Annotated in this window: 87 protein-coding genes, 7 tRNA genes, 3 rRNA genes and 3 pseudogenes (2 of these 100 only partly in view); 84 read left to right on the forward strand and 16 right to left on the reverse strand. The window is 40.1% G+C overall.

Going from position 1 to position 115343, the window contains the following annotated elements:
- From QNH29_RS02855 to QNH29_RS02990, 28 genes are all read left to right on the forward strand, one after another.
- Positions 1-25: the 3' end of an ABC transporter substrate-binding protein gene (locus tag QNH29_RS02855; protein ID WP_283863357.1), read on the forward strand. It extends 1328 nt beyond the left edge of the window; the window shows 25 of its 1353 coding nt (coding positions 1329-1353); its start codon lies off the left edge, out of view; its stop codon occupies positions 23-25.
- A 95-nt stretch (positions 26-120) separates the two neighbouring features.
- Positions 121-1953 carry a sensor histidine kinase gene (locus tag QNH29_RS02860; protein ID WP_283863358.1) on the forward strand — a complete coding sequence of 611 codons (1833 nt, stop codon included), beginning with the start codon at positions 121-123 and terminating at the stop codon, positions 1951-1953.
- Entirely contained in the window at positions 1931-3544 is a 1614-nt protein-coding gene (locus QNH29_RS02865; RefSeq protein WP_283863359.1) for a response regulator transcription factor, read from the forward strand. The genes QNH29_RS02860 and QNH29_RS02865 overlap by 23 nt, the downstream gene beginning before the upstream one ends.
- A gap of 359 nt (positions 3545-3903) precedes the next feature.
- A complete protein-coding gene (locus QNH29_RS02870) occupies positions 3904-4842 on the forward strand; it encodes a carbohydrate ABC transporter permease (RefSeq protein WP_283863360.1) in 939 nt (312 codons plus the stop codon).
- Between the two features lie 12 nt (positions 4843-4854).
- A complete protein-coding gene (locus QNH29_RS02875; protein ID WP_034673489.1) occupies positions 4855-5688 on the forward strand; it encodes a carbohydrate ABC transporter permease in 834 nt (277 codons plus the stop codon).
- A gap of 14 nt (positions 5689-5702) precedes the next feature.
- On the forward strand, positions 5703-7514 hold the full coding sequence (locus tag QNH29_RS02880; protein ID WP_283863361.1) for a heparinase II/III family protein: 1812 nt from the start codon (positions 5703-5705) through the stop codon (positions 7512-7514).
- Positions 7515-7525: 11 nt separating this feature from the next.
- Positions 7526-8653 carry a glycoside hydrolase family 88 protein gene (locus QNH29_RS02885; protein ID WP_283863362.1) on the forward strand — a complete coding sequence of 376 codons (1128 nt, stop codon included), beginning with the start codon at positions 7526-7528 and terminating at the stop codon, positions 8651-8653.
- A 15-nt stretch (positions 8654-8668) separates the two neighbouring features.
- A complete protein-coding gene (locus tag QNH29_RS02890) occupies positions 8669-10534 on the forward strand; it encodes a DUF2264 domain-containing protein (RefSeq protein WP_283863363.1) in 1866 nt (621 codons plus the stop codon).
- 176 nt (positions 10535-10710) lie between these two features.
- Positions 10711-12228: a response regulator transcription factor gene (locus tag QNH29_RS02895; RefSeq protein WP_283863364.1), complete on the forward strand. Its 1518-nt coding sequence runs from the start codon at positions 10711-10713 to the stop codon at positions 12226-12228.
- Positions 12229-12242: 14 nt separating this feature from the next.
- Entirely contained in the window at positions 12243-14000 is a 1758-nt protein-coding gene (locus tag QNH29_RS02900) for a sensor histidine kinase (RefSeq protein ID WP_283863365.1), read from the forward strand.
- A 175-nt stretch (positions 14001-14175) separates the two neighbouring features.
- Positions 14176-15465 (forward strand): ABC transporter substrate-binding protein, encoded by a 1290-nt coding sequence (locus QNH29_RS02905; RefSeq protein ID WP_283863366.1) that lies wholly within the window; start codon positions 14176-14178, stop codon positions 15463-15465.
- Positions 15466-15670: 205 nt separating this feature from the next.
- Complete coding sequence (locus QNH29_RS02910) at positions 15671-16567, forward strand: carbohydrate ABC transporter permease (protein ID WP_283863367.1); 897 nt, start codon at positions 15671-15673, stop codon at positions 16565-16567.
- Complete coding sequence (locus QNH29_RS02915; protein WP_481858771.1) at positions 16560-17378, forward strand: carbohydrate ABC transporter permease; 819 nt, start codon at positions 16560-16562, stop codon at positions 17376-17378. Before QNH29_RS02910 ends, QNH29_RS02915 begins: the two co-directional genes overlap by 8 nt.
- Positions 17379-17415: 37 nt before the next feature.
- Positions 17416-20442, forward strand: a complete 3027-nt coding sequence (gene lacZ, locus QNH29_RS02920) for a beta-galactosidase, LacZ type (protein WP_283863368.1) — start codon at positions 17416-17418, stop codon at positions 20440-20442.
- Between the two features lie 239 nt (positions 20443-20681).
- Positions 20682-23861 (forward strand): glycoside hydrolase, encoded by a 3180-nt coding sequence (locus tag QNH29_RS02925; protein WP_283863369.1) that lies wholly within the window; start codon positions 20682-20684, stop codon positions 23859-23861.
- A 112-nt stretch (positions 23862-23973) separates the two neighbouring features.
- Positions 23974-26202 carry an alpha-galactosidase gene (locus tag QNH29_RS02930; RefSeq protein WP_283863370.1) on the forward strand — a complete coding sequence of 743 codons (2229 nt, stop codon included), beginning with the start codon at positions 23974-23976 and terminating at the stop codon, positions 26200-26202.
- 136 nt (positions 26203-26338) lie between these two features.
- A complete protein-coding gene (locus QNH29_RS02935; RefSeq protein WP_283863371.1) occupies positions 26339-27523 on the forward strand; it encodes a galactokinase in 1185 nt (394 codons plus the stop codon).
- Complete coding sequence (gene galE, locus QNH29_RS02940) at positions 27520-28509, forward strand: UDP-glucose 4-epimerase GalE (protein WP_283863372.1); 990 nt, start codon at positions 27520-27522, stop codon at positions 28507-28509. Before QNH29_RS02935 ends, galE begins: the two co-directional genes overlap by 4 nt.
- Before the next feature lie 5 nt (positions 28510-28514).
- Positions 28515-29993, forward strand: a complete 1479-nt coding sequence (gene galT, locus QNH29_RS02945; RefSeq protein ID WP_283863373.1) for a UDP-glucose--hexose-1-phosphate uridylyltransferase — start codon at positions 28515-28517, stop codon at positions 29991-29993.
- A 66-nt stretch (positions 29994-30059) separates the two neighbouring features.
- A complete protein-coding gene (locus QNH29_RS02950; RefSeq protein WP_283863374.1) occupies positions 30060-31118 on the forward strand; it encodes an aldose epimerase family protein in 1059 nt (352 codons plus the stop codon).
- 3 nt (positions 31119-31121) lie between these two features.
- The gene (locus QNH29_RS02955) at positions 31122-32111 is read left to right on the forward strand and encodes a LacI family DNA-binding transcriptional regulator (RefSeq protein ID WP_283863375.1); all 990 of its coding nucleotides are present in this window, start codon (positions 31122-31124) and stop codon (positions 32109-32111) included.
- A gap of 129 nt (positions 32112-32240) precedes the next feature.
- Entirely contained in the window at positions 32241-33239 is a 999-nt protein-coding gene (locus QNH29_RS02960; RefSeq protein ID WP_283863376.1) for a sugar-binding protein, read from the forward strand.
- Positions 33239-34723: a sensor histidine kinase gene (locus QNH29_RS02965; protein WP_283863377.1), complete on the forward strand. Its 1485-nt coding sequence runs from the start codon at positions 33239-33241 to the stop codon at positions 34721-34723. Before QNH29_RS02960 ends, QNH29_RS02965 begins: the two co-directional genes overlap by 1 nt.
- Complete coding sequence (locus tag QNH29_RS02970; protein ID WP_283863378.1) at positions 34698-36284, forward strand: response regulator; 1587 nt, start codon at positions 34698-34700, stop codon at positions 36282-36284. Before QNH29_RS02965 ends, QNH29_RS02970 begins: the two co-directional genes overlap by 26 nt.
- Before the next feature lie 207 nt (positions 36285-36491).
- Entirely contained in the window at positions 36492-37556 is a 1065-nt protein-coding gene (gene mglB, locus QNH29_RS02975) for a galactose/glucose ABC transporter substrate-binding protein MglB (protein ID WP_283863379.1), read from the forward strand.
- Between the two features lie 275 nt (positions 37557-37831).
- Entirely contained in the window at positions 37832-39358 is a 1527-nt protein-coding gene (mglA, locus tag QNH29_RS02980) for a galactose/methyl galactoside ABC transporter ATP-binding protein MglA (RefSeq protein ID WP_283863380.1), read from the forward strand.
- Between the two features lie 14 nt (positions 39359-39372).
- On the forward strand, positions 39373-40395 hold the full coding sequence (gene mglC, locus QNH29_RS02985; protein ID WP_283863381.1) for a galactose/methyl galactoside ABC transporter permease MglC: 1023 nt from the start codon (positions 39373-39375) through the stop codon (positions 40393-40395).
- A gap of 231 nt (positions 40396-40626) precedes the next feature.
- Entirely contained in the window at positions 40627-41385 is a 759-nt protein-coding gene (locus QNH29_RS02990; RefSeq protein WP_283863382.1) for an NRDE family protein, read from the forward strand.
- A gap of 72 nt (positions 41386-41457) precedes the next feature.
- Here QNH29_RS02990 and QNH29_RS02995 read toward each other — a convergent pair whose 3' ends face one another.
- Together QNH29_RS02995 and QNH29_RS03000 are read right to left on the reverse strand one after the other, a co-directional pair.
- Positions 41458-41619: a DUF3934 domain-containing protein gene (locus QNH29_RS02995; protein ID WP_283863383.1), complete on the reverse strand. Its 162-nt coding sequence runs from the start codon at positions 41617-41619 to the stop codon at positions 41458-41460.
- 44 nt (positions 41620-41663) lie between these two features.
- A complete protein-coding gene (locus QNH29_RS03000) occupies positions 41664-41906 on the reverse strand; it encodes a hypothetical protein (RefSeq protein ID WP_283863384.1) in 243 nt (80 codons plus the stop codon).
- A 207-nt stretch (positions 41907-42113) separates the two neighbouring features.
- Here QNH29_RS03000 and QNH29_RS03005 point away from each other — a divergent pair, with 207 nt between their 5' ends.
- From QNH29_RS03005 to QNH29_RS03015, 3 genes are all read left to right on the forward strand, one after another.
- Positions 42114-43346 carry a Zn-dependent hydrolase gene (locus tag QNH29_RS03005; protein ID WP_283863385.1) on the forward strand — a complete coding sequence of 411 codons (1233 nt, stop codon included), beginning with the start codon at positions 42114-42116 and terminating at the stop codon, positions 43344-43346.
- Between the two features lie 202 nt (positions 43347-43548).
- Positions 43549-44877, forward strand: a complete 1329-nt coding sequence (gene brnQ / locus QNH29_RS03010) for a branched-chain amino acid transport system II carrier protein (protein ID WP_283863386.1) — start codon at positions 43549-43551, stop codon at positions 44875-44877.
- Between the two features lie 225 nt (positions 44878-45102).
- Positions 45103-45240 carry a hypothetical protein gene (locus QNH29_RS03015; protein WP_283863387.1) on the forward strand — a complete coding sequence of 46 codons (138 nt, stop codon included), beginning with the start codon at positions 45103-45105 and terminating at the stop codon, positions 45238-45240.
- A gap of 45 nt (positions 45241-45285) precedes the next feature.
- Here QNH29_RS03015 and QNH29_RS03020 read toward each other — a convergent pair whose 3' ends face one another.
- Positions 45286-45594, reverse strand: coding sequence for a YciI family protein (locus QNH29_RS03020; RefSeq protein WP_283863388.1), 309 nt, complete (start codon positions 45592-45594; stop codon positions 45286-45288).
- Positions 45595-45860: 266 nt separating this feature from the next.
- On the opposite strand from QNH29_RS03020, the gene QNH29_RS03025 reads away from it, so the two are divergent.
- The 8 genes from QNH29_RS03025 (at position 45861) to QNH29_RS03060 (ending at position 55717) form a co-directional block, all read left to right on the forward strand.
- The gene (locus tag QNH29_RS03025; RefSeq protein ID WP_283863389.1) at positions 45861-47321 is read left to right on the forward strand and encodes a PstS family phosphate ABC transporter substrate-binding protein; all 1461 of its coding nucleotides are present in this window, start codon (positions 45861-45863) and stop codon (positions 47319-47321) included.
- A gap of 90 nt (positions 47322-47411) precedes the next feature.
- On the forward strand, positions 47412-48317 hold the full coding sequence (locus QNH29_RS03030) for a Gfo/Idh/MocA family protein (protein ID WP_349654906.1): 906 nt from the start codon (positions 47412-47414) through the stop codon (positions 48315-48317).
- A gap of 166 nt (positions 48318-48483) precedes the next feature.
- Positions 48484-49986 (forward strand): sugar ABC transporter ATP-binding protein, encoded by a 1503-nt coding sequence (locus QNH29_RS03035; protein ID WP_283863390.1) that lies wholly within the window; start codon positions 48484-48486, stop codon positions 49984-49986.
- A 1-nt stretch (position 49987) separates the two neighbouring features.
- Positions 49988-50992 (forward strand): ABC transporter permease, encoded by a 1005-nt coding sequence (locus QNH29_RS03040; RefSeq protein WP_481858772.1) that lies wholly within the window; start codon positions 49988-49990, stop codon positions 50990-50992.
- A 14-nt stretch (positions 50993-51006) separates the two neighbouring features.
- Positions 51007-52239: an S-methyl-5-thioribose kinase gene (mtnK, locus tag QNH29_RS03045; protein WP_283863392.1), complete on the forward strand. Its 1233-nt coding sequence runs from the start codon at positions 51007-51009 to the stop codon at positions 52237-52239.
- Positions 52240-52244: 5 nt separating this feature from the next.
- Entirely contained in the window at positions 52245-53309 is a 1065-nt protein-coding gene (mtnA, locus tag QNH29_RS03050; protein ID WP_283863393.1) for an S-methyl-5-thioribose-1-phosphate isomerase, read from the forward strand.
- 376 nt (positions 53310-53685) lie between these two features.
- Complete coding sequence (locus tag QNH29_RS03055) at positions 53686-54405, forward strand: class II aldolase/adducin family protein (RefSeq protein WP_283863394.1); 720 nt, start codon at positions 53686-53688, stop codon at positions 54403-54405.
- Between the two features lie 70 nt (positions 54406-54475).
- A complete protein-coding gene (locus QNH29_RS03060) occupies positions 54476-55717 on the forward strand; it encodes an MFS transporter (RefSeq protein WP_283863395.1) in 1242 nt (413 codons plus the stop codon).
- Between the two features lie 4 nt (positions 55718-55721).
- Here the strand turns inward: QNH29_RS03060 and QNH29_RS03065 are convergent, their stop codons facing one another.
- Positions 55722-56297, reverse strand: a complete 576-nt coding sequence (locus QNH29_RS03065; protein ID WP_283863396.1) for a GyrI-like domain-containing protein — start codon at positions 56295-56297, stop codon at positions 55722-55724.
- Positions 56282-56653, reverse strand: a complete 372-nt coding sequence (locus QNH29_RS03070; RefSeq protein WP_283863397.1) for a helix-turn-helix transcriptional regulator — start codon at positions 56651-56653, stop codon at positions 56282-56284. The genes QNH29_RS03065 and QNH29_RS03070 overlap by 16 nt, the downstream gene beginning before the upstream one ends.
- Positions 56654-56745: 92 nt before the next feature.
- Here QNH29_RS03070 and QNH29_RS03075 point away from each other — a divergent pair, with 92 nt between their 5' ends.
- From QNH29_RS03075 to QNH29_RS03095, 5 genes are all read left to right on the forward strand, one after another.
- Entirely contained in the window at positions 56746-57912 is a 1167-nt protein-coding gene (locus QNH29_RS03075) for a TraB/GumN family protein (RefSeq protein ID WP_283863398.1), read from the forward strand.
- Between the two features lie 129 nt (positions 57913-58041).
- Positions 58042-58668 carry a histidine phosphatase family protein gene (locus QNH29_RS03080; protein ID WP_283863399.1) on the forward strand — a complete coding sequence of 209 codons (627 nt, stop codon included), beginning with the start codon at positions 58042-58044 and terminating at the stop codon, positions 58666-58668.
- 256 nt (positions 58669-58924) lie between these two features.
- The gene (locus QNH29_RS03085; RefSeq protein ID WP_283863400.1) at positions 58925-60127 is read left to right on the forward strand and encodes a hypothetical protein; all 1203 of its coding nucleotides are present in this window, start codon (positions 58925-58927) and stop codon (positions 60125-60127) included.
- Between the two features lie 17 nt (positions 60128-60144).
- Entirely contained in the window at positions 60145-61398 is a 1254-nt protein-coding gene (locus QNH29_RS03090) for a Zn-dependent hydrolase (RefSeq protein ID WP_283863401.1), read from the forward strand.
- A gap of 2 nt (positions 61399-61400) precedes the next feature.
- Positions 61401-62576: an amidohydrolase gene (locus QNH29_RS03095; RefSeq protein ID WP_283863402.1), complete on the forward strand. Its 1176-nt coding sequence runs from the start codon at positions 61401-61403 to the stop codon at positions 62574-62576.
- 147 nt (positions 62577-62723) lie between these two features.
- On the opposite strand, the gene QNH29_RS03100 is transcribed toward QNH29_RS03095, so the two are convergent.
- Positions 62724-63311 carry a YesL family protein gene (locus QNH29_RS03100; RefSeq protein ID WP_283863403.1) on the reverse strand — a complete coding sequence of 196 codons (588 nt, stop codon included), beginning with the start codon at positions 63309-63311 and terminating at the stop codon, positions 62724-62726.
- 107 nt (positions 63312-63418) lie between these two features.
- Between QNH29_RS03100 and QNH29_RS03105 the strand changes: the two genes are divergently transcribed.
- Both QNH29_RS03105 and QNH29_RS03110 read left to right on the forward strand, forming a co-directional pair.
- A complete protein-coding gene (locus QNH29_RS03105; RefSeq protein WP_283863404.1) occupies positions 63419-64126 on the forward strand; it encodes an HAD family hydrolase in 708 nt (235 codons plus the stop codon).
- 123 nt (positions 64127-64249) lie between these two features.
- On the forward strand, positions 64250-65533 hold the full coding sequence (locus tag QNH29_RS03110) for a glycoside hydrolase family 27 protein (RefSeq protein ID WP_283863405.1): 1284 nt from the start codon (positions 64250-64252) through the stop codon (positions 65531-65533).
- A gap of 136 nt (positions 65534-65669) precedes the next feature.
- Here the strand turns inward: QNH29_RS03110 and QNH29_RS03115 are convergent.
- A pseudogene (locus QNH29_RS03115) lies at positions 65670-67029 on the reverse strand (IS3 family transposase).
- Positions 67030-67141: 112 nt separating this feature from the next.
- Positions 67142-68272 (reverse strand): GntR family transcriptional regulator, encoded by a 1131-nt coding sequence (locus tag QNH29_RS03120; protein WP_283863406.1) that lies wholly within the window; start codon positions 68270-68272, stop codon positions 67142-67144.
- 479 nt (positions 68273-68751) lie between these two features.
- Here QNH29_RS03120 and QNH29_RS03125 point away from each other — a divergent pair, with 479 nt between their 5' ends.
- The 20 genes from QNH29_RS03125 to QNH29_RS03220 all read left to right on the forward strand — a co-directional run bounded on the left by QNH29_RS03125 (position 68752) and on the right by QNH29_RS03220 (position 94655).
- A complete protein-coding gene (locus QNH29_RS03125) occupies positions 68752-70068 on the forward strand; it encodes an ABC transporter substrate-binding protein (protein WP_283865521.1) in 1317 nt (438 codons plus the stop codon).
- A gap of 154 nt (positions 70069-70222) precedes the next feature.
- Positions 70223-71113 (forward strand): carbohydrate ABC transporter permease, encoded by an 891-nt coding sequence (locus tag QNH29_RS03130; RefSeq protein WP_283863407.1) that lies wholly within the window; start codon positions 70223-70225, stop codon positions 71111-71113.
- Positions 71114-71198: 85 nt separating this feature from the next.
- Positions 71199-72041, forward strand: coding sequence for a carbohydrate ABC transporter permease (locus QNH29_RS03135; protein WP_283865522.1), 843 nt, complete (start codon positions 71199-71201; stop codon positions 72039-72041).
- Positions 72042-72330: 289 nt separating this feature from the next.
- A complete protein-coding gene (locus tag QNH29_RS03140) occupies positions 72331-73791 on the forward strand; it encodes an arabinan endo-1,5-alpha-L-arabinosidase (protein WP_283863408.1) in 1461 nt (486 codons plus the stop codon).
- 17 nt (positions 73792-73808) lie between these two features.
- Positions 73809-76088, forward strand: a complete 2280-nt coding sequence (locus QNH29_RS03145; protein WP_283863409.1) for a glycoside hydrolase family 127 protein — start codon at positions 73809-73811, stop codon at positions 76086-76088.
- Between the two features lie 360 nt (positions 76089-76448).
- Positions 76449-78143, forward strand: coding sequence for a ribulokinase (gene araB / locus QNH29_RS03150; protein WP_283863410.1), 1695 nt, complete (start codon positions 76449-76451; stop codon positions 78141-78143).
- Positions 78137-78856: an L-ribulose-5-phosphate 4-epimerase gene (gene araD / locus QNH29_RS03155; RefSeq protein WP_283863411.1), complete on the forward strand. Its 720-nt coding sequence runs from the start codon at positions 78137-78139 to the stop codon at positions 78854-78856. Before araB ends, araD begins: the two co-directional genes overlap by 7 nt.
- A 75-nt stretch (positions 78857-78931) precedes the next feature.
- Positions 78932-80416, forward strand: coding sequence for an L-arabinose isomerase (gene araA / locus QNH29_RS03160; protein WP_283863412.1), 1485 nt, complete (start codon positions 78932-78934; stop codon positions 80414-80416).
- Positions 80417-80489: 73 nt separating this feature from the next.
- A complete protein-coding gene (gene tkt, locus QNH29_RS03165; RefSeq protein ID WP_283863413.1) occupies positions 80490-82505 on the forward strand; it encodes a transketolase in 2016 nt (671 codons plus the stop codon).
- 27 nt (positions 82506-82532) lie between these two features.
- Complete coding sequence (locus QNH29_RS03170; protein ID WP_283863414.1) at positions 82533-84020, forward strand: alpha-N-arabinofuranosidase; 1488 nt, start codon at positions 82533-82535, stop codon at positions 84018-84020.
- 20 nt (positions 84021-84040) lie between these two features.
- Complete coding sequence (locus QNH29_RS03175) at positions 84041-84313, forward strand: DUF6171 family protein (RefSeq protein WP_283863415.1); 273 nt, start codon at positions 84041-84043, stop codon at positions 84311-84313.
- Between the two features lie 73 nt (positions 84314-84386).
- Positions 84387-85901: an arabinosylfuranosidase ArfA gene (arfA, locus tag QNH29_RS03180; RefSeq protein WP_283863416.1), complete on the forward strand. Its 1515-nt coding sequence runs from the start codon at positions 84387-84389 to the stop codon at positions 85899-85901.
- Positions 85902-85998: 97 nt separating this feature from the next.
- Positions 85999-87051 (forward strand): aldose epimerase family protein, encoded by a 1053-nt coding sequence (locus tag QNH29_RS03185; RefSeq protein WP_283863417.1) that lies wholly within the window; start codon positions 85999-86001, stop codon positions 87049-87051.
- Between the two features lie 30 nt (positions 87052-87081).
- Positions 87082-88287: a sn-glycerol-1-phosphate dehydrogenase gene (locus QNH29_RS03190; RefSeq protein WP_283863418.1), complete on the forward strand. Its 1206-nt coding sequence runs from the start codon at positions 87082-87084 to the stop codon at positions 88285-88287.
- Positions 88288-88311: 24 nt separating this feature from the next.
- On the forward strand, positions 88312-89262 hold the full coding sequence (locus tag QNH29_RS03195) for a glycoside hydrolase family 43 protein (protein ID WP_283863419.1): 951 nt from the start codon (positions 88312-88314) through the stop codon (positions 89260-89262).
- A 27-nt stretch (positions 89263-89289) separates the two neighbouring features.
- Positions 89290-90255, forward strand: coding sequence for a glycoside hydrolase family 43 protein (locus QNH29_RS03200; RefSeq protein ID WP_283863420.1), 966 nt, complete (start codon positions 89290-89292; stop codon positions 90253-90255).
- 74 nt (positions 90256-90329) lie between these two features.
- Entirely contained in the window at positions 90330-91700 is a 1371-nt protein-coding gene (locus QNH29_RS03205; protein ID WP_283863421.1) for an MATE family efflux transporter, read from the forward strand.
- A 22-nt stretch (positions 91701-91722) separates the two neighbouring features.
- Positions 91723-92697, forward strand: coding sequence for an aldo/keto reductase family protein (locus QNH29_RS03210; RefSeq protein WP_283863422.1), 975 nt, complete (start codon positions 91723-91725; stop codon positions 92695-92697).
- Positions 92698-92852: 155 nt separating this feature from the next.
- Complete coding sequence (locus tag QNH29_RS03215; protein ID WP_283863423.1) at positions 92853-93689, forward strand: MBL fold metallo-hydrolase; 837 nt, start codon at positions 92853-92855, stop codon at positions 93687-93689.
- Between the two features lie 24 nt (positions 93690-93713).
- Positions 93714-94655 carry a family 43 glycosylhydrolase gene (locus QNH29_RS03220; protein ID WP_283863424.1) on the forward strand — a complete coding sequence of 314 codons (942 nt, stop codon included), beginning with the start codon at positions 93714-93716 and terminating at the stop codon, positions 94653-94655.
- A gap of 243 nt (positions 94656-94898) precedes the next feature.
- Here the strand turns inward: QNH29_RS03220 and tatC are convergent, their stop codons facing one another.
- The 4 genes from tatC to QNH29_RS03240 all read right to left on the reverse strand — a co-directional run bounded on the left by tatC (position 94899) and on the right by QNH29_RS03240 (position 97716).
- Entirely contained in the window at positions 94899-95621 is a 723-nt protein-coding gene (gene tatC, locus QNH29_RS03225; RefSeq protein WP_283863425.1) for a twin-arginine translocase subunit TatC, read from the reverse strand.
- A gap of 67 nt (positions 95622-95688) precedes the next feature.
- On the reverse strand, positions 95689-95886 hold the full coding sequence (locus QNH29_RS03230) for a twin-arginine translocase TatA/TatE family subunit (RefSeq protein WP_283863426.1): 198 nt from the start codon (positions 95884-95886) through the stop codon (positions 95689-95691).
- Positions 95887-95903: 17 nt separating this feature from the next.
- Positions 95904-96074: a hypothetical protein gene (locus QNH29_RS03235; protein ID WP_283863427.1), complete on the reverse strand. Its 171-nt coding sequence runs from the start codon at positions 96072-96074 to the stop codon at positions 95904-95906.
- 25 nt (positions 96075-96099) lie between these two features.
- Positions 96100-97716 carry a PhoX family protein gene (locus tag QNH29_RS03240; RefSeq protein WP_283863428.1) on the reverse strand — a complete coding sequence of 539 codons (1617 nt, stop codon included), beginning with the start codon at positions 97714-97716 and terminating at the stop codon, positions 96100-96102.
- Positions 97717-98260: 544 nt separating this feature from the next.
- Between QNH29_RS03240 and QNH29_RS03245 the strand changes: the two genes are divergently transcribed.
- From QNH29_RS03245 to QNH29_RS03265, 5 genes are all read left to right on the forward strand, one after another.
- The gene (locus QNH29_RS03245; RefSeq protein ID WP_283863429.1) at positions 98261-99106 is read left to right on the forward strand and encodes a VOC family protein; all 846 of its coding nucleotides are present in this window, start codon (positions 98261-98263) and stop codon (positions 99104-99106) included.
- A gap of 145 nt (positions 99107-99251) precedes the next feature.
- Positions 99252-99632, forward strand: coding sequence for a GntR family transcriptional regulator (locus tag QNH29_RS03250; protein ID WP_283863430.1), 381 nt, complete (start codon positions 99252-99254; stop codon positions 99630-99632).
- Positions 99629-100531 (forward strand): ATP-binding cassette domain-containing protein, encoded by a 903-nt coding sequence (locus tag QNH29_RS03255; RefSeq protein ID WP_283863431.1) that lies wholly within the window; start codon positions 99629-99631, stop codon positions 100529-100531. Before QNH29_RS03250 ends, QNH29_RS03255 begins: the two co-directional genes overlap by 4 nt.
- On the forward strand, positions 100512-101249 hold the full coding sequence (locus tag QNH29_RS03260) for a hypothetical protein (protein ID WP_283863432.1): 738 nt from the start codon (positions 100512-100514) through the stop codon (positions 101247-101249). The genes QNH29_RS03255 and QNH29_RS03260 overlap by 20 nt, the downstream gene beginning before the upstream one ends.
- The gene (locus QNH29_RS03265; protein WP_283863433.1) at positions 101250-101954 is read left to right on the forward strand and encodes a hypothetical protein; all 705 of its coding nucleotides are present in this window, start codon (positions 101250-101252) and stop codon (positions 101952-101954) included.
- 58 nt (positions 101955-102012) lie between these two features.
- Here the strand turns inward: QNH29_RS03265 and QNH29_RS03270 are convergent, their stop codons facing one another.
- The gene (locus QNH29_RS03270; RefSeq protein WP_283863434.1) at positions 102013-102912 is read right to left on the reverse strand and encodes a DMT family transporter; all 900 of its coding nucleotides are present in this window, start codon (positions 102910-102912) and stop codon (positions 102013-102015) included.
- Positions 102913-103205: 293 nt separating this feature from the next.
- On the opposite strand from QNH29_RS03270, the gene QNH29_RS03275 reads away from it, so the two are divergent.
- The 13 genes from QNH29_RS03275 to QNH29_RS03335 all read left to right on the forward strand — a co-directional run bounded on the left by QNH29_RS03275 (position 103206) and on the right by QNH29_RS03335 (position 113864).
- On the forward strand, positions 103206-106424 hold the full coding sequence (locus tag QNH29_RS03275; RefSeq protein WP_283863435.1) for a DEAD/DEAH box helicase: 3219 nt from the start codon (positions 103206-103208) through the stop codon (positions 106422-106424).
- 461 nt (positions 106425-106885) lie between these two features.
- Positions 106886-108432 (forward strand): 16S ribosomal RNA (locus QNH29_RS03280).
- Between the two features lie 293 nt (positions 108433-108725).
- Positions 108726-111653: ribosomal RNA gene (locus QNH29_RS03285) — 23S ribosomal RNA — on the forward strand.
- A 72-nt stretch (positions 111654-111725) separates the two neighbouring features.
- Positions 111726-111841, forward strand: a 5S ribosomal RNA gene (gene rrf / locus QNH29_RS03290).
- Together the 16S, 23S and 5S rRNA genes with 7 tRNA genes alongside form the textbook arrangement of a ribosomal RNA operon.
- Before the next feature lie 39 nt (positions 111842-111880).
- Positions 111881-111955, forward strand: a tRNA-Glu gene (locus tag QNH29_RS03295).
- Positions 111956-112019: 64 nt separating this feature from the next.
- Positions 112020-112095: transfer RNA gene (locus QNH29_RS03300), tRNA-Val, on the forward strand.
- Positions 112096-112174: 79 nt separating this feature from the next.
- Positions 112175-112251 (forward strand) — tRNA-Met (locus QNH29_RS03305).
- Positions 112252-112289: 38 nt separating this feature from the next.
- Positions 112290-112364: transfer RNA gene (locus QNH29_RS03310), tRNA-His, on the forward strand.
- Positions 112365-112374: 10 nt separating this feature from the next.
- Positions 112375-112449: transfer RNA gene (locus tag QNH29_RS03315), tRNA-Gln, on the forward strand.
- Positions 112450-112460: 11 nt separating this feature from the next.
- A tRNA-Gly gene (locus QNH29_RS03320) sits at positions 112461-112534 on the forward strand.
- 5 nt (positions 112535-112539) lie between these two features.
- Positions 112540-112613, forward strand: a tRNA-Ile gene (locus QNH29_RS03325).
- A gap of 615 nt (positions 112614-113228) precedes the next feature.
- Positions 113229-113501, forward strand: coding sequence for a nitroreductase family protein (locus QNH29_RS03330; RefSeq protein ID WP_283863436.1), 273 nt, complete (start codon positions 113229-113231; stop codon positions 113499-113501).
- Between the two features lie 60 nt (positions 113502-113561).
- The gene (locus QNH29_RS03335) at positions 113562-113864 is read left to right on the forward strand and encodes a hypothetical protein (RefSeq protein WP_283863437.1); all 303 of its coding nucleotides are present in this window, start codon (positions 113562-113564) and stop codon (positions 113862-113864) included.
- Positions 113865-113901: 37 nt separating this feature from the next.
- Here the strand turns inward: QNH29_RS03335 and QNH29_RS03340 are convergent, their stop codons facing one another.
- The 3 genes and pseudogenes from QNH29_RS03340 to QNH29_RS03350 all read right to left on the reverse strand — a co-directional run.
- A complete protein-coding gene (locus tag QNH29_RS03340; protein ID WP_283863438.1) occupies positions 113902-114153 on the reverse strand; it encodes a hypothetical protein in 252 nt (83 codons plus the stop codon).
- 180 nt (positions 114154-114333) lie between these two features.
- Positions 114334-115130 (reverse strand): annotated as a pseudogene (locus QNH29_RS03345) (cytochrome c oxidase assembly protein).
- Positions 115131-115343, reverse strand: a pseudogene (locus QNH29_RS03350) (DUF2243 domain-containing protein); it runs 266 nt beyond the window's last position.

The following is a 115343-nucleotide window of genomic DNA, read 5'->3' on the forward strand; positions in this document are numbered from 1 at the left end:
GGAAATTATTGACAGCAACAAATAGTATGGACATTATTACAGAATAATAGAATAATTGATAAAAAAAGGGGTTGTAATTGCTTACAACCCCATCTTTCTATTAAAAAGGTTGGTCTGCATATGAGAGAGGGTAAAAAGCGTATGTTCGAACCCCGTTCGTTTCGATTTAAGGTAATTTTTATTTCTATCATTTGTTTAATTATACCTGCAGTCATTTCCTTATCTATCTATAACTACTTAACAAAAGATACGCTGAAGGACCAGGCACTGACAAATGCTAATAGAGAGCTTACGATTGCAAATGAGTATGTCGAAAAGCTGTTAGAAGATATGCTCTACATTACCAACTTTGTTCAGCTTGACGCGGAAATGAATACCATTTTAAAGGAAAAAGCACAAGATAAGGCAGGAACGAACACTGATTATGAAAAATATATGGACGATAGTAAAATCAATAAAACCATTGAAAATATCACACTTGTAGGAGAGAAATCTTATGTGACCATACTTCTAAAGAATGGTAAATCCTATAAAAATTACTCTACCTATGATTTCAATCCCAGCCAATTAGTAAGTGAAGATTGGTTTAAGAAGTTAAATACATTACAAGGATATGAATCGATTTGGATTGAGAGCAAGCCAACTATGTTTACGTCAGAGAAAAGGGACAATCCTTATCAAATCTCCGTAGCAAGAACATTAAGAGATCAGAATCAGGGGATTTATGGATATGTAATCGTTACGATAATGGAAAATAAGATTAACCAGATTTTTGAGAATATGAAGGGACATGAAGAAATGATGATTTTGAATTCATCAAATAAAATCCTTTCACATCGTGACCATGTAAAAATCGGTGAACAATTTAAATATAGCGAACAACTCAGAGAGAAAAATTCCTCGAATATTTTTGAGATATCAAATAAAGATTACTTAATTGCAGAACACGATATATCCTTTACGGGGTGGAAGCTTGTATCCCTCGTTCCTTATAAACAGGCTGTAAATCAAATTAATTCAATATTTAGTAAAGTGTTTACCGTTCAGATTGTTTCATTTACCATTTTTCTTATTCTAATGGCCTCCCTATTAAGAACGATTACAAAACCACTTGTTCATTTAGGGAAAATAGCAGAGGCGGTTAAACGCGGAAATCTAGCAATTCGTTCACGCCTCCGGAGCAGAGATGAGGTAGGCAGGCTTTCTGAATCTTTCGATCTTATGCTTGACCGCGTAAATGAAATGATTAAAGAAATTACACAGACCCAGGAAAGAAAAAGGAAAGCTGAACTAGATATGCTGCAGGCACAAATCAATCCACATTTCCTCTTTAATGTTCTTAATTCTATTCGCATGAAGGTATTAGTTAAAGGTGACCAGGAAAGTGCAAACATGATTAGTTCCTTGTCTAAGTTACTGAGAATGACCATTGATAAGAATAAAGAGATTATTAGCTTTCGTGAAGAAGTCCAGATTGTGCTGGATTATATTAACATTATGAATATGAGGCAAAAAGAACAAGTAAAGGTAGAAATCTCTGTACATGAAGAGGCAGATTCATTGAAGATTCCCCGCTTTATTCTGCAGCCGATTATTGAGAATTCCATTATCCACGGTCTGAATCAAAGTGCGGGAACGATTATACTTAGATCAGAATTAAGGGATGATCAACTATTCATTATTATTGAAGATAATGGCCAGGGAATGGACGAAGCTGCTTTAAGGCAATTAAATAGAAAGCTAGGCCAATCAATTGGTATGGAAGATAATGATAATAGAAACACCAAAGGATTTTCCTCTTTAGGGCTATCCAATGTATATGAACGAATGTTTATAACCTTTGGAGGAGCATTTCGAATGGATATAAAAAGTTTACCAGGGGAAGGCACAAAAGTGATATTGACGATTCATAAAGGGGGCAATAATTCTGATGTACAAAGTAATGCTAGTTGACGATGATTATCCAGTAATACAGCTGTTATCTGAGACGATCGAGTGGGAGCAGCTGGGTGTATCACTTCAAAGTACACACGAGAATGGTGCCAGTGCCTTTGAAAAAGCTATGAGTGAGATGCCTGATATTTTAATTACAGATATCGGTATGCCTAAAATGAATGGGATTGAACTAACCAAAAAGTTAAAAGACCAAAATCCAAATCTAAAGGTGGCTATATTATCCTGCCATGCTGATTTTGGATTTGCTCAGCAGGCATTAAAACTGCAAGTACAGGACTACTTAATCAAGGATACCTTTGACCCAAATGATTTCCGCAAGCTAATTAAAAAATTTAAGGATACACTCGATGAACAAAATAATAAAATGAACAAGCACCTCCAAATCCAGAATATGCTTAATCAAAACAAAGAAAGTGTAAAAGAAAGGTTCATTAAGAAGACGATTGAACAACCAGACATGAAGGAGATTAATTGGCTGCCAGAGGCCAAATCGTTAGGACTTCACGTAGACCAAAGCGCCTATATTGGCTCATTGGGTATGATACATAATTACAGTATAGTAAAAGCGTTGTATGTATCAGAGGATACCTTACATTTTGCGATTAATAATGTCGTGGCGGAGGAAATTGAGCGCTGCCATCCAGGTGCAGTTCATTTCCAATATGGTGTCAAGGAGCTATTTGTCTTTTTCCCTATTTCCTTAATATTAAAAAGGAGTGCTCTTTCTGAAGCGATTGAAAGCATGAAAAGGATTCAACATGCATTAAAACGCTCATTGAACATCTCACTTTCTTTTATAACAGGTGATGGCTGTACGAATTTACCAGAGTTTAAGCAGGAATTGGTCCAATTAATAAATTGCAGCCATCAGCGGTTCTATCTGAAACCCGGCTCAATTGTGGAACGGAAGGAACCTCAGGAAGCACCGACGGAAGACTTGTTTTCGAAGTATGATGAAGCCGCTGCGGAAATGAGAGAACTCATCATGCTTAGAGACGATGCAAGAATTGTTGAATATGTTACTAAATGGATTACCTTTCTTGAAGATAAACAATTCACACCAGAGTTAGTAAAGGATTGGGTGTTAAAATTATTATTAGATTTAAGGGTAAAGCTTCATGCCTTACAATTATTTCGCTCACAGCAAACCATTGACTATATGCATAATGAGATTTTTGAAATTCAATTTTTAGAGGATCTCAAGACGTGGCTGATTACTTATTTCAAGTCAATTTTATCCTTTGTAAAAGAGGTATATGAGCAAACAAAACGAAAAGAAATTCTCGACGCATTTAAATATGTGACGATGAATATTGAAAAGAAAATCACCCTTGATGAGGTTTCAAACCATCTATATTTAAATCCAAGCTATTTCAGCCGCTTATTTAAAAAAGAAGTGGGCGAGACATTTGTAGAATACGTAACAAAAATGAAAATTAACCGAGCAAAAGAATTACTCGAACAAACAACAGACTCAGTAGGAAAAATCTGCGAACGGCTCGGTTACGATAACCAAAGCTACTTTATCAAAATCTTCAAAAACTACGTCGGAGTGACACCGATTGAATACCGAGGCGGCAAGGCGTAGGTATTCCTAATAAATGTATAGATTTATCAAGTCCAGGCCATTGCGGTACTGGGCTTATTTATATTGGCTGTGTTAGATTGGGCCTGTTGATTTCCGCTCCAGGCACTTCGCTTTCCGCGGGCGTGCCGGGGAGCCTCCTCGGCGCTGAAGCGCCTGTGGGGTCTCCCCAGCCCCGTACTCCCGCAGGAGTCTTCGTGCCTTCCGCTCCAATCAACAGGGTGCAAAAATAATCTATTATCTATAACCCAGTCCATTTTTATAATAAGTCAAATTTGTAGTTATAAAGAGCAAAATACCGTTAAAAGAGAAATCTATCATTATTTTATAATAAAAATATACTAAAAATTGAGGTGAATCAAATGAGTGTGAAAACAGAACTCACCACACCCGTAAAGGTTGTAGAAAAAGAAGAAAAAATCACCAAAGAAAAAAGTGAAAATCTAACTGGTATTTTATTTGTATCCCCCATGCTCATAGGTGTTTCAGTCCTTGTTTTACTCCCCATCTTTGCAACATTTGCTTTAAGTTTCGCAGATTGGAGTTTCATTACCCCCCTCTCGCAGCTAAAGTGGGTTGGCTTTGATAACTTCACTAGATTATTTGAAGATACTGTTTTTCTAAAGTCACTGCGAAATAATGCCATTTTCGTCCTAACCGTACCAATATGTATGGCAATCTCATTATTGATAGCGGTAACAATTGACAGAAATGTATATTTAAAAGGTTTCTTCAAAGTAGCATTTTTCATGCCGTATATCTCAAGTGTTGTTGCGATTGCCGTTGTCTGGCAGGTCCTGTTTCATCCATCACAAGGTCCTATCAACCAAGTGTTAATGTCCTTAGGAATCGAAAATCCTCCATTGTGGATTGCAGATCCTAACTACGCACTTATTTCTATCATGATTATCCAAATTTGGATTTCAATTGGCTTTAATATGATTATTTATTTAGCAGGTCTACAATCCATTCCTAGAGATTTATATGAAGCGGCTGACATCGATGGCGCAAATGCTTGGGTAAAGTTTAGACATATTACGCTGCCAATGATTTCACCAACGTCGTTCTTCTTATTTATCACTGGTATTATATCTACCTTTAAGGTTTTTGACTTGATTGCTGTATTAACAAAGGGGGGACCGATGAACTCTACCTCCATGATTGTTTGGAATTTATATGATACCGCTTTCGTGAATCTGAAGATTGGCTACGCTTCTGCCATGGCTGTTGTCCTATTTATCGTTGTATTCGGAATTACGGTTTTCCAATGGATTGGACAGAAAAAATGGGTGAATTATTAAGGAGGGAAAACAATGGCAAATTCATTAATCATTAGAAAAAGTATTATAACGGTTATTATGCTCGTCTGCAGTGTGTTGTTCCTTCTGCCGTTTGTATGGATGCTCTCAACATCTTTTAAAATTGAAGCAGATGTTTTTAAATTTCCGATCCAATGGATTCCAGAAAGATGGAATGGATTTAAAAACTATCAAGAAGTATGGTTTGGGGACTATCCGTTTTACGTTTATTACTGGAATACAATTAAGGTAACGGTTATTACCACATGTGTTTCCGTTGTGGTTTCTGCTCTTGCTGCCTATGGTTTTTCTAAAGTAAAGTTTCCGTTCGGCAAATTCCTTTTTATGATCGTATTAGCAACATATATGGTTCCGCCGCAAGCAATTCTCGTTCCGCAATTTATTTTATTCCGTAAAATTGGCTTATTTGACAGCCACTTTGGACTAATCCTACTTGGAAGCTTTAGTGTATTAGGTACGTTTATGTTAAGACAATTTTTTATGAGTATTCATAATGATTATATTGAAGCAGCAAAAATTGATGGTGCCGGTCACTGGAGAATCTTTTGGTCTATCGCACTGCCAATTGTAAAGCCTGCTATAGCGACCTATGGAATTCTGCGTTTTATTTGGACATGGAATGATTATCAAAATCCACTGATTTTCTTACGTACGGATAGCTTATTAACCATTCAAATCGCCATGCAGAAATTCACGACGATTAATGGTGAGTTCTACTCCTTAATTATGGCTGCGGCTGTATCTGCCATTCTTCCTTTAGTTATCGTCTTTATTATCGGGCAAAAACAGGTTATTGAGGGGATTGCATTAGGAGGAGTAAAAGGGTAAGGAGGTAGGAATGATTGAAGAATTTGCTAGTTTCTGAGTCTCCGCTATTATTTTCAACCTCAGAAGAAAAAAACAAATGGTGGAGAAACGCTAGGATTAACCCTGATTTTAAACCCCTCATAGCTGAGGTAATAGAAGAGGGAGAGCGACTATTGCTGGAAACAGAACAAGAATTGTCCTATTCCTTGTTTAGGTTATTTACAGAAAGTGGCTCAAGGATTGAATTCGAAAAGGTATATTTCAAAAAAAGACACCGCCTAACTACCTTTGCTATCATGGTTTTGCTTGAACCGGAGAATAAGGAGTATGTACAGGCACTGGAAAATACGATTTGGTCCATTTGCAATGAGTATTCTTGGTGCCTGCCTGCCCATTTAAAATTCAGCTCAGAAACATCCACGACCATTAGCTGCTCACTTGATGGACCGGGTGTGGAAAACTATACGATTGATTTATTTGCAGCTGAAACAGCATTCGCTTTAGCTGAGATTCTCATGCTTACAGAAGACGTTTTAGATCCATTAATACGTAAGCGAATTTATGTGGAAGTCTATAAACGGGTCTTTTACCCATTTAAAACAACAAATTATGAATGGGAAACACAGGAACATAATTGGGCGGCTGTATGCGCAGGTTCCATTGGAGCGGCGGCGCTCCATTTAATCCGAGACCCAGGAGAGCTCGCCGCCATTTTAGGAAAAGTACTGCCAGCTTTGAAGTGTTATTTAAAAGGCTTTAGTGATGATGGCGTTTGCCGTGAAGGCTATGGTTATTGGCAATATGGTTTTGGTTACTACGTCTATTTTGCGGATTTAGTAAAAAAGAAAAGTGATGGGAAAATAGATTTATTTAAAGGTGAAAAGGTTCACCAAATCGCTTTGTTCCAACAAAGATGTTTTATGAATGAAGATAAAGTGGTTAACTTTTCGGACACAAATCCAACTGCTTCTGTTTATCTAGGTTTAAGTCATTATTTAAGCAAGGTTTACGCAGATTTTGAAATTCCGGAAAGAAAACTGCGTGCAAAATTTACCGCAGATCATTGTGGAAGATGGGCGCCGGCAATCCGAAACCTTCTCTGGTTTGATGAGACACTTCCTGATCAGCCATGGGGGAACGGAAGTAATTTTTTCAATGATTCACAATGGTTTATTTCAAGACACCAAACAACATCAGGACATTTCTCCTTTGCTGCAAAGGGCGGAAATAATAACGAACCACATAATCATAACGATATTGGCCATTTTATTCTGCAGGGAAACAGCGAAGTGTTTTTTAAAGATTTAGGCAGTGGTTTATATACGAAAGATTATTTTAGTGAAAAACGTTATACGTATTTATGTAATGGGTCGCAAGGGCATTCTGTTCCGATTATCAATCATCAATATCAGGGGGAAGGCTTGCCAAGGTATGCAAGAATCCTTCGTGCTGAAATAGGCAAAGAAATTGATATCTTTGAATTAGACATTGCAAAAGCCTATGAATTAGATACCCTCGAAGGATTAACTCGAAAGTTTACATGGATGAAAGGGAAATTACCAAAGCTGGTTCTGGAAGATCGCTATTCTTTTACGGAACAGCCTGTATCTATTATCGAAAGGTTGATTATTCCTTCTTTAACGATAACAGAAGAAGAAGATGAAGCGATTTTAGAAGGGGAACAGCGATTAAGAATCTTATATGACAGCAGATTGCTTTACTTGGAAGTAAAGCAATTAAATTTTATCAATCATTTTGGAAATATAGAAGAGCACTATGCGCTCGACTTTACCGTAGTAAACCCCGTTAAGAAGTGTAATGTTGAATTAATTTTCCAATTTGATTAGGGAGGGTAAGGATGATGACAGAACAATACCAATGGGTAAGTGAGGCATGGGAGAAAGTTAATGAAAAAATTGACAGAACAAGCAAAAGGATAGGAGCCAATTTCCCTCACGCAAGTGAAAACGGCCAATATGTTCTGGCTGAACCATATTGGTGGACGGCAGGATTTTGGCCGGGATTGCTTTGGCTTTTATATAGAGATCGGAAAAATGAAGAATTAAAGCAAATTGCAGAAGAGTGTGAAGCAAAGCTCGATGCTGTTCAACATGACTATTACCGGCTTGACCATGATATGGGCTTTATGTGGACGCTGACAAGCGTTGCTCATTATAAGCTTCTAGGTGACGAGAATTCAAAACGACGTGCTTTATTGGCTGCTAATCTCTTAATGGGCCGGTTCAATGTGAATGGCAGCTACATACGTGCTTGGAATCCATGGACTGAAGGGGAAGACAACAGTGGTGTAGCGATTATCGACTGCATGATGAATCTGCCTATTCTTTATTGGGCATCTGAAGAAACAGGTGACCCAAGATTTAAGGGAGTTGCAGTAAAACATGCGGATATGGTCTTAAACCAATTTGTTCGGAGTGATGGAGCCGTCCATCATATTGTCCGGTTTGATCCTGAAAGCGGTGAAAGGATTGAAGCACTGGGCGGTCAGGGATATGCTCCTGATTCGGCATGGTCAAGAGGTAATGCATGGGCCATTTATGGATTAGCCTTGAGCTATCACTATACTGGGTATGTTAAATACTTGGAGAGTGCGAAGAGAGTGGCACATTTCTTTATCGCCCACTTGCCAGAGGATTTCGTACCAGTATGGGATTTTCTTCTTCCAGCTGATGTCGCTTCTCCGAGGGATTCTTCTGCAGGCGCCATTGCTGCATGCGGGCTGCTGTTATTAGCTGATCAAGTGAGTGCGGCAGAAGCTCCCGTTTATCAGAGAACAGGAGAGAAGATTCTACAATCGTTATACAAGAATTATGGTGATTGGGAAGGATCTGAAGAGGGATTGGTTCTCCAAGGAACGAGCCATTTCCCAGAACAAAAATTTATGAATAACCCGTTGATATATGGTGATTATTACTTTGTTGAAGGACTTGCTAGATTAAAAGGTTACAAGGAATTATTTTGGTAAAGGCAGGTGTCGTTTATGCTGAAACACGATTTACCGATACAGAATAATCTTCTCCAGTCCCGAGCGGATTTAGTAGAAGCAGTTAAGCAAATCGTGAGTCCTTTGAAGCCGTATTATAGCAAGGGGAAGGCTAAGCTCGAATTAGGAAGCACTGGAACTAGTTACAGTGAAGACATCGCAGGTCTGGAAGGGTTCTCACGGATACTTTGGGGACTGGTTCCAATGCTGGCAGGCGGCGAACGCTCGGAAGTTTGGGAATTGTGCATGCAGGGAATAAAAAACGGTACCAATCCTAGTCACAAAGAATATTGGGGCGAAATTTCAAGCTTTGATCAGCGTGCCGTTGAGATGGCGGCATTTGGTTATGCCCTGGCGTTAACTCCGGAGAGAATTTGGAACCCACTTAATGAGCAGGAAAAAGAAAACCTCTTTTTATGGCTGAATCAAATCAATCAAATACATGTATATGATTGTAATTGGCTGTTTTTCCCGGTAATCGTAAACCTCGGTTTTAAAGCAGTGGGATTACCTTATGATCAGGGTAAGATAAGACAGAATCTTGATCGAATTGATGAGTTTTATTTAGAGGAAGGCTGGTATGCGGACGGACTCAATGCACACTGTGACTATTATGGACCCTTTGCCATCCATTTTTACAGCTTGCTCTATGCAAAACTAATGGATAAAGAAGACCCTGAAAGAGCGAAAAAGTATAAACATAGAGCAGCCGAGTTTGCAAAGGAGTTTATCTATTGGTTTGCTAGTGATGGCTCTGCCCTCCCTTATGGCAGAAGTTTAGCTTATCGCTTTTCTCAATCTGCCTTTTGGAGCGCGCTCGTATTTGCCGGAGTTGAGTCGTTTTCTTTGGGAGAGATGAAGGGACTCATTCTAAGGAACCTCCGCTGGTGGTTCCAGCAGCCTATCTTTGACGCCAATGGACTGCTGACAATCGGTTATGGTTATCCGAATTTGATTATGGCGGAAAACTATAATGCACCGGGTTCGCCTTATTGGTCACTTAAAACTTTTTTAATTTTAGCGCTCCCTGAGGAACATCCATTTTGGCAGGCAGAAGAAAAGCCGCTTCCCGTTTTAATCGAAAAAGTAGTTCAAAAATCACCGCGGTTTATTTTATGCAGACAAGAAGTTCTGGGGCATACGCTTGCTTTTAACGCTGGTTATAAGCACACAAATGAACATCCACACGCGGCCGCAAAATATGAAAAATTTGTTTACTCTAACCATTTTGGTTTTAGTGTCCAAAAAGCAGAATGGGGTCTTTCGCAAGGTGCGTTTGATTCCATGCTAGCTGTTAGTGAAGGTGACAATCTTTATAGAGGCAAGAGAACCTGTTTGGACTATACTGTTTCTGAAAACGTCATTTATACGAAATGGAAGCCATTTGGTGGTGTTGAAATTAAAACTTGGCTTGTAGCCGGGGCACCATGGCATATTCGTATACATTGTATTGAGACTAATAGAAACTTAGATTATGCAGATGGCGGTTTTGCGCTGGGTCTTGAAAACAAGGAATATAAAGGCCAAACGGCCGAAGTTGTTCTGAACAAACAAGAAAGTTTCATTAGATACCCTTGGGGTGCAAGCGGCATCCAAAGTATATATGGCAATGGCCAGCCAGATTTGGTCTATCCGAATGCAAATACCAATCTCATAAACCCAAGAACGGTGATCCCTACAGTCAAAGGAAGCTTAAAACCCGGCACGCATTGGCTGGTAAATGCTGTGTTTGGGGAACCAGGAAATGAAGAAGTATTAAAACATTGGAATATGGTACCACATGTTGAATTAGTGGATGATGAGATGATTATCACGCTGGGTACAGAAAAAGTGACCATACAAAAAGAAGGAATATCAACTTAATAGCCCAAATTTTTTAGATAGATACCGAAATAGACACCATAAATTTCGAAATGAATTGTGGTGTCTATTTGCTGTTTATGGCGGATTAATAGGTAATATTATGAAACCTCCCCAAATCAGAAAAAGTATAATAGAATGGAAATATCAAAATTTTTCACCATCTGGAGGGATAGGTTTTGACAGTTGGGGAACTTGGAAGAGTACTTATTGTTGATGATGAACCATTAATTAGACAGGGTATTAAGCATTATCTAAATTGGGAACAGCAAGGGTTTGAAATTGTTGGGGAGGCGTCGAACGGTTTGGAAGCGCTTGAACTAATTGAGTCAAAGCATCCACATATCATACTAACGGATATCGTAATGCCGATTATGGATGGCGAAGAATTAACGAGAATCGTAAAGGAACGTTATCCACAAATTGAAGTGATAATCCTTAGTAGTTTTGGAGAGTTTGATTATGTCCGCTCTACTTTTCAAAGTGGAGTGGTTGATTATATTCTAAAGCCTAAGTTGGACGCAAAAGGACTGCTGCATGCATTGAAGGCAGCGGCTGAGCGTATACCGTCTCTTCAAATGATGGACAAACAAGCTTCGGTTGATCTTTCCGTTGGACAAATGATACAAAAGTTGATTTCAGGCTATGAAGTTAATTTTGATGTCGAGAAGCTTTCTGAAGTGTTTCCTTTTGGTGAATTTCGTTTATTAGGTATTCAGTTAAAAAGTGGGGAAAATGACCTGCCTAAACATATTAAGGGAAGATTTGAAGCTGAATTTAGTCAGGAGGAGTATACCTTTCATTCCGAACAAAATTTCGTCCTTATAAACGGAGTTCATTTTACTAATTTTATAACATTTGCGAAGCAGCTCGCAGAATCAGAGAGTGGCTATGGTTTTGTTCTAAGTGAGTCCTTTACTGATCTTTCTCAGTTAGCGGTAATTTACAAAGAAAGTCTGCTAAAACTATTAAATTATCGTTTTTACTTTTCTGAACAGCCGCTTTTAATGAAACAAAACTTGCCTAACCCGGCACCGGAATGTGAAGGATTCAATTTGGATTGGTTTACAAGTGAATTTAAACGGAAAAATTTTAAAGCTGCTTTTAACTATCTTCAGGAACATGTAACAGCATTATCTAACTGTTATACCATGGATGTATATGAATATAAGGCTTTTTTCGGGAACATAGTCTTTAATATTACGATTCTGCTTGGAAACATGGATTACGACGTTAAAGAATTGGATCATGCCAAGTATTCGTATTTCAAATTAATAGAGGAAGCACCGAATGCGAAAGAGGTAATAGAGCAATTTGGCAAGTTTATTACTGAAGCGAATCAATGTATTAATTCCTCTCAAAATTATCTGGACAATCAGAATATGAAAAAACTGCTAGAATTTATTAAGAACCATTATGCGGAGCCGCTTACCCTAACAGATGTTGCGAAGCATTTTCATTTTAATCCTTCCTATTTATCTAGCTATTTTTCAACTCATAATAGTGAAGGCTTTGTTGAATACATTAATCGAATTCGGATTGAAGAAGCTTCAAAGCTTCTTGTTGAGGGAAGAGCCACTATTTCTGAAATCAGTGGTATGGTGGGTTATTCCGACCACAGTTATTTTTGCAAAGTGTTTAAAAAAATGACCGGTCTATCACCAAGTCAATATAGAAGAAAACAAAACACGAGATAAGAGATGGTGTACAAATGAGATTTATTCCAGAACGGTTTAGACATAACAATTTATTTATCACCATGTTTCTGATTAGTGTGATCATCATTATCACCGTTTCTGTTACGATAACGTGGACGACGATTCGAATGTCAGAACAATTCTTTTTCGAGAAATTCAGTATTACAAATGCAAAAGTAATGGATCAGGTGAAAGATAGCTTTGAGACTTATAATTATTCGGTCGTCGTCGCATCAAACAAGTTATTGCAAAGCGGTACGATTAAGAGAATTCTTACAGAAGAGACGACCAATGTACAGCGATTGAATGCTTATTTTACACTGGGTCAACAGATGAATCGAATAGAGTCTAGTGTGGACACTTACGAAACAAGTATCATCGTCACGGGTACAAATGGAATTATTTACTCGACTGACCGGACCTATTGGCCCATTACTGATGATGAGTTGAAGTCGGGTAACATATTCAAGAATACGCTTAAAGAACCTAAGCGATTGATGTACCAATACGATGTGCGTCCTGATAAAGAGGATGGTAATTACATAGTCACTTCGAAAGCGTTAATGGAACGAACATCTGGAATTGGCTATGGAACGATGTATTTCGCGATTAAAGAAAATGAATTTAGAGAGTTTTACTCCAACTACACTAGTCCTGGTAATCATGTTTTCTTAGTAAACAAATCTGGGGTTATTATGTCGAGCGATCAGTCAAAGCTAATTGGCGAAACGTCGGAGGAGCTGCTTCAATACGCCAATGAAATAATGTCTGAACCAAAAGATTACATTGTAAAAAAATTTTTGGGAAAAGAACAAATAATCTTGATGGAATATCTTCCATCATATGAAATGTACATGTTTAATATCATCGATAAAGAAACAGCATTCGGCAATTTAATCGATAAGAAGCAGATCGTGCTTATTTCGATGGGGATAGTCTTTGTGGCACTGATTATTGTGTTCTTCGCCTCAAGAAGAATGACAAATTCATTATCAAAGCTGGTAAAACAAATTGAGAGTGCTTCTAAGCATAAGTTTGACAAATATGTAACGGTTTCTGGGACGTATGAAACCAGGGAGATTGGACATGCCTTTAACTCGATGCTCGATGAGCTTCATGAATATGTGGACCAGCTTGTCATCTCGCAAAAAAATCAGCGGAATGCGGAACTAGCTGCCCTGCAGCAGCAAATTAACCCGCATTTTTTATACAATACACTGACTTCGATAAAATTTATGGTCCAACAGGGCGGTAAAGAAGAGACAGAAGCGACTATTAATGCATTGATTTCTTTGCTTCAGAACACGATAGGCAATGTCAGTGAAACCATTACGGTTAAGCAGGAACTGGATAATTTAAAGAATTACGTATTAATTAATCAGAAACGCTATGGTGACCGGATTAAAGTAAATTATTTTGTCACGCCTGATTGTATGGACTGGGAGATACCAAAACTGATTCTTCAGCCTTTTATGGAGAACTCCTTTTTCCATGGATTTATCCGTAAGCTGTTAGGTCATATTAATGTCCTAGTCTGGCAGGACGGGAATACCCTTACTTGTGAGGTTATTGATAATGGGGACGGAATGGAAGTTTCAGAGGATAACACACTTCCACACACGAAGCGCAAACAACAGCATTTCTCAGGTATTGGTGTACGAAATGTACATGAGCGTATTCAACTAATTTATGGAGAAGAATATGGAGTAACCATCTCAAGCAGCCTAGGGGAAGGGACAAAAGTCCGAATAACACTGCCGATTCAAAAATAGTTCTAGTATCTAAAAAAAGTACAAATTTCAAAATGTAAACGGAACCAATTATCTGAAAATAGTACAAAAGATTAAAAATATCGTCCTAACAGTTAACCCCGGGCTGGTGCTAACATAGGAAATGTAAGACAGATAGCGCTTACAACTACAAACAAAATCACTTGGGGGAATATCAATGAAAAAAGTACTTGCTCTATTATTAGTAAGCTTACTGTTATTGACTGCCTGTTCTTCGGGGTCAAAAACAAAAGATACTTCCGGAGAGGCAAAGGATACCAATAAGATCACCGTATGGGCTTGGGATCCAAACTTTAATATTAAAGCTATGAATATCGCAAAAGAAACGTATGCAGCTGAAAATAAAGACCTTGAGATTGAAGTGATTGAAAATGCTCAGGATGACATTATTCAAAAGCTAAATACAAGCTTAAGCTCTGGTACTACAAAAGGGCTTCCGAATATCGTTTTAATTGAGGATTATCGTGCACAAAGCTTCCTTCAAGCATATCCTGATATGTTCCACGAGCTGACTGGTACGTTTAAAGCGGAAGACTTTGCCGATTATAAAATTGCTCCAACAAGCTTGGATGGTAAAAACTATGGCCTTCCATTCGATACGGGAGTAACAGGATTATATGTAAGAACAGATTACTTAGAGCAGGCTGGTTACACAGTTGAAGACCTGCAAAACATCGACTGGGACAAGTACATTGAAATTGGTAAAAAAGTAAAAGAAACAACTGGTAAACAAATGTTAACACAAGACCCTAACGACCTTGGCTTAATTCGTATGATGATCCAAACTGCTGGTTCATGGTACTTAGAGGAAGATGGTGTAACACCTGACTTAGCTGACAATGAAGCACTAAAAGCAGCATTTGAAACATATAAAAAACTTTTAGACGCAGATTTAGTGAAACCTGTATCTGACTGGAGTCAATTCTTAGCTGGATTTAACAGCGGTAATGTGGCAACTGTGCCGACAGGAAACTGGATTACTCCTTCAATTAAAGCGGAAGCTTCCCAATCTGGTAAGTGGGCAGTCGTGCCTTTCCCTAAACTTCCTGGCGTAGCTGATTCTGTTAACGCTTCAAACTTAGGCGGAAGCTCTTGGTATGTTCTGAATGTACCAGGGAAGGAAAAAGCAGCTGACTTCCTAGGGAAAACTTTTGGTTCAAACGTTGAGTTTTACCAAACAATCAATAAGGAAATCGGTGCAATTGGTACTTACAAGCCAGCCTCTGAAGGTGAAGCGTACCAAGCGGCAGACGAGTACTTTGGCGGGCAAAAGGTCATTGCTGATTTCGCAAAATGGACTGCTGAAATTCCACAAGTAAACTTCGGTTTACACACCTATGCAATCGAAGACATTCTTGCAGTTGAAGCACAAAACTTTATTAAAGGGAAAGATCTTGATAAGGCGTTAGAAGACGCCCAAGGTCAAGCTGAAACACAGGTGAAATAATCAAATAAAAGAAAGCCTCGGGTACTCGCCGGCTTCTCCTCTTCGGTTAAGTGGAGCGATATAGGTCAGGCGGGTGTTTCGGGGCTTTTATTTTTTAAGCTGCATTCCATGTTAAACGAACGTGAATTGAACAGACCTATTTATAAAAAGTCAAAACTAAGTTAGGAGCTGACTAGATGTGATACCTGCAAAAGCCAACCCACCTATGCAGACAGTTAAGTCTACACGGGGTCTTCGAATGAAAAACACCGCCATTGGCTGGTCATTTGTTACGATCGCTGCTGTAATGATCTGCTTGTTTTATTTTTACCCGATGGTTCAAGCTTTCATTATGTCATTACAATCGGGGAGAGGAACAAACTTAACATTTGTCGGCCTCGAAAATTATGTACGTCTATTAAAAGATCCAGTCTTTCTCACAACCTTAAAAAATACCGTTATTTATTTAATCATCCAAGTACCAATTATGATTATTCTAGCTTTATTTATTTCTGTTTTATTGAATGATAAAGCTTTGAAGTTTAAAGGATTTTTCCGTACGGCCATCTTTTTACCTTGTGTAACATCACTTGTTGCTTATTCGGTTACATTCAAATACTTATTTGGCCAAGATGGCATAGTTAACATTATGTTAATGAAATTGTCACTTATTTCAGAACCAGTTCAATGGTTAACAGACCCATTCTGGGCAAAAATCACGATTATTGCTGCCATTACATGGCGCTGGACCGGCTATAATATGATTTTCTATTTATCTGCCCTCCAGAACGTCGATCAATCCATTTATGAAGCGGCGAAAATAGATGGGGCATCACCGATCCAAACCTTTTTCAAGATTACGATTCCAATGTTAAAACCGATTATTTTGTTTACTTCGATTACTTCCACCATTGGAACGCTTCAGTTGTTCGATGAAGTAATGAATATTACGGGTGGCGGACCAGGTAATGCTACGATGACGATCTCCCAGTATATTTACAATTTATCGTTTAAATATACTCCGGATTTTGGCTATGCTGCTACTGTTTCATACGCAATTGTCATTCTAATTGTTATCTTCTCCATCATTCAGTTTAAAGTGGCAGGTGATAAAAATGCTTAAAAAAGTATTCGGTTATGGATTTCTTACAGTCGCTGCTATCATTTCCATCTTTCCATTTTTATGGATGATTGTCAGTTCAACAAATAAGTCAGTCGACGTTACAAAAGGCAGGTTATTGCCTGGAAGCCATTTTATGGAGAATCTAACGAATCTCCTGAATACAGTAGACCTCGTTCCTGCCTTAGTAAATTCAGCCAAAATTTCAATCATCACTACCGTGGTTGGAATGCTAATTGCCTCTTTGGCGGGCTACGGATTTGAAATCTATCAGAGTAAGGCAAAGGACTATTTATTTAACTTCCTATTGCTTTCGATGATGATTCCTTTTGCGGCATTAATGGTTCCGTTATTCCGAATGTTTGGAACGATTTCACAGACGGCGCCAATGATTGGAATTGATACCATTTCAGCGGTTATTTTACCGACGGTTACCACCGCTTTTCTTATCTTTTTCTTCCGACAAAGCACGAAGATGTTTCCAAAGGATATTCTCGAAGCGGGAAGAATTGATGGTTTAACAGAGCTCGGAGTGTTTTTCAGGATTTATATTCCAACAATGAAAACAACCTACGCTGCAGCTGCGATTATTACGTTCATGGCTAGCTGGAACAGCTACCTATGGCCGCTTGTCGTGCTCCAGTCTCCAGAAAATCAGACCATTCCATTGCTGATTTCTGTCCTAGGTTCAAGTTATTCACCTGACTATGGTGTCATTATGACAGCCATCGTCATTGCGACCCTGCCGGCTGCTTTAATTTTCTTCATCATGCAAAAGCATTTCGTTGCGGGAATGATGGGTTCTGTAAAATAACAGATTCAGATTAATGTAGATAGGAAGTGTAATTGAGATGACAACCACTCCAAGTATAGATTGGCTTAAAGATGTGAATGTTTTTGCGGTGAACCGTGTTCCTGCCCATTCAGATCATGTTTATTATGAAACATTAGCGGAGGCAAAAAGCGCCTCTCCAATGAAAATGCGTCATGAATTAAACGGAGACTGGAAGTTTTACTATAGTATTAATCCAGACCATAGACCAGTGGACTTTTTTAAGAAAGATTACCCTTGCGCAGGCTGGGGGGATATTACGGTTCCGGGACATATACAACTCCAAGGCTACGGGCAGCCGCAATATGTCAACACGATGTACCCATGGGATGGGCATCATGAACTTCGCCCGCCAGAGATCCCGACTGATCATAATCCGGTTGGGAGTTATGTGAAATATTTCGACGTTCCAGCCAATATGCAGGGGCGTCCGATTTATATTTCTTTTCAAGGTGTGGAATCTGCGTTTTATGTTTGGCTCAACGGAGAGTTTATCGGTTACAGTGAGGATTCTTTTACTCCAGCAGAGTTTGAACTTACACCTTATTTAGTTGAGGGTGAGAACAAACTAGCGGTGGAGGTTTATCAGCGCAGTACGGGCAGCTGGCTTGAAGACCAGGATTTTTGGCGTTTTTCAGGAATCTTCCGAGATGTCTACCTATACACTGTTCCTGAAATTCATGCGGCCGACCTCCATGTTCGTCCTGAACTGGATTCCACTTTTACAAAAGGGACTCTTTCTGTCGATGTAAAGCTTGAAGGTGCAGCTGCTTCGAGAATTACAGCGGAATTAGTTGATAAAAATGGTACTCTTGTTCAAACTGCTGAAGCTGAAAAAATTGATGGCAAGTGGTCATTTACGATGAATGTTGAGAAGCCTGCATTATGGAGTGCAGAAAATCCTTATTTGTATAAATTATTTATCCAAATCTACAACGGAAATGGGATTTTAGTAGAGGTTGTTCCGCAGAAGGTTGGATTTAGAAGATTTGAACTCGTGAATAAAATTATGCACCTCAATGGTGAGCGGATTGTATTCAAGGGTGTGAACCGCCATGAATTCAATCCACGCCGGGGCCGGGCAATTACAAAAGAAGATATGATTTGGGATATTAAAACATTGAAACGTCATAACATAAATGCAGTCCGTACCTCACATTATCCAAATCAAACCTATTGGTATGAATTATGTGATGAATATGGCGTTTATGTTATTGATGAAATGAATCTTGAAACACATGGATCATGGCAAAAGATGGGGGCTGTAGAGCCTTCTTGGAATATTCCAGGTAATAAGCCGGAGTGGGAAGCTATTGTCATGGACCGAGCCATTTCAATGGTAGAACGTGATAAGAATCACCCATCGATTTTAATTTGGTCCTGTGGTAATGAATCATACGCTGGTGAAGTCATTTTGAATGTCTCTAAATATTTCAAAAAGGTTGATCCAAGCAGACTTGTACACTACGAAGGAGTTTTCCACAACCGTGATTATAATGATACAAGTGATATGGAAAGCCGCATGTATGCGAAGCCAGCCGATATTGAAAAGTATTTAAATGATAATCCGGAGAAGCCGTACATTAGCTGCGAGTATATGCATGCAATGGGGAATTCACTTGGCGGCATGTACAAATACACGGATCTTGAGCAGAAGTATCCGATGTATCAAGGCGGGTTCATTTGGGATTATATCGATCAATCACTTTATAAAAAGGACCGTTACGGCAATGAATTCCTTGCATATGGCGGAGATTTTGGTGATCGTCCGACGGATTATGGTTTCTGTACAAATGGAATTGTCTATGCGAATCGCGAGCTTTCTCCAAAAATGCAGGAAGTGAAGTTTTTATATCAAGATTTTAAACTAGTGCCAGACGGAAATGGTGTAACGATTAAAAATGAAAGCCTGTTCTCTAATACGGCGGACTACGAGCTTGACTATGTTCTTTTCTGTGAAGGAAAGGAAGTGTACCGAAACTCACTTATTGCAGATGTTGAGCCGCAAAGTGAGGGACGTTTTGAGTTTGATATTCCTGAAGAGTTCGAAGCTGAAAGTGGTGAATATTGCGTTCAAACATCACTAGTGTTAAAGGAAAGCACACTTTGGGCAGATGCAGGCTATGAGATTGCCTTCGGTCAGTTTGTCTATCAAGTGGGTACAAAGGTAATAACACCAGCAAGCGGCAATTTAAGGGTAGCCTATGGGGATGTCAATATTGGCATTCATGGCCGTGATTTTACGGTAATGTTCTCAAAAGGTGTAGGCAGTTTAGTTTCCCTTAACTATGCAGGTAAAGAAATTATTGCACTTCCTCCGGCACCATTGTTCTGGAGAGCTACGACTGACAATGACCGCGGGTTTTCTCAAGGTTTCCATTCAGGGCTTTGGTACGCCGCGAGCTTGGCGAGAAAGTGTGTAAATATTGAGGTAGAAGAACAAGAAAGTTATGTGAGTGTAGGCTTTACTTATAAATTCTCCATTAATCATGATCTCGAAGTACAGACAGTTTACAGTGTTTATTCTGATGGAAGTGTAAAGGTTAAGTCTGTTTATAAAGGGGCAGAAAATCTGCCGCAGCTGCCGATTTTCGCGGTGTCCTTCAAAGTTCCGGCAGATTATGATCAATTGGAATGGTATGCGATGGGACCAGAAGAGAACTACTCTGACCGGGCTATGGGTGCTAAACTTGGTATCTTTAAAAACCAGGTAACTGGTAATCTATCAGGATATGTTATGCCGCAGGAATCTGGTAATAGAACCGGTGTCCGCCGTGTTAGTGTGACGAACCGTAATGGTCAAGGAGTAAGAATTTCATCCGTTTCGGAACCGTTAGAATGTAACTTTAGTCCATATACATCTTTTGAGCTTGAAAATGCACAGCATGTTTATGAACTTCCACCTGTTCATTATACCGTCGTTACAGTTGCCGGTAAGCAGATGGGTGTTGGCGGGGACGACAGCTGGGGAGCTCCTGTTCATGATGAACACCTTATTAAGGCTGATCAAGACATGGAATTTGAATTTATGATTCATAGAGTGTAATAGGTTTTGTGAAGAGTCCTAGTCAAAGGGCTCTTCACAAATTAAATATTTGCAGGTAAAAAGATAGCCCGTGCTCTCGGATATCTGAATATTCCGATTAGATGTACCTATAAGCTTAAACTCTTCATTTAAGGGGGTGATCACATTAATCTGAATTACTGCATGACCTGCAGTAAAAGATTTTGTCATCCATCTTAGAATATAAACATCATGTGAACCTATATAAGGAGGATATATTGATGTTGCAAGGGGAGTATGGAAGAAAGTTTTTTATCTACGGTTTAATTGTATTACTGCTAGTGGGGATAATTTCACCTGCAGTACCACAGACTGCTTCAGCAGATGAAACAACTGTAGAAGTACAATCCAATGAAGAAACTATTAAATTAGATCCAAGTTATCAGCATGAACCATTTGATGGCTGGGGAACTGCGCTCGTTTGGTTTGCCAACATAACGGGCGGCTGGCCAGATGAACTTCGAAATCAATTAGCTGATGATCTATTTGGAGAAAATGGATTAAATTTTAATATTGCTCGATATAACATTGGCGGTGGGGATGCACCTGAGACTGAGCCTTATATGCGTAAAGGTGGAGCGGTCCCTGGGTATTGGAACCGACCAGCGGATGTGCTGCCGGAGGAAAAGAATTGGTGGAATCCAGAAAATCCAGACCACTGGAATTGGAGTGCAGACGCCAATCAGCGCTGGTGGCTGCAGGCAGCAAAAGCAAGAGGGGCGGATACCTTTGAGGCATTTTCCAATTCTGCTCCATACTTTATGACTCAAAGCGGTTATGTATCTGGAAACACTGATCCTTGGAAAGACAATTTAAAACCAGATCAATTTGAGGAATTTGCCACTTACTTAACTACAGTAGTTGATCGTTTACAAAAAGATATGGACATTGATTTTAAAACATTGTCACCTGTAAATGAACCAAACACAGGATATTGGCGTGCATTAGGAAGACAGGAAGGCTCGAACTGGTCACCTGCTTCACAACAGAAAATTATTAATGAAGTAAAAAAGCAATTAGATGAAAAGCAGCTTCAAACAGTAGTTTCAGGTATGGATGAGACAAACCCACAAAAGTTTAGACAGAATTGGGAGCAATATAGTTCTGAAACACGGGCAAACCTTGGTCAATTAAATGTACATACGTACTGGCCGGAAGAACAAACTGGTGTAAGAGACATTGCCAAAATATCAGGGAAAAGACTTTGGATGTCAGAAGTGGATTTAAGTCCAGGCGGTTTTGGCCAAAATCATGAGGATATCCGTACGGGTCTAGGTTTATCTGAACGGATTACCACGGATATTCAGAAACTCGAACCAGAGGCTTGGGTGCTTTGGCAGTCGATCGAAGACGAGGTCAATATGAGCCCGGAACATGAAAATGGGAACTGGGGATTAATTCAGGTAGATTTTGATCCAGAGGACTTTAGTAAAGTAACAATTTATAAAAATAAAAAGTATTACGCGATGGGCAATTACAGTAAGTTTATCCGCCCTGGTTCTCAAGTGATTAATTCAAGTAATACAAGTACATTGGCGGCAATCGATAAGCAGAATGAATCAGTAGTCATTGTCTATACAAACAATAGTACGGAGGAAAAAGCACTCAACTTCGACTTATCCGGATTTGGCACGGTAAAAGAAAATGCGGAGGCGATTCCTTATGTAACCTCAGCATCAAAAAATATTGCTCAAGGTTCAACTATAGAAATTGCTGCCAAGAAATTATCGGCAACGGTAGAACCTCAATCGATTACAACTTTTGTTGTTTCAAACGTCTCTGGTGTCAACCCGGAACAGAGTTTTGTTGATCCCGAAGAAGAATATTTAATGGTTAACAAGCACAGTGGGAAAGTGCTCGACATTACTTCTGACAACCAAAGTGTTGTTCAGAAAACAACGATTCATGAAAAAGAAAGTCAGAGCTGGAAGATTCAAAAGGTAACGGACGGGTACAGCAACAAGGAACGTTATCAAATTGTCCATCCAGCAACCGGAAAGGTCCTTGGTTCATCAAATGGCGCCGCTATTTTACAAGATGATACGGATAAACTTAATCAGCAGTGGATTCTTTCAACCTATGGGAATGGAGAATTTACCTTTGTAAACGTTGAAAATGGTCAATTGCTGGAAATCGGCGGGCAGTCGACCGCTGAGAACGCAAAAGCCACTCTATGGCAGCCAAATGCAGGCAACAATCAAGTATGGAAACTAGTAAAAGCAGAAATCGTCAAAGTGGAACGCTCTAAAGTTACGGTACCAAAGAAAAAAACAACACCAGTTCTTCCACAAGAAGTAACAGCTGTCTATGGAAATGGTGACCGAGTTCTAAAAGAAGTAGTTTGGGATGATATTGATCCAAGACTTTATGATAAGGAAAATGTTTTTACAGTAAAGGGTACGGTAGCAGATACGGAAATTAAAGCGATTGCTAATGTAACTGTATCAAAAATTGTAAGTTTCGAGCCTGTAAAAATTAAAACGATACCAGGCGCTGCTCCGGTATTACCGAAAGAAGTGGCAGTAACATTAGAGAATGGGGCAGAAGGGAAAGTAGAAGTCCAATGGGATGAAATCGACCCGTCATTATACGCTGATTATGGGAAATTTACCGTTAGAGGAAAAAATCCATATAGCCCTGTGAAAGCTATTGCGCAAATACAAGTCACCGAAGATGCCTTGGAAAATCTGTCCTTAAGGTCCGGAACAAAGGCAAGTGCTTCCTTTACAGGTATGTATGATAAGCCGGCAAACATGATTGACGGGATTATTTCCAGTGTCCGCTGGACCAATTGGGATCCAAATGCTTGGAGGCCAGAAGATTCAGTAACGATTGATCTAGGTTCGGAAGAAACTATCTCTAAAGTAGATTTCCATTTCTATGACGATTTCGGAGGTACAAGACCAGCAGCAACATTGTACCTGCAGTACTGGGATGGCAGTGACTGGGTTGACATTGATGGCACGCAGACCAACGTAGAAGCTAGAAAAGAGGTTAATTTCTCGTTTGAGCCGATTATAACTTCTAAGGTTCGTGCAATAATGAGTGCCATGCCAAATACTTGTATTGCTATTTCTGAAATCATGGTATGGGGAGAAGGAGAAACGTCTGTCCCAAGAGTTGGAGAGGACGCCTCATTAGAAAGTATCCTAATAAATGGACAGCACCTGCAGGGCTTTAAAGCAAATACCTTCTTTTATCAAGTAGAAATGAATGGCCGTATCCATAAGGATTTAATCATTGAAGGAATAACAACCGATATTCTAGCAAAGACAGAAATTAAGCTGCCAAAATCCCTCCCAGGAGAAGCGGTCATTACTGTTACATCTGAGGACGGTAAACAGCAAGAAACATATACAATAAAATTCGTTAATGAAGAAGGTGCTTTACTAGGTCAATAGATGTACTGCAAATACTTCAAAAATGTAAAAAAGGGAAGGCTTTCATCAGCTTCCCTTTTTTAAAGAATAACGTTACTAACAATACTACTAATCTAAGATAGGTGATTACATAATGCTAATACATGCAAATCCAGAGAAAAAACAGTTTCATCTAACAAATGGCCAGGTAAGTTATATTTTTCACGTGATGAAAAATGGACAATTAGGTCATCTGTATTATGGAAAGGCTTTGCGTCATAGAGCCGATTTTTCTCATCTGCAAAACTATGACGTCCCAACAGGTGCCAGCTGCCATGTGTATGAAGACGATCCAGCCTTTGTTTTAGAAACACTGCGCCAGGAATATCCAGCTTATGGCAATTCGGATTTCCGTGAGCCTGCGATGGCTGTCCGTAAAGATAATGATTCTCATGTACCAACTTTTACATATGACTCCTATCGGGTGCTGCTGGAAAAACCCCGCCTAGAGGGACTTCCAGCAACGTATGGCAGCGAAGCCAGCACATTGCAAATTACATTAAAGGATGAATTTCTTCATGCAGAATTAACATTAAACTATACCATTTTTCAGGATAAGCCTGTGATTACTAGAAGTGCTGCATTGTCAAACTATGGTACTGAAAATCTTGTAATTGAAAGGTTAATGGGGGCGTCACTTGACCTCCCAGATAAGAACTTTATTTTTACTCATTTAGCTGGGGCGTGGGCTCGAGAAAGGCATGTGAAGGAACGGGAACTAGAAACCGGTATCCAATCGATTTCAAGTATACGTGGTGCCAGCTCTCATCACCATAATCCTTTCTTAGCTTTAAGAAGGCCTGATGCTACAGAGCATAACGGTGAAGTGTACGGATTTAACTTCGTTTATAGCAGTAATTTCATCATGCAGGTTGAAGTCGATCACTACGACATGGCGAGGTTAACCGTGGGGATTCATCCCTTTGGTTTTCAGTGGGGTCTCGATCCTGCACAAACGTTTCAAACGCCGGAAGTTGTCATGGTTTATTCTGATCAAGGCTTAAACGGGATGAGTCAGGCGTTCCACCAGCTTTACCGTGAGAATCTGATACCAGAGCAATGGAAAAAGGCAGAGCGTCCAATACTTATTAATAACTGGGAGGCCACGTATTTTGATTTTGACGAGGCGAAGCTCGTAAATATTGCGAAGTCTGCTAGTGAATTAGGAATTGAGATGTTAGTCCTTGATGATGGCTGGTTTGGAAAAAGAAATGATGATACCACCTCCCTAGGAGATTGGCATGTAGATTTAAGTAAACTTCCAAATGGCATAGAAAGTTTAGCGAAAAAGATTAATGATGTCGGGATGAAATTTGGACTCTGGTTCGAACCGGAAATGATCAGTCCAAACAGTGAGTTGTTTAAAAAACATCCTGATTGGGCCGTTGGGATGCCAGACCAGCACCGTACTTTAGGGCGGAATCAGCTGGTACTTGATTTCTCCAGACCTGAAATTGTTGATTATCTTTATGAAAGAATGTCCGCAATTATTAAACAAACAAATCTTTCTTATATAAAGTGGGATATGAACCGTAACATTACAGAACCTTTCTCGCAAAAATTAGCACCCAATCAGCAGGGAGAATTTTTCCACCGCTATATTTTAGGAGTGTATTCTCTGTATGAAAGGTTAACGAGTGAGTTTCCTCATGTCTTGTTTGAATCCTGTGCAGGCGGGGGAGGGCGCTTTGACCCTGGAATGTTATACTATGCGCCGCAAACGTGGACGAGTGATAATACCGATGCGGTCGAAAGGCTAAAAATTCAGTATGGCACATCGTTCGCCTATCCGTTGTATAGTATGGGCTCCCATGTATCAGCGGTTCCTAATCATCAAACATTTAGAGAGACCCCGCTGTCAACACGGGCAAACACTGCTTACTTTGGAACGTTTGGGTATGAACTAGATCCCCTCACATTAACGGAAGAAGAAAGGGAGGAGATTAAATGTCAGGTTGCTTTTTATAAAGAGCAGCGCCGCTTAATCCGGGACGGCCAATTCTACCGGTTATTAAGCCCATTCTCAGGTAATGAGACTGCTTGGATGGTGGTCAGTCAAGACCAATCAGAAGCATTAGTTGGCTATTATAAGGTATTGGCAGCACCGAACTCCCGAAAACAGCAAACATTACGGCTAAGTGGACTATCAGCTAATAAAGCATATGAAGTGGGTGGCAGGACTTATTACGGTGATGAGCTAATGCAAGTGGGAATTCAGCTTCCAACGGAGTTTAACGGAGTAAACTTAAAATCATCAAAACGAAGAGGCGACTTCCAATCAAACATTTTTTATTTAAAAAGTACAAATGAAAATTTGAATTAATCCATAAAAAAAGCAGTGTATAAAGATATGCACTGCTTTTTTATTTTTTTGGTAAAAGTTTTAGTAAAAAACAGTAGATTTATTTTACCTTGTGGATTACACTAAACATATAGCTTATATTGTTGGAGGGACGACAATGAACATCACAAAGTTAACGACTACATTTAGACATATATTTGAAGCCCAGCCTGAGCAGGCATTCTTTGCTCCGGGGAGAATTAATCTTATTGGCGAACACACAGATTATAACGGCGGTCATGTTTTTCCATGTGCTATTACCTATGGTACCTACGCCGTTGCAAAGAAAAGAGAGGACAATCTTGTCCGCCTTTATTCAGTAAACTTTCCAGACAAAGAAATCATTGAGTTTGATTTATCGCAATTAGAGTATGATAAGCAGCATGATTGGGCGAATTATCCGAAGGGGATGATTCGTTATATAAAAGAAGCAGGTTTCTCAATTTCATCCGGATTTGAGTGTGTTATTGAAGGGAACATTCCTAATGGTGCAGGCCTTTCCTCTTCCGCGTCTATTGAGTTATTGACAGGTGTGCTTTTAGACGGATTGTTTAAATTAGGAATAGACCGCTTGGACATGATTAAGCTTGGTAAAAAAGTTGAAAATGAATTTATTGGTGTCAACAGCGGCATTATGGACCAATTTGCGATCGGAATGGGTAAAAAGGATGCAGGAATTTTACTTGATTGCCAAACACTAAAATATGAGTACGCACCCATTCAGCTTGACGGGTACAAAATCTTAATTATGAATACAAACAAGCGCAGGGAATTAGCGGATTCGAAATACAATGAGCGACGTGGAGAATGTGAAGATGCATTGCAACAGCTCCAGCAAAAACTTCCGATTGAAGCGCTTGGGCAGCTGACGGAAGAACAGTTTGAAGAAAATCAAACATTAATTGCTAATGAAACAGTTCGTAAGCGGGCGAAACATGCAGTATATGAGAATGTTAGAACTCTAAAAGCTCTTGAAGCGTTAAAGGCTGGTAACCTTGAGGCATTTGGACAGTTAATGAATCAATCACACATATCATTACGTGATGATTATGAAGTGACAGGAGTGGAACTTGACAGTTTGGTAGAGGCTTCTTGGGAGCAGCCGGGTGTTCTAGGTGCCCGCATGACGGGAGCTGGATTTGGGGGCTGCGCTATTGCGATTGTTGAAGATGCAGAGGTTGAACATTTTATCGCTAACGTCGGTGCGGCTTATCAAGAGAAAATTGGCTATCAGGCAGATTTCTATGTAGCAAGTATCGGTGATGGAGCAAAAGAAATTCAATTGGAGGGTGCTATTTCATGAGTATTCTTGTATTAGGCGGTGCAGGTTATGTTGGTTCACATGCAGTTTACCAGTTAATTGATCAGGGTTCTGAAGTAGTAGTCATTGATAATTTGCAAAGTGGCCATCGTGATGCAATACATCAGAAGGCTCGCTTTTATGAAGGTGATATTAGAAGCCGTGAGTTTATGCGCTCTGTTTTTGAAAAAGAAAACATTGAAGCTATTCTCCATTTTGCTGCAAACTCTCTTGTTGGAGAATCAATGACAGAACCCCTAAAATATTACGACAACAATGTATTCGGGACACAAATTGTCCTCGAAATGATGAAGGAATTTAACGTGAAGTACATCATCTTCTCATCAACAGCTGCAGTATACGGTGAACAAAAGGTGGTGCCAATTAAGGAAGAGGCGGCAACATTACCAACGAACACTTATGGCGAAACCAAGCTTACGATGGAAAAAATGATTGCTTGGTGTGAGAAGGCATTTGATCTTAAATATGTATCTCTTCGCTATTTTAACGTTGCAGCAGCAAGAAGTGACGGACAAATTGGCGAAGATCATAATCCAGAAACGCACTTGATTCCTGTTGTTTTAGAAGCCGCTTTAGGAAAAAGACCTGCAATTACGGTCTTTGGGCAAGATTATGATACACCAGATGGTACTTGTATCCGCGATTATATTCATGTGGAGGACTTGATTAACGCACACCTCCTTGCGCTTAGTTATTTGCAGAATGGCGGAGAAAGTAATGTTTTTAATCTTGGAAGCAGCCAAGGGTTTTCAGTAAAAGAAATCATCGAAACTGCAAAAGAGGTTACGGGTATTGATATTCCAGTCCAATTCGGCGAACGCCGGTCCGGCGATCCTAGTACATTAATTGCTTCTTCGGAAAAAGCAAGAAAGGTGCTGGGCTGGAATCCTACCAGGACCTCGATTAAACAGATTATTCGCGATGCATGGAATTGGCATCAACATCATCCAAATGGGTATGAGAGGTGAAGGGTATGATAAATGAACGTATCCAACAATTAATAAATAGAGCCATTGCGGTTCAATTAATTGAGCCAGAAGATGAAATTTATGCGCGAAATCAAATTCTCTCCCTTTTAAAGTTAGTCGATTTTAAGGAATGTGACACGGAGAGTGATCTAGAGATACCCAATTTGCTTGAACAAATAGTAGATTATGCTTGTGAGAAAGGGATTATTGGTGATATCTTTGATGAAAAGGAGATATTTTCTAGTAAGATTATGAACTGCTTCATGGCACGTCCATCCACGGTTAATCAAATATTTTTCGAAAAGTATAAACAGGATCCAAAGGAAGCCACAGAGTACTTTTATGAGTTAAGCAAAAATAGCAATTATATTCAGATGAAGCGAATCCGTAATAATGTTGAGTATAAGGTTAGTACGGAATATGGTGACCTTGATATTACTATTAATCTATCGAAGCCAGAAAAAGACCCTAGAAGTATAGAACTTGAACGTACAGCGGAGAAAACAAATTATCCTAAATGCTTGCTTTGTGTGGAGAATGAAGGCTTTGCGGGGAGAATTGGCCACCCAGCACGTTCTAATCACCGTATGATTAGGTTAAACCTTTTAGACAAGAGGTGGCTATTACAATATTCACCTTACGTATATTACAATGAACATTGTATTGTATTGTCTGAGCAGCATACGGATATGAAAATTAGTCCTGCCACGTTTGAGCGGTTACTGCGTTTTGTTGAACAGTTCCCGCATTATTTTGTCGGTTCTAATGCGGACCTGCCGATTGTCGGTGGTTCTATCCTTTCACATGATCATTACCAAGGCGGCCATTATGACTTTGCGATGGCGAAAGCGGAGGATGATTGGACTTTTTCATTAGAGCAATTTCCGAATGTACGTGGTTCGGTTGTCAAATGGCCGATGTCTGTCATTCGATTGCGTTCGGAAGAAATTGGCCCACTTGTAGAAGCGGGCGAGCATATATTATCAAGCTGGAGAAATTACAGTGACGAAACCGTAGGAATATATGCAAAATCCGGCGATGTTCCGCATAATACGATTACACCAATTGCCCGTAAAAATCAGGGATCTTATGAGCTGGATTTAGTTCTTCGGAACAATCGGACGAATGAGGAACATCCACTAGGTATTTTTCATCCTCATCAAGATGTTCATCATATTAAAAAGGAAAACATCGGGCTAATCGAAGTGATGGGGCTGGCCGTTTTACCTGCACGCTTAAAAGATGAGCTTGCGGAAGTTGAAAATTTCCTTCTTGGAAAAACGGATTCTGTTGCTGATTACCATTTAGAATGGGCACAAAGCCTAAAAGAAAGCTATCATTCTGTTGTAACACCGTCAAATGTTGAAGCGCTGGTCAGAGAAGCGACTGGGAAAAAGTTTTTAAAGGCATTGGAAGATGCCGGTGTATTTAAAACAAATGAAGAAGGAAAAGCCGGGTTCAACCGCTTTATCTTGTCACTATAAAAAGCTTACAGCATGAACAAGGCGGAAGTACTCATCTTTTTGATAAGAAGTAATGGAGTGGTATAAATGAAAATAGTAGAAAAAGTATTCGGTCAATATCATGAGGAGTCCGTGATAGAGTATACCCTTGTGAATGACTCGGGGATGTCCGTTTCATGCCTGAATTACGGTTGTATCATAACAAAGATACTGGTCCCAGACCGCAATGGAAAAATTGAAAATGTTGTACTTGGTTTTGAACAATTTGAAGATTACCTTGATTTGTCCCCCTATTTCGGGGCGGTTTGTGGGCGAGTGGCTGGAAGAATCAATCACGCTAAGTTTGAATTAGATGGAGAGGTATACCAACTGACACCTAATGAGGATCCTAACCACCTGCACGGAGGTAAAAAGGGTTTTAATTCGGTCATATGGAAAACAGAACACGTTGAGACTGAAAATGCAGTCGGATTGAAATTTTTCTATCGTAGTGTAAATGGTGAAGAAGGCTACCCAGGTAATTTGGATACGACTGCTACCTATCTTTTAAATAACCAAAATGAATTGAGTATTAGCTATGAGGCACGTACCGATCAAAAGACGATCGTTAATTTGACCAATCATTCTTATTTTAATTTAAGCGGTAATTTAAAAAGAGATGTTTCTGAGCATATCCTTCAAATGGAAAGTAATCGCTTCTTAGAGCTAGGATCAGATTTAATCCCAACCGGAAAAATGATTGACGCTACTAATACGCCGTTTGATTTTAGGCATGGCCGCTTGCTGCAGTCAGGGATGAAATCCGCTTATCCACAAAATGTCCTTGCTGGCGGCGGTTACGACCACCCGCTTCTTTTTACAAAAAAGGGAGAGAATACAGTTATATTAAGTGATAAAGAAAGCGGAAGAACGCTGTTCGTTACGACGGATCAACCGTGCGTTGTTCTTTATACAAGTAATCAATTAGAAGGTCCATTTTCCATATCTGGTGTCCGGGCAAGAAATCATTTGGGAGTGTGCCTTGAAACGCAAGGACTGCCTGACGCGATTAACCAGCCTGATTTTCCAACGATTGTTTTAAACCCTGAGGAAGTATACCATGCTGTAACAAAATATCGTTTTTTTTCTAACACAATAGGAGTTTGATTTATGGCAACGATAAAGGATATTGCAGAATTAGCAGGAGTTTCAATCGCAACGGTATCCCGAGTATTGAATTATGATAGTACCCTTTCTGTTGGTGATGAAACAAAAAAGAGGATATTTGAGGTTGCGGAGCAGCTTTCTTATAAGAAGAAACAAGCAAAAAAACTAGAGGCTGGAAAGATAGCTCTTGTCCAGTGGTATACAGAAAAAGAGGAACTAGAAGATTTGTATTACATGTCTATTCGTTTGGGTGTCGAAAATCAGTCCAGGCAAATGGGCTTTGCTATATCAAAATATTTTCAAGATAATTATGAGGATATAAAAAAGGATGACATCCAAGGTCTTATCGCAATCGGAAAATTTAGTGACCAACAAATAAAAGATATGGCCGCGATCACGAATCATATTGTTTTTGTCGATACTTCTCCTGATGAAGAACAGTTTGATTCCATTGTGATAGACTTTGAAAAAGCGACGAAAAAGGTCCTTGATCATTATTTAGCGCTAGGTCATGAGAGTATTGGTTATATTGGCGGCAGGGAAGTATTCAAAGATAAACAAGAGGCTATTGAAGATCCAAGAGAGCTGACTTTTAAATCGTATTTATCAGAAAAAGGGCGGTTGAATGAAGCGTACATGTACGTTGGAGAATTCACCGTTTCCGATGGTCATGCATTGATGAAAAAGGCCATCCATGAACATGGTGAAAACTTGCCGACCGCTTTTTTTGCAGCGAATGATTCTCTTGCCGTAGGAGCCCTTAGAGCTTTATTGGAAGAAGGGATACCCGTCCCAGGTCGAGTGAACATTATTGGGGTCAACGACATCAGCATTTCTAAATATGTCTTTCCATCCTTAAGCACTGTTAAAGTCTATACCGAACTTATGGGTGAAACAGCCGTCAATACCCTTGCAGAAAGAATCGAAGGCAGAAAAATTGCCAAAAAAATCACGATCACAACACAACTCGTCATAAGAGACAGCAGCGCATAAAAAAAACAAATGTCCACCCTAGGTGGACATTTGTTTTTTTATGGTGCCTGTCACCATTTGGCATTGTCGAATATTGGTATGTTTCGTATAATTTTAGTTATCTAGACTGTGAAGATAATGGGGTTGTTTATGAGCAGGTTAACGGCGGTGGCGTATACGTTTGGTGTTTTGTTTTTTCTTGTAAGCTTCGCATTTTCTGTGTTTTATGGTTATAAGGTTATGTCTCATGATTTACCTGAAGAAGTTGGGAACATGGAGGAGTATAAGTATCATTTTGTGCTGGTGCCTGAGGAGCTGGATAATGATTATTGGCGGATGGTTGAAAAAGGGGCTCAGGAGGCGGCAAAGGATTATGGTGTTTTATTGGAGTATGCAGGGCCAAAGCAAGCCAATATTGACGAACATTTACAAACGATTGAAATGTCAATGGCCGCTAAGGTAGATGGAATTATGACTCAAGGGCTTAGTGACGAGCAATTTACTCCGCTCATCAATAAGGTTGTAGAGAGAATTCCTGTAATAACCATTGATACCGACGCTGCCAATAGCAGACGAATGGCTTATATTGGAACAGATAATTACTATTCTGGGTATTTAGCAGGTAAAGCATTGATTGAAGATACAAAGGGTCAAGCGAACGTTGCCATTATTACAGGCAGATTCTATGCGAATCATCAGCAGCTGCGCGTACAAGGTTTTCAGGACGCTGTAAAGTCTGAACAGGGAATTAAGATTATAACAGTAGAAGAATCAGAAATTAGTAGAGTTCGAGCTGCTGAAAAGGCTTACCAAATCTTAAAGGATTATCCCGAGGTCAATGCTTTCTATGGGACAAGTGCGCTGGATGGGATTGGCATAGCCCAAGTCGTAGATAAGTATAAAAAAAACGATACCATTTATATCATTGGATTTGACACTCTGCCTGAAACACTAGATTACATATCTAAAGGAATCATTAAAGCCACAGTTGCTCAGGAACCATATGAAATGGGCTATCAAAGTGTACAAATGATGATTGGTCTCATTGAAGGTAAGACAGTTCCTCCAATTGTGCATACAAATACCCGTATTTTAAGAGCAGCGGATATGCCTGTAAGTCATCTCGGCGGACGGGAGGCTGGATATTAATGTTGTTTCGAATTCGATCAAAACTGCTCCTTTATTTTATCGTACTGGTTGTTTTGTTAACTTCAGTGGGATTCTTTTTTTATAAAAGCAGTGAAAACCTTGTGAATGAATATGATGATAGTTTTGAGCGATTTCTTTTGCTAAATGAAATTTCGCAAAGGACCAATTTGATTACGGAAAATCTCCAAGGTTATTTACTAGACAAGGAAAACTCCTATTTAAAAGCCTATAACAAGGAAAAGTCCAGGTTACTTAGAGACCAAGACCTCTTTAAAAAAGAGATCAATTCTAATGATGTAACGGTTATTAATTATCATCATATGATTGACAGTTTTCTTGAAGAGTGTGATACCACAGTGGCTGCCTTCCATAAGGATGATATTAATGAGTATTCAAACCATCTTAATGAAGTATTAAAAATAGCAGGTTTTCTTCAAGAAAGTACTCTTGCTCTCTTAAATAATAAACTTACCGATTATCAAAACTTTTATGATCAAATGGAAAGCCAAAATCATTATTATAAACTATTATCCTTTTCCCTTTTTGCTGCGGCCTTTTTTCTAAGTACTTTACTTGCACTTTGGATATCTGGCGGGATTACAAAACCAATTACACTTTTATCGCAAGCAGCCAAGCAAATATCAAAGGGAAATTTATCTGGTCAGGATATTAAAATTTCGACCAAGGACGAATTAAAGCTATTGACCGAAACGTTTAATCAAATGCGCTCAAACCTTAGGCTGTATGTAAAAGAAATTAAGCAGAAATCGGAACTGGATAAACTTTTAAAAGAATTGGAGTTAAGAAGCCTTCAAAATCAGATTAATCCACATTTTTTATTCAATACTTTGAATACGGTTTCAAAGATGGCTTACCTCGAGGAAGCCGAGCATACTTCAAGATTAATCGAATCTATAGCTGCCTTACTGCGATACAACTTAGGCGGTGATTTAAATAAAGCTGCCACACTAAGAGATGAAGTAGCCATTGTAAAAGAATATTTTTTTATACAGCAAACAAGGTTTGGTGACCGTATTCAATTCATCACAGACATAGCAGAGGATTGTTTAGATCGAGAAATACCAAGTTTAACGCTGCAACCCATAATTGAAAACGCTTTTATTCATGGTGTTGAATCGTATGAGGAAAACGGCGAAATACGGCTGCATATCTACAAAAGGAATCACAGAATTTATGTGGAAATTGTAGATAACGGAGACGGTATGGATGAAAACACTCAAAATAGACTACTAAATTATGTGAGTGGAAACGAAATAGAAGAGGAGTACGACTCAGATAAAAAACAAGGTCATTCAACTGGTATAGGGGTAAAGAATGTGATTCGAAGACTCCAGCTTTTTTACGGTCAAAAAGATATTATTGAAATACAATCAGAGTTTAAAAAAGGCACAACGTTTAGACTGACTATACCAGACGCGGTAATAGGGGGAAAAGAGCTTGTTGAAAATTCTAATTGTGGATGATGAGATACTAGAGCGGAAGGCATTGACAAAAATAATAAACAACTCTTCAGAGAACGTAACGGTAATCGGTGAAGCTCCTAATGGCAGAAAAGCAATTGAAATGGCTGAAGAACATAAACCGGATATTATCTTTATGGATATTAAAATGCCGGGAATTGACGGCGTACAAGCTGTCAAAGAAATCAAACGTAACGATCAAAACATACGCTTTATCATGGTTTCCGCCTTTAATACGTTTGAATATGCAAAGGAAGTAATGCAGCAGGGTGTGAAAGAATATATCCTGAAACCTAGCAGGAAACAGGATATTCTTGAAAGCTTACAGCGGGTTTCTTCCGAAATCATAGGTGAACGCAAGCAGTTGGAAGAACAGCTGTACCTAAAGCAAAACCTCGAACGTGCAGTGTCAATCGCCCAAAAAGAATGGATGTCATCACTCATTTTGAACCCCGTTCATGATATTACGTTTGATGAATGGAGTCAGCTGTTAGGAGTAGAGATCACCTCTGGGTATATTATGCTGCTTTCCCTGTTGCCGCCGGAAAAAGGAGAACTCCTGCCGCTAGAAAAGCAAAATTGGTATCTATGGCTTAAGGATGTTCTGAAATCTTATCATAAAAATCAAGAAGTATTATTGGGACCTATGACGGAAAGCCAAGTACCGGTATTATTTTTATGCAAACAAACAACTGAAAAAACACATTTTAGAATAAATGCCCAAGCTGTGACTGACCATTTACTTGCCCAATTCCAAAAGAGTCACTTTCAGGCGGAGTTAAGAATAGGAATCGGTCTTCCGTACTGTAATGTCCATGAGCTGAATAAATCCTACCATGAAGCCGTAGCTGCACTAAATCAGCTTTTAAAAACACCTAATCGAAAGTATTTATTTGGCGGTAAACAAGGAGCCATTGGGTTACCCACAACTTCGGATCTGCTGGAAGTTGAGAAAAAGCTTCTTGATGCCCTGCGCCAGGGAGACTTAAATAAGGCCATGTTTATTTTTGACTCGTTTTCAGCAAACCTTATGAATCATGAAGGTATAATAGCTTCCGTGGTAAAAAAGTCCTTTGATGAATTGTTTATTCTTATTTCGAGGATGCTTCATGATTTAGGGATAAGGTATGAAGGATCTTTAGAAATCAAAGAATCAAAGGAAATTAAGGAGATGTTTGATAAAGGCAAATCTTATTTATTGTCTATCGTACAACATATTCAAGTATGGAGAACCAGTCATGCTAAGGGAATGCTCCATAAGGCAAAGGAATATATTGAAAATCATTATGCGAATTCCATTACGCTGGAACAAGTTGCAGACTATGTGGAACTAAGTCCCTATTATTTAAGCAAGTTATTTAAAGACCGGTTTGGGATGACTTTTATTGATTATGTAACAGAAATAAGAATTAAGCAGGCAAAAATAGAAATGGCTGACGCTTCAAAGAGCTTCAAGGAAATATGCTATTCAGTCGGCTATAAAGACCCAAATTATTTTAGCCGTGTTTTCAAAAAACAAACTGGCCTATCCCCATCGGAATTTCGGCGGGAAACAGTAAGTTAATAGTTTTATAGTTAAAGACAGATTCGTAACTGGATCTGTCTTTTTTTGATGGCAGCAAAAAAATCTAGATAATCGCAAATTAGTGCTATAGGTTCCAACTATTGAACGAAAACTCCAGGTGCTAACATATGTGTAAGGGCTTTCAAGAAAGGTAAGTAAGCGAAGTTTACCAGAGTCTTTACTAACTAGCAAAAGGAGAAGGATGACATGTTTAAAAACAAAAAAGGGTTAATTCTATCTTTAACAGTTGCTTCTAGCATTCTATTAGCAACAGGCTGCAGCAGTGAAACAAGCAGTTCCGGAGATTCTGGAAAAGGCAAGGACAGTGACCTTCCGGCAGTTGGTGCTACGATTTACAAGTTTGATGACAACTTCATGTCTTATGTTCGTCGTGCAATGGAAACAGCAGCAGACGGAAAAGTTAACTTAATGTTGAATGACTCTCAAAATGACCAAGCGAAGCAGGTCGAACAAGTCGATACACTCATTGCAAAAGGAGCAAAATCACTCGCTATCAACCTAGTAGACCCTAAAGCAGCACAAACAATTATTGATAAAGCTAAAGTAAAGGACATTCCAGTTATCTTCTTTAATAAAGAGCCGGATGCTTCAGTATTAAAAGGTTATGAAAAAGGGTACTATGTCGGAACGACTTCATCTGAATCTGGTATTCTCCAAGGTGAATTAATCGCGAAGGCTTGGGAAGCAAATAAAGATAAGTATGATAAAAACGGTGATGGCAAGCTTCAATACGTACTATTAAAAGGTGAACCAGGTCATCCGGACGCAGAAGCGCGTACGAAGTTTGCAGTTGATACTGTAAAGGAAAAAGGAATTGAAGTAGAAGAATTAGCAATGGATACAGGTATGTGGGATGCAACAAAAGCAACGGAAAAAATGGACGCTTGGATTGCAAAATACAACGATAAGATCGAATTTGTTATTGCAAATAACGATGGTATGGCGTTAGGTGCCATAGCTTCTCTTGAAAAAGCAGGCTACTTCTCAGGTGATAAGTTTATGCCAGTTGTTGGTGTAGACGCGATACCAGAAGCACTTGAAATGATTGAAAAAGGAAAAATGGTGGGTTCAATCTTAAATGATGCGAAAAACCAAGGTGCCGCAACCGTTCAATTAGCTGCCAATGCTGCCAACGGTAAGGATGTATTAGAAGGCACGGAATGGAAACTAGATGATTCTAAGGCGGTTCGAGTACCTTATATCGAAATCACAAAAGACAATATCCAGGTTGGTAAAGACGCGTATAAATAGAAAAGCGGAAGCGCCTCGTCCAGGGGCGACAGGCATAAGACGAGCCGGCGAGAAGGTTGCTCTTTAACCTTCTTGACGGGTTGGCTTATGACCCGAGCCCCTAGGCGCTGGAGCTAGACAAGTAGAAAAGTGGAAGCGCCTCGTCCGGGAATCAAACCCCTTTGGCGCTCCTCGAACGAAGGAAAGGATAATCTTCTTTTCCTTCGTTCGGGGCAATGTTTCAAGTTATTTTTTGAAACAGGACTGATGTCTTACGATATAAAAATGCAGTTTAAATGGTTAGGCAAGGAGGTTTTAGCGTGTCAGAGGCGAGTTCAACCCATTTACTTGAAATGATTAATTTAACAAAAAGGTTTCCTGGCGTAATCGCCCTTAATAACGTTTCCCTAAAAGTGAAGGCAGGAACCGTACATGCTTTAATGGGGGAGAATGGTGCAGGAAAATCAACCTTAATGAAGTGCTTATTCGGAATTTATTCCATGGATGAAGGAAAAATCCTGTTGGACGGGAAAGAGGTTTCATTTGCGAATTCAAAGCAAGCACTTGAAAACGGAGTTTCAATGGTCCATCAGGAACTTAACCAAGTCCGACAGCAAAATGTTATGGATAATATTTGGCTGGGAAGGTATCCGAAAAAAGGCATATTTATTGATGAAAAGAAAATGTATGAAGATACTGCCGCTATTTTCAAGAGTCTTGATATTAATGTTGACCCCCGCAGCAAGGTGGGGACCTTATCCGTTTCTGAAATGCAGATGGTAGAAATTGCAAAAGCAGTATCGTATCATTCCAAATTGATCGTAATGGACGAGCCAACTTCCTCCCTTACAGAAAAAGAGGTCAATCATCTATTTACGATTATCAAAAAATTGCAAAGTGAAAACGTAGCGATTATTTATATTTCACACAAGATGGAAGAAATTTTAAAAATCTCTGACGAAGTGACCATCATGCGCGACGGTCAGTATATTGCAACGAAAAGTGCCAGTGAATTAACGACGGATGAAATTATTAAATTAATGGTTGGACGCGATCTATCACAGCGTTTCCCCGCTAAGATGAATCAACCAGGAGAAGTCATCCTAAAAGTGAAGGATTTAACGGCCGAAACAGCAGGGTCATTTTCGAATGTCAACTTTGAGTTAAGAAAAGGAGAGATATTAGGAATTGCCGGTTTAGTCGGTTCCAAACGAACGGAGGTTATGGAAGCACTATTCGGAATCAGAGGAGTCAAATCCGGAAGTATTGAATTAAATGGAAAAGTTGTTCAAAATCATTCCCCGCAGCATGCAATAAAAAATGGCTTTGCATTGGTTACAGAAGAAAGACGAACAACGGGGATATATCCACAACTTAGCATTAGTTTCAACTCTATTATTGCTAACCTGCCTCAGTATCGAAAAGGACTATTTTTATCAGAAAGCAAAGTTCATGATGATACAAAATGGGTAATTGATTCAATGAAGGTCAAAACCCCTTCACAAAAAACGCCAATCGGAAGTCTTTCTGGCGGTAACCAGCAAAAAGTAATAATTGGACGCTGGCTGCTCACAAAACCGGAAGTATTATTGTTGGATGAGCCAACAAGGGGAATAGATGTTGGTGCAAAGTTTGAAATCTATCAACTGATTAATGAATTAGCAGCCGAAGGAAAAGGGATTATCATGATTTCTTCTGAAATGCCAGAACTTCTTGGCGTCACTGACAGAATTTTAGTAATGAGTAATGGAAGAGCAGCCGGAATCGTAGATACGAAGACAACATCTCAAGAAGAGATCATGCGATTGGCAGCGTTGTATTAGGAGGAGATGTTAAAATGAATACTCAAGCCACTAAAAAATCTACTATTACAAAATGGCTGTTTGATAATGTTATCTATGTATTTTTACTCTTGCTTGTTATTGGAATTGTGATTGCGTCTCCTGACTTTTTGTCGATGACAAACTTAATTAATATCCTGAGTCAGTCATCTTCAAGGATCATTATTGCTCTTGGGATAGCGGGGATCTTGATTTTAGGCGGGACAGACTTATCAGCCGGAAGAATGGTCGGACTTGCAGCAGTAGTATCAGCTTCTTTATTGCAAGCTGGGGATTATGCGTATAAGATGTATCCGAATTTACCGGAATTACCCCTATTTGTTCCGATTATTATTGCAATGTTGGTAACCGGACTTTTTGGAACATTAAATGGATTTATTGTATCTAAATTTCATGTACCGCCTTTTATTGCAACCTTGGGTATGATGATTGGAGTTTATGGAATTACTTCTATCTACTTTGACCGACCTCCATATGGAGCACAGCCAATTGGCGGATTGAGCGAAAGCTTTACAACCTTCGCACAAAAAGGAATTAAATTGGGTCAATATGAATTCCCATACCTGATTTTATATGCGATCGCATTTTCAATTATCATTTGGGTACTTTGGAATAAAACACAACTCGGTAAAAACATGTATGCAATTGGCGGTAATGCAGAAGCTGCCAAGGTTTCCGGGGTTAACGTTGCAAAAAATATTATCATCATTTACATGATTGCCGGTTTATTATATGGATTCTCAGGTACATTAGAAGCCGGCCGTGTCGGCAGTGCAACCAATAATACCGGAAATATGTACGAGTTAGACGCAATTGCAGCCTGTGTAGTAGGCGGCGTATCTTTATCAGGCGGAATTGGAACTGTACCTGGAGTCATCACAGGGGTTCTAATTTTTCAAGTTATTAACTACGGATTGGCATTCTTAGGTGTAAGTCCATACATTCAATTTATCGTTAAAGGTGCGATCATCATCGTAGCCGTCGCTTTTGATATGCGAAAACATGCTAAGAAAAAATAATCATTTCAAGACATCCTTTAAGGGATGTCTTTTCTCATAGCCTCTAGCAAATGCAGCGCAGCCGTTACGCCCTTGTGGTTACGCCGGCTAGGCGCAGCATTGCCTTGCAAAATCATCATAGAATATGAAACGCGTTTCAGGTCAAGGTTTATTTAGTTTTATTCCTCTCATGGAATACTATAAAATGGAAGAAACAGTTGAAGATTTATTTTCATAAAGGTTGTGAAAAAAATGTGTTTAATATTGTTTGCTCATAAAGTACATCCAGAGTATAGGCTAATCGTTGCTGCTAATCGAGATGAGTTTTATCAGAGACCGACTGCACCTGCACATTTTTGGGAGGATAACCCTGAAATCCTGGCTGGCCGGGACCTAGAAAAAATGGGAACTTGGATGGGTGTCACGAAAAAAGGTAGGTTTGCGGCTTTAACGAATTTTCGGAATCCAAATGAAGTAACGGAGGGAAAACGTTCACGAGGAGAGCTTGTATCAGGCGCCCTGAAGTATGATGGAGATATTATTCAGTATATGAAGAGCCTAACTAGAAATAATGAAGTGTATCCTGGATACAATTTATTGGCTGGTGATGGAGATCATCTATACTATTATTCTAATGTTGGCCAGGAGTTAGGGAGGTTAACGCCGGGGATCTATGGTGTCAGCAATCATTTATTAAATACTGAATGGCCTAAAGTGCAATTAGGCAAAGCCGGTTTAACTGAAATCATAAACAATAAACAAAGTGATATAGTAGAAAGTCTTTTAACTTTACTTCAAAAGGCAGATCAAGCTACGGACGAAAAACTTCCTCAAACTGGCGTTTCATTAGAATTGGAAAGAATGCTTTCGCCCATGTTTATCAAGAGTGAAAATTATGGGACAAGGAGTTCAACTGTTTTATTAATGTCTGAGAAGGAAATACATTATGTAGAACGTGTTTTTTCTAATAATGAAATAAACAATCAGCAATATACAATAGAACTAGGATAAAAAAACTAATCAAACGTTTGATTAAATCAGTTGATAAACTAATCAAACGTTTGATTGAATGCCTGGACGACATCAGTCGGTTTTATCAGGTGCCGGATCAGACGGCGCTCGCTTAGTCCCTTTGCTGACATAAGGCTTAGCGCTTTTTGCTTTTTTAGCGCCGGCCTGCCAACGATTCCAGCCCTTCTTACCTGTTCCTCTGCCTACTCCACTTTTCGCTTTTGCCTTGGGCATATAACCACTCCATCATGTTGAAGAAGGACAGCTTTTGAGAAGGGTTATTCTACCTCTTTCTCAAAAAAACCTAAAGCATATTTAATACCTTCTTCAATCTCATTTGTATCATAACCTTGTAAATCCTCATGAGTAATTTCTAGGGTTGTCCCTGATAGGGAATAGCCGCTGTCTAAATTAATATCAAGCAGGACCTCAAACCCATTAGCTGTGTTCTTGATCTTAATAATATCGTAATCCAGTATAGGTGCTCCCGTTTGGTACTCTAAAGGTTCTAACTCTGACATTACCACACCTCCATATATACTTCTAGTCCATATTCGAACATAGGTTATACCAAAAACGAAAAAGATAAACATTTATCTGCAGGAAATTCCTTGAAAGAAACAATGTAAATATTTTGTCTTATAAAAGATTAGGCCTGATTAATATTAACTGAACAATTACATAAATATGTTACAAGGCTCCCTACAATTTTTAAAAGGAGAGATGATATGCAGCGGCAAAAGCTTTTAATTAATGGGGAAAGATTAGAGAAGGAACTTGAAAAGTTTGCAAGCTTTGGCAGGACAGAGAATAACGGAGTAACTAGACTGGCATTATCAGAAGAGGACCGTTTAGCCAGGGATTTTTTCAGGTTAGGCTGTGAAGAGTTGGGCTTAACTGTAACGGTTGATGATATGGGCTGTATGTACGCGACACTAGAAGGCGTTGAGAATAAGCCGCCAATACTGATTGGCTCCCACTTGGATTCAGTTAAAAAAGGCGGCAGGTTTGACGGTGTGCTAGGAGTTTTAGCTGGTTTAGAAGTGGTACGAACATTGGTAGAAAATAATATCAAACCTCAAATCCCGATTACACTTGTTAATTTTACGAATGAAGAGGGTGCGAGATTTGAGCCTTCCATGATGGCATCAGGAGTGCTTTCCGGTAAATTTGATAAGAATGTGATGTTGAAAAAGAAAGATTCTGCGGGGATAACCTTTGAAGAAGCACTTAAATCGATCGGATATGAAGGAGAAGAAGGGGATCGTCTAAAAGAGGGGACTGCCTTCTTAGAATTGCATATTGAACAAGGGCCTATTCTTGAAAAAGAAGCTTTGTCCATTGGTGTGGTGGAATGCGTGGTGGGTATGGCTTGTTACGATATTGAAATCACAGGTGAATCTGATCACGCAGGGACGACACCGATGAGTATGAGAAAGGATGCTCTATTTGCAGCCAATAATCTAATTAATGAAATTCGCAGGGTGTTGGGTTCATTAGATGAAGAGTTAGTATTTACCATCGGCAGGGTAAACGTGTACCCGAGTATTCATACCGTCATCCCAAATAAGGTGGTATTTTCTTTAGAAGCAAGGCACAAAAATCCTGAGATTGTCAGGACTTTTAAAGAATTTGTTGAAGAACTTCCAACTCGCGGTTTAAACGAAGGGTGCGAGGTTAAAACAACGAAATTATGGGAGCGGGATACGGTTTGGTTTGATACAGAAGTCGTTAGCCAACTAGAAAAATCGGCTCAGTCGCTTGGATATAACCATAAGAGAATGGTTAGCGGTGCAGGACACGACGCTCAATTTATTGCCAGCCTTGTACCTTCCGCGATGTTATTTGTTCCGAGTTTTAATGGAAAAAGCCATTGTGAAGAAGAACTGACCTCGTGGGAAGAGTGTGAAAAGGGCGTAAACGTCTTATTAGATACAGTTTTAGCCTTGTTATCGAAATAAAAGCAGAGACACCAGGTTCAATCACCTGATGTCTCTTTGGTTTTTTTAGAGAAATTTCCAGTAGAAATTGAACAACTATTTAAAAAATTCTTTGCAGTTTTTGTCGAAATTTTGTATATTAGTATAGGGAATTCACTTTATACATTCTTTATTCTTCTGAAATATTGAAATGAAAATATTATTTGAGAGATAGGAGCTTCACATGGAACGAAAATTACCATTAAAAGAAACTATAGCCTTAGGCTTTTTTATGTTCGCTTTATTTTTAGGTGCTGGAAATATTATTTTCCCGCCGTTACTAGGTCAGCAAGCTGGTGAATCCCTTCTGTCAGCGATCATTGGTTTTTTAGTTACAGGTGTCGGCCTGCCTCTCTTAGCTGTCTTCACTATCGCTAGATCAGGCGGAGACTTAAATGACTTATCCAATCGAGTACACCCCGGATTCGCTAAAGTCTTTCCGGTAATTATTTATTTAACGATTGGACCATTTTTCGGTATACCACGTACCGGAACTGTAACGTATGAAATCGGTATTGCTCCATTCCTGTCAAATGAAAGCAGCATGGGGTTATTTATCTCTACATTCGTATTTTTCCTTATCACATTTTGGCTTGCACTCAATCCGGCAAAGTTAGTAGATCGTGTAGGAAAAGTTCTTACTCCGTTACTATTATTATTAATTGTAGTAATCTCGATCAGAGGATTTGCATCTCCGATTGGTTCCTTCGGTGAAGTGGCGGGGAAATACAGAGACGGGGCGTTTTTTGGCGGGTTTGTCGAAGGGTATTTAACCATGGACGCAATCGCTGCACTAGTATTTGGAGTGGTTGTGATTCATCGTGTCAAAGAAATGGGAATAAAGACTGCAGCTGCTATTCGGTCTTATACGATTAAGGCCGGGATTATTGCAGGGATTGGGTTATCGTTTGTTTATGTATCGTTATCTTTCATTGGTGCCACAAGTGTTGAGGGTGTTGGAATCCAGGAAAATGGCGGGGAAATTCTTTCATCTGTCACTTCACTTTTATTTGGATCAATCGGGTCCATCATTCTTGCATTGGTTATTACCGGAGCATGTCTAACTACTTCAGTAGGTTTAGTTTCTGCTTGTGCGGAGTATCTTAGCCAGCGGTTTGCGAAACTTTCCTATCCTGTTGTCGTAACCTTTCTTTGTTTATTTAGTTTTACGATGGCGAATCTAGGTTTAAGTCAATTAATTTCTGTATCTATCCCGCTGTTAATTAGTATTTATCCAATTGCGATTGTTCTAATTTTGTTATCTTTAGTACACTCCTATATACCAGTATTTAGAGCTGTTTATATAGGGGCAATTATTGGGGCAGGAATTGTTAGTATCTATGATGGCTTAACAACTGCCGGTATTGAAGCAGCCTCCATTTCGACAGCACTCACCTTCGTTCCGCTTTACACGAATGGATTAGGATGGCTGTTCCCAAGTATAGTGGGCGGGCTGATAGGATTACTTTTTCAATATGTAAGGCTTTTAAATGGGGCTGCATCATCAAAGTAAAAGACTAGGGATTTATCCTAGTCTTTTTTCATTTAAATCACGTAAAAAACCTCTTCATTGTAAAATACCGAAAAATCGCTCAATGATAAGAAAAATATGTATGAAACACGCTTACAATGCAAATGTTATCGCTTTTATAGCAAATGTTTCCGTTTTCTAGAGCTTTGTATTAGAGCCCCTTATGTACGATAATAAAGATATAAATTTTACAAAGGTGGTAATAATATGAAAAAGGCAATCGGAAATTTTATTGATACTTACGGAAAATACATGGCAGCAGCAGCATTTGCTCAAAAACAACAATGGACTAAAAATGAATTAGAGTACATGGTAAGCTTGTTTAGAGACGATTCTCAAAGATAATGTTGAGATTCGTTTTTTTTTTGCGATATATTGCTGGATAGGACATTACTTTCTTATCAACGCCACTCGGTATGGAAAAAGTGCTGCCTCCATGATTCCTTCTTTTACAGCAGGGTCATTTTCCATCAGTTCCCGTGCTTCCTCCTCAGAATCAACTTCGAGAATAACAATTCCCATCCCTGTAGGATCCATATTTAATGTCCTGCCTGCTAAGATAAGTTTTCCTTCTTGCAGCAACCCTTGAAGCACCTCAAAATGACGCTGAACAATGGCTTCTTCTTTTTCAGTCCAATTAGCTTCATTCAATAATGAAGGGATTAAGTTAAGCTTGTATAAAAATTGCAACTTCTCCATGTTCGATCCTCCTATAGTGATTCATATTTAATCTTAAATCAAAAACATGCGCATACAGCAGAAAGCCATGCTTTTGTGCAAAGGGAAGGTATGCCACTAAGCTCTTCTTCAATTATAAGATTAAAAATATAGTATTCTAATCTCTCTTATATAAATCCTTCTTTTTACAAGAGCTGGATATGACAGTTATTGTATTCCATTTAACGGGATAGTTGTAAAATAATTCAAAGGAGTGTAAAATTACACTAAAAGGAGGGGGCATTTCTATGAAGAAAAATATGTTTCAAATGTTTTTGTTTTTTGGTGTAGCACCACTAGTGATTTCGTTCATCACCATCTTAATTCAAGCAAATAACTTTTTGTTATCTACTATTCTGCCGCTTATCATTGGAGGATGTGCTGCCGGAGGGATTGCAAGCAGGACACTGCTCAAAAGTGATGATAAAAGAAGACTACAACTACTGTTCCTTATTCCGCTAGCCTATACAGCGGTACTTTGGGCCATTTTTATGGTCATTAACGGCGGGTTTTATGGAGCTGATTCCTGGTTAATTTATGGTATTTTACATATAGCTATGGCCCCAATCTTTTTTATCACGATGTTAATGGGCGAGGGAAGATTGTTTCTTTGGGCACCATTGGCATATGAACTAGCCTTTATGTTTACTTTTTTCGGTTCACTCCTGGCAAAAAGGATTCGCCCCGCTATTAACAAAAGAAAAGCATTAACACTTTTGACAGTTTTCGTCTTAGCCATGGGTACGGGTGCTGCAGTTCAGTGGCAGCGGAGTAAGACAGTTCTGCCGTCCTATGGATTTGAGTATGGCGGAGGCTATTCTTCCACAGATTTGTCCCCATATGAAGTTACAAATCCAAATAATAAGCTGCCAAAGCTTGCAGCGCCTTCTACTTTTACGATAAAGGATCCTAGCGATATGCCAATTTTAGATGGTGCAGAAGCAGCATATCCTGTCTATTCTGCTTTTGCGAACACAGTCTATAAAAACATTGGTGAATTCAGGAACGTGTGGGATATCGTCAGTTTCACCAATACAATCTACTCCTATGAAAGGCTGTTGTCAGGTGAAGTAGACATTTACTTTGGTGCGGAACCTTCGAAAGAGCAGGAGGAAACGGCGAAAAGGCAGGGAAAAGAATTGGTCATGACGCCGATTGGCAAGGAGGCATTTGTCTTTTTTGTAAATCCGGAAAATAAAGTAGAAAGTTTAGATGTTTCTCAGATTCAAAGTATTTACTCTGGAAAAATAAATAATTGGTCGGAGCTTGGAGGAAAGAACGAAAGAATAATAGCGTTTCAACGTCCGAAAAATTCTGGCAGTCAAACGCTTCTCGAGAAGATTATGGGTGACACGCCGATTATGGAACCTTTGAAGGAAGATGTTCCAGAAGGAATGGGCGGGATTATCGAACAAGTGGCAGATTACCGGAATTACGATAATTCAATTGGTTTCTCATTCCGCTTTTTTGCAACCGGAATGAGGGGGAATCCCGATATTAAGCTTCTTGCTATAGATGGGATTGAACCATCTCCTGAAAATATTGCTAGCGGAAAATATCCTTTTACTGCAAACCTTTATGCGATAACATTAAAGGATAATACCAAAACCACCATTGAACCCTTTTTGGAATGGATGAAAGGACCTCAGGGCCAAGAAATAGTCGAAAAAATTGGTTATATTAAAACCGGAACGTTGAGGGAGGAATAGTAGATGAAACAGGTAAGATGGGGAGTATTAAGCACCGCAAAAATAGCACAATAATCGTTAATCCCAGCATTTGAACGTGCAGATAATGCTATTGTTGCGGGAATTGCTTCGGGCAGTGGTAAAGCGGAAGAAATAGCAGCGCAGTTTAATATAGCAAAGACATACAATAGTTATGAAGCAATGCTGCAAGACCCAGAGATAGACGCAGTCTATATCCCGCTGCCAAACCATTTACATAAAAAGTGGACACTTGAAGCCGCCAAACATGGAAAGCATATTCTTTGTGAAAAGCCAGCTTCCTTAACGGCTGACGAAACAAAAGAAATGGTTGAATTTTGCCGTGAGCATAATGTTAAATTTATGGAAGCCTTTATGTATCAATTTCATCCGCAGCATGAAAGAGTAAGAGAAATCATTAAGAGTGGCGAGATAGGTAAAGTCAAATTCATGCGGGCCAGCTTTTCGTTTTCACTTGCCCAACGAGAAGGCAGTATTAAAACGGACCCTGAAAAGGGCGGAGGTAGTCTCTATGATGTTGGCTGTTATACGATTCATGCCGTTCGAAATATAGTAGAGTCGGAGCCAGTGGAAGTCCACGTTCATGCCAATATTGATTCAGATTATCAAGTAGACACATCCGCCTTCGGATATATGCAAATGGAAAATGGTGTACATGCTCATTTTGATTGCAGCTTTGATATGGTTTTTAGAGCTGAATATGAAGTGATTGGAACAGAGGGGCAAATAATAGTACCAAGAGCATTCCGTCCAGATAATCATGGTGGAGAAGGACTTGTGATTGTTCAAAAAGAGGGAGTCACAAGAGAAGAGAAAATCGTTGCCGATATTTATCGGGAAGAAGTGGAGCATATCTCAAAGGTGATTTTGGAGGATGGAGAGCCTTCTTATTCAGGTGAGAATGCTATCCAAAATATGCGTGTCATCGAGGCTTGCTATCAATCTATTAAAACGGGAAATATTTTTAAATTAGTATAATAAAAAAACAGCATAATCCCTTAGAAATATAAGGGATTATGCTGTTTTTGTTTTGGTGCTAGCATTAATTTCCAATATAGACATAGTGTTTTACCACTTTAGCGAGAAATAGTATGATAGGGAGAGGCTGAATTTTCAGGCAAATTAAAGAAAGGGGGGACTGAGCATGACAACATTATTAGAAATGAGAAATATTTCAATCGAATTTCCGGGTGTAAAAGCGTTAAACGAAGTATCTTTCTCTACAGAGACAGGAAGTACTCATGCTCTTATCGGTGCCAATGGAGCCGGTAAATCAACGTTAATGAAGGTTCTCTCAGGGGCTTATGATCATTATACTGGTGAGATATATTTGGATGGAAAAAAGGTCAATATTCGTTCGCCCAAGGAGGCCCAAGATCTTGGGATTCAAATTGTTTATCAAGAAGTCGACACAGCATTAATTCCGTATCTGTCGGTTGGGGAAAACATCATGCTAAATGAAACCGTCAATGATATGGGAAAAAAACAATTCGTCAGCTGGAAGCATATACATGAAAAAGCAACCGACATATTAAATAGCATTCATGTAAAGATTTCATCAAAAACATTGGTAAGTGAATTAACGTTAGCTGAAAAACAAATGGTTATTATTGCACGATCATTGGTTAAGCAATGTAAATTTCTCATTTTGGATGAGCCGACAGCACCGTTAAGTCACTCAGAAACCAAGGAATTGTTTAGGATTGTTCGTGATTTAAAAAGCAAAGATGTCGGAATAATTTTTATTTCACATCGCCTTCCTGAGTTATTTGAGATTTGTGACGATATTACGGTTATGAAAAATGGTGAATTTGTATGTAAAGAAAAGATCGCTGAAACGTCTCAAAACAAAGTAGTCGAATATATGCTCGGGGAAAAACTAGACGAACAATTCCCAAAAAATAAGGTAGAAATTGGGGAGCATGTCTTAGAAGTAAATGGACTTTATGATACTGGGATGATAAAAGATTTTACTATGCACGCCAATGCAGGCGAAATTGTCGGAATTGCCGGATTAGTAGGGGCAGGAAAATCGGAGCTTTGTAAAGTATTATTCGGTGCTTCAAAAATTACTGCAGGTGAAATCAAGATCAAAGGAAACAGGGTGAAAATAAAGGACCCAAATCAAGCGGTAAAGCATGGGTTAGCCCTTGTACCAGAGGAGAGAAGAAAAGAAGGTATTTTGGTACAGGAGACCGTAGCTGCGAATCTGACTGCTGCAAGCTTAGGGAAGTTTTCAAAGGTTTCGAGCTTCTTAGACTTCAAGAGAGAAAAGGAAGTTTCAAGTCAGATGATTAAAAGTCTAGGAATAAAAACACCCTCTCAAGAAACTAGGGTACAAAATCTATCTGGCGGTAATCAACAAAAAGTAGCGATTGGTAAATGGCTGATTGCGGATGCAGAGATTTATATTTTTGATGAACCAACGAAGGGTGTTGATGTTGGTGCGAAAAAAGATATATTTGAACTCATTTCACAGTTAGCGAAACGCGGCAAATCGATTATCTATGCGTCATGTGAATTCTCAGAGATTTTAGGAATTACTGACCGTGTTTATGTAGTTTATGATGGACAAGTTGCCAAAGAGCTGGACACAAAATCAACGAATGAAGAAGAATTATTATTTTATTCAACAGGGGGTAAATAAAGTGAGCAGTGCCAACCCAGAAGTGCAGCAAAAAGTGCCCTCAAAAAAGGGATTTGAACTATTTGATTTTTTATACAAATACGGTACGATAATAACAATCTTAGCGTTAATTGTCATATTCTCCATCACGAATCCTGCTTTTATGGACGGCGGAAATATCGTAAATATTCTTAGGTCGATATCCATTGTCACCATTATTGCGATTGGGATTACCATTTCCTTATCGGTGGATGGCTTTGATTTATCGGTCGGTTCAACCGTTTCATTAACCAATGCAGTCGTCATTTCAATGTTTGTATGGTTTTCGCAAAACATCTTCGTGGCACTCTTAGCGGCGATTGGCGCAGCACTTGTAGTGGGTGCATTTAACTCTATTATGATCGTAAAGGTAAAAATTCCTGATATGCTAATGACATTAGCTACCATGTTTATCATTCAAGGAATTGCCTTGACCTATACAAAAGGTGCGACTGTATCTCAAAACATGGTTATGCCGGACGGTTCATTCTCAACAGGTACGATTCCGGAAGTCTTTTCAAAAATTGGGCAAGTCCCATGGATTATCGTCATTATGATTGCAGCGGTTCTACTCGTTCATATATTTCTGAATTATACGAAACATGGACGTTACATGTATGTGATCGGCGGAAACAAGGAAGCGGCTCGATTATCCGGTATACCAGTTAACAAATATAAAATTACAGCCTACCTAATGTCTGCAACTTTTGCGGCGATAGGTGGTATTGTACTGGCTTCACGTGTCATGACAGCTGAAATTAACTCAGGTGCGCCGTATTTAATGGACGCGGTAGCAGCTGCGTTTATTGGGTCATCCGTATTAGGCGCTGGCAAACCGAATGCTTTTGGTACTTTCGTTGGTGCAGTGCTAATTGGAATCCTTCAAAATGGTCTCGTCATGATGTCTGTTCCATATTACGCAATGGATATTGTGAAAGGAACGGTTCTGGCTCTTGCACTTGCGTTAACTTATTATAAAAAGAAATAATGGAGGGGTTCGTAATGAAGGATTTCACAGTTGATTATTTCACCATGACGGAACAAGACGCAATTGAATATGCAAAATCAATTAAACTTTTTCCAGAAGAAGCGGCATTAACTTGTAATGAAATTGGTGATGGCAACTTAAACTATGTTTTTAAAATCGTAGATGGTAAAAACAATCAATCTATCATTATTAAACAAGCGGGACCAGTGGCACGTATTTCGGATGAATTCAAATTGTCTCCAGACCGAAATCGGATTGAATATGAAATACTTGAACTCCAACACAAACTAGCACCTGGTTTTGTGCCAAAAGTATACAAATATGATCCGATTATGAACTGCACGGTAATGGACGATTTATCCGATCATGAGATTATGAGAACAGCTCTCTTAAAACACAAGAAATTCCCGCTTTTTGCTGACCATATTTCTACATTTCTAGTAAATACCTTGTTATTAACATCTGATGTTGTAGTGGAACATAAGGAAAAGAAAGCTCTTGTTAAGCAATTCATTAACCCGGAGCTTTGTGAAATAACAGAAGATTTGGTTTACACAGAACCTTTTTATGATTGCCCTCGTAATGAAATATTTGAAGGTTCGAAGGAATTCGTAAAAGAAACGATTTGGAATGATAAAAAATTAGTACTTGAAAGTGCAAAATTAAAATTTGAGTTTATGACCAATGCTCAGTCGCTGCTGCATGGGGACCTTCATACTGGCTCTATTTTTATAAAAGAAGATTCTACCAAGGTAATAGATCCTGAGTTCGCTTTTTATGGACCTGCCGGCTACGATATCGGGAATGTAATAGCCAATCTTATTTTTGCTTATGCGAACGGCAAGTTTACCATCGAAGACGAAGAAACACGAGATGAGTACCTAAATTACCTTGTCACTACGATTAAAGATGTAATAAATTTATTTATAGATAAATTCAACAAAGCTTGGGATGAAAAAGCGACTGAACGAGTGGCTGGCTATGAAGGGTTTAAGGGATATTATTTAGATACGATTTTACGAGATACGGCGGCTGCAGCGGGCCTTGAACTTTTACGAAGAATTATCGGGCTTGCAAAGGTAAAGGATATTACTTCGATTGCAGATCGTGAAGCAAGAATCCGGGCAGAGAAAATCTGTTTAATCGCTGGAAAAACATTTATCTTAAATCGCGAGAATATTAAAACTGGAGCAGATTTTATCAATGTGATTCAATCTGCTGAACTTACATCTGTGAAAGGGGCTTAAGCCTAATGCAAAATCCAGTTACTGTCATACAATCCGTAAGACTAGATGATGAGAATGATACATTAGTATTATTAGATCAAACGGTATTACCAAACGAAACGAATTTCCTAGAATTAAAGGAAATGGAAGATATATGGGATGCCATTTATCAATTAAAGGTCCGTGGAGCACCCGCAATCGGGATTGCTGCAGCCTATGGTGCTTATTTAGGTGCGAAGAAGTCGACTGCAGAAACCTATGAAGCTCTTTTTGCAGACTTTAAGAAAGTGAAGGATTATTTAGCTACTTCACGGCCAACAGCTGTAAACCTGTTTTGGGCATTAAATCGGATGGAAGACCGTTTTAAACAGGAAGCAGGGAAAAGTGTGGCAGAAGTGAAGGCAGCACTTAAAGAGGAATCTGAAGCAATTCGTGCGGAGGATGAGAAAATCTGCGAAGCAATTGGAGAGCATGCATTGTCCTTGCTGGAGCCAGGCTGGGGATTACTAACCCATTGTAATGCTGGTACCATCGCTACGGCCAAATATGGTACGGCATTAGCCCCGATATATTTAGGGCAGGAAAAAGGCTATGACTTTAAAGTATACGCAGACGAGACTAGACCATTACTTCAAGGAGCCCGTTTAACGGCGTGGGAGCTCCAGCAGGCTGGAGTAGACGTTACGTTAATTTGTGATAATATGGCTTCCATCGTCATGAAGGAAGGGAAAATTCAGGCTGTCTTAGTTGGCTGTGACCGTGTCGCGGCAAATGGTGATGCGGCAAATAAAATTGGAACATCTGGTGTGGCGATTCTTGCAAAACACTATAATATTCCATTCTACGTTTGTGCACCGCTATCTACAATTGATTTAGAATGCCAAACAGGGGATGATATTCATATCGAATTACGTCCTTCTGAGGAAATTACAACGAAATGGTATGAGCAATCGATGGCACCGGAGGGTGTTCAAACCTATAATCCTGCCTTTGATGTAACCGATCATTCGCTAATCACGGGGATTGTTACGGAAAAGGGAATTGCTTACGCGCCATATACCGAAAGCCTTTCGGAAATGTTTAAAAAGTAATATTGTAAAAGCTGAGTCTAATATGGGCTCAGCTTTTTCCTTTGTTTAATGTAGGTTTGAGTAAAGCCAGCTGGTGAATTTGGCACGAAATTCCTTATGAAGGACGAATCTCAATGGGGAAAGTTCTGATTTGTCTTTCATCACGCCTATGAAGGACGAATCTCCATGAAGAAACTACTGATTTGTCTTTTCATCCAGCTTATGAAGAACGAATCTCACTTAGAATTCTCTGATTAGTCCTCATTGACATTTATACATCTGTACGATTAAACACAGCCTTAAGTGTATAACAAATTGACATACCAACCATAAAATTAGATTATGGTAATGGATAAAGAATATATTAGAACTTCTGCAAAAAAAGGAGCCTTAACTTATGCAGGATAACAAAAAATACAATTCCGATAATCAAGCAAAAGAAATGATCTGTGAGATCGGAAGACGGATATACAACCGAAACTATGTAGCAGCTAATGACGGAAATATCTCCGTAAAAGTGGGGCCTAACGAAATTTGGACAACACCTACTGGAGTAAGCAAAGGCTATATGACACCTGACATGATGGTGAAAATGGACTTTTCTGGTAATGTCCTTGCCGGAAATTTGAAACCTTCATCCGAAGTTAAAATGCACCTTAGAGTTTACAATGAAAACCCAGAAGTGAACGCAGTGGTTCATGCACATCCTCCGATTGCCACATCCTTTGCAATTGCCGGGATTCCCCTTGATAAACCAGTGTTACCAGAGGCGATTGTGTTGTTAGGTAATGTACCAGTAGCGCCTTATGCTTTACCTGGAACACAAGAAGTACCGGATTCCATTGCTCCATATTGCAATACGCATAATGCTGTCCTTTTGGCCAACCATGGAGCCCTGACATGGGGAAGGGATTTGATGGAGGCATACTTCCGAATGGAATCACTTGAACATTACGCCAACATCCTTATGCACTCCACCTTTATTTTAAAAAAGGCGAATGAATTAAATACCTCACAAATTGCTGACTTGATAAAGATTAGAGAAACGATGGGGATAAAAGCAGGCGGCGTACCGATAAGTGAAGAGGATAGGAAAGATAACGAAGAGAATAGTTAAATTGCAAGAATCGCAAATTAGGAAAAGAAATGCGTCCCTCCTCCCATTATGATTTAGGTGAGGAGGAAAGATGATGAGTTTATTAAAGAAAAAAGATCCGTATCAGGTTTATATTTACACCTGTTTCTTATCACAATTGTTTTTTACTTTTGTATTTACCGTCAACTTGTTATATCAAGTAGAAACCGTTCAACTTACTCCATTGCAGTTGGTTTTAGTGGGAACGGTGTTGGAGGCGACTGTTTTCCTTTTTGAAATTCCTACTGGAATTCTTTCTGATTTAAAAAGCAGAAAGTTATCTGTCATTATTGGCTTTTTCTTGATTGGGGCAGGTTTTATTATTGAGGGGATGTTTCCGGTGTTTACGGCGGTTATTCTATCTCAAATCATCTGGGGGATTGGATATACGTTTACGAGTGGTTCTCATCAAGCTTGGATTGCCGATGAGATTGGCGAAGAACGTGCTTCTTCTGCATTTGTTAAAGGTGCCAAGGCAGGTAATCTCGGAAAAGTCCTTGCCATTCCATTAAGTATGCTGGCAGGGTATTATCTGCTTAATTTGCCAATCGTATTAGGCGGTATTGGGTTAGTCGTGCTATCCGTCCTTTTAATTTTCTTTATGAAAGAAGAGAATTTTAAACCGGCTGAAAAAGTGGAAAGAGTAACGGTTTGGATGAACATTAAGGAAAATATGAGCCAAATTCTTTATTTTTCTAGAGTCAATTTTCTTATGCGAGTCCTATTTCTTATAGCGTTATTTTTTGGCTTATATAGCGAGGGATTTGACCGCTTGTGGATTCCCCATTTTATTGAGCAATCAGGTCTATCGAATCTTTCTGACAGTCAGTTAGTTTTACTGATGGGCGGGGTTCAATTTATTGTTGTTCTTTTAACATTTGCTGCTCTCCATTTCATTGAGAATAGTTCCATCCACCAGCAGCTTAAGCATATTTATGTGGCTCTTTTTATAGGCAGCATTTTAATAATCGGTGCATTAATTGGTTTTGCTTTTACCACATTCGCTGTTGGTTTGTTGATTTTCTATATCATTATTCAAATTTCAAGAAGCGTTATGTATCCATTAGAAAGTGTTTGGCTAAATAAAATCATCCCGGATTCTTCTACACGTGCTACCTTTTTTTCCGTCAAAGGCCAGGTAGACGCAATTGGCCAAATTGGCGGCGGCCCTGTGATAGGCGCGGTTGCCTCAAACTTTACGATTAAAATTGCTATTTTGGCTAGTGCGATTATTTTAATGCCTGTTCTATTCTTATATAACCACATCATGAGAAAAACTAGATTGAGAGGATGACTAGTCATCCTCTTTCTTTTATCGGAATGTGAATCTCCATATAGACTTTTTCGTAATCCCAGTGGTGGCAGTGTTCATCATAGTATTCAAAGTCAAAGGCCTCTTCATCGACTTCATAAGATGATTGCGGGAACCAGTCCTCTAAAATATATTTCCATGTTCCTTTAATAGCTGAAGCAAACTTTTCGACTTCGACCAAAGGAGTTTTGAACACAGCATAAGTAGCTGGCGGTAGTTCAAAAGGTGTCAGCCCATCAGGAAGCGAAGTGCCTTTGTCAAATTCGACAGCAAATAAATAGGTGAATTTATCTTCTGCTGTTGAGGGACTTAAGTTAATACAGTACTCCCCGTGTTTTTTAGGGGCCAGCGTCTTATAGAGCAATCTTTCGATAGAACCATCTGCCAGTCCTTCTTGATCCCAAATCGCAGGTGCATCTCTTGTAAAGGATACATTTCTCATAGTAATCTTAAAAGTTTTTCCGGCAACCATGAACGCCGGCCTCGTAACAATCATCGGCTGCAACACAATTCCGCCTGTATTTTTTCGATGAATACTAATTAAATCTAATTTTTGCGGCAATGATTTGGGACAATGAATCTTATATAGACTAGGAGGACTCCCAAAGCATTTTTAAAAGCTTTTGTAAAACCGGCATGGGTTTCAAATCCGTAATCCATGGCAATTTCGATGATTTTTTTGCCATTTACTAATTCATATAACGCATACTGGAGCTTTCTCTTAACTACATAGTCCATTAGCGTATAACCGGTATGCTTTTGAAAAACTCGATAAAAATGATAAGGAGAATACCCCGCCATTTTTGCCAGGTATTCAGGGTCTATTTCCTCCTTAATGTATTCTTCAATATAATCAATCACTTGTTGGATCAAGAGTAACTGCTGGATATGTATCACCTCAAATCTAACTGCATCCATTTAATTGTGTTGAAATTCTCCGGGTTCTACTTCATTATAAAGATAGAGACATTTACATGAAATAAGTAAATTGATGATGAAGGAAGTAGATTATGACAGAAGAAAATATAACTAGAATTGACTTGGACGGCAAAGAAATTATATTAATTGGCACCGCTCATGTCTCCAAGAAAAGTGTAGAGCAAGTGAAAGAGGTTATTGAGCGAGAACGTCCGGATTCTGTTTGTATTGAATTGGATGACCAACGCTATAAATCGATTATGGAAGGCAGCAAATGGAAAGAAACGGATATCTTTAAGGTGATTAAAGAAAAGAAGGCAACACTACTATTGATGAATCTTGCTATTTCCTCGTTCCAAAACCGATTAGCCAAGCAGTTTGATACAAAGCCTGGACAGGAAATGATTCAAGGGATTGAATCAGCAAAAGAAATAGGAGCAGAGCTCGTTTTAGCCGACCGTAATATCCAAATTACTTTTTCGAGAATTTGGAGCAATGTTAGTTTTTGGGGTAAAGGACAGCTGCTAACTTCGATATTCTATAGCATTTTTAATAAAGAATCTATTTCAGAAGAAGAACTTGAAAAAATGAAAACGCAGGATACATTGAATGCATCTCTTGCGGAAATTTCGGAAGCATTTCCTCGACTAAAGAAGCCTTTAATTGATGAACGAGATCAATATTTAGCTCAAAAAATTAAAGAAGCACCTGGTAAGAAGGTGGTAGCAGTTTTAGGAGCAGCACACGTTCCGGGAATTACACAAGAAATTCATCGTGACCATGATTTACAATCTCTAACTAAAACACAACCAAAATCTAAAACACCTCAAATCATTGGCTGGGCCATCCCGCTGCTGATTGTGGCTCTTATTGCATTCACCTTTTTTCTCAATCCAGCGGCAGGTATGGACCAAGCGATCAGCTGGATCCTTTGGACTGGAATCACAGCGGCGATTGGTGCAGCTGCAGCCTTGGGGCACCCATTGGCGATATTATCAGCCTTTTTGGCTGCGCCAATCACTACCTTACATCCATTGCTGGCGGCTGGCTGGGTATCGGGAATTGTACAAGCCTATATTAAACGCCCGAGTGTTGCAGACTTTGAAACATTATCAGAAGACGTTTTTTCTATAAAAGGCTTTTGGCGAAATAAATTTACAAGGGTACTGCTGGTTATCATCCTTACCAATATCGGGGGTTCGATTGGAACACTTATTGGGGGAGCAGACGTAATTCGTACGTTCCTAAATAATTTTTAAGTGTGGTACCTTCCAAACGGAAGGTGCTTTTTTCTATGGTTGTAAAATGTTGTCGAACGTTTACAGGGTAACAGAGCAGAGGGGTGAAGTAGAATAGAGGTAATAGATTTGCAGAGGGGTTGGAAATGGTTGAATATTTATCTCATCCGCCACGGTGAAGCCGAGCATAATGTAGATAAAACAGTTATGGCACATACACATGATTCCCGGCATAGTTTAACGGAACTGGGGCTTAAACAAGCCCAGGCAACAGCTGAATTTTTCAAAACAATTGTTTCTCCAAAGACTGTTTTGTACAGTTCACCTTATTTAAGAACGATGCAGACCGCTAAGGCCATTCATACTTTATTACCAGAAGGCGTTCCATTATTCGAAAATCCTTTAATAAGAGAGTGGGAACTTGGGAATCTTTATGATTTTGCCGATCGTCCCCCTGAAAAGAAGAAGGAGTTCAAAGCGGCGGGTCAATTTTACTTTCGCTTTCAAGATGGAGAATCCCTTGCAGATGTGTATTTGCGTGCGACAATGTTCATGCATACGGTAGTAGAACGTGTGAGAAAGCAGCAACGCTATGAAAATATTGTGATTGTTACCCATGCAGCGTTTATTCATATGCTTTTAACCTTCCTGATGAATTGGCCAATAGAAGAGTTGAAGAATTTTAAACCGGTAGAAAACGCGTCCGTTATTAAAGTTAATGAAGTTGATGGTGATTATCAGTACGAGAAAATTTTCGTGCCAATTGTGGACAAATAAAACTCCCAATACACTCTTGTTCAATTTGAATGAGGGTGTATTTTTTACAAAAATTTCATTTTTAGAATAATAAAATTATTATTTAATTTAAAATAATACGTTTAATTTTAAACTTAAAAATGAAGTGAAAACGATTACACGAAAATTTCCAATAATTTAAATTGACTGAAAAGTATAATTATATTATTATTCTTGTAATAATAATTCTTTCGCGAGACGAAAGTTTAGTAAATCTAACCAGAAAGAAGGAATTCTTATGTCACAGATGTTAGCTTTAGTCATTCTTATGGCCATTTTATTTATCGGAGATTTAGTTGCAGTACGGACAAAGGCATGGGTACCTTCTATATTCGTTTGCGCTGTTTTGTTCCTTTTAGGATATTGGACATTCTTCCCACAAGACATCGTAGCAGTAGCAGGAGTACCGCCAGTGGTAGCGGTGATGATGATGTATTTATTAATTACCAATATGGGAACTTTGTTATCCCTGCAGGAATTGAAAAATCAGTGGAAAACGATTGTTATTGCTCTATCAGGAATTTTAGGAATTATCGCAATCTTATTTGGTATTGGAACATTACTTTTCGGCTATCAGACAGTTGTTGTTGCCATTCCTCCTTTAGTAGGTGGAGTAGTATCCGCCTTGATCATGTCAGAAGGAGCTAAGGAAGCAGGGCTTGCTTCTTTATCTGTATTCGCCATCGTTATTTATGTAATGCAGGGATTTGCGGGATATCCGATCACTTCTGTCGTTTTGAAAAAAGAAGGAAAGAGACTTCTTCAGCAATATCGCAGTGGAAAACTTGCGGTAGAGCCACAAGGACAGGCGGCAGCTGAAGTTGCTGCTGCAGCGACTCCCAAGCCTGAGTTAAAACTTTTTAAGAATATGCCAGAAAAATATAATACCGACTTCTTTAAGTTTTTGAGACTTTCATTGGTTGCATATCTAGCTTATTTAACTTCAACTCTATTAGCTCCAGTGGTTTCAATCAGCCCGTTTGTTCTTTGCTTATTGTTTGGGGTAATCGCAACAAGTGTTGGATTCCTTGAAAAACAGGTATTACAAAAAGCAAATGGTTTCGGATTTGCTCTTGTCGCGCTTATGCTCTTTATTTTTGATGGATTAAAACAAGCGACACCAAGCATGATGCTTGAAATTATCTATCCACTTGTCGGTACAATCGTATTAGCGGTAATCGGGATGTATATCTTCTCGTTCATTGCCGGAAAGATTTCAAAGGTGAGTAAAGAAATGGCTTTCGCTGTATCGCTGACCGCATTATATGGATTTCCAGCGGATTACATTATCACAAATGAAGTCATTAAATCCTTAACAGAAGATGAAAAGGAAAGAGAAATGCTGACCAGCCATATGCTGCCTCCTATGCTTGTCGGAGGATTCATTACCGTTACAATGGTGTCAGTCGTACTAGCAGGTATTTTTGTAGGATTCCTGTAAGAAAGGGTTTGAAGTAGATGGAAACAAGAGTAGATATAAATCTTGACCTCGTGCAGGCTAGAATCGAAAGCCATATTGACACATTGAGTACCTTTACCGCAACACCGGGCAAAGGTACTACTCGGCTTACATATAGTCATGAGGATTTGCAGGCACGTGAGTATATAAAAGAGAAAATGAAAGGCTATGGTCTAATTGTTCGTGAAGATGGGTTTGGAAATATTTTTGGAAAGCTTGAGGGTACTTTAAAGGAGGGCCCAAGTGTTCTGATAGGCTCCCATTTTGATTCCGTTCCAAATGGCGGTTCTTATGATGGCCCTGCTGGAGTTGTGGCAGGACTAGAAGTAGCGGCGCTTTTTGCGGAGAACAAGTTAACACCGAAATATCCTTTAGAAGTGATTGCTCTTGTTGAAGAAGAAGGCTCTAGATTTGGCGGCGGACTGATGGGGTCGCGTGGAATCGTAGGGTTATTAGATGAGGAAGGTTTTAATAGTTTAAAAGATAAAGATGGAATCTATGCAGTCGAGGCCATGAAGAAAATTGGACTCGATCCTTCGCTTCCTAAAAAGAGAGATCCTAAAACCATGAAGGCATACTTGGAATTGCATATTGAACAAGGACCGATTCTTGAAGAAAAAGATATTTCAATTGGTGTGGTTGAAGCGATTGTTGGTTTGACTCAATTAGAAGTAACTGTAAAGGGACAGGCGGGGCACGCTGGTACCACTCCGATGGACCGCAGAGCTGATGCGTTGGTGACGGCAGCAAAGATAATCGCACAATTCCCAGAACTTGCAGAAGCGGAAGGAGAAGGAACTGTTGTCACCACGGGACAATTAAGTGTCTTTCCAAACGGGGCGAATGTCATTCCTGATAGGGCGGTGTTTACGGTGGACATCCGTTCAGGCAAGGAAGAGAATGTTTTGAATGTGATCCGAAAAGTGAAAGACTTAGCGGATTTTTATAGTAAGCAAGGTATTGAAGTATGTGTTGAGCAGCTTTTATATATACAACCAAAAGAGATGAACAAGGATATTGTCTCCTTGTTAAAGAGAAAGACCAGTGAGTTAGGTATTTCTAAATGTTCGATTAACAGCGGTGCAGGTCATGACGCGATGGTCTTTTCTGATTTTACCAATGTAGGTATGCTATTTATTCCGAGTAAAGATGGATTAAGTCACTGTCCAGAAGAATGGTCCGATTCAAAGCATATAGCAAATGCTGTTCATGTTCTATATGAAGCGGCGAAAAAGTTGACGGAGGCGGAATAAATATGATTCATGCAAAAATCAAAAAAGCGATTCAATCATATAGCGAGGAACTAAGAGAGTTACGGCGAAAGCTTCATAGTGAACCAGAAGTTTCCTGGGAGGAATTTAAGACGACTCAATTTGTCTGTGAGTATCTTGATGAATTAGGAATTTCCTACCGAAAAACGAAACCTACCGGTGTTATTGCAGAAATTAATGGTGGAAAGCCTGGTAAAACGGTTGCTTTGAGAGGTGATATGGACGCTTTGCAGGTAGAGGAACTTAACAAGGATCTACCGTATGCTTCAAAGGAAGTTGGAAAAATGCATGCGTGCGGCCATGATGCACACACATCGATGCTTTTGATTGCTGCTAAAGCCCTAAATGAAATAAAAGAAGAATTACCGGGTAATGTACGCTTGTTGTTCCAGCCGGCTGAAGAAGTAGCGGAGGGAGCGAAGGCATTAGTAGCACAGGGTGCAATGGAAGGTGTGGATAACGTTTTTGGTATCCACATCTGGTCGCAGATGCCTACTCATAAAGTATCGTGTACACCAGGGCCATCCTTTGCTTCTGCTGATTTATTTAAGGTTACATTTAAGGGGAGAGGCGGACACGGAGCCATGCCCCATGCGTGTATTGACGCTGCTGTCGTAGCTTCATCCTTCGTCATGAATGTACAAACCGTTGTATCTAGAACCATCGATGCGCAGCATCCAGCTGTTCTGACGATAGGAAAAATGGCCGTCGGTACAAGGTTCAATGTAATTGCAGAAAATGCTGTAATTGAAGGAACGGTACGCTGTTTCCACCCTGAAACGAGGGACCATATTGAAACCCAGCTTCAGCACTATGCTGAGCAAGTGGCTGCACTATACGGTGCAACGGCAAAGGTGGAATATATTCGTGGAACCAAAGCCGTCATTAACGATGAGTATAGTGCAAACTTAGTTCAAACCGTTGCTGCAGCAGCATTTGGGGAAGATGTGGTTTATAACGAAAAACCAACCATGGGCGGCGAAGACTTCAGTGAATACCTCGCCCACGCACCAGGCAGCTTCGCCCTAGTCGGCAGCGGAAATCCGGTAAAAGACACAGAATGGGCCCATCACCACGGCAAATTCAACATCGACGAAGACGCCCTCGCCACAGGCGCAGAACTCTACGCCCAATATGCCTGGGCATACTTAAATCAATAACGGTGCCAATAACGGTGCCAATAACGGTGCCTGTCACCGCTCGTGGACACTGTCCACCTCAGGCGGACAGTTGCATAAAGATAGTTGGTATAAAATTAAAATGGATTCCGCCGCAGGCGGTATCCATTTTGAACAGCTTTTCTAGGGTTATGTTTTTTGTAGTTGTTGGATTCTTTCGAATACGATGTTACATAGATGGTAGTTGGCATAAGCGTATACGCAGAAGATAAACATGAAGGTTATCTTCCAGGTGAATAGGATTAATATTGTTAAGATTAGTAGGACCATGAGTGACAGTGTTACTAGTATATATCTGACTGAAAAGAATAAGGAGTTTTTGATTGCAGTTGTCCAATTAACATTGTAATTTGCAATGGTTGAAAAAATAAAAGTGGTGATGAAAAGCATTACTAATCCTAGTAACGATAAAACAGGTAAGAGTACATACTGGAATGTAGTAAAGTTTTTCAATAGCATAAAATTAAGGAAAAACAATCCCCCAAAAATTATCCAGATAATCCCTAAAATGAAACTTTGTTTAAAGTTCTCTTTAAAGTATTGGAAAAAATTCCGAAAAACACTATAGTCTTTATGCAATACCCACTGGCGAATCACGCAATACATTGCCACGGTGGCGGGGAAAATCGTAATGACAGGCAGGCAAAATAATAGCCAAAGGAGATTTAATTGGAAAAAGGCTGTTACAAATTCAAGGATTTTGAATAATTGTTTCATGTTAGCTCTCCATATTTCGTTTTTTCTATAGTACTATTAAAATACCATACAACTTTTAAAAAAAGAAGTACAAGTTCATTGGTAAAATTGTCTTTTAGGAGGACAGAATGGCGATTAATGCAATTTTCTTTGACTTAGATGATACATTACATGACCACCTATATCCTTTTTCTAAAGCGTTTAAAGACTCATTTCCTGCTCTTTCTCAACAAATGGATGTAGAGTCATTGTATAAAAAATTTAGGGACTTCAGTGATTTGCTGTGGAAAAAATATAGTAATCAAGAGTTGACGTTAGAAGAACTGCGGATAGCTAGAATTGTAATGGCACTTGAATATTTTCAAAAGGGCATCACGAATGAACAAGCAAGTGAATTTCAAGCACAATATGAGTTGAATTTGGACCAACTTCAGTTATTTGCGGACGTTCCGGAATTAATAAATGCTTTAAAAGCCATGGGGAAACTTGTTGGTATCATTACAAATGGGCCGGTACAACATCAGTCTAATAAAATACACTCACTTGACCTGACAAGTTACGTTTCTAGAGATCATATCTTCATTTCTGATGAAGTGGGGGTGGCAAAACCAAACAAACAAATTTTTCATCATGTCGCAAAACAAGTCAACATGCTCCCAAGTGAAATGTTGTATATTGGGGACTCCTGGCCCAATGATGTCGTAGCACCAATGGAAGCGGGATGGAAGGCGATTTGGTATAACCACCGAAAAAGGCTGCCAGATACCCCTCATAAACCGTTAGAAGTAATTAATGATCTTTTATCAATTATCGATATAGTGGATAAAGAAAAATAATACTGGCCGAAAGGCAGCAAGTAAATTTGTACGAACAATTTAGAAAATGTTATTGTAAAACGCCGCGCGTGTTCCGTATGATTAGGACAAGAACCTAATAAAATTAAGAAAGGAACAACAAAAATGAAACATCACACTTTTGCGAAAACCCCCCCAATGGGATGGAATAGTTGGGATTGCTATGGAGCAACCGTCACAGAAGATGAAGTAAAAGGCAATGCTGACTATATGGCTGAATACCTTAAGGATTATGGCTGGGAATACGTTGTTGTTGATATTCAATGGTACGAAGCAGGAGCTGTTTCCTCGGCATATCGCCCATTTGTACCCCTAGAGATGGATGAATATTCAAGATTAATACCAGCAGTGAATCGCTTTCCTTCAGCAGCAAATGGACAAGGATTTAAACCATTAGCAGATTATGTACATAACCTTGGATTGAAGTTTGGTATCCACATCATGCGCGGAATCCCCCGGCAGGCGGTTCATAACAATACCCCTTTATTAGGTACGAATGTAAAGGCTAGAGATATTGCGCATCCAAATTCTATTTGTCCTTGGAATACCGATATGTATGGAATAGACGCCTCAAAAGAAGGTGCCCAAGAGTACTACAACTCCTTGTTTCAAATGTATGCGGAGTGGGGAGTAGACTTTGTTAAGGTGGATGACATAGCAGCTTCTAGACTTTATTATTTTCATAAAGCTGAAATCGGGCTCATTCGAAACGCAATTGACCAGTGCGGAAGAGACATGGTTCTGAGTCTGTCTCCAGGTCCTGCACCTATAGAATACACAAAAGAATTAAAGGGAAATGCAAATATGTGGAGAATGACGGACGACTTTTGGGATCACTGGAGTCTGTTATATGGCATGTTTGAAAGATGTGAGAAGTGGTACGAACATGTTGGACCCGGTCACTGGCCAGATTGTGATATGCTGCCGCTCGGCCATATCGGACTTCGGTCGGTTGATGGCTGCGGAGGGGACCGCTGGACTAGATTTACCAAAGATGAGCAGGTTACGATGATGACGTTGTGGGCCATTTTTCGTTCTCCGCTTATGTTTGGCGGGGAGCTCCGTGATAATGATGACTGGACGTTATCTTTGCTTACGAATAAAGAGGTGCTTGAGGTAAATCAAAGTAGTCACAATAATCGCCTCATCAAACAAAATGGTGACAAGATTGTTTGGGCTGCCAATAATAATCAAGGTCATACTTATCTTGCCTTGTTCAATGCAGGTGAGAATACGGCAACAATTAAAGTAGCGCTTGAACAACTGGGTCTTTCAGAAGCACATCAAGCTAGAGATTTGTGGAAACATGAAGAATTAGGCTTGGTAACAGAAGGAATTGAACAAACATTAGCTCCTCACTCTTCGATTTTGCTTAAGTTGTATTCATAAAATTGTGATTGTCACATAATTAACAGTCAGACATGATGGCGATCTTCACCCTATCATGAAATGCCTCAACATCTAAAAAGGAAACAAAAAAACACACAAATTGAAGTGACCCCGTAAAGTTAGACAGGTTATTTCGTTAGGCAGCTTGTTGGGCCTGAACTCGGTACTGTACTGGGCTCAGGCCTTTTAATTTTGCCTTAATTCGTTTGTGATTGTAGTAATCTATATATTTTTCTAGTTCTTGTTTGAAATGGTCTACACTTTCAAATTCTTTTAGATACAGAAATTCTGATTTCAAAATCCCGAAGAAATTTTCTATAACGGCGTTGTCGTAACAGTTTCCTTTACGGGACATACTTTGCGTAATACCTCGCTCGTTTAGGGAATGTTGGTATTTTTTCATCTGGTAGTGCCAACCTTGATCTGAATGAATAAGTAGTTTATTGCCGTCGGTTAACCGTTCACAGGCTTGATATAACATCGTTGAGACAAGTGAATAGGTCGGTCTTGATCCAATTGTATATGTAATAATTTCTCCATTATATAGGTCCAATATCGGGGATAAATATAGCTTCTCTCCAAATAATTTAAACTCTGTAATGTCTGTAACCCATTTCTCATTTGGTTCTTCAGCTTTGAAGTTGCGATTTAAAATATTTGGTGCAATTTTACCTACTTTACCTTTATAAGAGCGATATTTTTTCATTCTGACGAGACATTTTAGACCTAGTTCTTTCATGTACGCTGTACTTTTTTGTGATTTACTTTGTGTCCACGATTTCTAAGTTCATCACGAATACGGCGGTAGCCAAAACGGCCTTCATGTTCGTCATAAATGGATTGAATCAATCCCTTCAGCTCTGCATCTGTATCAGGACGCCCCATGTTTTTCACCCAATAATAATACGTACTACGGGGGATATCTGCGAGTTGTAAAAGTGCTTTCACCGGAAATTCATGCCTTAATTCAAAGACTACTTGCGCTTTGTCTTTTTTGGTGATTTTTCCTTGTTTTGAACTAAGGCATTCAACTTTTTTAAATATGCATTCTCCATACGTAAACGTTCTAATTCCATTTGGAGTGCTTCCGTTGACCCTTCCGCTGGTACTTGTTTATTGGATGTTTTTTGATTCTCATTTTACATAAATGGACGTCCCTCTTTCTTTATTTGTAGGGCATCCAATCCTTCTGATTCATAAGCGATTTTCCATTTTAAAAGTGTTGAAGGTGATGGAATATTAAAGATCGCTGCTGTTTCCCTGATAGACGTCCCTTGCTCGTTCATATAATTGAGTACGTCTAGTTTATACTGTTGAGGATAGGATGTATACCGTTTTTCAAAGGCATCTTCACCAAAAAGATTATATTGTTTGATCCACTGAAGGAGTACACTATGATCTACACCGATTGAACGAGCAATTGTTTTCACTCCATCATTACCATTTAGATATTCTTTTACTGATTGTATTTTTTGCTCTGTCGAAAATTTCGCCATTAAAAAATGCACCTCGAATTGTTAGAGTGTGTCTAACAATTCGGGTGCACTTCAAATTTAAAGTGTGTTTTTTTTGTTCAAGTCCTTAACAAAAAAGAAAGTTCGATCACTTTTATTCCGGATTTATCATTAAATCTGCGCTTTTTACAGGTGCAGTAGAATTTCTTACTACCAACTCCGGTTCATAAATAACAGACTGGGTAGTATAGTCCTTTCCTTCTACCGCTGCAACAATGCGCTTCGCTGCCTCAATCCCCATTTCCGTTTTTGGATGGGCGACTGATGTTAGTTTCACTTCAAAAGCCTCTGCTAAAAACGAGTCATCATAACCAACAACTGAAACATCGTCTGGAACACTTACCTGATAATTACGCAATACATCTAGAACCATTAAAGCTAATTGGTCATTGTAACAAACAATTGCCGTCGGCTTATCATCAGATGTATAAAATTTGGCCAATTGATCCTTCACTTTTTCGTTCATATCCTCAGTTGAGTAGGAGATAACCATGTCTGGAAAGATGGTAATCCCGTGTTCCCGGAATGCGCGGATGAAGCCTTGCATACGATTAACCCCTTGAAGATCATCCGTTTTAAATAACCCGATAATCTTGCGATGACCAAGCTTAATTAGATGTTCAGTAGCAATATAGCCTCCATGTTCATCATTAACGACAATATGTGGAGGGGCCAATTGAGGATAAAACTGGTTAATCATTAAATATGGAATGTTATTTTGCTCCAGCTCCAAGTAGTAATGGATGTTAGGATTATAAACACTACTTTTTGTCGGTTCAACGATAAGTCCATCGATATTTCTGTTTAACATAGATTGCAAGCATTGTTTTTCTTTTTCGATGTCGTTATCGGTGCATGCAAATGTTAACGAATAACCTTGGGCCGTAAGGTAAGATTCAATTCCTCTAATGATAGAAGGGAAAATATAGTCGGAAATATAGGTTGTGATTACTCCGATATTTTTGCCATTCGATTGAAGTGGCAGAGCAGGATGCTCAGCTTCTTCTGTTTTGAACGAACAAAAGGTTCCGGCTCCTTGTTCCCGATAAAGCCAACCCTCATGTACCAAATCTCCGACGGCCTGCCGAACAGTATGCCTGCTGACACCAAACATTTTAACAAGTTCATTTTCTGAGTATATTTTTTCACCAGGCTTTACCTTACCGCTGGTGATCCATTCCGTTATCTGTTCTTTCACCATATTGTACTTTGTTTTTTGTGCCATTGTATCACTACTTTCTATATTACGTATTCGTATAAAATATCCGGACTATAGAATAAAAGGAATTACTATGTTTTTATTATACAACATTTATTATACCTTAAAAAACACGTACGTACATAAATAAAAAAATATTAAAACATCATTGACATGTACGAACAGGTATATTAGTATTTTAACTGTAGGGAATACGCTTTCATATTTTTACTAGAAACAAGATAAACGTAATTACAATGCCTTTAGTTAAGTGAAAAAGGTTGCGGCGGAAATATTCAGGAGGGATTGTTATGTAGTCGCCTAACATGTACGTACAATAGGAAAACCTATTAAAACGGATTAACTATTATTTTATATCATTTTATTAAATTCTGGTTGCGTTTGCAAAAATTTTCACGAAATTGTTTTACTATTAAAATAGTTTTGGAGGGATTACCTTGTCGAAATCAACAAAAAAGCTAGGTTCATTGATTCTACTTACTATTATGATTATCGGTTCCATCCTTGCGGGTTGCTCGAATAGCTCAGAGTCATCAGGAAAAACAAAAGATGGAAAATCAGCTATTACATTTATGTTTAGAGGGCAGCCCCAAGAATTGAAAGCTTATGAAGCAACTGTAAAACGCTTTGAAGAATCACATCCAGATGTGAAGGTTACATTAGTTCAAGTTGCTCCAGATCAATATGATACAAAGTTAAAAGCGGCGATTGCTGGTAAGAAAATTCCTGATGTTTTCTTCTATAACCCTGCGCAGGTAAAAGCGTATGTAAACTCTGGTGTATTAAAAGATATTACTGAGCAAGTAGAAGGATCAGAAAACGTAAAAATCGACGATATTTGGGAAAAGGGTATTGCTAAGTATCGCTTTGATGGCGAAACTCTTGGACAAGGTGCAATTTATGGCTTACCAAAAGATTTAGGACCATTCGCGTTAGGTTACAATAAAACAATGTTTGAAGAGGCAGGAATTCCACTTCCTGACAAGGATAAGCCTTATACATTAGATGAATTCATTGATGTAGCACAAAAATTAACAAAAGATACGAATGGTGATGGAAAAAGTGATCAATTTGGTGCTGGATTTAACATTCAATGGGCATTGCAGCCAATTGTTTGGAGTAATGGGGCAGACTGGATTGATGAAACAGGAACAAAAGTAACAATTGATACTCCTGAATTTGCTGAAGCAGTACAATGGTTTGCTGATCAACAAAATAAATACAAAATAACCCCTTCTATTGCAGAAGCACAAACACTTGATACGTACCAAAGATGGATGAAAGGCGAATTAGCATTCTTCCCAGTTGGTCCTTGGGATATGGCAACATATGCAGAACAATTAAAGTTTGAATATGATTTAATTCCATGGCCAGCTGGAAAAACAGGTAAACCTGCTGCGTGGATTGGATCTCTAGGTATTGGTGTAGGAGCTACAACGAAGAATGCGGAAGCAGCAGCTGAGTTAGCATTATACCTATCAGCTGACCAAGAAGGTAACCAAGCGTTAGTAGATGCTCAAGTTCAATTACCAAACAGCGTGACTGTTGCTGAAAAATGGGCAGCGGACACATCAATTAAGCCTGAAAACAAGCAAGAATTCTTAGATATTATCAATGATTACGGGCGTGGATTCCCAGCGGAAAAAACTTACACAGCTGAATGGTATGATGAATTCTTCAAAAACATCCAGCCAGTTCTTGATGGTAAGATGACAGCTGAAGAGTATGTGAAAGAAGCACAGCCTAAGATGCAAAAATTACTAGACGCAGCAATCGAACAAGAAAAACAAGCGAAGAAATAAGCAACAAACTGAACTTTGACACAGTGTAAATGGTGCTAGTTTTCTTAAAAATTACTAGCACCATTTATTCCTTTTATCTAAATTTTTTGGTGAAAAAGAAATTTAGAAAAAGGGAAATGTGTCATAATTATAGCTTTTGAAAGGATGAGGGAAGATGAAAGCGACATCCAAACTGTATCGTACAGAGCAAAGATATGCCTATTTATTTATTGCAGCACCTGTCCTAGGATTCCTCATATTCGCCATGGTTCCGCTTCTGTATTCCATTTATGGCGCTTTTACAAACTGGGATGGCCTAGGATCTATGAACTTTATTGGGTTGGAGAATTTCAAAAATGTTTTCCAAGACGAGTACTTCTATAAATCTATGTTTAACACGATTTATATGATGCTTGGTATTCCAATCGGTATTGTTTTAGCGCTATTACTTGCATTAGCTTTAAATCGCGGGATCCCTGGAACCAACACATTTAGGGTTCTCTATTATATTCCGGTTATCTCTTCTATCGCTGCAATCTCCATTCTATGGCAGTGGGCTTATAATGGGGATTATGGATTAGTCAATCAGTTTTTAGATGTCTTCGGGATCGAAGGACCAAACTGGCTGCAAAATACTTCTACAGTAAAACCGGCTTTGATTATTATGGCAGTATGGAAGGGATTAGGTTATACCATGCTTCTATACTTAGCTGCGCTTCAAAGTGTACCTAAATCATTTTATGAAGCAGCAAAACTGGATGGAGCTAACGCTTTCCAAGCATTCTGGCATATTACTCTCCCGATGGTAAAACCTGTTACCTTCTTTATCATCGTAACCAATATTATTGGCGGAGCTCAAATTTTCACTGAAATCAACGTAATGACTCCAACAGGCGGTCCTGAATATAGTTCTGCTTCCGTGGTGTTTTATATTTGGCAAAAAGCATTTGGTAACTTCCAATTAGGTTATGCATCTGCAATGGCCTTAGTATTAGGACTTTTCATCTTCATTATTACTTTAATCCAATTTAAGATAAACGAGAAAAATTCCTTCGAACTGGATTAATAACCGTAAAGTAAGAGAGTGATAGAGAGGAGCGTATAAAATGGAAGTTGCAGTGGCAAATAAAAAGTCAGTTAAAGCAGAACCTATGTCTGAAAAGAAGAAAAATAAAATTACCGATGCCGTTGTTTTTGTTTTCCTAAGCATTGGGGCGATCTTCATGGTAGCACCTTTGTTATGGATGTTCTCGACTTCGATTAAGTCAAGGGAGGATGTTTTTGCCTTACCTCCGGTGTGGATTCCAGACACGATTTCATTTGCTAAGTATTCTGAAATCTGGTCAATGGGGCCGCTTCTTTCAGGTATTAGCAATAGCTTAATCGTAGCTGTATCGGTAACAGTGATTGGTACATTCACCTCAAGTTTAGCGGCATTTGCTTTCTCAAAACTGCATTTCAAAGGGAAAAATAACATCTTCATCATGTTATTTGCATCGGTTATGATTCCTTATCCAGTGCTAATGATTCCGCAGTTCATCATGTTTTCTTCCGTAGGATGGGTTGATACACTGCTGCCATTGATTATCCCTGGATTTTTCGGAAACATTTTCATGATTTTCTTTTTACGTCAATACTTAACTAGTATTCCTACCTCAATCATTGAAGCTGCAAAGATTGATGGATGTTCTTATTTCCAAATTTTTTATAAAATCATCTTCCCGTTAATTAAGCCTGCGGTAGCAGCACAGTTAATTCTATGGTTTATGGGGATTTGGAATGATTACTTAGGACCAATCCTATATTTGAACTCGCCAGAGAAGCAGACACTTCAATTAGTAATTGCAAACTTTAACGCATCTTATGCAATCCAAAGTGATTATCCACTAATCATGGCTGCATCTGTGGTTGCGTTATTGCCGATGTTGATTGTTTTCATTGTCTTCCAAAAACAAATCATCGAATCTATTGCAATCTCAGGGGTAAAAGGTTAAACCTTCTCATTTAGAAATAATGAAAAAGCACTTATCAGAGTTAGTAGATGATAAGTGCTTTTTGTTTAAGGCTGTGTTAAATGGGTCTGTTGATTTGCGCTCCAGGCACTTCGCTTTCCGCGGGCGGTCCGGGGAGCCTCCTCGGCGCTTTAGCGCCTGTGGGGTCTCCCCTGCCCCGTCCTCCCGCAGGAGTCTTCGTGCCTTCCGCACAAATCAACAGAGTGCCAATATCTAAGTTAGCTTTAACACAGCCGTGTTAAAAAATACTCACATACCATGGAGTTTATCAATGAAACTTAAAACATATTTTGCTGGAATTGTTATTTTAATGGTTTTGTTTGTAACTGCGTTGCTTGTTATATCTTTTGCTATGCCTAAAACGGGTAATTTGTCCGGAATTACGCTACCAGCTGCTCCTGCTGATAAACAGGTGCAAAATGTTAACAGTGATATCGTGCATAAGGAAAAAGTTTGGACCACCAATTTTACACATGATGCTTCGATTATTAAAGCGGATGGCTGGTATTATGCGTTTTCCACTGACTATATGGCAGGCGGCCCGCCAAAACCCGGAATACAAATTAGAAAGTCGAAAGATTTAATTCATTGGGAGTTTGTGGGCCGTGTGTTTGAACAAGTAACTTCAGAAGCTTGGGAATGGACGAAAGGCACAACTTTCTGGGCTCCAGATGTGGTGGAGATGAACGGGAAGTATTATTTGTATTATTCCGTTTCGTCAGTTGGAAAAAGGAACTCTTATATCGGTGTGGCAGTAAGTGACTCGATCGAGGGTCCCTGGAAAGACGAAGGTGTCGTATTTAAAACGCAAGAGGGTGATAATCACACGGTAAATGCCATTGATCCCGATATCGTGATAGATGAACAAGGACAGGCTTGGATGGTATATGGCTCCTATTTTGGCGGGATTTTTATCACAAAGGTCGATTCTCAAACTGGTAAGTTAGTGAATCCAGATGATGAAGGTACATTAATTGCACAACGGAGAAATATGAATTATGGCATAGAAGGCCCAGAGATAATGTTTAATCCTGAGACAGGTTATTATTATCTGACAGTTTCTTATGAGTGGCTGGAAGATACGTATAATGTTCGTACGGCTCGTTCCAAAAATATCACAGGGCCATATGTAGACTATAATGGCAGCGACATGATTGATAATACGGATGAATCTTTTAATACAGGCAATAAGCTAGTCGGAGCTTATAAGTTTGAAAATAGTGAAGGCTGGATGGGCACGGGGCATAATGCCTTATTTGAAGAGGATGGGGAATATTATCTCACCCATAATGCCAGACCCGGTGAAGATGTCTATTGGTCTCATTTACATGTCAGAAAAATGGTATGGACAGATGATGGCTGGCCAGTGGTTTCACCGGAAAGATACGCAGGTGAAGCAGAACAAGAAATAAACGAAAAAAATATTATTGGCGAATGGGAACAGATCCTTCTTCCTAGATATGATGATAGTTTACAAGTTTCCCGGCCGATACAGTTGAAATCTAGAGGGAAAATCGAAGGTGACGATAAAAGTCATTGGGAATTGACAGGGGATAACACAATAGAACTTGCCATTTATGACCCTGGCGCAGCTCCAGATGATTACTGGAAATATACGTTGAAAGTCATTCCTGCTTGGGATTGGGAAAATTGGAATGGTACCCTTGTTTTCACTGGTATGGACCAAGAAGGAACCGTTTTATGGGGTAAAAAAAAGGTTGAGAATAAATAATATTGGAGTGAAATCAAATGGTATCCACCAAGCTGGAAAATGGAAATAGGGCACTAAAAGAATTTGATTTAAGTTCTGTCCGTATTACAGGCGGTCCGTTAAAGCATGCAATGGAGTTAAATAAAGAATATCTTTTAAAATTAGAGCCTGATAGACTGCTTGCTAGATTTAGAGAGTACGCAGGGCTGCAGCCGAAGGCGGCAAACTATGAAGGCTGGGAATCACAAGGTATTTCTGGGCATACATTAGGGCATTATCTGTCGGCAACTGCCATGATGGCCGCGGCAACAGACGATGAGCGATTTCATCAAAGAGTAAATTATATTGTAGATGAACTCGATATTTGCCAGGAAGCACATGGAACAGGATATATTTCTGGTATTCCGCGCGGTAAAGAAATTTTTGAAGAAGTAAAAGCAGGAGATATCCGCTCACAAGGCTTTGATTTAAATGGAGGATGGGTGCCTCTCTATTCTATTCATAAATTATTCGCTGGTCTGCGTGATGCCTTCAAATATACTTCTAACAAAAGAGCGTTGCAGGTTGAAACAAAGCTTGGCTTATGGCTCAACGATGTGTTTGAAAACCTAAACGACGAGCAAATACAGGAAGTCTTGAAGTGTGAATATGGCGGAATGTCAGAAGTGTTGGCAGACCTTGCGGAAGATACAGGTGATGAGCGCTTTTGGAAGTTATCACAACTCTTTCATCACAAGGAACTATTAGATTCGCTGGGTGATGAAAAGGATGTGCTGGCGGGAAGGCATGCCAATACCCAAATACCAAAGATCATTGGGACGGCACGGCAATATGAAATTTCCAATAATGAATCCTGCCGCCGTATTTCAGAATTTTTCTGGAAACAGGTTGTTCACCATCATTCCTATGTCATTGGCGGCAACAGCATGAATGAGCATTTTGGAGAACCAGACAAATTATCTGACCGGCTTGGGGCGAATACTTGTGAAACATGTAACTCCTATAACATGTTAAAACTCACTAGACACCTCATCCAGTGGAATGCACTTGCAGAACAAGGGGATTTCTATGAGAGGGTTTTATACAATCATATTTTAGCATCCCAGCACCCGCAAGAAGGCACGGTTACTTATTTTGTTTCCCTGGATATGGGCGGCCATAAGGTTTACAATTCTCAGTTTAATGATTTTACTTGTTGTGTTGGTACAGGAATGGAGAATCATTCAAGTTATGGCAATGGAATCTATTTTTATAACGACCATTCTCTCGTGGTGAACCAATACATTCCGTCTAAACTGAATTGGAGAGACAAAGGAATTGTTCTTCATCAAATAACTGCCTATCCTGATAAAGGCACGATCAAATTGTTAATTGAGTCTTCTGATGCAAAGCAGTTCTCCCTATCTGTACGCTGCCCATATTGGGCTGAAAAAGGGATGAGTGTAAAAATAAATGGCGAGACGTACAACCACAACGCCACGCCTTCCAGTTTTATCACCATGGACCGTGTTTGGGAAAACGGGGATACCATTGAATTAGAAATACCAATGACAGTAAGAGTAGAAACGATGAATGACAACCCAAACCGTATTGCATTTATGAACGGTCCGCTAGTTCTTGCTGGTGATTTAGGGCCGATACAACAGGATGAATCTTCCAGAGAACTATTATATACACCAGTATTAGTCACAAACAAATCAACTGTTCTTAAAAATATCGAGCCGGTATCAGAAAATACTCATCAATTTGAGATGAATAAGCTGGGATATCCTCGTGATGTTAGATTGATCCCGTTCTATCAAATGCACGATCGAAGTACCTCTGTTTATTGGGATGTTTTTACGGAAAAAGAATGGAAAGAAGCAGAACTTTCCTATAAAGCCTCCGTCGAAAAAGAACGTGAACTTCAGCTGCGGACGGTTGATTTTGTTCAGCCGGGAGAAATGCAGCCAGAGCGTGATCATGAATTTGAAGGGGAACACGTGGGATATGGTGTCCAGTCCAATCGGAAATATCGAGACACATGGCCAAGCGGGCATTTTTCCTTTACGTTAAAAGTTCAATCATGTCAGCAGAACCACCTTGTTGTCATGTATACAAAAGAAATTGAGACAATGAAATCCTTTGATATCACTGTTGATGGAGTTAAATTGGAAAATGGTCAAGTGGAACTTGTTGAGTTGAACACGTTTGTACAAGTAAAATATGAAATTCCAAATCACGTTACTGTAGATAAGGGAAAAGTAAAGGTAACTTTCCGTGCGTATGAAGGCCGAAAAGTACCTAAAGTGTTTGCGATAAGAGTGGTAAAAGAATAAAAAATACAAGTAAAAGAGTAGGAAAACCAACTTGTTTTTCCTACTCTTTTAACTTGTATGCAAAAAGTTTTTAAATATAGAGTAAAATACCTTGAAAAAATATGGATAGGTGGTACAATCAAGTTAACAGTTATACGTACAAGTGAGTAAAAGTAAACACAACAACCCTAACTTGTTGGACAAAATGAAACGTTATTTGTCGAATAATCGTATTTCTTGTACGGATGACATATTTTCATATTAATTAGCGTTTAATTTAAACCTGAGTGTGCTTTGGCGGAGTTACTCGCCATTCTATTAAACTCAGCAAAAATTTTATTGATTATGTAAACGTATTCTTTCTAAAGGCAGGGTGAGAAAATGGCTAAATATGCAATTGGTGTCGATTATGGTACACAGTCAGGGAGAGCCGTTTTAGTTGAGATTGGAACTGGTAAAGAGGTTGCGACTGCTGTAAAACCATACACACATGGAGTAATGGATGAGTTTTTACCAGATGGGAAGACCAAATTAGAGCATGATTGGGCTTTACAGCATCCTACAGATTATTTAGAAGTTTTGCAGATTACCATTTCAGAAGTATTAGATAAGGCACAAGTTTCTCCGGATGATGTCATCGGATTAGGAATTGACTTTACGGCTTGTACGGTCCTACCGGTTGATCAGACTGGGACTCCACTTTGCTGGAAACCTGAATATAGTAAAAATCCACACAGCTATGTAAAACTTTGGAAGCACCATGCAGCACAAGACAAAGCAAACCGTTTAAATGAAATTGCCGAACAACGCGGCGAAAAGTTTTTACAACGTTACGGCGGAAAAATTTCTTCTGAGTGGATGATTCCGAAGGTATGGCAAATTCTTGATGAAGCACCTGAAATTTATGAAGCAGCTGATCAAATTTTAGAAGCAACGGATTGGGTTATCTCTCAATTGACTGGTCAAGTAAAGCGCAACAGCTGTACTGCTGGTTATAAGGCAATGTGGCATAAGCAGGACGGCTACCCATCAAAAGAATTTTTTAAAGCGCTTGATTCTCGTTTAGAAAATGTGGTCGAAGATAAATTATCTACGGATATCGTTCCAATTGGCTCTAAAGCTGGAGAAATCACAGCTGAAGGTGCAAAGTTAACCAGTTTGAACCCGGGAACTGCCGTTGCAGTTGCAAATGTGGATGCACATGTTGCTGTCCCAGCAGTTGGGATTACAGAACCTGGCAAACTATTAATGATCATGGGAACATCTACATGTCATATTTTACTAGGTGAAGAGGAAAAGATTGTTCCGGGAATGTGCGGTGTGGTTGAAGATGGAGTCATTCCTGGATATATGGGATATGAAGCTGGGCAATCTTGCGTAGGTGACCATTTTGAATGGTTTACTGAAAACTGTGTTCCCGCCAGCTACTATGACCAAGCAAAAGAAAAAGGCGTTAATATACACCAGTTACTAACGGAAAAAGCAAATAAGTTAAACGTTGGTGAAAGCGGTCTCCTTGCCCTTGATTGGTGGAATGGTAATCGTTCAACACTGGTAGACGCGGACCTTACGGGAGTACTGCTAGGACAAACATTACTAACAAAACCAGAGGAAATTTATCGTGCGCTGATTGAAGCTACCGCTTACGGTACCCGAATGATCGTCGAAACATTCCGTGATAATGGTGTTCCAGTGAATGAAGTGTATGCTGCGGGAGGAATTGCTGAGAAAAACGCAATGATGATGCAGATTTATGCAGACGTATTAAACATGAGTATTAAGATTTCTGCTTCTTCTCAAACACCGGCTCTTGGTTCTGCTATGTTTGGTGCTGTTGCGGCAGGTAAAGAACGCGGCGGTTATGACAGTATTACAGAAGCAGCAAAGGATATGGGCAGAGTTAAAGATTATGTATATCAGCCAAAGGCTGAAAATAAGGTTGTCTATGACCAGCTGTATACGGAATATGCACGTTTATACGATTATTTCGGACGCGGAGAAAATAACGTGATGAAAACATTGAAAAAAATCAAAAGTGCAAACTCCTTAGAAAGAACGGAGGAGACAGTATGCTAGAGAGACTAAAAAAAGAAGTTTTGGAAGCTAATTTACAGCTTCCAAAACATAACTTAGTTACTTTTACGTGGGGAAATGTAAGTGGGATTGATCGTGAACAGAACCTTGTGGTCATCAAACCAAGCGGTGTACCTTATGATGAGCTAACGATTGAGGATTTGGTAGTAGTAGATTTGGAAGGCCGAATTGTCGAGGGTAATCTTCGCCCTTCGTCTGATACTCCAACACACCTTGCACTCTATCGCGCTTTTCCAACGATTGGCGGAGTGGTACATACTCATTCGCCATGGGCAACGAGCTGGGCGCAGGCAGGACGTCCCATTCCTGCACTTGGAACTACCCATGCAGATTACTATTATGGCGAGATTCCTTGTACACGTGAGATGACTCAAGAGGAAATTGATCGTGGTTATGAACTTGAAACAGGAAATGTCATTATTGAAACGTTTGAAAAGGAAGGATTAGATCCTGCGGCTATGCCAGGAGTTCTAGTGTTTAATCATGCACCGTTCTGTTGGGGAAAAAACGCCAATGAGGCAGTACACAACGCCGTGGTGCTTGAAGAAGTAGCCAAAATGGCCCTGCATAGCTACCAGTTAAATCCTAGCGTAAATCCAATTCAACAATTCTTGTTAGATAAGCATTACCTGCGAAAGCATGGAAAGAACGCCTACTATGGTCAAACAAAACAAACATCAGAGCAAACGAATTAATGGATGTAAAAAAATAACTTGTGCGCATAAGCGTTTGAATTTTGCAAAATATCAACTACTTTAGGGGGATTTACCTTGTTAACAACAAAAGCCTATGAATTTTGGTTTGTAACTGGAAGTCAATTACTTTACGGAGAAGACGTTCTGAAAGCAGTAGAGGAAAATTCAAAAACGATTGTAAGCGGACTAGATCATGATCCAGCTGTTCCATATAAATTAGTTTTTAAATCAGTTGTGAAGGATTCCGACGCGATTCGCCGCTTAATTCTAGAAGCGAATGCAGATGAAAATTGCGCAGGGATCATAACTTGGATGCATACATTCTCACCATCAAAAATGTGGATTGCAGGGCTAACAGCACTTCAAAAACCATATCTTCATCTTGCAACACAATTTAACCGCGATATCCCATGGAATTCCATTGACATGGATTTCATGAATCTTAACCAAGCTGCACACGGAGATCGTGAACACGGATTTATCGCAAGCCGCTTAAAGGTTAAGCGTAAGGTTGTGGTAGGACATTGGGAAAACACAGAAGTTAGAGAACGTGTTGGCAGCTGGATGAGAACGGCAGTTGCCTTTGCTGAGAGTAAAAACCTGAAAGTGGCTAGATTTGGTGATAATATGCGCCAAGTAGCGGTTACAGAAGGTGACAAAGTAGAAGCGCAAATCAAATTTGGCTGGACAGTCGATGGGTACGGTGTAGGGGATCTCGTTCAACGTATGAATGATGTAAGTGAACAAGAACTTGATCAATTGGTGAAAGAATATGAAGAGCAATATGATATTACTCCAGAAGGTCTTACAGACGGACCAGTAAGAGATAGCATTCGTTATCAAGCAAGAATCGAACTTGGAATGAAATCATTCTTGACGGAAGGCGGATATACAGCATTTACAACTACTTTCGAAGATTTACATGGCATGCGTCAGCTTCCTGGTTTAGCTGTACAACGTTTAATGGAACAAGGCTATGGCTTCGCGGGTGAAGGTGACTGGAAAACCTCAGCGCTCGTTCGTTTAATGAAAATCATTGCTGGCAATGAAGGTACTTCTTTTATGGAAGATTACACTTATCATTTTGAACCAGGAAATGAAATGGTTCTTGGTGCACATATGCTTGAAGTTTGTCCAACAATCTCAGCTATTCGTCCTAAAATTGAGGTTCACCCGTTAGGAATTGGCGGCAAGGAAGATCCTGCAAGAATCGTATTTGATGGCAGAGGCGGTTCTGCATTAAATGCTTCGATTGTCGACCTTGGACATCGTTTCCGTCTGCTTGTAAATGAAGTAGATGCCCTGCAGCCAGAACAGGATATGCCGAAACTTCCTGTTGCCCGTGTGCTTTGGAAGTGTCAGCCATCTCTGAATCAAGCTGTTGAAAACTGGATCGAAGCAGGCGGAGCTCACCACACTGGTTTCTCTTATATAGTAACAACTGAACAGTTAAGAGACTTTGCAGAATTGGCTGGAATTGAAATGGTAGTCATTAATAACGATACAAAAACAGAATCATTTATTAACGAATTACGCTGGAACGACGTTATCTATCGTTAATTTTTAACCTTGGGGCTATTACAAACTAATAGCCTCAAGGCTATTAGACTTTGTATTTTTAGGAGGAAATTTCTTGGATAAGACCGTTGATAAGTTACAGGTTGAGCAGTTAGCAGTTAATACGATACGTACTTTAGCGATTGATGCAATTGAAAAAGCAAAATCAGGTCATCCGGGCATGCCGATGGGAATGGCGCCTGCTGGACATGTACTTTGGTCCAAAGTGATGAACCATAATCCATCTAATCCTGTGTGGTTTAACCGTGATCGCTTCGTATTATCCGCAGGACATGGATCGATGTTGCTATATAGCTTACTTCATTTAAGCGGATACGAAGTTTCACTTGATGATCTAAAGCAGTTTAGACAATGGGGAAGTAAAACACCTGGGCATCCTGAATTTGGTCACACTCCTGGGGTAGATGCGACAACTGGACCGCTTGGTCAAGGGATTGCGATGGCTGTCGGCATGGCAATGGCAGAGGCTCATTTATCAGCAGTATATAACCGAGAAAACTTCCCGTTGATTAATCATTATACATATGCAATTTGCGGGGATGGAGATTTAATGGAAGGTGTTTCTGCAGAGGCAGCTTCTCTTGCGGGCCACTTGCAATTAGGGAAACTTATTGCAATTTATGATTCCAATAATATTACCCTTGATGGGGAAGCAAATCTATCATTCTCTGAAAATGTCGGTCAGCGTTTTGAAGCGTATGGCTGGCAGGTACTTCGAGTAGAAGAAGAAAACAACCTTGCAGCCATAGAAGCTGCGCTGCTTGAGGCAAAGAAGGATCTTTCAAAACCAACTTTAATTGAAATCAAAACAACACTTGGCTATGGCAGTCCGAATAAAGGTGGAAAAGGCGGCCATGGAGGAACTCATGGATCACCGCTGGGTGCTGAAGAAGTAAAACTGACAAAAGAATTTTACGGGGTACCGCAAGAAGACTTCTATATTCCTGAAGAGGTTAAAGAATTATGGCAGGAAGTAAAAAACAATGGTATTCAAACAAACCAGCAGTGGGATCAATTGCTCGTTGAATACAAACGAGAGTATCCGGAATTAGGAGATCGTCTTGAAAAAGAAATCAAGGGTGAGCTGCCTGTTGATTGGGCAAATGACGTGCCGGTATATGAAAAAGGTGCTTCTATTTCAACTCGGGTGGCTTCAGGGCAAGTATTAAATGCACTGGCGAAAAAAGTTCCTAACTTAATTGGCGGCTCTGCTGACTTAGAATCCTCAACAATGACGCACATGAAAGACCTAGGCCGTTTCTCACCAGCTGATTATGCTGGCCGAAATATTTACTATGGTGTTCGTGAGTTCGCGATGGGCGCAATCGTAAATGGTATGGCGCTTCATGGCGGAGTAAAACCATTTGGATCAACTTTCTTTGTATTTTCTGATTACCTGCGTCCGGCGATTCGATTATCGGCTCTCATGAACCTACCGGTAACGTACGTTTTCACACATGACAGTATATTTGTCGGTGAGGACGGTCCGACTCATGAACCGATTGAACAGCTGGCAGCATTGCGCGGAATTCCAAATGTCACTGTTTTACGACCTGCAGATGCGAATGAAACGGCAGCGGCTTGGAAATTTGCAATTCAAAATCAAAATGGCCCAGTAGCATTGGTGCTGACAAGACAAAACCTTACTGTGAACATTGAAGCTGAAAGTGCTAATGAAGAAGTTAGTAAAGGGGCATACATTGTTGCCAACTCTGAGCAAGAGGTTCCAACTGTCCAGCTTATTGCTACAGGTTCTGAATTAACGTTAGCTCTTCAAGTAAAAGAAGGCTTAGAAAAAGAAGGAGTTAGCGGCAGAGTGGTCAGCATGCCATCTTGGGAGTTATTTGATCAGCAGTCAAAAGAATATCAAGATTACATTTTGCCTTCTGAAATTAAACTAAATGTTGCAATTGAGTTAGGTTCACCTCAAGGCTGGGCACAATATGTCGGCAGAGATGGACTAGTCATAGGAATATCTACTTTTGGAGCTTCAGCACCAGGAGACAGAATTGCAAAAGAATATGGATTTACTGCAGAAAGCATTATTAAGAGAATCAAAGAGAAGTTTTAACTTTATTACTGACTGGAGGAATACTCTATGAAAAATAATGTCATTGTCAATGCCGATATTACTAAGGGTAAAATTAATAAAAATATATATGGTCATTTTGCCGAGCATTTAGGCAGATGTATTTATGAAGGAATATGGGTAGGCGAAGATTCATCGATCCCAAATACAAAGGGTATCCGCAATGATGTATTAGCAGCATTAAAGAATATTAAAGTGCCGGTTCTTCGCTGGCCGGGCGGCTGTTTTGCTGATGAGTACCACTGGAAGGATGGCGTCGGCCCTAGAGAAAACCGTAAGCGTATGGTGAATACGCACTGGGGCGGTGTTGTGGAGAACAACCACTTCGGAACACACGAATTCATGCTGTTGTGTGAATTATTAGATTGTGAGCCGTATATTTGCGGAAACGTTGGAAGCGGTACGGTGCAAGAAATGTCTGAATGGGTTGAATATATGACATTTGAAGGTGAATCGCCAATGGCAAACTGGCGCCGGGAAAATGGCCACGATGAGCCTTGGAAATTAAAATACTTTGGTGTAGGGAACGAGAACTGGGGCTGCGGCGGTAATATGCGTCCGGAATATTATGCAGACCTTTATCGCCGCTATCAAACGTATGTACGTAACTATGGCGGCAATAAAATCTATAAAATTGCCGGCGGAGCAAATGTGGATGACTATAACTGGACTGAAGTGTTAATGAAGAACGCTCACTGGTTAATGGACGGTTTAAGTCTTCATTATTACACAATTCCAGGAGATTTCTGGCTTGGCAAAGGATCTGCAATTGACTTCCCTGAAGACGAGTGGTTCATCACGATGAAGAAAGCACTTCATATGGATGAGTTAATTACAAAACACAGCACGATTATGGATAAATATGATCCAGATAAGCGAATTGGCATGATTATTGATGAGTGGGGAACATGGTTTGATGTTGAGCCTGGAACCAATCCAGGATTCTTATATCAGCAAAACACCATCCGTGATGCACTAGTAGCTGGGTTACATTTTAATATTTTCCACAACCATGCTGACCGTGTTCAAATGACGAATATTGCTCAAACCGTCAATGTTTTGCAAGCGATGATCTTAACAGAAGGCGAGAAGATGATTCTTACGCCAACCTACCATGTATTTGATATGTACAAAGTTCACCAAGATGCTGAACTGCTTGCAGTTGATTCTACATTTGGAAGTTATGAATATAACGGAGAAACGTTACCACAGGTAACTGTATCTGCTTCGAAAAATGCTGAGGGTATCGTTCACATCAGCTTATGTAATATTGACCATCAGAACGAAGCAGTCTTAGACTTAGACCTCCGCGGAGTAATTGGTGTGGATACTAACGTTACAGGAACCATCATTACATCTGACTCTATGAATGCACATAACACGTTTGAGCAGCCAGAGGTTGTAAAACCTGCTACGTTCACAGGAGTCACGGTTGAAAATAATAAATTAGCAATTAAACTTCCAGCAATGTCTGTTGTGACATTAGCGGTTAAATAAAATACGAGGAGGAACTGGCAGTGAGTAAGCAAAATCTATGTAAAGGCTGCGTTGAAAGTGTGATGGTAACAGAGGAAGTCATCCAGGAGCTTGTTAAGGAAACGGAAGAAGATTTATCTGTTATTGTATCGGACGAACTCTACTCAGAACGATTAAAGATTTGTGAAAGCTGCCCTTCTCTTCAATATGGCACCACTTGTGCTCATAGTGGATGTATTGTCCGCTATCGTGCCAAGTTTAAGAACAAAAGCTGTCCATTTGCAGGAAAGCCAAAATGGGAAAAGGTTGGTTAAATACGAATAGTTTTATAGAAATGAAGCCTAAGCTTTTGACAAACTTATCAGATAGTAGAAAGGAACAGGGAACATGGCCAATAATAAAGCAAAAATGATTTTAGAAAAAGATTTTAAAGTCTCTGAGATTGATAACCGTATATATGGTTCTTTTATTGAACATTTAGGCCGTGCCGTTTATGGCGGCATTTATGAGCCAGGACATCCGCAAGCCGATGAAAATGGGTTCCGCCAGGATGTAATTGAAATGGTGAAGGAACTTCAACTGCCACTTGTCCGCTATCCTGGCGGTAACTTTGTTTCCGGCTATAACTGGGAGGATGGAGTAGGCCCTGTAGAAAGCCGCCCGCGTCGTTTAGATTTAGCTTGGCGTACAACTGAAACCAATGAAATGGGTACCAATGAGTTCATGAAATGGGCGCAGTTAGTCAATGCTGACGTAAATATGGCTGTGAATCTTGGAACCCGTGGTATTGATGCAGCTAGGAATCTAGTGGAATATTGCAACCACCCAGGCGGTTCTTATTATAGTGACCTTCGTATTTCTCATGGTGTAAAGGACCCTTACAAGATTAAAACTTGGTGTCTCGGCAACGAAATGGACGGACCATGGCAAATCGGGCATAAAACTGCTGCTGAATATGGCCGCCTTGCTCAAGAGGCTGCTAAAGTCATGAAGTGGGTAGACCCTACCATCGAGCTGGTTGCATGCGGCAGCTCACACCGCAATATGCCGACATTTGCTGACTGGGAAGCAACGGTACTTGACCATACGTATGATCATGTAGAGTTCATCTCACTTCATCAGTATTACGGCAACCGTGACAATGATATTTCTAACTATTTAGCCTTGTCCCTAGAAATGGATGACTTTATTAAATCGGTTATTTCAATTGCTGACTATATTAAAGCGAAAAAACGCGGGAAAAAGAAAATCAACCTCAGCTTTGATGAATGGAACGTTTGGTATCACAGCAATGAGGCAGATAAAAAAATTGAGCCATGGAGTATTGCACCGCCTCAATTAGAAGATATTTATAACTTTGAAGATGCTTTATTGGTTGGATGTATGCTGATTACGCTTTTGAAGCATGCAGACCGTGTGAAAATTGCCTGTCTGGCTCAGCTGGTTAATGTTATTGCACCCATTATGACAGAAGAAAATGGACCTGCCTGGAAGCAAACGATCTTTTATCCTTATATGCATACTTCTGTATATGGACGCGGCGTTTCGTTAAACCCAATTATTTCAAGTCCTAAGTATGACAGTAAGGATTTCACGGATGTACCATATTTAGAGTCAACAGCTGTTTACAATGAGGAACATGAAACATTAACAATTTTTGCTCTAAACCGTCATTTAGAAGAAGGATTAGAACTTGCTGTCGACATCCGTAACTTTGAGGGTTATGAAGTAGTCGAGCATATTGTTTTAGAAAATGACGGCAATCTAAAACAAACGAACTCTGCTCAAGGTACACCAGTTGCCCCGCATTCTAATGGCAATGCAAGAACTGGAAATGGCGGAGTTACCGCGGTATTACCTAAGTTATCTTGGAATGTAATCCGCCTGGCGAAGCGTAACTAATATCGCTCCATTCCATACCTGCTCTGTTACATTTGTTAACGGAGAGGTATGGAATGATTTTTTCTATTTTATCTTTCTTAAGGAAGGGTTGAACGCTATGAAGATTTTGAAAGAGGAGTTTGGAAGGAAAGATAACCAAACTGTTTTTTTATTTACTCTCGTAAATGATCATGGAGTAGAAGTTGGCTGTATTAATTATGGCTGTATTATTACAAAAATCATAACCCCTGATAAAGATGGAAACTTTGAAAATATTGTTATTGGATATGACACGTTGAACGAATATGAAAATGATCCTTATTTTCTAGGCGCTGCCATTGGCCGTGTCGCTGGAAGAATTAAGGCGGGTTCCTTCGATTTGAACGGACAAACATACACACTCGCGAAAAATGAAAATAATAATCATCTGCATGGTGGAAATAAAGGATTTAACCAGATTGTTTGGGAAAGCGAAGTCATCGAAAATGAACAGGAGATTGGTATTGGCTTCACTTATTTAAGCCCGAATGGTGAAGAGGGTTATCCTGGGAATTTAAATGTTTCGGTTACTTACTCCTTGAATAATGAAAATGAACTATCCATTCGTTATTCTGGCGTGTCTGATGAGAACACACTGCTAAATATGACGAATCACTCTTATTTCAATTTAAGTGGAAATTTAAAACGAGACATTTTAAATCATACACTGCAAATTAAAAGCGATAAGTTTCTTGAGTTAAATGATGAACTGCTTCCTACTGGAGAAATGCTGGATGTGAAAGGTACAGCATTTGATTTTACAACAGAGAGAATAATTCAAACGGGAGTGGAGTCAGACCACCCGCAAAATCAATTAGCTGGCGCGGGCTATGACCATCCATTTCTACTAAATACGCAACATGATAAAGAAATTGTCCTAAAAGACATCGAAAGTGGACGGACCTTAACAATTGAAACAGATGAAGCAGGAGTGGTTGTCTATTCTGGCAATATGATGAAATCGGAAGGAGAGATTGCTGGGGTACCATCACGGAAGTACTTGGGTATTTGCTTAGAGACTCAGGGACTACCGGATGCGATCCATCACCCGCAGTTCCCTTCTTGGATTTTAGAAAAAGATAAAGAGTATTCTTCCGTGACCATCTATAAATTTGGGAACTTAGAAGACTGATACTGTTTCAATGGAGCAGGAGGAATTTAAGTGGAAAACGATATGGCCGAACTCATGACTCTGGCTCAAAACTGTGATTGTGGAAATCACCATCATCCTATTCCAATAGAAAAAATCTTGATTGGAAACAGTGTTTACAAAGAACTTGCTGCCTTTGTCATTACTAAGGGATTTAATCATGCCGTCATTATCGCGGATGAAAATACTCATCAAGCTGCAGGCAAAAGTCTATCTGAAACATTGAAAGAAACGGGTATCAGAGTATCTCTTAGCATCATTACACCGGATGAAAATAACGATGTTGTCGCTGACGAAACTTCCTTAGTTCAAGCATTATTAGAAATACCGGTTGAAACGGATGTCATTATTGCCGTAGGTGCAGGGACCCTTCACGATATTGCGCGTTTTTGCAGTACAAAAATAAAAGTGCCATTCATTTCAGTTCCTACTGCACCTTCTGTAGATGGATTTACATCAATGGGGGCTCCGTTAATTGTCAGGGGTGTCAAAACGACCTTCCAAATGACAGCTCCGGTTGCCGTATTTGCAGATTTAGCTGTACTTATGGCAGCACCACGAAAAATGGTTGCAGCAGGCTTTGGTGATATGCTGGCCAAATATACTTCGCTTGCTGACTGGAGATTTGGCCATCTTGTAAAGGGTGAACCCTATTGTCCGCTGGTTGCTGCAATTACCCGCGAGGCGTTAGAGGCATGTGCGGCGAATGTAGAAAAGATTGCTGAAGCGGATGAAGAGGGAATTCAGATTCTAATTGAAGCGCTGATCAAGTCAGGGTTAGCCATGCTGATTTTTGGACAGTCACATCCTGCTTCTGGCGGCGAACATCACCTCTCACATTATTGGGAAATGGAATTCTTAAAGCAAAAGCGCCCTGCTGTGCTTCACGGTGCGAAAGTCGGCGTAACAACGGTACTGCTTGCGGAAGTATATAAAGAACGGTTTCTTCCTTTACTTTCTGAATCAGCTCGGTTACAGCCAGGAAAGTTACAAGAGAACCTCAAAGAAATCATGAAAATCTATCAAGAAATACCCAACCCCGAACACCTAAAGAATCTGTTAACGCAGACAGGCGGGGAAACATTGCCGGAACAGCTAGGTATTGATGAACAGCTGGTTGCCGCAAGCTTACAAAACGCACATAACTTAAGAAATCGTTACACAGCTTTAAAATTTATGAATGCTGCAGCAGAAAGCAGCACCCTTATACATCCATGATTTTGAAAGGAAAGGTGAAGTATCATGCAAAAAGTTGAAACGTTGAAAAATCCAATCGTCGAGCAGCGTGCCGATCCTTGGGTTTATAAGCATACAGATGGATACTACTATTTCACTGCTTCAGTACCTGAATATGACCGAATTGAAGTAAGAAGGTCAAAAACAATCCAAGGATTAGGCGATGCAGAACCAGTCGTTGCTTGGACGAAACATGAAGATGGAATCATGAGCGCAAATATATGGGCTCCTGAAATTCATTTTATTGAAGGCAAATGGTACATCTATTTTGCAGCGGCCCATAAGGACGCGATTTTTGACCATCGGATGTATGCAATTGAAAACGACTCACAAAATCCGCTCGAAGGAAATTGGGTTGAAAAGGGACAAGTAAAAACGGCTTGGGAGTCATTTTCTCTTGATGCGACCACTTTTGAACATAATGGAGATTTATACTATGTTTGGGCTCAAAAAGATCCTGAAATCGAAGGCAACTCCAACCTCTACATTGCAAAGATGGCGAACCCTTGGACACTTACAGGTCCACAAGTAATGATTACAACACCTGAATATGATTGGGAGAAAATTGGATTTTTAGTGAATGAGGGCGCGGCTGTTTTAAAAAGAAACGGAAAAATCTTTATTTCGTATTCTGCCAGCGCTACGGATTATAACTACTGCATGGGCTTGCTTTCAGCAGACGAAGACAGTGACCTGCTTAATCCGAAATCATGGAAAAAGTCACCACAACCTGTTTTCCAAACAAACGAGGAAAACAGTCAATATGGTCCTGGTCATAACAGTTTCACAGTATCAGAAGATGGCAGTCAAGACATCCTGATTTACCATGCACGTAACTACCGTGAAATCGTCGGTGACCCGCTATGGGATCCAAACCGTCATACACGTGCACAAGTGTTTACGTGGAATGAAGATGGAACGCCTAACTTTGGCACTCCGGTTCTAGATGGAAAATAAGTCATCATTGATAAAAGGGAGATTTTTATGGTAAGAGTAACAATCGAAGAAGCTAAAAGAGCAGAGGATCTCATTATCGAGCAGCGCGCTGATCCATGGGTTTACAAGCACACAGATGGCTACTACTATTTCACCGCATCCGTTCCGGAATATGACCGAATTGAAGTTAGGCGGTCTAAAACAATTAAAGGAATAGTAGAAGCGGAACCTGTAGTTGCATGGCGTAAGCATGAAACGGGACCATTGAGTGCGCTTATTTGGGCACCAGAAATCCACTATATCAACGGAAATTGGTATATCTATTATGCAGCTGCACCATCAAAGGAAATTGTAAATGGACTTTTTCAACATCGCATGTTTGTCATTGAAAATAAATCTACTAATCCTTTAGACGGTAATTGGGAAGAAAAGGGACAAATCAAAACGGACTGGGAGTCGTTTGCCCTCGATGCGACTTCATTTGAGCATAAAGGCCAGCAGTATCTTGTATGGGCACAAAAGGATCCACACATTAGGGGAAACTCAAACCTTTATATCGCTCCATTAGAAAATCCATGGACGATTCAGGGTCCTCAAGTCATGATTACGAAACCAGAATTTGATTGGGAAACGATTGGATTCTGGGTAAATGAAGGACCTGCAGTCTTAAAGAGGAACGGGAAAATCTTCATTTCCTTCTCTGGCAGTGCCACGGATGAAAATTATGCTATGGGAATATTAACTGCAGATGAAAACAGTGACGTAATGGATCCGGCATCTTGGAGTAAATCCACAGAGCCTGTGTTTAAAACGAATTATGAAACAGGACAATACGGTCCAGGTCATAACAGTTTTACGGTCTCAGAAGATGGAAGCAAGGATGTTTTGGTTTACCATGTAAGAAACTACACAGAGATTGTCGGCGATCCGTTATACGATCCGAATCGCCATACCTGTGCAAAGGAATTTACTTGGAATCCTGATGGCACACCAAACTTCGGTTTCCCAAAATAAATAATTGACGAACGATAAGGTTCATATCAGCTTTTTGATATGAACCCTTTCTGTAAAAAAAGGCGGGCAGCAAGATGGAAAGTTTACAAGATTCACAGGAAAGACGTATGACTCTGCGTGCCATAACATGGCCGATATTTATCGAATTGTTTCTGCAAATGATTATGGGAAGTACAGACGTCATCATGCTATCCCATATTTCTGATGATGTTGTCGCTGCAATAGGTGTAGCAAATCAACTAGTCTTTTTTGCTATTCTCCTATTTAACTTTACAGCCACAGGAACAGCGGTTTTAATCTCGCAGTATTTAGGTGCAGGTTTAAAAAAGGATGCCAAACAAGCATCTGCGATCTCCTTAACGATTAATCTGGGTATGGGTTTGGTTGTCAGTGTATTGTTTGTCATTTTTAAAGGACCGTTATTAAATATATTTCACCTTGATCAGGACATAGCCATGATCGGCTATGATTATTTATCCATCGTGGGTGGTACATTATTTCTTCAAGCAATGCTCGTTACTGTTTCTGCCATTTTGAGGTCAAATGGCTTCACAAGGGAAGCGATGTTCGTTTCAGTCATGATGAACCTTATCCATTTGATAGGAAATGCCTTAGTCATTTATGGCTGGTTTGGATTTCCTGAAATGGGCGTTAAAGGAGTGGCGCTATCGACTGCTTTCAGTCGTGCAGCAGCATTAGTTCTCGCGTTTTGGTTCATGTATAAGAGACTCCCTATCAGAATTGAATGGAATGATTATATCGATTTCCAATTAACGCATATTAAAAAAATACTGAAAATAGGCATTCCTGCTGCAGGGGAACAACTTAGTTACAATACGAGCCAGATGGCGATGACGGCAATTACTGCTCTTCTCGGCGCAGCAGCTTTGTCTACCCGTGTTTACACATGGAATATCATGTCCTTTATAATGCTATTTGCATTAGCTGTTGGCCAAGGAACACAAATTTTAATCGGTTATCGTGTAGGAGCTGGCGATTTTGCAGGGGCCTATAAGCAACTACTAAAAAGCTTAAAAGTAAGTTTTATTATTACTATTGTTATAGCAATACTTATTGCTATTTTTAGAGAAGCCATTATGGGTCTTTTCACAGATGATCCGGAAATTATTAAAGTCGGAAGTACACTTTTATTATTATGTTTAATTCTTGAGCCCGGAAGAACATTGAACCTTATCGTGGTTAACTCGCTTCGTGCTACCGGTGATGCGGTTTTTACCGTAAAAATGGGAATTCTGTCGATGTGGGGAATTGCTGTTCCTGTGTCGTATTTATTGGGTATACAAGTTGGTATAGGGTTAGCAGGAGTCTGGATTGCCTTTATAGCGGATGAATGGTTCAGAGGAATCGTTATGTATTTTAGATGGAAAAGCAGAGCGTGGGAAAAGAAAGTACTCGTTGATAAAAAGCAAGCCATTACTAGTTAAAAACTGAGGAGGAGAACGTTAAATGAAATACCGCAGACTTGGAAACAGTGGATTAAAAGTTAGTGAAATTGGATTAGGCAGCTGGCTTACCTATGGAAAAGCGGTCAATAATCTCACTGCACATGATTGTATTCATAAAGCATATGAACTTGGGATTAACTTCTTTGATACAGCCAATGCCTATGAAGGTGGAAAGACAGAGGAGGTATTGGGTGAGGCGTTAAAAGAATATCCAAGAAGTTCATACGTTGTGGCAACAAAGCTATTCTTCCCGATGGGTTCTGGTCCGAATGAGCGCGGACTATCAAGAAAACATATTGTCGAACAATGTGATGCTAGTTTAAAACGATTAGGCGTGGATTATATTGACCTTTATCAATGTCACCGCTATGACCCAGAGGTACCGATGGAGGAAACATTGCTGGCTCTTGATGATTTAATCAGGCAAGGGAAGATCCTTTACGCAGGTGTAAGTGAATGGAGTGCTGCCCAAATTGAGAAAGCTGTTGGGATCGGCAAGGAGTATCGCTTAAGACCGATTATTTCTAATCAGCCTATTTACAATATGTTTGAAAGATATATTGAAGATGAAGTGCTGCCAATATCGGCCGAAAAAGGGATTGGCCAAATTGTTTTCTCACCGTTAGCGCAGGGAATATTAACAGGTAAATATAAGCCTAATACAGAAAAACCAGCGGATAGCAGGGCCGCGAATGATGCGACTAATTTTGTCATCAATAGCTATTTCCGGGAGGATGTTCTGACAGTGGTACAGAAATTAAATGGATTAGCTTCTGAATTAGGGGTTACGTTAAGTCAGTTGGCATTGGCATGGATTCTCCGCCATCCTATCATTAGCTCAGCAATTATTGGTGCGAGCAGGACGGAGCAAATTGAAGAAAATGTAAAAGCGGTGGATATCAAATTGGAGCAGGATGTTTTACAAGCGATAGATTCAATTCTTGAAGAAGTAAAAGACTTTGCGCCATTAAGGTAGCAATTTTTCAATAGGCTTTGTTAGACTTGACGGTTGATTTGTGTTCTGTTTGCCCAAAATCAAGGGTGAATGGTGATCTGGGTAAAGTGGGAATGTTACAAAATCAATAAGGGCTCTAACACAGCCTTTCAATAAAAAGCGGGTGAGGGTTGTTAATGAAGGTCTATAAACATGGGGATTCTTTAGTAACAGAAATTAATGAAACGCGAATTCATAAAGGTGCTATTTCGTTTTGGAATTTAGGACAGGCAGGAATCTTGATGAAAGGCAGAGAGGAAGATGGATTAATCTGTATTGATCCCTACCTATCAAACAGCATTGAACAGGCAAATCCTGAAACAGAATTTAAACGGGCGTTTCCACCTGTTCTTCCTCCAAGCATGCTGGAAAACGCAGATGCGATTTTAATTACTCACGAACATGACGATCATTTGGATTTTGCCACGTTAAGAGAAGTCGGACAAAATAAGGTGGTTGTTCCAGCACCGCTCGTATCAATGGTCCAATCGGAAACAGGAAACGAAAACATAGTAGCTGCAAAAGCGAATGAATCTCTTCATATTAAGGGATTTCAGGTTACACCTTTTCCAGCAGCACATACTGATTATCAAGTTGATGTAAATGGTGATCATCTATATTTAGGTTATGGTCTAGAAGTAAATGGTGTTCGCCTGTTTCATAGCGGTGATACGATTGTCACCCCAGAATTAATAGAAAAGATCATAGAATTCAAACCTCATGTTGTATTCCTGCCGATTAATGGTGGAGACTATTTCCGTGCATCACGAGAAATAGTTGGAAACATGAGCTTTCGTGAAGCGGCGGAGTTTTCAGTTACGGTAGATGCTGACCTGGTTATTCCGATTCATTATGATTTGTTTCCCAATAATCGGGACAATCCTGCTTATTTTGTAGATTACTTGTTTAATCATTATCCAAATAAAAAGTTTCATATGATGGCACCTGGAGAACGTTTTATCTATCACCTGTAATTCAAACACTTGGAGGATGAAAATATGAATAACTCAAAACGCACCGGGAACATAAGTTTTTATGATATAGAGTGGGACTTGAAAGGTGATTTATGGGCCCATGATCCGGTTATAGCGAAGGAAGGGTCTACCTGGTATGTGTTTCATACTGGAAATGGTGTCCAAATAAAAACATCTGAAGATGGGGTTAACTGGAAGCAGGCAGGACAGATATTTCCGTCATTACCTGAATGGTCTAAACAGTATGTTCCTGAAAAAGAGGAAGAAAGTATTTGGGCTCCGGATATCTATTTCCATGATGGAACATATTATATCTACTATTCTGTATCTACCTTTGGGAAGAATACGTCCGCCATCGGATTAGTAACCAATACCACACTTAACCCTGATAATCCTGATTACAAATGGGTGGACCATGGATATGTTATTCATTCAAGTGAATCTGACAACTTCAATGCGATTGATGCCAATTTAATATTCGACCAAGAAGGTACACCATGGTTGAATTTTGGGTCATTCTGGTCCGGAATCAAGCTCATCCAATTGGACCCTGTAACGATGAAGCCGGCAGAGGGTGCGCAGCTCTTATCTATTTCAAGCAGAACGGAACAGCCGAATACGATTGAGGCGCCTTTCATTGTCTACCGTAACGGCTATTATTATCAGTTTGTATCTTTTGATTTTTGCTGCCGTGGACTTGAGAGTACCTATAAAATTGTCGTTGGCCGATCAAAGAATATAACAGGACCGTATTTCGATCGAGATGGGGTATCAATGATGGAAGGCGGAGGTACACTCATCGATGCAGGAGATGAGAGATGGATCGGACCAGGACATTGTGCCGTCTATTTTTCCGGTGACTCATCCCTTCTAGTCAACCATGCCTACGATTCTCTGAAAAAAGGAAAACCAACATTGCGGATCAAACCGTTGTATTGGGATGTAGAAGGCTGGCCGCATATCTAAAATGAAAAAAGACTTTGGGGGACCGTGCCTCAAAGTCTTTTTTATATTTAGGCTGTGTTAAAGTAGACTGATGATTTTAGAACCTGTTGATTGGAGCGGAAGGCGCTTGACTCCTGCGGGATGAACGAGCTGAGTGAGACCCCGCAGGTCGGAACGACCGAGGAGGCTCACGGGCGAGCCCGCGGAAAGCATAGCGCCTGGAGCGCAAATCAACTGCCCAATATAACACAGCCAACATTTTTATTATGCTGCTAAGTTTAATTTATGTTTTCGCTTATAAACTACTTTCGATAATAACACACTGCACTCATATAAAAAGATTAACGGGATGACTACCAAAATATCAGATAGAAAATCCGGCGGAGTGATTAATACAGCGGTTACGATGAGAACAAAGTAAGAGTACTTGCGAATCTTTTGTAATCTGTATGGATTTAATACCCCAAGACTAGTCAAGAACATGATTACCACTGGAAGTTCGAATAAAAATCCAAAAGGCAGGGTCATGTGCAGTAAAAACGTAAAATACTTTTCTGTGGTGAAAAAGGTCATAAACATATCCTCTGACATCGAGAGAAGGAACTGATAAACGATCGGGAAAATGATAAAGTATCCGAAACTAATTCCAACAATAAATAAAAGGAATAAAGAAGGAATATAGGCTAATGTTACTTTTCGTTCAGTATCTTTCAAGGCAGGACGGACAAAAAGCCAAATTTGATAGGCTGCTATTGGAATACTCCCTGAAATGGCCACCACACAGGAAAGCATCAAATATACCCATAAAATATCGCTTGGCCCTAAAATAGCGAGCTGTACATCTAGGTCCTGAACCAGCCATTGATAAATATCTTGAACATAGACAAAGGATAAAATAAACAAAACCATAAAGGCCCCGAGTATGATGATCAGTCGTTTACGTAATTCTTCAAAATGGCCAATCAAAGCCATATCATGATTAGACATTGTAAATCCTCCTTAGAAAAAGAAGACGCAAGCACCATTTTCTGCCTGCATCTTCTCGAGATAAGTATTAAATCGTCTTTTCCTCTTTTTTTGGCTGTACTTTACTAGTGTCCTCATCCGAAACCAATTCACGTGTCGATTTTTTAAATTCCTTTAAGGTGGAACCTACAGCACGTCCTAATTCCGGTAATTTTGAAGGTCCGAAAATGATTAATGCAATCACTAAAACAAGTATTAAACCGGGGATGCCTATGTTCTGAAGCATAATTGTTGTACCCTCCTTTAGATCGCTTTTTTTGTTTGATTGCGTTGATAGCAATATTGAAATAGCTTATACTTAGCTTTGTTTTTACAAAGATGACAACGATAGCTTTCTTCCTCTGGAATTAACTTAATATGAGGAACATACATATGCTTCAAGGCATCTTTAACGTGGTTTGAACATACAAACATGATGAGTTGTGCCCCTTCCAAGTGGTTATTTAAAGCTTCCACCTTGTACCGCTACTAAACAAGAACGTCCGAAGGTTTGCCCAGGGTACGGATTCCATGTTTCTGGATGCTGTACATCTAGGAACAATGTTTTTTCGTCTGGAGTTAACCATGGTCCTGTTACTTCACAGCCTTTTGGACCTGAAGCAAATTGGAAAGGTTCCCCGTAATCTTTACCATCCGTTGGTATCATGAATACTCCACAGTTTTTATAGGCAGCATATTGATTGGTTTCTGTTGCAGAATAATCTTCAACCACCCAGAGATTGCCTTTGCTATCAAAGTGCAGGTTATCAGGGCAAGTAATTCCGCTTTGCTGACCGCCGGCAACAAACACTTCAAATGTGAAGGATTCACTAGCGTGGTCACCGTTTGCCGGAACAAAACGAACAATTTGTCCATGGAAATTTCCGTGACCAGTGTTATTCGTTAGGGCTAAGAAGACAGATCCGTCATGAGGGTGAATTTCCACATCTTCTGGACGGTCTAATTTTGTACCGCCTGCAGCAAGACCTGCTGCGCGTGCATTTGTTAAGACATCAGCTTGGTCAGCAAATTGACTCTGAAGCTTGGAATTGGTTGCATGATCGAGAGCAATCCATTTTTGCTGACTCATACTTGCCACATATAATGTTCCGCTTTCTAAAATATCAAAGTTGGCTTCACGATTGGCAGGATTGAATTTCTTGCTGCTAATAAATTTATAGAAGCACGCATCACCTTTATCATCACCCATATAAACAACCACTCTGCCGTCATTGGTTAAGCCCATTGCAGTATTTTCGTGGGCAAAACGACCAAGGGCAGTATGCTTACGTACAGGTTTGTTTGGGTCGAATGGATCTACTTCAACAACCCAGCCATAATGATTGTCATTAAAATTTGGCCAGCCATAGTCATCGCTGTATTCTGTGTTTTCTTCACAAGATAAAACAGTATTCCATAAAGTGCGGCCGCCGCTGCAATTTCCTAATGAACCCACTACACTCGTTGCTCCGCTTACATACTTGCTTCCACGTGCGGGACCAGTTAATTCAATTGGAGTATTACCATCGACACGGCGATTATATGTATCATCTAAAACAAGTTTCCAGCCATCCTTTTCCTTTTTAACATGGATGACAGAACCACCGACAGCTTCTTTTTCCATTTTTAATAGCTCAGGATAGTTTGCTAGATTTTCCTTTTTAAAAGCAGCTTCGTTGATTCCTAACATCTTCATATAGTTTCCTGGTTCAGGGAACTCATGATTGACCCAAATCAAGCCTTCCTCGGAATTGTTGCCGCCTTTTAAGCTATCCATTGGAAAATAAACAGTTAGGTCAGCTGCATCTCCAAAAATTTCACCCTTCGAATTAATCTTATCTCCATAAGAAGCAATAATTGAATAGTTGTATCCGTTAGGAAGGACCATATCGTTCTCCCATGTACGACTAACTGGTTTGAACGGGGCAGTAAGTGATTTACCCTTTCCTGAAGGCTGTCCATTTAATAAGTGGTTTCCAGTCATTGCGTTCCCAGTTAAAGTCCCAATTCCGGATGAAGCTGCAACGAGTGCGGCAGTACTGCTTCCAACATAGGTTAAAAATAAACGGCGATCCATTTCATCATTCTCCCTTTTAGCTCAATTTGTATCTTCTCCTAGATTATAGGCAGTCCAATACCCAATGTTAATTAAGGGAGTGTAAAGAATTGTTAAGAAAAATTAAATTATTTTAATGATTTGTAAATTGGTAATATGGCTTTTATCTAGAGTCTTGGCCTTAATTGGGTAACTAGTAAAACGATTAAGCGGAGGTTTTCCGGTTAACTGCAAAACGGTGCTCGTTTCGGAGAAAATAAGCGGAGGTTTTCCGCTTATGCAAAGCAAAATCTCCCATTTTCTAATTTTTCGAGTGAATAGGCGGAATATCTCCGTCTAATGAAGCCTTTTTTTATTATATTCACTAATTAAGCGGAATTTTTCCGCTTATTTTTCAACTAGGGTGCGATCCTCCGGACGAATGCACCCGAAGACGGAGTTATTTTTTTATAGAGCGTTTATTTTGCAATAAATTAAGGAACATCTCTAATATAAATGTGAACAATGAATTTCTTTTCTGAGGTAATGAATAATATAAATACAGTGAGATGGAGGGGATAAAACGATGGAAGGTTTTCATCAGAGTCCAAATATTTATAGCAGTGAAGTCAATCTTAAAGTGAAAGATTTAGACTATGCTCTAACTTTTTATCAAAATATTATGGGTTTTAAGGTACTAGAGAAAACAAATGGGAAAGCCGTTTTAACTACTGATGGAAAAACACCGTTAGTAACGCTGGAACAGCCTGAAAATGTGATACCAAAGAAAGAAGGAATGTCAGGACTTTACCACTTTGCGATCCTCCTGCCAAGCCGTGCGGATTTATCTGTTTTTTTACGTCATTTTCTTGGCACTGGATACCCGCTCGGTGCTGCGGATCATTATGTGAGTGAGGCACTTTACATAACCGACCCGGACGGAAATGGGATAGAAGTATACCGAGATCGTCCTTCGAATGAATGGACGTGGAAAGATGGCTTGGTGGACATGGCAACAGTGGAACTAGATGGAAATGGAATCCTGGCTGAAAGTGACGCGGAATGGACGGGTTTGCCTCCTGGAACAATTATGGGTCATATTCATCTTCATGTAGGAGATTTACAGAAAGCAGAGGAGTTTTACACAAAAGGGCTGGGATTTAATATAGTAAGCCATTATCCACAGGCGGTATTTTTATCCACAGGAGGTTACCACCATCATATTGCCATTAATACATGGCAGGGTGTTGGGGCTCCAACTCCACCGAAAAACAGTGCAGGACTAAACTGGTATACACTCGTATTTCCAGATTATGCGGTGAGAGAAGCAGCGATTGAACGCTTAAACCAACTAGGTGCAAGTGTGGAAAAAGAAGCAGATTATTATGTCACGAGTGACCCATCGGGTAATCAAATCCGATTGGTGTTATAACGCTATTAACTGTAAAGCCAGAGGAATCTGGCTTTTTTTGTTGTGGTTAAATTGGAAAAATATCCAAAATATATTGTTTTTTGGAAAATAGAATGGTATAGTACATTACAACAGTAATGTACTATGTCAGAGAGGAGGAAGAAGGTTGATTCTAAATATGGACGGAACGAAGCCGATATATCTGCAAATTTCCGAATGGCTGGAGAGAGAGATTCTGAACGGAAACTTTGAGAGTGATCAAAAAATTTATTCTCAGTATCAGCTTGCAGAGATGTTTACGATTAATCCAGCCACGGCTGCGAAAGGGTTAACACTGCTGGTCGAAGAGAATGTTCTCTATAAAAAGCGCGGGCTCGGTATGTTTGTTTCAAAAAATGCGAGGGAGATTATCTTGAGCAAACGAAAAAATCAAACCTTAAAAAAATTAGTTCTTGAAATAGTCATGGAGGCAGAACGGTTGAATGTAAGCAGAGAGGAACTAATCAAAATGATACAAGATGTTAAAGTAGAGGAGGCAGGGGAATGAATATCATTGAGTGTAAAAGATTGACCAAAGTTTATGGTGGAGCAAAAGCGTTGAACAATCTTTCTTTTGAAATAAAAGAAAATAAGATTACGGGTTTAATAGGAAGAAATGGTGCGGGCAAAACGACACTTTTAAAAATTATTGCTGGTTATTTTAGAGAGACTTCAGGTGAAGTAAAGGTTTTTTCAGAAAAGCCTTTTAACAATTTATTGGTGTCGGCCAATGTTATTTATATTAATGACCAAATGAACTTTCCAACAGCATTGAGTTTGAAAGAAATACTAAATATCTCCTCCACCTTTTATGAAAATTGGAACCATGAGCTTGCTGATCGTCTTTTTGACTACTTTTCCTTTCAGCACAATCAACAATATAACAACCTATCGAAGGGAATGAAAAGTACTTTCAATACGATTGTAGGTTTATCTGCACGCTGTGCCTTAACCATGTTTGATGAACCAACAACCGGAATGGATGCTGCGGTAAGGAAAGATTTTTACCGTGCACTGCTAAAAGATTACATTGATTTTCCCCGAACCATATTACTCTCAAGTCATCATCTAAATGAAATAGAAGATTTATTAGAAGATGTCTTGCTTATTAAAGATGGAAAAGAACTTCTTCATATCGAAATGGAAGATCTAAAAGCATATGCAATTGGGGTTCAAGGGTTGACCACTGCTGTCGAGGAGTGGGTGAAGAATCGTGAACTCCTTCATTCTAAGAACATTGGTCTCGATCGAATGTACGCAGTAGTAAAACATCATGATGCTGAGTCTTACACCGAGCGGGCAAAAGCACCAGGACTTGAGATCACCCCGGTTTCATCAAGTGATCTATGTGTGTATTTAACCAGTAACACGAAAGGGGGAATTGACGATGTCTTTATCAAGGATTAGTTTACAAGAGGTTGTAAAAAAACAATATTCTTATAAGCTTCGTGCTTACATTCAAGTGTTCATGTCACTAGTGTTTATTCAGGTTTTAGGCATTTTGTTCTCATTTAATGGAGTGGGAATGATGGGCACCAGCAGTAATACGTTTGAAATTGATGTGCATTACTATTCTGCTGACATCGTGGTGATTTTCACGATGTTATGGGCATTCATTACTTCCATACTAATTACAACTCAGGCCTATCGAAACGATGATTTTGCGTTTATTACGAATAGATTGTCGAGTAACTTATCCAATATGCTGTTTTTACTGACGATAAGTTTGGTTGGAGGATTAACCGCGCTGCTTTCGAATCATGTAATGAGGATATTGATGTATGTATTTGGTCAAAGTGAATACCTATATACACCTACTGAAATGTCTGAGTGGATGATCGGTTTTATCGCTACGATCCTTTATGTTTTACTTTTCTCTGCAATCGGTTATTTCGTAGGAACACTCGTTCAGCTTCATAAGGGATTTGCTGTTTTGCTGCCAGTCCTATTTATTGGGATATTGATACTAGGTGCAGGAACAATGAATGAATCCATTTTTAAATTCGTTTTTGAATTTATTTTTGAGGAAAGATCTCTGGCTGTATTTATGGTTAAAATAGGGGTTTTGGCTGCCTTGCTTTTTTCGGGATCTGCACTCCTATCGAATCGAATGGAGGTAAGATAAATGCTATCATTTGTGCCAATCGTCATCGTAGTCATCATGGTAATTGCAATTACTTCTCTTTTGATCAATTTAACTAAGCGCAGCAGCAAGGTATTTTTCTCTGGGAATCGCATTCGCTGGATGTTTGTTGGCTATCTAAGCATTTTGCTTATTTGTACGGGATTGAGTCCTTTGCTGCCGAAGGGGGAAATAACCTACCAAAAGATTGATGCAAATCAATTGGAAAAAGATAGCGAAGAGTTGTATGAGGCAGCAATATCAGGGAATATTGAAAACGTCCATAGTAAATACATCGTAAAGAACCGGAAGTTTGATTATACAGAAAAACAGTTAGATATTGCAGTCGTAAATGAGGATTTTCTTAGCGCCTCAATTATTGTGGAGAGAAAAACAACCAATGACCAGAAAATTGAGGCTCTCCATTATCAAACGGGTTCAGGTTTAAATGAGATGTCTATATCAGATTTAATGCAACCGCTTGGAATAAATATTGATAAAAACACATTGATACTTGAAAATCCTCCAAAAATAAAACTGGAGTTCTCGCAATTCCAACAAGCATTCCCAATCAACCAATTCACCGGTAAAGGCGATTTCAGTGATACAAACAACTTTATTGACGGAACCAGCATCCTTTATTTAAAGATACCCAAAGACTTAGAACTTACTACCACAAACGAAATTGCTCTAGAATACGTGGAATGATTTCTGTAGGGTGAAAAACAAATGCCTAATCCCTTATCATTGGGATTAGGCATATTTATTAAGCGGTCTTACTAATTGGAACATTTTTTTCTTTCGGTTTTTTAGATGAAACATACACTCCGCCTAATATGAAAATAAATCCTGTAATCATAGTTAAATGAATCTCTTCCTTAAGAATGACCGCACCCCAGAGCATGGCGGATATCGGCACTAGATATGTGACCAATGAGGCAAATTCCGGGCTTCCTTTTTGAATACAATAATAATACAGAAGATAGGCAATCCCAGAACCAAAAACACCAAGACCCACTAATGCCCAAAAAATAGAAGGCTCAAGCATCATAGTAAAAATGGATGTGTTTGTGAACAGTACCATAATGAAACTAAAAATTGCAGAAACTGTTAGTGTGCTAACGGAAATCATCGTAACACTAACATTTACTAAGTATTTCTTTGTCAGGTGTGTTGAAAAACCATAACAGAGAGTAGCGCCGACCATCGTGATTAAACCAACAACAGACTGTTCCGTAAAATTCGTAAAATCAACGCCAGACAGTATGATGATTCCAAAGAAGCCTAGTGCAATCCCTAGCCACTGGAACAACCGTAATTTATTGTGAAAGATAACAAAACCAATAATCAGTGTCCAAATCGGTGTTGTTGCATTTATTAATGAGGCATAGCTGCTAGTAATTTTCGTCTCACTTAGCGCAATTAAATACCAAGGAATCGCATTATTGAGGAGTGAAACAAGAATAATCATACCTAATGGCAACTCTTTAACATCCTTCCAGTCCTTTCGGAAAGCAATAATCAGTAAAAGAATAACGGTCCCAAATAAACATCGGCCAAAAACAACTCCCCAAGCACCAAGCGGCTCCACTAAGAGCTTAATAAATAAAAAAGACGTACCCCAAATTAAACTAAGCGTAAATAAAGCCCCATATAACCTCGCCAAACTTCTCATCCCCCATCCATAAACAACGATAAACCAGGTGCCTTGCACCGTCAATCACTATAATAAATTTAAAAAGATTTGATATAATGATAACCAGTGTAATGTAACAGTCAACTGTTATGGTGTATGATGACAATTTGTATGGTGACATAGATTGGTGACACATTGTATGGTGACAGGCACCACTCGTGGACACTGTCCGTGTGGAATGGACAGTTGTAGTTTCACGAGGTTTGGTTACTGTGTAGGATAGAAAGGTTTCCTTGACTTACCTTGGAGAGGAGCGGGGCATTTTGAATATTACTCTAAGTCAGAAACAGATTAAAGAAATGTGCGGAACTGTCTCCTTTAAACGAGGGGATTCTTTTTATAGAGCAGGGAAAGTTTTGTTTGATTATATTAGCAATAACCGTTGTGAGGCGACGGTTAAAGGCACGGAAGATTTCTATGTCATACTAAATAAAGATGAGAGCGGTGACCTTCGTACAACCTGCAGCTGTCCAACTCTTGTATCTGTAAAAAACGACTGTCAACATATCGCGGCCGTGCTGCTGTCTCTTTATGATCATCAACAGCAGGGAACAATGCCTAGGGTACGATTGGGTGACCAGGTCGATCCTTCCACTCGTGATGCACTGACAAAAGGGTTGCTTACTCTTTTCACAGACCAACCCAAAAGGCCAAGCAGGCACCAGCTTCATTTCGAGAATAGACAGGTGCTGAAAGCAAATTTTCTGTGTAAACCTGTGGATATTGGAAAGGGTAGGAAGCTGTTTGGAATAGAAATGGAGATAGAGCAAGAAAAAGTGGAGAATATTCGTCAGTTTCTCTCTCAGATCAAAGAGGGGCTTCCGAGTGCACTATCCGATACCTTTGTCTTCCAAACAAGTCTTCATTGTTTTCATAAAGAGACAGATGATGTCATCCAGCAGCTTTTCCTTGTACTTCAAGATGAAAAATTATATGCGGAGGCATTGGCAGACAGTATAGAAGAAACGCTACCTTCGGATCTTTTGCTCATACCTCCATCATCCCTTAATCAACTCCTACCCTTGCTGGTAAAGGTTCCACAAGTAAAAGTTGAAAATGATGGGGGAACATACGAAGGTGTTGTTGTAACGGAAAAAATGCTGCCGCTGGAATTTATCTTTACGACTTCAGTGAGCGGAGGCTTCCGTCTAAGAATAAAAGGCTTGAATCATCTAACTATAATGGATTCTTACCACTTTGTTCTATATAAGAATAGTTTCATTGGGCTAGAAGATACGGATAATAAACGCTTGGCAAACCTTAAAGAAATGTTGGAAGCTTCGCAAACAAATCAAATTGAGATTCCTGAAGAACAGATAGACTATTTTTTAGATAACGTGGTCCCAGGTTTAAAAAGACTCGGTAAGGTTGAACTTCCTCTCAATATAATGAGCACTAATAGAAAAACCCCTTTAGTTGCCAAACTATATTTAGATCGGTTGAAAAATCGACTGCTGGCAGGCTTGGAGTTTCAATACGGTAATATCGTTATCAACCCGTTAGAAAATCGAGAATTGCAGAACGGTCTCGTACTAATAAGGGACGTTGAAAAAGAAAATCAAATTATCCAACTGATGGAAGATAGCTCATTTGCTACGACAGAAAGCGGCTACTACTTGCATAACGAAGAGCTGGAGTATGAGTTTTTATATCACGTTGTCCCTAAGATGCAAAAGCTTGTACAAATTTATGCAACGACTGCAGTCAGGACTAGAATCTTTAAGGAAAATAGTATTCCGAAGATTCGAGTTAAGGTATCAAAAGAACGAACCAATTGGCTGGAATTTAAATTTGATATGGATGGAATTCCGGAGAAACAGATAAAAGAAGTTTTATCTGCGCTTGAGGAAAAAAGAAAATACTATCGGTTGCGGAATGGTGCGCTTCTTTCCCTAGAAACGAGAGAATTTGAGGAAATCCAGCGTTTTCTAAAAGCAGCACCTGTACAAGCAGAGGATCTAGAAGCAGGGTTGAATGTACCAATTGTTTGGGGATTAAGGCTGCTTGATTCCGTTGATGATAACTCCTTTACACTTGAAGAATCGTTCCGTCAGTTTTTAGATACCATCCAAAATCCAAGTAATATGCAGTTTGAGGTACCGGAATTGACAGCGCCGATTCTGAGGGACTATCAAGTGCATGGCTATAAATGGTTAAAAACACTTGCTAGTTATGGGTTTGGAGGAATTCTTGCAGATGATATGGGACTGGGGAAAACACTTCAGAGTATTACTTATATCCTTTCAGAACTTTCTCTCATTCGTAAAAAAAACCAGCCGGTTCTAATCGTTTGTCCAGCGTCATTAACTTATAACTGGCTTAGCGAAATTAGAAAGTTTGCTCCAGGAGTGCAAGCTGTCATTTTAGATGGCACTAAACCAGAACGGACAGCGAAACAAAAACAGATTTTGGATGCAGATATTGCTATAACTTCTTATCCTCTGCTGCGAAAGGATATCCTTTGGTACGAGAAGATAACCTTTCATACTGTGTTCTTCGATGAAGCACAGGCTTTTAAAAACCCGATAACGCAAACAGCAAGAACGGTTAAAAAAATTAAAGCAGACCACCGTTTTGCTTTAACAGGCACTCCTGTTGAAAATTCATCAGAGGAGCTGTGGTCTATCTTTCATGTTATCCTTCCGGAATTATTTCAAGGACTCAGGGATTTTAGCCACTTAACGAGAAAGCAGATTGCGAGAAGGGTCCGTCCATTTTTACTTCGAAGATTAAAGGAAGATGTACTATCAGAGCTGCCGGAGAAAATAGAATCTGTCGACTTTGTGGAATTGCTGCCAGAACAAAAGAAACTCTATGGAGCTTATTTAGCAAAACTAAGACATGACACGCTTAAGCATTTGGATAAAGACACACTTCGAAAAAACAAAATAAAAATTCTTGCTGGTTTGACAAGGCTCAGGCAGATTTGCTGCCACCCATCTCTATTCGTTGATGGCTATAAAGGGAGTTCAGCTAAATTTGAACAGCTGCTTAGGATTTTAGAGGAATCCCGGCAAGCTGGACGAAGGGTGTTGATATTTTCACAGTTCACGAAAATGCTCCAGCTAATCGGCAGGGAAATGGCGCTTCAAGGGCAGACTTACTTTTATCTGGATGGACAAACCCCTTCAGAATATAGGCTTGAGCTCACAAATCGATTTAACGCAGGAGAGTGTGACCTTTTTCTAATTTCCTTGAAAGCAGGAGGAACGGGCCTTAATCTAACCGGTGCAGATACGGTTATCCTCTACGATCTATGGTGGAATCCAGCAGTCGAGGAGCAAGCAGCGGACCGGGCACACAGGATGGGGCAAACAAATATCGTGCAAGTCATCAAATTAGTTGCGCGAGGTACTATAGAAGAAAAAATGAATGAACTGCAGGAGAAAAAAAGAGAATTAATAGAAGAAATTATTGATTCGAAGGATAAAGGATCTTCTACTCTAACCGAAGAAGATATTAGGGAAATATTAATGATTTAATAATGACTTCCCGTAAACATTTGAATTTTTAACTAATCAAACGTTTGATTAAATAATCTCTAAAACTTTTTAAGAAAAACTAATCAAACGTTTGATTAAATTAATTCACTAATGCTCATACTTAAAAAATATTGTAATAAGGTGTTGACTCTTTTTGAAAACAATAGTAATATAGTAATTCCCTCGAGCGAAACATATTGAAACAGGATGTTTCTTTCTGAGTGGAAAGAAAATGATTGACTTTATAATTTATATAATGTACAATTATTTTTGTTGCTAATTACGAAAAGATATTTTAAAAAAGTAATTGACACGATATAAACAAAGATGTTATAGTAATAAAGTCGCTTTTAAGCGATTAACAAATTGCTCTTTGAAAACTAAACAAACAAGAACGTCAACAAACAATTTTTTAGCTTTTTAAAAAAGCTAAGCCAACGTAACAAATGAGCTAATCAACTTTCTTGGAGAGTTTGATCCTGGCTCAGGACGAACGCTGGCGGCGTGCCTAATACATGCAAGTCGAGCGAATCTTGAGGTGCTTGCACCTCTTGGTTAGCGGCGGACGGGTGAGTAACACGTGGGCAACCTGCCTGTAAGACTGGGATAACTTCGGAAACCGGAGCTAATACCGGATAATCCTTTTCCTCTCATGAGGAAAAGCTGAAAGTCGGTTTACGCTGACACTTACAGATGGGCCCGCGGCGCATTAGCTAGTTGGTGAGGTAACGGCTCACCAAGGCGACGATGCGTAGCCGACCTGAGAGGGTGATCGGCCACACTGGGACTGAGACACGGCCCAGACTCCTACGGGAGGCAGCAGTAGGGAATCTTCCGCAATGGACGAAAGTCTGACGGAGCAACGCCGCGTGAGCGATGAAGGCCTTCGGGTCGTAAAGCTCTGTTGTTAGGGAAGAACAAGTACCGGAGTAACTGCCGGTACCTTGACGGTACCTAACCAGAAAGCCACGGCTAACTACGTGCCAGCAGCCGCGGTAATACGTAGGTGGCAAGCGTTGTCCGGAATTATTGGGCGTAAAGCGCGCGCAGGCGGTCCTTTAAGTCTGATGTGAAAGCCCACGGCTCAACCGTGGAGGGTCATTGGAAACTGGGGACTTGAGTACAGAAGAGGAAAGCGGAATTCCACGTGTAGCGGTGAAATGCGTAGAGATGTGGAGGAACACCAGTGGCGAAGGCGGCTTTCTGGTCTGTAACTGACGCTGAGGCGCGAAAGCGTGGGGAGCAAACAGGATTAGATACCCTGGTAGTCCACGCCGTAAACGATGAGTGCTAAGTGTTAGAGGGTTTCCGCCCTTTAGTGCTGCAGCTAACGCATTAAGCACTCCGCCTGGGGAGTACGGCCGCAAGGCTGAAACTCAAAGGAATTGACGGGGCCCGCACAAGCGGTGGAGCATGTGGTTTAATTCGAAGCAACGCGAAGAACCTTACCAGGTCTTGACATCCTCTGACACTCCTAGAGATAGGAATTTCTCCTTCGGGGGACAGAGTGACAGGTGGTGCATGGTTGTCGTCAGCTCGTGTCGTGAGATGTTGGGTTAAGTCCCGCAACGAGCGCAACCCTTGATCTTAGTTGCCAGCATTCAGTTGGGCACTCTAAGGTGACTGCCGGTGACAAACCGGAGGAAGGTGGGGATGACGTCAAATCATCATGCCCCTTATGACCTGGGCTACACACGTGCTACAATGGATGGTACAAAGGGCTGCAAGACCGCGAGGTTTAGCCAATCCCATAAAACCATTCTCAGTTCGGATTGCAGGCTGCAACTCGCCTGCATGAAGCCGGAATCGCTAGTAATCGCGGATCAGCATGCCGCGGTGAATACGTTCCCGGGCCTTGTACACACCGCCCGTCACACCACGAGAGTTTGTAACACCCGAAGTCGGTGGGGTAACCGCAAGGAGCCAGCCGCCTAAGGTGGGACAGATGATTGGGGTGAAGTCGTAACAAGGTAGCCGTATCGGAAGGTGCGGCTGGATCACCTCCTTTCTAAGGATAATGCAGTCCTTGTGGACTGATAAGAAGTTGACCGTTACTTGTTTGTTTAGTTTTGAGAGAACAATCTCTCAAAACATTTGCTCCTGCGCCGCAGTAGTTCGGGAAGTTATTCCTCAGCTCGTCGCAAGGCAGCATGATGTAAAGCTCTGAAGTTTAATCACGATGTGATTGAAATCAGTAGCCTCGTTCCTTGAAAACTAGATAATCGTAAGAAGAAGTCAAAGTAAAACCGAGAATCGCCATTTTAGTTTTCTCTCTTATTAAATTAAGAGTATAACCATTTAGGTTAAGTTAGAAAGGGCGCACGGTGGATGCCTTGGCACTAGGAGCCGATGAAGGACGGGACTAACACCGATATGCTTCGGGGAGCTGTAAGTAAGCTTTGATCCGGAGATTTCCGAATGGGGGAACCCACTGTTCGTAATGGAACAGTATCTTTACCTGAATACATAGGGTATTGAAGGCAGACCCGGGGAACTGAAACATCTAAGTACCCGGAGGAAGAGAAAGCAAACGCGATTCCCTGAGTAGCGGCGAGCGAAACGGGACATAGCCCAAACCAAGAGGCTTGCCTCTTGGGGTTGTAGGACACTCAACATGGAGTTACAAAGGAACGGGGTAGATGAAGCGACCTGGAAAGGTCCGTCATAGAAGGTAAAAACCCTGTAGTTGAAACTTCGTTCCCTCCTGAGTGGATCCTGAGTACGGCCGGACACGTGAAATCCGGTCGGAAGCTGGGAGCACCATCTCCCAAGGCTAAATACTCCCTAGTGACCGATAGTGAACCAGTACCGTGAGGGAAAGGTGAAAAGCACCCCGGAAGGGGAGTGAAAGAGATCCTGAAACCGTGTGCCTACAAGTAGTCAGAGCCCGTTCATGGGTGATGGCGTGCCTTTGTAGAATGAACCGGCGAGTTACGATCCCATGCAAGGTTAAGTTGAAGAGACGGAGCCGCAGCGAAAGCGAGTCTGAATAGGGCGAATGAGTATGTGGTCGTAGACCCGAAACCAGGTGATCTACCCATGTCCAGGGTGAAGTCCAGGTAACACTGGATGGAGGCCTGAACCCACGCACGTTGAAAAGTGCGGGGATGAGGTGTGGGTAGCGGAGAAATTCCAATCGAACTTGGAGATAGCTGGTTCTCTCCGAAATAGCTTTAGGGCTAGCCTCACGTTGTAAGAGTCTTGGAGGTAGAGCACTGTTTGGACTAGGGGCCCTCATCAGGTTACCGAATTCAGACAAACTCCGAATGCCAAAGACTTATCCGTGGGAGTCAGACTGCGAGTGATAAGATCCGTAGTCAAAAGGGAAACAGCCCAGACCACCAGCTAAGATCCCAAAGTTTACGTTAAGTGGAAAAGGATGTGGAGTTGCTTAGACAACCAGGATGTTGGCTTAGAAGCAGCCACCATTTAAAGAGTGCGTAATAGCTCACTGGTCGAGTGACTCTGCGCCGAAAATGTACCAGGGCTAAACGTAACACCGAAGTTGTGGATTGACACCGTTGGTGTCAGTGGTAGGAGAGCGTTCTAAGGGCGTTGAAGCTAGACCGTAAGGACTGGTGGAGCGCTTAGAAGTGAGAATGCCGGTATGAGTAGCGAAAGATGGGTGAGAATCCCATCCACCGTATGCCTAAGGTTTCCTGAGGAAGGCTCGTCCTCTCAGGGTTAGTCGGACCTAAGCCGAGGCCGAAAGGCGTAGGCGATGGACAACAGGTTGATATTCCTGTACCACCTCTTTATCGTTTGAGTGATGGGGGACGCAGGAGGATAGGGTAAGCGCACTGCTGGATATGTGCGTGTAAGCAGTTAGGCTGGTGAATAGGAAAATCCGTTCACCTTAAGGCTGAGCTGTGATGCCGAGGGAAATATAGTACCGAAGTTCCTGATTCCACACTGCCAAGAAAAGCCTCTAGCGAGATAAAAGGTGCCCGTACCGCAAACCGACACAGGTAGGCGAGGAGAGAATCCTAAGGTGAGCGAGAGAACTCTCGTTAAGGAACTCGGCAAAATGACCCCGTAACTTCGGGAGAAGGGGTGCTTTTGAGGTGAATAGCCTCGAAGAGCCGCAGTGAATAGGCCCAGGCGACTGTTTAGCAAAAACACAGGTCTCTGCGAAGCCGCAAGGCGAAGTATAGGGGCTGACGCCTGCCCGGTGCTGGAAGGTTAAGAGGAGGGGTTAGCGCAAGCGAAGCTCTGAATCGAAGCCCCAGTAAACGGCGGCCGTAACTATAACTATCCTAAGGTAGCGAAATTCCTTGTCGGGTAAGTTCCGACCCGCACGAAAGGCGTAACGATCTGGGCACTGTCTCAACGAGAGACTCGGTGAAATTATAGTACCTGTGAAGATGCAGGTTACCCGCGACAGGACGGAAAGACCCCGTGGAGCTTTACTGTAGCCTGATATTGAATTTTGGTACAGCTTGTACAGGATAGGTAGGAGCCTGAGAAACCGGAGCGCCAGCTTCGGTGGAGGCGCCGGTGGGATACTACCCTGGCTGTATTGAAATTCTAACCCGCACCCTCATCGGGGTGGGAGACAGTGTCAGGTGGGCAGTTTGACTGGGGCGGTCGCCTCCTAAAGAGTAACGGAGGCGCCCAAAGGTTCCCTCAGAATGGTTGGAAATCATTCGTAGAGTGTAAAGGCACAAGGGAGCTTGACTGCGAGACCTACAAGTCGAGCAGGGACGAAAGTCGGGCTTAGTGATCCGGTGGTTCCGCATGGAAGGGCCATCGCTCAACGGATAAAAGCTACCCCGGGGATAACAGGCTTATCTCCCCAAGAGTCCACATCGACGGGGAGGTTTGGCACCTCGATGTCGGCTCATCGCATCCTGGGGCTGTAGTCGATCCCAAGGGTTGGGCTGTTCGCCCATTAAAGCGGTACGCGAGCTGGGTTCAGAACGTCGTGAGACAGTTCGATCCCTATCCGTCGTGGGCGCAGGAAATTTGAGAGGAGCTGTCCTTAGTACGAGAGGACTGGGATGGACGCACCGCTGGTGTACCAGTTGTCTTGCCAAAGGCATCGCTGGGTAGCTATGTGCGGACGGGATAAGTGCTGAAAGCATCTAAGCATGAAGCCCCCTCAAGATGAGATTTCCCATAGCGTCAAGCTAGTAAGAACCCTGAAAGATGATCAGGTTGATAGGTCAGAGGTGGAAGCGCGGTAACGTGTGGAGCTGACTGATACTAATCGTTCGAGGACTTAACCAATTTAAGGTGAACTCGTTTTTACAAACTTCTTCTAAATTATCTAGTTTTGAGGGAATGAAACCTCAAAAAATGTCTGGTAATAATGGCGAGAAGGTCACACCCGTTCCCATACCGAACACGGAAGTTAAGCTTCTCAGCGCCGATGGTAGTTGGGACTTTGTCCCTGTGAGAGTAGGACGTTGCCAGGCATTGCCCCATAGGGGCTTTTATTTTGAGAATTATTGAATGGCCCCTTGGTCAAGCGGTTAAGACACCGCCCTTTCACGGCGGTAACACGGGTTCGAATCCCGTAGGGGTCACCAACATTTTTTCGCAAAAGCGAAAATAACGTTCCATCGCGACAGCGAAAATAATTTTCATTATTACGGAGGATTAGCTCAGCTGGGAGAGCATCTGCCTTACAAGCAGAGGGTCGGCGGTTCGATCCCGTCATCCTCCACCATAGTTTTTTCGCGATAGCGAAAATAACTTTCCATTTGTTTAATGTGTCATGAGAATATTCAAATTTTAATTTTTACTATCGCGGGGTGGAGCAGTCTGGTAGCTCGTCGGGCTCATAACCCGAAGGTCGCAGGTTCAAATCCTGTCCCCGCAACCAATTAAATTTCTAGGTATAAACCTCAACTATATATTTTGGCGATTGTGGCGAAGTGGTTAACGCATCGGATTGTGGTTCCGACATTCGTGGGTTCGATTCCATCAGTCGCCCCATTTAAAATATTGGGCTATAGCCAAGCGGTAAGGCATCGCACTTTGACTGCGACATGCGTTGGTTCAAATCCAGCTAGCCCAGCCATTTTTCTTTTTGCGGGTGTAGTTTAGTGGTAAAACCTCAGCCTTCCAAGCTGATGTTGTGAGTTCGATTCTCATCACCCGCTCCAATTAAGGGCCTATAGCTCAGCTGGTTAGAGCGCACGCCTGATAAGCGTGAGGTCGATGGTTCGAGTCCATTTAGGCCCATAAATACTTCGGAAAGAGTGATTGCTATTATTAGCAGTCGCTCTTTTTTGTTCTTTTCTAATTATAAATCTATTCGTTACCGTAATCGCCAAATATTCAAGGTAAGGGTCACGATTATCTACTAATCGTGACCAGAAAAGCAAATGATTTAAGTTAACGGTAACGAATAACCCCTATTCATTACCGAAGACGTCCAATAATTGAGTTAATGGTATAGAATAACATAAAAATCGTGAACACTGCAATTGGTTTCTGAGAGTTTAAAAAAGGATTTTATTTGTAGCAGACCATTATGTATGGTTACAATAAAATTGAAAATACCAACTAGTTAGTTGGTTAGTATATGGATTAAGAAAGGGGACTCAAAATTTTTGAAACGTCAATCATAGAAACCATGAAAAAACGACAATCGGTAAGAAATTTTGATACAACAAATATTACACAATCCCATGTTGACAGGATAAAGGAATACATAAGCAATGAAGAGAACCTAATTGAATCGTTTGGCAGCAAGGGAAGAATCGAGTTTATTCCTGTAACCAATAATGTAAGTGATAAAGGTATCAAGCTAGGCACATACGGATTTATTAAAAATCCACAAGCATATTTGGCAGGGTGGCACAAAATAGTAAATACCCTCTTGTTGATTTTTCCTACGCCTTTCAAAAACTAGTTGTTTGGTTAACGGAGTTAGAAATCGGTACTTGCTGGATGGGTGGAACGTTCAATCGAAATTCGTTTGAACAAGAAATCCAGCTCGAGGGAGGAGTTTTTATCCCTTGTATAACACCAATCGGCTACCCGCACCAAAAACAACGGGTATTTGATAAAGCACTTCGGTACGTTGTAAAGCTGATAATAAAAAGCCATGGAAAAAGCTTTTTATGATACAGTTTTCGAAGTGCCCTTGGAAGAGAAAATGCAGGTTCACTTGAAATACCAATTGAGATGGTTAGGATTGAACTCTCTGCATCGAATAAACAGCCTTGGCGACTTCTATTGTCCAGCGATAGAAAGGTCTGTCATTTTTATATAGAGCATACACCGAATTATAGTTCTAAGCTTGGCTATGATATGCAGCTATTAGATATGGGAATTGCGATGTGCCAGTTTGAGTTAGCTTGTAAGGAATTAGAGATAAAAGGTCGTTGGTCTGTGGAAAAACCAAGTATACAACTCCCAACAGAGCATACTGAGTATATCGCCAGCTGGATTGCCCGTCCCACAGAACTAAAGAAAGAGCTGAAATAAAAACTAATCAAACGTTTGATTAAATGAGACCTCTGAATTAAAGAATCTCATTGTATAAAGATAAACTAATCAAACGTTTAATTAGTAAAAATTCAGAACGATTATGACTTTGATAGCTCCACTTTTCTTTTTCAATATCCATTGCCGATACAATATAGGCAAATCCATTCATTAAGAAGTAAATAACATTTGATTGCACGCGTTCCGTTTCTCCTAAATAAGTATTTAAGATAATGACGACAGAATATAAAACTACAAAGAATAGAGCGATTTTATTAAAGATTTCCATCTAAACAACTCCTTTTTAGGATACTTAATTTATCATATTTTCGTGGTGCTAAACTTATGCAGATCAAGAGGCATTTGGAATCTCTTATAACTCATGATAGACAAGATAAGGTATATTTTATAAATGATTTCAAAAAAAACCTGTATGGATCTTACTTTGTTCTCCATGCAGGTTTATTAATTAAATGATTTTTAATGACTTATCCACAAAGGTTCGTGGTCGTGCAGCTCTATACCATTGCCGGCAAAATAAAAATATCAAGCCAAGTTCTATAAGATCCCCGCCGTAATACATGATCATTCCTCCGGCTTGGGCATGTTCAATTGGTACTCCAGCTGGGGGATAAGCATAAATGTACTTTGAAAGAATTCCGTGTGCGGCTAACGATAGAATTAATACGATAGCTCGAAAAATAAAACTATACCGGTGCGCTATGGGATCAACATAGATAATTGAAATGGTATAGAGATAACCGGCTAAGAATACGTGGAGATGAACAATCATCTGAAGAAGAGGATAATAATGCATCGCCGTGTACAGCTCTGTCGTATATAATACCCATAATCCTCCGATATTAAGTATAGAGGCAGCAATCGGATGACAATAAACGCCCACTGGGAAACTCTTTAACATACGAGATAGTTTTCTAGCATATCTAACACCTAGATTTCTCATCAGAAGAGTCATTGGAGCAGCAAGTGATAGAAGAAGAGGCGCAAGCATTCCAAGAAACAAATGTCCAACCATATGTGCCGTGAAATTTTTATGAGCTAATTCCGCAATAGGATCGATTATTGCAGCGGCAGCAGACAGAACACCGAATACCCAGAAAATGTAACGATAAATCGGCCATTGTTTATGACGTTGGTTTGAAAGTAATCCTAATAGAAGATAAATTAATACAGCCAAGACAAAGGGAGAGCCAAAAGAAGATCGTTCGGCAGCTCACTTGCATGAGGGACATGGTGATGTTGCATTTAGACCGTTCCTCCCATCACTTTTGCTTCTTGGCCTGTCCTAGAAACGATGATTAACCCAGCGATTAGCATGACCGCCGCAAGAATGTTCCATGCCCAATCGTAAGGAGCAATCTCCACGTTATAGCGGATTTGATGGATTTTCATTAATTTATGTTGAACGGTACCATCGAAAAATTAAACCCGCCTCCGCCAACTAGAAATCCCCCAACC

Origin of the sequence: Neobacillus sp. DY30, from assembly GCF_030123065.1 — a bacterium.
In the GTDB taxonomy this organism is placed as follows: domain Bacteria; phylum Bacillota; class Bacilli; order Bacillales; family Cytobacillaceae; genus Neobacillus.

Excerpts from the sequence above, each read along its gene's own strand:
- QNH29_RS02860 (WP_283863358.1), top strand. The coding sequence starts at position 121 with ATGAGAGAGGGTAAAAAGCGTATGTTCGAACCCCGTTCGTTTCGATTT.
- QNH29_RS02865 (WP_283863359.1), top strand. The coding sequence starts at position 1,931 with ATGTACAAAGTAATGCTAGTTGACGATGATTATCCAGTAATACAGCTG.
- QNH29_RS02870 (WP_283863360.1), top strand. The coding sequence starts at position 3,904 with ATGAGTGTGAAAACAGAACTCACCACACCCGTAAAGGTTGTAGAAAAA.
- QNH29_RS02875 (WP_034673489.1), top strand. The coding sequence starts at position 4,855 with ATGGCAAATTCATTAATCATTAGAAAAAGTATTATAACGGTTATTATG.
- QNH29_RS02885 (WP_283863362.1), top strand. The coding sequence starts at position 7,526 with ATGATGACAGAACAATACCAATGGGTAAGTGAGGCATGGGAGAAAGTT.
- QNH29_RS02890 (WP_283863363.1), top strand. The coding sequence starts at position 8,669 with ATGCTGAAACACGATTTACCGATACAGAATAATCTTCTCCAGTCCCGA.
- QNH29_RS02900 (WP_283863365.1), top strand. The coding sequence starts at position 12,243 with ATGAGATTTATTCCAGAACGGTTTAGACATAACAATTTATTTATCACC.
- QNH29_RS02905 (WP_283863366.1), top strand. The coding sequence starts at position 14,176 with ATGAAAAAAGTACTTGCTCTATTATTAGTAAGCTTACTGTTATTGACT.
- QNH29_RS02910 (WP_283863367.1), top strand. The coding sequence starts at position 15,671 with ATGCAGACAGTTAAGTCTACACGGGGTCTTCGAATGAAAAACACCGCC.
- QNH29_RS02915 (WP_481858771.1), top strand. The coding sequence starts at position 16,560 with ATGCTTAAAAAAGTATTCGGTTATGGATTTCTTACAGTCGCTGCTATC.
- lacZ (WP_283863368.1), top strand. The coding sequence starts at position 17,416 with ATGACAACCACTCCAAGTATAGATTGGCTTAAAGATGTGAATGTTTTT.
- QNH29_RS02925 (WP_283863369.1), top strand. The coding sequence starts at position 20,682 with ATGTTGCAAGGGGAGTATGGAAGAAAGTTTTTTATCTACGGTTTAATT.
- QNH29_RS02930 (WP_283863370.1), top strand. The coding sequence starts at position 23,974 with ATGCTAATACATGCAAATCCAGAGAAAAAACAGTTTCATCTAACAAAT.
- QNH29_RS02935 (WP_283863371.1), top strand. The coding sequence starts at position 26,339 with ATGAACATCACAAAGTTAACGACTACATTTAGACATATATTTGAAGCC.
- galE (WP_283863372.1), top strand. The coding sequence starts at position 27,520 with ATGAGTATTCTTGTATTAGGCGGTGCAGGTTATGTTGGTTCACATGCA.
- galT (WP_283863373.1), top strand. The coding sequence starts at position 28,515 with ATGATAAATGAACGTATCCAACAATTAATAAATAGAGCCATTGCGGTT.
- QNH29_RS02950 (WP_283863374.1), top strand. The coding sequence starts at position 30,060 with ATGAAAATAGTAGAAAAAGTATTCGGTCAATATCATGAGGAGTCCGTG.
- QNH29_RS02955 (WP_283863375.1), top strand. The coding sequence starts at position 31,122 with ATGGCAACGATAAAGGATATTGCAGAATTAGCAGGAGTTTCAATCGCA.
- QNH29_RS02960 (WP_283863376.1), top strand. The coding sequence starts at position 32,241 with ATGAGCAGGTTAACGGCGGTGGCGTATACGTTTGGTGTTTTGTTTTTT.
- QNH29_RS02965 (WP_283863377.1), top strand. The coding sequence starts at position 33,239 with ATGTTGTTTCGAATTCGATCAAAACTGCTCCTTTATTTTATCGTACTG.
- mglB (WP_283863379.1), top strand. The coding sequence starts at position 36,492 with ATGTTTAAAAACAAAAAAGGGTTAATTCTATCTTTAACAGTTGCTTCT.
- mglA (WP_283863380.1), top strand. The coding sequence starts at position 37,832 with ATGGTTAGGCAAGGAGGTTTTAGCGTGTCAGAGGCGAGTTCAACCCAT.
- mglC (WP_283863381.1), top strand. The coding sequence starts at position 39,373 with ATGAATACTCAAGCCACTAAAAAATCTACTATTACAAAATGGCTGTTT.
- QNH29_RS02990 (WP_283863382.1), top strand. The coding sequence starts at position 40,627 with ATGTGTTTAATATTGTTTGCTCATAAAGTACATCCAGAGTATAGGCTA.
- QNH29_RS02995 (WP_283863383.1), bottom strand. The coding sequence starts at position 41,619 with ATGCCCAAGGCAAAAGCGAAAAGTGGAGTAGGCAGAGGAACAGGTAAG.
- QNH29_RS03000 (WP_283863384.1), bottom strand. The coding sequence starts at position 41,906 with ATGTCAGAGTTAGAACCTTTAGAGTACCAAACGGGAGCACCTATACTG.
- QNH29_RS03005 (WP_283863385.1), top strand. The coding sequence starts at position 42,114 with ATGCAGCGGCAAAAGCTTTTAATTAATGGGGAAAGATTAGAGAAGGAA.
- brnQ (WP_283863386.1), top strand. The coding sequence starts at position 43,549 with ATGGAACGAAAATTACCATTAAAAGAAACTATAGCCTTAGGCTTTTTT.
- QNH29_RS03015 (WP_283863387.1), top strand. The coding sequence starts at position 45,103 with ATGAAAAAGGCAATCGGAAATTTTATTGATACTTACGGAAAATACATG.
- QNH29_RS03020 (WP_283863388.1), bottom strand. The coding sequence starts at position 45,594 with ATGGAGAAGTTGCAATTTTTATACAAGCTTAACTTAATCCCTTCATTA.
- QNH29_RS03025 (WP_283863389.1), top strand. The coding sequence starts at position 45,861 with ATGAAGAAAAATATGTTTCAAATGTTTTTGTTTTTTGGTGTAGCACCA.
- QNH29_RS03035 (WP_283863390.1), top strand. The coding sequence starts at position 48,484 with ATGACAACATTATTAGAAATGAGAAATATTTCAATCGAATTTCCGGGT.
- mtnK (WP_283863392.1), top strand. The coding sequence starts at position 51,007 with ATGAAGGATTTCACAGTTGATTATTTCACCATGACGGAACAAGACGCA.
- mtnA (WP_283863393.1), top strand. The coding sequence starts at position 52,245 with ATGCAAAATCCAGTTACTGTCATACAATCCGTAAGACTAGATGATGAG.
- QNH29_RS03055 (WP_283863394.1), top strand. The coding sequence starts at position 53,686 with ATGCAGGATAACAAAAAATACAATTCCGATAATCAAGCAAAAGAAATG.
- QNH29_RS03060 (WP_283863395.1), top strand. The coding sequence starts at position 54,476 with ATGATGAGTTTATTAAAGAAAAAAGATCCGTATCAGGTTTATATTTAC.
- QNH29_RS03070 (WP_283863397.1), bottom strand. The coding sequence starts at position 56,653 with ATGGATGCAGTTAGATTTGAGGTGATACATATCCAGCAGTTACTCTTG.
- QNH29_RS03075 (WP_283863398.1), top strand. The coding sequence starts at position 56,746 with ATGACAGAAGAAAATATAACTAGAATTGACTTGGACGGCAAAGAAATT.
- QNH29_RS03085 (WP_283863400.1), top strand. The coding sequence starts at position 58,925 with ATGTCACAGATGTTAGCTTTAGTCATTCTTATGGCCATTTTATTTATC.
- QNH29_RS03090 (WP_283863401.1), top strand. The coding sequence starts at position 60,145 with ATGGAAACAAGAGTAGATATAAATCTTGACCTCGTGCAGGCTAGAATC.
- QNH29_RS03095 (WP_283863402.1), top strand. The coding sequence starts at position 61,401 with ATGATTCATGCAAAAATCAAAAAAGCGATTCAATCATATAGCGAGGAA.
- QNH29_RS03100 (WP_283863403.1), bottom strand. The coding sequence starts at position 63,311 with ATGAAACAATTATTCAAAATCCTTGAATTTGTAACAGCCTTTTTCCAA.
- QNH29_RS03105 (WP_283863404.1), top strand. The coding sequence starts at position 63,419 with ATGGCGATTAATGCAATTTTCTTTGACTTAGATGATACATTACATGAC.
- QNH29_RS03110 (WP_283863405.1), top strand. The coding sequence starts at position 64,250 with ATGAAACATCACACTTTTGCGAAAACCCCCCCAATGGGATGGAATAGT.
- QNH29_RS03120 (WP_283863406.1), bottom strand. The coding sequence starts at position 68,272 with ATGGCACAAAAAACAAAGTACAATATGGTGAAAGAACAGATAACGGAA.
- QNH29_RS03125 (WP_283865521.1), top strand. The coding sequence starts at position 68,752 with ATGATTATCGGTTCCATCCTTGCGGGTTGCTCGAATAGCTCAGAGTCA.
- QNH29_RS03130 (WP_283863407.1), top strand. The coding sequence starts at position 70,223 with ATGAAAGCGACATCCAAACTGTATCGTACAGAGCAAAGATATGCCTAT.
- QNH29_RS03135 (WP_283865522.1), top strand. The coding sequence starts at position 71,199 with ATGTCTGAAAAGAAGAAAAATAAAATTACCGATGCCGTTGTTTTTGTT.
- QNH29_RS03140 (WP_283863408.1), top strand. The coding sequence starts at position 72,331 with ATGAAACTTAAAACATATTTTGCTGGAATTGTTATTTTAATGGTTTTG.
- QNH29_RS03145 (WP_283863409.1), top strand. The coding sequence starts at position 73,809 with ATGGTATCCACCAAGCTGGAAAATGGAAATAGGGCACTAAAAGAATTT.
- araB (WP_283863410.1), top strand. The coding sequence starts at position 76,449 with ATGGCTAAATATGCAATTGGTGTCGATTATGGTACACAGTCAGGGAGA.
- araD (WP_283863411.1), top strand. The coding sequence starts at position 78,137 with ATGCTAGAGAGACTAAAAAAAGAAGTTTTGGAAGCTAATTTACAGCTT.
- QNH29_RS03170 (WP_283863414.1), top strand. The coding sequence starts at position 82,533 with ATGAAAAATAATGTCATTGTCAATGCCGATATTACTAAGGGTAAAATT.
- arfA (WP_283863416.1), top strand. The coding sequence starts at position 84,387 with ATGGCCAATAATAAAGCAAAAATGATTTTAGAAAAAGATTTTAAAGTC.
- QNH29_RS03185 (WP_283863417.1), top strand. The coding sequence starts at position 85,999 with ATGAAGATTTTGAAAGAGGAGTTTGGAAGGAAAGATAACCAAACTGTT.
- QNH29_RS03195 (WP_283863419.1), top strand. The coding sequence starts at position 88,312 with ATGCAAAAAGTTGAAACGTTGAAAAATCCAATCGTCGAGCAGCGTGCC.
- QNH29_RS03200 (WP_283863420.1), top strand. The coding sequence starts at position 89,290 with ATGGTAAGAGTAACAATCGAAGAAGCTAAAAGAGCAGAGGATCTCATT.
- QNH29_RS03205 (WP_283863421.1), top strand. The coding sequence starts at position 90,330 with ATGGAAAGTTTACAAGATTCACAGGAAAGACGTATGACTCTGCGTGCC.
- QNH29_RS03210 (WP_283863422.1), top strand. The coding sequence starts at position 91,723 with ATGAAATACCGCAGACTTGGAAACAGTGGATTAAAAGTTAGTGAAATT.
- QNH29_RS03215 (WP_283863423.1), top strand. The coding sequence starts at position 92,853 with ATGAAGGTCTATAAACATGGGGATTCTTTAGTAACAGAAATTAATGAA.
- QNH29_RS03220 (WP_283863424.1), top strand. The coding sequence starts at position 93,714 with ATGAATAACTCAAAACGCACCGGGAACATAAGTTTTTATGATATAGAG.
- tatC (WP_283863425.1), bottom strand. The coding sequence starts at position 95,621 with ATGTCTAATCATGATATGGCTTTGATTGGCCATTTTGAAGAATTACGT.
- QNH29_RS03230 (WP_283863426.1), bottom strand. The coding sequence starts at position 95,886 with ATGCTTCAGAACATAGGCATCCCCGGTTTAATACTTGTTTTAGTGATT.
- QNH29_RS03235 (WP_283863427.1), bottom strand. The coding sequence starts at position 96,074 with ATGTTTGTATGTTCAAACCACGTTAAAGATGCCTTGAAGCATATGTAT.
- QNH29_RS03240 (WP_283863428.1), bottom strand. The coding sequence starts at position 97,716 with ATGGATCGCCGTTTATTTTTAACCTATGTTGGAAGCAGTACTGCCGCA.
- QNH29_RS03245 (WP_283863429.1), top strand. The coding sequence starts at position 98,261 with ATGGAAGGTTTTCATCAGAGTCCAAATATTTATAGCAGTGAAGTCAAT.
- QNH29_RS03255 (WP_283863431.1), top strand. The coding sequence starts at position 99,629 with ATGAATATCATTGAGTGTAAAAGATTGACCAAAGTTTATGGTGGAGCA.
- QNH29_RS03260 (WP_283863432.1), top strand. The coding sequence starts at position 100,512 with ATGTCTTTATCAAGGATTAGTTTACAAGAGGTTGTAAAAAAACAATAT.
- QNH29_RS03265 (WP_283863433.1), top strand. The coding sequence starts at position 101,250 with ATGCTATCATTTGTGCCAATCGTCATCGTAGTCATCATGGTAATTGCA.
- QNH29_RS03335 (WP_283863437.1), top strand. The coding sequence starts at position 113,562 with ATGGTTAGGATTGAACTCTCTGCATCGAATAAACAGCCTTGGCGACTT.
- QNH29_RS03340 (WP_283863438.1), bottom strand. The coding sequence starts at position 114,153 with ATGGAAATCTTTAATAAAATCGCTCTATTCTTTGTAGTTTTATATTCT.